The organism is Ruegeria sp. P10, from assembly GCF_056534925.1.
Genome location: NZ_JBQERJ010000003.1, coordinates 111,470 through 224,733, shown reverse-complemented (window position 1 = coordinate 224,733; position 113,264 = coordinate 111,470). Strand labels below are relative to the sequence as shown.

110 protein-coding genes and 1 tRNA gene (2 of these 111 running past the window's edge) are annotated in these 113,264 nt (G+C 59.1%); 70 read left to right on the top strand and 41 right to left on the bottom strand.

Annotated elements, in window-relative coordinates; all coding sequences use genetic code 11:
- The 3 genes from ACR0FB_RS06970 to cobS form a co-directional block, all read right to left on the bottom strand.
- A protein-coding gene (locus tag ACR0FB_RS06970; protein ID WP_480619862.1) for an aminopeptidase P family protein crosses the window boundary here: on the bottom strand, positions 1-787 show its start. Its footprint begins 1,004 nt before the window's first position; 787 of the gene's 1,791 nt are visible here — the first part of the coding sequence; it begins with the start codon at positions 785-787; its stop codon lies off the left edge, out of view.
- 150 nt (positions 788-937) lie between these two features.
- A complete protein-coding gene (gene cobT / locus ACR0FB_RS06965) occupies positions 938-2,815 on the bottom strand; it encodes a cobaltochelatase subunit CobT (protein ID WP_171167240.1) in 1,878 nt (625 codons plus the stop codon).
- A 121-nt stretch (positions 2,816-2,936) separates the two neighbouring features.
- On the bottom strand, positions 2,937-3,923 hold the full coding sequence (gene cobS, locus ACR0FB_RS06960; RefSeq protein WP_152458642.1) for a cobaltochelatase subunit CobS: 987 nt from the start codon (positions 3,921-3,923) through the stop codon (positions 2,937-2,939).
- A 456-nt stretch (positions 3,924-4,379) separates the two neighbouring features.
- Between cobS and ACR0FB_RS06955 the strand changes: the two genes are divergently transcribed.
- Positions 4,380-5,267 (top strand): Hint domain-containing protein, encoded by an 888-nt coding sequence (locus ACR0FB_RS06955; RefSeq protein WP_171631035.1) that lies wholly within the window; start codon positions 4,380-4,382, stop codon positions 5,265-5,267.
- Between the two features lie 160 nt (positions 5,268-5,427).
- Here ACR0FB_RS06955 and ACR0FB_RS06950 read toward each other — a convergent pair whose 3' ends face one another.
- Both ACR0FB_RS06950 and ACR0FB_RS06945 read right to left on the bottom strand, forming a co-directional pair.
- Positions 5,428-5,982 (bottom strand): NYN domain-containing protein, encoded by a 555-nt coding sequence (locus ACR0FB_RS06950; RefSeq protein ID WP_371732208.1) that lies wholly within the window; start codon positions 5,980-5,982, stop codon positions 5,428-5,430.
- 167 nt (positions 5,983-6,149) lie between these two features.
- Positions 6,150-6,776 carry a J domain-containing protein gene (locus ACR0FB_RS06945; protein WP_171631037.1) on the bottom strand — a complete coding sequence of 209 codons (627 nt, stop codon included), beginning with the start codon at positions 6,774-6,776 and terminating at the stop codon, positions 6,150-6,152.
- Between the two features lie 107 nt (positions 6,777-6,883).
- On the opposite strand from ACR0FB_RS06945, the gene ACR0FB_RS06940 reads away from it, so the two are divergent.
- Positions 6,884-7,138: a BolA family protein gene (locus tag ACR0FB_RS06940; protein ID WP_171631039.1), complete on the top strand. Its 255-nt coding sequence runs from the start codon at positions 6,884-6,886 to the stop codon at positions 7,136-7,138.
- A gap of 13 nt (positions 7,139-7,151) precedes the next feature.
- On the opposite strand, the gene ACR0FB_RS06935 is transcribed toward ACR0FB_RS06940, so the two are convergent.
- The 7 genes from ACR0FB_RS06935 to pepN all read right to left on the bottom strand — a co-directional run bounded on the left by ACR0FB_RS06935 (position 7,152) and on the right by pepN (position 16,277).
- Positions 7,152-8,228, bottom strand: a complete 1,077-nt coding sequence (locus ACR0FB_RS06935; protein ID WP_480619860.1) for a PLP-dependent cysteine synthase family protein — start codon at positions 8,226-8,228, stop codon at positions 7,152-7,154.
- Positions 8,229-8,413: 185 nt separating this feature from the next.
- Positions 8,414-8,833 carry a DUF4177 domain-containing protein gene (locus tag ACR0FB_RS06930; RefSeq protein ID WP_171631043.1) on the bottom strand — a complete coding sequence of 140 codons (420 nt, stop codon included), beginning with the start codon at positions 8,831-8,833 and terminating at the stop codon, positions 8,414-8,416.
- 80 nt (positions 8,834-8,913) lie between these two features.
- Complete coding sequence (pepT, locus tag ACR0FB_RS06925) at positions 8,914-10,170, bottom strand: peptidase T (protein ID WP_480619859.1); 1,257 nt, start codon at positions 10,168-10,170, stop codon at positions 8,914-8,916.
- 147 nt (positions 10,171-10,317) lie between these two features.
- The gene (gene gatB / locus ACR0FB_RS06920) at positions 10,318-11,829 is read right to left on the bottom strand and encodes an Asp-tRNA(Asn)/Glu-tRNA(Gln) amidotransferase subunit GatB (RefSeq protein WP_171722930.1); all 1,512 of its coding nucleotides are present in this window, start codon (positions 11,827-11,829) and stop codon (positions 10,318-10,320) included.
- A gap of 81 nt (positions 11,830-11,910) precedes the next feature.
- Entirely contained in the window at positions 11,911-13,170 is a 1,260-nt protein-coding gene (locus ACR0FB_RS06915) for a hypothetical protein (RefSeq protein WP_245217960.1), read from the bottom strand.
- Positions 13,171-13,299: 129 nt separating this feature from the next.
- On the bottom strand, positions 13,300-13,728 hold the full coding sequence (locus ACR0FB_RS06910) for a hypothetical protein (RefSeq protein ID WP_171722931.1): 429 nt from the start codon (positions 13,726-13,728) through the stop codon (positions 13,300-13,302).
- Positions 13,725-16,277 (bottom strand): aminopeptidase N, encoded by a 2,553-nt coding sequence (pepN, locus tag ACR0FB_RS06905; RefSeq protein ID WP_480619857.1) that lies wholly within the window; start codon positions 16,275-16,277, stop codon positions 13,725-13,727. Before pepN ends, ACR0FB_RS06910 begins: the two co-directional genes overlap by 4 nt.
- 206 nt (positions 16,278-16,483) lie before the next feature.
- Between pepN and ACR0FB_RS06900 the strand changes: the two genes are divergently transcribed.
- The 3 genes from ACR0FB_RS06900 to ACR0FB_RS06890 all read left to right on the top strand — a co-directional run bounded on the left by ACR0FB_RS06900 (position 16,484) and on the right by ACR0FB_RS06890 (position 20,116).
- On the top strand, positions 16,484-18,619 hold the full coding sequence (locus ACR0FB_RS06900; RefSeq protein ID WP_480619855.1) for a malate synthase G: 2,136 nt from the start codon (positions 16,484-16,486) through the stop codon (positions 18,617-18,619).
- Between the two features lie 71 nt (positions 18,620-18,690).
- Positions 18,691-19,116 (top strand): GlcG/HbpS family heme-binding protein, encoded by a 426-nt coding sequence (locus ACR0FB_RS06895; protein ID WP_152458631.1) that lies wholly within the window; start codon positions 18,691-18,693, stop codon positions 19,114-19,116.
- Between the two features lie 220 nt (positions 19,117-19,336).
- Positions 19,337-20,116 (top strand): gamma-glutamyl-gamma-aminobutyrate hydrolase family protein, encoded by a 780-nt coding sequence (locus ACR0FB_RS06890; protein WP_171631058.1) that lies wholly within the window; start codon positions 19,337-19,339, stop codon positions 20,114-20,116.
- Between the two features lie 46 nt (positions 20,117-20,162).
- Here the strand turns inward: ACR0FB_RS06890 and ACR0FB_RS06885 are convergent, their stop codons facing one another.
- Positions 20,163-22,403 (bottom strand): xanthine dehydrogenase family protein molybdopterin-binding subunit, encoded by a 2,241-nt coding sequence (locus ACR0FB_RS06885; protein ID WP_480619853.1) that lies wholly within the window; start codon positions 22,401-22,403, stop codon positions 20,163-20,165.
- 3 nt (positions 22,404-22,406) lie between these two features.
- The gene (locus ACR0FB_RS06880) at positions 22,407-22,871 is read right to left on the bottom strand and encodes a (2Fe-2S)-binding protein (RefSeq protein ID WP_480619851.1); all 465 of its coding nucleotides are present in this window, start codon (positions 22,869-22,871) and stop codon (positions 22,407-22,409) included.
- Between the two features lie 99 nt (positions 22,872-22,970).
- On the opposite strand from ACR0FB_RS06880, the gene ACR0FB_RS06875 reads away from it, so the two are divergent.
- On the top strand, positions 22,971-23,549 hold the full coding sequence (locus tag ACR0FB_RS06875; protein ID WP_209832559.1) for a TetR/AcrR family transcriptional regulator: 579 nt from the start codon (positions 22,971-22,973) through the stop codon (positions 23,547-23,549).
- On the opposite strand, the gene kynU is transcribed toward ACR0FB_RS06875, so the two are convergent.
- A complete protein-coding gene (gene kynU, locus ACR0FB_RS06870; protein WP_480619849.1) occupies positions 23,542-24,735 on the bottom strand; it encodes a kynureninase in 1,194 nt (397 codons plus the stop codon). The genes ACR0FB_RS06875 and kynU overlap by 8 nt on opposite strands.
- A 174-nt stretch (positions 24,736-24,909) precedes the next feature.
- On the opposite strand from kynU, the gene ACR0FB_RS06865 reads away from it, so the two are divergent.
- The 6 genes from ACR0FB_RS06865 (at position 24,910) to ACR0FB_RS06840 (ending at position 31,637) form a co-directional block, all read left to right on the top strand.
- Positions 24,910-25,359 (top strand): methyltransferase family protein, encoded by a 450-nt coding sequence (locus ACR0FB_RS06865; protein ID WP_480619847.1) that lies wholly within the window; start codon positions 24,910-24,912, stop codon positions 25,357-25,359.
- A 129-nt stretch (positions 25,360-25,488) separates the two neighbouring features.
- Positions 25,489-27,060, top strand: a complete 1,572-nt coding sequence (locus tag ACR0FB_RS06860) for a Re/Si-specific NAD(P)(+) transhydrogenase subunit alpha (protein WP_171631071.1) — start codon at positions 25,489-25,491, stop codon at positions 27,058-27,060.
- Between the two features lie 13 nt (positions 27,061-27,073).
- A complete protein-coding gene (locus ACR0FB_RS06855; protein WP_152458621.1) occupies positions 27,074-28,528 on the top strand; it encodes an NAD(P)(+) transhydrogenase (Re/Si-specific) subunit beta in 1,455 nt (484 codons plus the stop codon).
- Between the two features lie 162 nt (positions 28,529-28,690).
- A complete protein-coding gene (locus ACR0FB_RS06850; RefSeq protein WP_171631075.1) occupies positions 28,691-29,047 on the top strand; it encodes a VOC family protein in 357 nt (118 codons plus the stop codon).
- Between the two features lie 107 nt (positions 29,048-29,154).
- The gene (locus tag ACR0FB_RS06845; protein WP_171631078.1) at positions 29,155-30,432 is read left to right on the top strand and encodes a DUF3422 family protein; all 1,278 of its coding nucleotides are present in this window, start codon (positions 29,155-29,157) and stop codon (positions 30,430-30,432) included.
- Between the two features lie 68 nt (positions 30,433-30,500).
- The gene (locus ACR0FB_RS06840; RefSeq protein WP_209832567.1) at positions 30,501-31,637 is read left to right on the top strand and encodes an MFS transporter; all 1,137 of its coding nucleotides are present in this window, start codon (positions 30,501-30,503) and stop codon (positions 31,635-31,637) included.
- A 7-nt stretch (positions 31,638-31,644) separates the two neighbouring features.
- Here ACR0FB_RS06840 and ACR0FB_RS06835 read toward each other — a convergent pair whose 3' ends face one another.
- From ACR0FB_RS06835 to ACR0FB_RS06825, 3 genes are all read right to left on the bottom strand, one after another.
- Entirely contained in the window at positions 31,645-32,625 is a 981-nt protein-coding gene (locus ACR0FB_RS06835) for an ABC transporter permease (protein WP_171631083.1), read from the bottom strand.
- On the bottom strand, positions 32,618-33,625 hold the full coding sequence (locus ACR0FB_RS06830; protein ID WP_171114986.1) for an ABC transporter permease: 1,008 nt from the start codon (positions 33,623-33,625) through the stop codon (positions 32,618-32,620). The genes ACR0FB_RS06835 and ACR0FB_RS06830 overlap by 8 nt, the downstream gene beginning before the upstream one ends.
- Positions 33,626-33,719: 94 nt before the next feature.
- Positions 33,720-35,426 (bottom strand): peptide ABC transporter substrate-binding protein, encoded by a 1,707-nt coding sequence (locus ACR0FB_RS06825; RefSeq protein ID WP_171631085.1) that lies wholly within the window; start codon positions 35,424-35,426, stop codon positions 33,720-33,722.
- Between the two features lie 285 nt (positions 35,427-35,711).
- On the opposite strand from ACR0FB_RS06825, the gene ACR0FB_RS06820 reads away from it, so the two are divergent.
- The 5 genes from ACR0FB_RS06820 to ACR0FB_RS06800 are packed head-to-tail and all read left to right on the top strand — an operon-like array spanning position 35,712 to position 42,280.
- Complete coding sequence (locus ACR0FB_RS06820) at positions 35,712-37,532, top strand: dipeptide ABC transporter ATP-binding protein (protein ID WP_171631087.1); 1,821 nt, start codon at positions 35,712-35,714, stop codon at positions 37,530-37,532.
- A gap of 5 nt (positions 37,533-37,537) precedes the next feature.
- Complete coding sequence (argE, locus tag ACR0FB_RS06815; RefSeq protein WP_209832569.1) at positions 37,538-38,707, top strand: acetylornithine deacetylase; 1,170 nt, start codon at positions 37,538-37,540, stop codon at positions 38,705-38,707.
- 40 nt (positions 38,708-38,747) lie between these two features.
- Positions 38,748-39,914 (top strand): M20 aminoacylase family protein, encoded by a 1,167-nt coding sequence (locus ACR0FB_RS06810; RefSeq protein ID WP_480490603.1) that lies wholly within the window; start codon positions 38,748-38,750, stop codon positions 39,912-39,914.
- A 16-nt stretch (positions 39,915-39,930) separates the two neighbouring features.
- On the top strand, positions 39,931-41,094 hold the full coding sequence (locus ACR0FB_RS06805; protein WP_480619845.1) for a M20 aminoacylase family protein: 1,164 nt from the start codon (positions 39,931-39,933) through the stop codon (positions 41,092-41,094).
- 22 nt (positions 41,095-41,116) lie between these two features.
- Positions 41,117-42,280 (top strand): M20 aminoacylase family protein, encoded by a 1,164-nt coding sequence (locus ACR0FB_RS06800; RefSeq protein ID WP_480619843.1) that lies wholly within the window; start codon positions 41,117-41,119, stop codon positions 42,278-42,280.
- Positions 42,281-42,351: 71 nt separating this feature from the next.
- On the opposite strand, the gene ACR0FB_RS06795 is transcribed toward ACR0FB_RS06800, so the two are convergent.
- A complete protein-coding gene (locus tag ACR0FB_RS06795; RefSeq protein ID WP_480619841.1) occupies positions 42,352-43,650 on the bottom strand; it encodes a 3-deoxy-D-manno-octulosonic acid transferase in 1,299 nt (432 codons plus the stop codon).
- Position 43,651: 1 nt separating this feature from the next.
- A complete protein-coding gene (gene moaA, locus ACR0FB_RS06790; RefSeq protein ID WP_171631101.1) occupies positions 43,652-44,659 on the bottom strand; it encodes a GTP 3',8-cyclase MoaA in 1,008 nt (335 codons plus the stop codon).
- Positions 44,660-44,750: 91 nt separating this feature from the next.
- On the opposite strand from moaA, the gene ACR0FB_RS06785 reads away from it, so the two are divergent.
- Entirely contained in the window at positions 44,751-45,182 is a 432-nt protein-coding gene (locus ACR0FB_RS06785) for a hypothetical protein (RefSeq protein ID WP_171631103.1), read from the top strand.
- Here the strand turns inward: ACR0FB_RS06785 and ACR0FB_RS06780 are convergent.
- The 4 genes from ACR0FB_RS06780 to glmU are packed head-to-tail and all read right to left on the bottom strand — an operon-like array spanning position 45,170 to position 49,587.
- On the bottom strand, positions 45,170-45,856 hold the full coding sequence (locus ACR0FB_RS06780) for a DNA alkylation repair protein (RefSeq protein ID WP_171722945.1): 687 nt from the start codon (positions 45,854-45,856) through the stop codon (positions 45,170-45,172). The two genes, ACR0FB_RS06785 and ACR0FB_RS06780, sit on opposite strands and share 13 nt — an antisense overlap.
- A gap of 5 nt (positions 45,857-45,861) precedes the next feature.
- Positions 45,862-46,404: a pyridoxamine 5'-phosphate oxidase family protein gene (locus tag ACR0FB_RS06775; RefSeq protein ID WP_480619839.1), complete on the bottom strand. Its 543-nt coding sequence runs from the start codon at positions 46,402-46,404 to the stop codon at positions 45,862-45,864.
- 3 nt (positions 46,405-46,407) lie between these two features.
- Entirely contained in the window at positions 46,408-48,231 is a 1,824-nt protein-coding gene (glmS, locus tag ACR0FB_RS06770) for a glutamine--fructose-6-phosphate transaminase (isomerizing) (RefSeq protein WP_171722947.1), read from the bottom strand.
- Positions 48,232-48,234: 3 nt separating this feature from the next.
- Entirely contained in the window at positions 48,235-49,587 is a 1,353-nt protein-coding gene (gene glmU / locus ACR0FB_RS06765; RefSeq protein WP_480619837.1) for a bifunctional UDP-N-acetylglucosamine diphosphorylase/glucosamine-1-phosphate N-acetyltransferase GlmU, read from the bottom strand.
- Between the two features lie 134 nt (positions 49,588-49,721).
- Between glmU and ACR0FB_RS06760 the strand changes: the two genes are divergently transcribed.
- From ACR0FB_RS06760 to ACR0FB_RS06750, 3 genes are all read left to right on the top strand, one after another.
- Positions 49,722-50,393, top strand: a complete 672-nt coding sequence (locus ACR0FB_RS06760) for an HAD-IA family hydrolase (protein WP_209832581.1) — start codon at positions 49,722-49,724, stop codon at positions 50,391-50,393.
- 39 nt (positions 50,394-50,432) lie between these two features.
- Positions 50,433-51,623 carry a DegT/DnrJ/EryC1/StrS family aminotransferase gene (locus ACR0FB_RS06755; protein ID WP_210092592.1) on the top strand — a complete coding sequence of 397 codons (1,191 nt, stop codon included), beginning with the start codon at positions 50,433-50,435 and terminating at the stop codon, positions 51,621-51,623.
- A gap of 164 nt (positions 51,624-51,787) precedes the next feature.
- Positions 51,788-52,951, top strand: a complete 1,164-nt coding sequence (locus tag ACR0FB_RS06750; protein WP_171115013.1) for an isovaleryl-CoA dehydrogenase — start codon at positions 51,788-51,790, stop codon at positions 52,949-52,951.
- Between the two features lie 52 nt (positions 52,952-53,003).
- Here ACR0FB_RS06750 and ACR0FB_RS06745 read toward each other — a convergent pair whose 3' ends face one another.
- Entirely contained in the window at positions 53,004-53,606 is a 603-nt protein-coding gene (locus ACR0FB_RS06745) for an OmpW/AlkL family protein (protein WP_171227945.1), read from the bottom strand.
- Between the two features lie 205 nt (positions 53,607-53,811).
- Here ACR0FB_RS06745 and ACR0FB_RS06740 point away from each other — a divergent pair, with 205 nt between their 5' ends.
- From ACR0FB_RS06740 to ACR0FB_RS06580, 33 genes are all read left to right on the top strand, one after another.
- Positions 53,812-55,272, top strand: coding sequence for an AMP-binding protein (locus ACR0FB_RS06740; protein ID WP_480619835.1), 1,461 nt, complete (start codon positions 53,812-53,814; stop codon positions 55,270-55,272).
- 361 nt (positions 55,273-55,633) lie between these two features.
- Positions 55,634-57,241, top strand: coding sequence for a carboxyl transferase domain-containing protein (locus tag ACR0FB_RS06735; RefSeq protein ID WP_480619833.1), 1,608 nt, complete (start codon positions 55,634-55,636; stop codon positions 57,239-57,241).
- Position 57,242: 1 nt separating this feature from the next.
- Positions 57,243-57,668: an ASCH domain-containing protein gene (locus ACR0FB_RS06730; RefSeq protein ID WP_171722953.1), complete on the top strand. Its 426-nt coding sequence runs from the start codon at positions 57,243-57,245 to the stop codon at positions 57,666-57,668.
- 5 nt (positions 57,669-57,673) lie between these two features.
- Positions 57,674-59,608, top strand: a complete 1,935-nt coding sequence (locus tag ACR0FB_RS06725) for an acetyl/propionyl/methylcrotonyl-CoA carboxylase subunit alpha (RefSeq protein WP_480619831.1) — start codon at positions 57,674-57,676, stop codon at positions 59,606-59,608.
- A 78-nt stretch (positions 59,609-59,686) separates the two neighbouring features.
- On the top strand, positions 59,687-60,538 hold the full coding sequence (locus ACR0FB_RS06720) for a hydroxymethylglutaryl-CoA lyase (RefSeq protein ID WP_480619829.1): 852 nt from the start codon (positions 59,687-59,689) through the stop codon (positions 60,536-60,538).
- Position 60,539: 1 nt separating this feature from the next.
- On the top strand, positions 60,540-61,322 hold the full coding sequence (locus tag ACR0FB_RS06715; protein ID WP_480619827.1) for a crotonase/enoyl-CoA hydratase family protein: 783 nt from the start codon (positions 60,540-60,542) through the stop codon (positions 61,320-61,322).
- A 194-nt stretch (positions 61,323-61,516) separates the two neighbouring features.
- A complete protein-coding gene (locus ACR0FB_RS06710; RefSeq protein WP_050602775.1) occupies positions 61,517-61,882 on the top strand; it encodes an NADH-quinone oxidoreductase subunit A in 366 nt (121 codons plus the stop codon).
- Positions 61,873-62,406: a NuoB/complex I 20 kDa subunit family protein gene (locus ACR0FB_RS06705; protein WP_010442777.1), complete on the top strand. Its 534-nt coding sequence runs from the start codon at positions 61,873-61,875 to the stop codon at positions 62,404-62,406. Before ACR0FB_RS06710 ends, ACR0FB_RS06705 begins: the two co-directional genes overlap by 10 nt.
- An 11-nt stretch (positions 62,407-62,417) precedes the next feature.
- A complete protein-coding gene (locus ACR0FB_RS06700; protein ID WP_171631137.1) occupies positions 62,418-63,023 on the top strand; it encodes an NADH-quinone oxidoreductase subunit C in 606 nt (201 codons plus the stop codon).
- Entirely contained in the window at positions 63,023-63,196 is a 174-nt protein-coding gene (locus ACR0FB_RS06695; RefSeq protein WP_010442775.1) for a hypothetical protein, read from the top strand. The genes ACR0FB_RS06700 and ACR0FB_RS06695 overlap by 1 nt, the downstream gene beginning before the upstream one ends.
- Positions 63,196-63,321, top strand: coding sequence for a hypothetical protein (locus ACR0FB_RS06690; protein WP_256368965.1), 126 nt, complete (start codon positions 63,196-63,198; stop codon positions 63,319-63,321). Before ACR0FB_RS06695 ends, ACR0FB_RS06690 begins: the two co-directional genes overlap by 1 nt.
- Positions 63,321-64,544: an NADH-quinone oxidoreductase subunit D gene (locus ACR0FB_RS06685; protein WP_171631140.1), complete on the top strand. Its 1,224-nt coding sequence runs from the start codon at positions 63,321-63,323 to the stop codon at positions 64,542-64,544. The genes ACR0FB_RS06690 and ACR0FB_RS06685 overlap by 1 nt, the downstream gene beginning before the upstream one ends.
- Positions 64,541-65,017: a hypothetical protein gene (locus tag ACR0FB_RS06680; RefSeq protein WP_171631143.1), complete on the top strand. Its 477-nt coding sequence runs from the start codon at positions 64,541-64,543 to the stop codon at positions 65,015-65,017. Before ACR0FB_RS06685 ends, ACR0FB_RS06680 begins: the two co-directional genes overlap by 4 nt.
- Positions 65,017-66,174, top strand: a complete 1,158-nt coding sequence (locus tag ACR0FB_RS06675; RefSeq protein ID WP_209832593.1) for an NADH-quinone oxidoreductase subunit E — start codon at positions 65,017-65,019, stop codon at positions 66,172-66,174. The genes ACR0FB_RS06680 and ACR0FB_RS06675 overlap by 1 nt, the downstream gene beginning before the upstream one ends.
- A 30-nt stretch (positions 66,175-66,204) precedes the next feature.
- Positions 66,205-66,426, top strand: coding sequence for a DUF5337 domain-containing protein (locus ACR0FB_RS06670; RefSeq protein WP_171115038.1), 222 nt, complete (start codon positions 66,205-66,207; stop codon positions 66,424-66,426).
- 12 nt (positions 66,427-66,438) lie between these two features.
- A complete protein-coding gene (gene nuoF, locus ACR0FB_RS06665) occupies positions 66,439-67,737 on the top strand; it encodes an NADH-quinone oxidoreductase subunit NuoF (protein ID WP_209832595.1) in 1,299 nt (432 codons plus the stop codon).
- A 5-nt stretch (positions 67,738-67,742) separates the two neighbouring features.
- A complete protein-coding gene (locus tag ACR0FB_RS06660; RefSeq protein ID WP_171115040.1) occupies positions 67,743-68,159 on the top strand; it encodes an MAPEG family protein in 417 nt (138 codons plus the stop codon).
- Between the two features lie 37 nt (positions 68,160-68,196).
- A complete protein-coding gene (locus ACR0FB_RS06655) occupies positions 68,197-68,547 on the top strand; it encodes a hypothetical protein (RefSeq protein WP_171631153.1) in 351 nt (116 codons plus the stop codon).
- Positions 68,548-68,645: 98 nt separating this feature from the next.
- Entirely contained in the window at positions 68,646-69,050 is a 405-nt protein-coding gene (locus ACR0FB_RS06650; RefSeq protein WP_480619825.1) for a DUF5333 domain-containing protein, read from the top strand.
- Positions 69,051-69,055: 5 nt separating this feature from the next.
- On the top strand, positions 69,056-71,077 hold the full coding sequence (gene nuoG / locus ACR0FB_RS06645; RefSeq protein WP_480619823.1) for an NADH-quinone oxidoreductase subunit NuoG: 2,022 nt from the start codon (positions 69,056-69,058) through the stop codon (positions 71,075-71,077).
- Positions 71,074-71,292 (top strand): hypothetical protein, encoded by a 219-nt coding sequence (locus ACR0FB_RS06640; protein ID WP_171631160.1) that lies wholly within the window; start codon positions 71,074-71,076, stop codon positions 71,290-71,292. Before nuoG ends, ACR0FB_RS06640 begins: the two co-directional genes overlap by 4 nt.
- Positions 71,285-72,322 carry an NADH-quinone oxidoreductase subunit NuoH gene (gene nuoH, locus ACR0FB_RS06635; protein WP_152458581.1) on the top strand — a complete coding sequence of 346 codons (1,038 nt, stop codon included), beginning with the start codon at positions 71,285-71,287 and terminating at the stop codon, positions 72,320-72,322. The genes ACR0FB_RS06640 and nuoH overlap by 8 nt, the downstream gene beginning before the upstream one ends.
- A 1-nt stretch (position 72,323) precedes the next feature.
- A complete protein-coding gene (nuoI, locus tag ACR0FB_RS06630) occupies positions 72,324-72,818 on the top strand; it encodes an NADH-quinone oxidoreductase subunit NuoI (protein ID WP_152458580.1) in 495 nt (164 codons plus the stop codon).
- Positions 72,815-73,225: a carboxymuconolactone decarboxylase family protein gene (locus tag ACR0FB_RS06625; protein WP_480619821.1), complete on the top strand. Its 411-nt coding sequence runs from the start codon at positions 72,815-72,817 to the stop codon at positions 73,223-73,225. Before nuoI ends, ACR0FB_RS06625 begins: the two co-directional genes overlap by 4 nt.
- The gene (locus ACR0FB_RS06620; RefSeq protein WP_171722961.1) at positions 73,222-73,824 is read left to right on the top strand and encodes an NADH-quinone oxidoreductase subunit J; all 603 of its coding nucleotides are present in this window, start codon (positions 73,222-73,224) and stop codon (positions 73,822-73,824) included. The genes ACR0FB_RS06625 and ACR0FB_RS06620 overlap by 4 nt, the downstream gene beginning before the upstream one ends.
- Positions 73,821-74,309, top strand: a complete 489-nt coding sequence (locus ACR0FB_RS06615; protein WP_480619819.1) for a hypothetical protein — start codon at positions 73,821-73,823, stop codon at positions 74,307-74,309. Before ACR0FB_RS06620 ends, ACR0FB_RS06615 begins: the two co-directional genes overlap by 4 nt.
- Before the next feature lie 4 nt (positions 74,310-74,313).
- A complete protein-coding gene (gene nuoK, locus ACR0FB_RS06610; protein ID WP_005984024.1) occupies positions 74,314-74,619 on the top strand; it encodes an NADH-quinone oxidoreductase subunit NuoK in 306 nt (101 codons plus the stop codon).
- A gap of 6 nt (positions 74,620-74,625) precedes the next feature.
- On the top strand, positions 74,626-76,776 hold the full coding sequence (gene nuoL, locus ACR0FB_RS06605; RefSeq protein WP_171722963.1) for an NADH-quinone oxidoreductase subunit L: 2,151 nt from the start codon (positions 74,626-74,628) through the stop codon (positions 76,774-76,776).
- Complete coding sequence (locus ACR0FB_RS06600) at positions 76,776-78,320, top strand: NADH-quinone oxidoreductase subunit M (protein ID WP_480619817.1); 1,545 nt, start codon at positions 76,776-76,778, stop codon at positions 78,318-78,320. The genes nuoL and ACR0FB_RS06600 overlap by 1 nt, the downstream gene beginning before the upstream one ends.
- A 15-nt stretch (positions 78,321-78,335) precedes the next feature.
- Entirely contained in the window at positions 78,336-79,778 is a 1,443-nt protein-coding gene (nuoN, locus tag ACR0FB_RS06595; RefSeq protein WP_480488050.1) for an NADH-quinone oxidoreductase subunit NuoN, read from the top strand.
- Between the two features lie 54 nt (positions 79,779-79,832).
- Complete coding sequence (locus ACR0FB_RS06590) at positions 79,833-80,582, top strand: biotin--[acetyl-CoA-carboxylase] ligase (protein WP_480619815.1); 750 nt, start codon at positions 79,833-79,835, stop codon at positions 80,580-80,582.
- A gap of 11 nt (positions 80,583-80,593) precedes the next feature.
- Positions 80,594-81,373 carry a type III pantothenate kinase gene (locus ACR0FB_RS06585; protein ID WP_171631173.1) on the top strand — a complete coding sequence of 260 codons (780 nt, stop codon included), beginning with the start codon at positions 80,594-80,596 and terminating at the stop codon, positions 81,371-81,373.
- The gene (locus ACR0FB_RS06580) at positions 81,370-83,037 is read left to right on the top strand and encodes a ribonuclease J (RefSeq protein WP_171631175.1); all 1,668 of its coding nucleotides are present in this window, start codon (positions 81,370-81,372) and stop codon (positions 83,035-83,037) included. Before ACR0FB_RS06585 ends, ACR0FB_RS06580 begins: the two co-directional genes overlap by 4 nt.
- 10 nt (positions 83,038-83,047) lie before the next feature.
- On the opposite strand, the gene ACR0FB_RS06575 is transcribed toward ACR0FB_RS06580, so the two are convergent.
- Both ACR0FB_RS06575 and ACR0FB_RS06570 read right to left on the bottom strand, forming a co-directional pair.
- Entirely contained in the window at positions 83,048-83,749 is a 702-nt protein-coding gene (locus ACR0FB_RS06575) for an NUDIX hydrolase (RefSeq protein ID WP_171633770.1), read from the bottom strand.
- A gap of 25 nt (positions 83,750-83,774) precedes the next feature.
- Positions 83,775-84,173, bottom strand: a complete 399-nt coding sequence (locus ACR0FB_RS06570; protein ID WP_480488044.1) for a DUF983 domain-containing protein — start codon at positions 84,171-84,173, stop codon at positions 83,775-83,777.
- A gap of 219 nt (positions 84,174-84,392) precedes the next feature.
- Here ACR0FB_RS06570 and ACR0FB_RS06565 point away from each other — a divergent pair, with 219 nt between their 5' ends.
- The 4 genes from ACR0FB_RS06565 to ACR0FB_RS06550 are packed head-to-tail and all read left to right on the top strand — an operon-like array spanning position 84,393 to position 86,300.
- Entirely contained in the window at positions 84,393-84,863 is a 471-nt protein-coding gene (locus ACR0FB_RS06565) for an EF-hand domain-containing protein (protein WP_171722965.1), read from the top strand.
- 6 nt (positions 84,864-84,869) lie between these two features.
- The gene (locus tag ACR0FB_RS06560) at positions 84,870-85,487 is read left to right on the top strand and encodes an RNA polymerase sigma factor (protein ID WP_171631179.1); all 618 of its coding nucleotides are present in this window, start codon (positions 84,870-84,872) and stop codon (positions 85,485-85,487) included.
- Positions 85,477-85,830 carry a hypothetical protein gene (locus ACR0FB_RS06555; protein ID WP_480619811.1) on the top strand — a complete coding sequence of 118 codons (354 nt, stop codon included), beginning with the start codon at positions 85,477-85,479 and terminating at the stop codon, positions 85,828-85,830. Before ACR0FB_RS06560 ends, ACR0FB_RS06555 begins: the two co-directional genes overlap by 11 nt.
- Positions 85,827-86,300, top strand: coding sequence for a periplasmic heavy metal sensor (locus ACR0FB_RS06550; protein WP_480619809.1), 474 nt, complete (start codon positions 85,827-85,829; stop codon positions 86,298-86,300). The genes ACR0FB_RS06555 and ACR0FB_RS06550 overlap by 4 nt, the downstream gene beginning before the upstream one ends.
- A 5-nt stretch (positions 86,301-86,305) precedes the next feature.
- Here the strand turns inward: ACR0FB_RS06550 and ACR0FB_RS06545 are convergent, their stop codons facing one another.
- Positions 86,306-87,706, bottom strand: coding sequence for a diguanylate cyclase (locus tag ACR0FB_RS06545; RefSeq protein WP_171631186.1), 1,401 nt, complete (start codon positions 87,704-87,706; stop codon positions 86,306-86,308).
- An 88-nt stretch (positions 87,707-87,794) separates the two neighbouring features.
- On the opposite strand from ACR0FB_RS06545, the gene ACR0FB_RS06540 reads away from it, so the two are divergent.
- From ACR0FB_RS06540 to ACR0FB_RS06520, 5 genes are all read left to right on the top strand, one after another.
- On the top strand, positions 87,795-88,079 hold the full coding sequence (locus ACR0FB_RS06540; protein ID WP_171631188.1) for a DUF3572 domain-containing protein: 285 nt from the start codon (positions 87,795-87,797) through the stop codon (positions 88,077-88,079).
- 24 nt (positions 88,080-88,103) lie between these two features.
- Complete coding sequence (locus ACR0FB_RS06535; protein ID WP_480619807.1) at positions 88,104-88,796, top strand: HAD family hydrolase; 693 nt, start codon at positions 88,104-88,106, stop codon at positions 88,794-88,796.
- A 118-nt stretch (positions 88,797-88,914) separates the two neighbouring features.
- Positions 88,915-90,474 (top strand): trimethylamine methyltransferase family protein, encoded by a 1,560-nt coding sequence (locus tag ACR0FB_RS06530; protein ID WP_480619805.1) that lies wholly within the window; start codon positions 88,915-88,917, stop codon positions 90,472-90,474.
- 118 nt (positions 90,475-90,592) lie between these two features.
- Positions 90,593-91,180, top strand: coding sequence for a heme NO-binding domain-containing protein (locus tag ACR0FB_RS06525; protein WP_171631195.1), 588 nt, complete (start codon positions 90,593-90,595; stop codon positions 91,178-91,180).
- Entirely contained in the window at positions 91,177-92,169 is a 993-nt protein-coding gene (locus ACR0FB_RS06520; protein WP_210092572.1) for a GGDEF domain-containing protein, read from the top strand. Before ACR0FB_RS06525 ends, ACR0FB_RS06520 begins: the two co-directional genes overlap by 4 nt.
- A 37-nt stretch (positions 92,170-92,206) precedes the next feature.
- On the opposite strand, the gene ACR0FB_RS06515 is transcribed toward ACR0FB_RS06520, so the two are convergent.
- The 8 genes from ACR0FB_RS06515 to ACR0FB_RS06480 all read right to left on the bottom strand — a co-directional run bounded on the left by ACR0FB_RS06515 (position 92,207) and on the right by ACR0FB_RS06480 (position 99,780).
- Positions 92,207-92,905 carry a CbiX/SirB N-terminal domain-containing protein gene (locus ACR0FB_RS06515; RefSeq protein WP_480619803.1) on the bottom strand — a complete coding sequence of 233 codons (699 nt, stop codon included), beginning with the start codon at positions 92,903-92,905 and terminating at the stop codon, positions 92,207-92,209.
- Between the two features lie 61 nt (positions 92,906-92,966).
- Positions 92,967-93,899, bottom strand: a complete 933-nt coding sequence (locus ACR0FB_RS06510) for an AEC family transporter (RefSeq protein ID WP_171227973.1) — start codon at positions 93,897-93,899, stop codon at positions 92,967-92,969.
- A gap of 54 nt (positions 93,900-93,953) precedes the next feature.
- The gene (locus ACR0FB_RS06505; RefSeq protein WP_171631213.1) at positions 93,954-94,751 is read right to left on the bottom strand and encodes an MBL fold metallo-hydrolase; all 798 of its coding nucleotides are present in this window, start codon (positions 94,749-94,751) and stop codon (positions 93,954-93,956) included.
- Positions 94,748-95,554: a TatD family hydrolase gene (locus ACR0FB_RS06500; protein ID WP_480619801.1), complete on the bottom strand. Its 807-nt coding sequence runs from the start codon at positions 95,552-95,554 to the stop codon at positions 94,748-94,750. Before ACR0FB_RS06500 ends, ACR0FB_RS06505 begins: the two co-directional genes overlap by 4 nt.
- Positions 95,551-96,672, bottom strand: a complete 1,122-nt coding sequence (locus ACR0FB_RS06495) for a DNA polymerase III subunit delta' (protein WP_480619799.1) — start codon at positions 96,670-96,672, stop codon at positions 95,551-95,553. Before ACR0FB_RS06495 ends, ACR0FB_RS06500 begins: the two co-directional genes overlap by 4 nt.
- A gap of 3 nt (positions 96,673-96,675) precedes the next feature.
- A complete protein-coding gene (gene tmk / locus ACR0FB_RS06490) occupies positions 96,676-97,302 on the bottom strand; it encodes a dTMP kinase (protein ID WP_480619797.1) in 627 nt (208 codons plus the stop codon).
- Positions 97,299-98,465 (bottom strand): D-alanyl-D-alanine carboxypeptidase family protein, encoded by a 1,167-nt coding sequence (locus ACR0FB_RS06485; protein ID WP_171631222.1) that lies wholly within the window; start codon positions 98,463-98,465, stop codon positions 97,299-97,301. Before ACR0FB_RS06485 ends, tmk begins: the two co-directional genes overlap by 4 nt.
- Before the next feature lie 16 nt (positions 98,466-98,481).
- Positions 98,482-99,780, bottom strand: coding sequence for an SPOR domain-containing protein (locus tag ACR0FB_RS06480; protein ID WP_480619795.1), 1,299 nt, complete (start codon positions 99,778-99,780; stop codon positions 98,482-98,484).
- A gap of 202 nt (positions 99,781-99,982) precedes the next feature.
- Here ACR0FB_RS06480 and ACR0FB_RS06475 point away from each other — a divergent pair.
- Positions 99,983-100,072, top strand: a tRNA-Ser gene (locus ACR0FB_RS06475).
- A gap of 162 nt (positions 100,073-100,234) precedes the next feature.
- Positions 100,235-100,360 (top strand): hypothetical protein, encoded by a 126-nt coding sequence (locus ACR0FB_RS06470; protein ID WP_280922458.1) that lies wholly within the window; start codon positions 100,235-100,237, stop codon positions 100,358-100,360.
- An 87-nt stretch (positions 100,361-100,447) separates the two neighbouring features.
- Here the strand turns inward: ACR0FB_RS06470 and ACR0FB_RS06465 are convergent, their stop codons facing one another.
- The 3 genes from ACR0FB_RS06465 to ACR0FB_RS06455 all read right to left on the bottom strand — a co-directional run bounded on the left by ACR0FB_RS06465 (position 100,448) and on the right by ACR0FB_RS06455 (position 102,841).
- The gene (locus ACR0FB_RS06465; protein WP_171631227.1) at positions 100,448-101,014 is read right to left on the bottom strand and encodes a TetR/AcrR family transcriptional regulator; all 567 of its coding nucleotides are present in this window, start codon (positions 101,012-101,014) and stop codon (positions 100,448-100,450) included.
- A complete protein-coding gene (locus ACR0FB_RS06460) occupies positions 101,005-102,081 on the bottom strand; it encodes a flavin monoamine oxidase family protein (RefSeq protein WP_480619794.1) in 1,077 nt (358 codons plus the stop codon). The genes ACR0FB_RS06465 and ACR0FB_RS06460 overlap by 10 nt, the downstream gene beginning before the upstream one ends.
- A 91-nt stretch (positions 102,082-102,172) precedes the next feature.
- Entirely contained in the window at positions 102,173-102,841 is a 669-nt protein-coding gene (locus ACR0FB_RS06455) for a cupin domain-containing protein (protein WP_480619792.1), read from the bottom strand.
- 599 nt (positions 102,842-103,440) lie between these two features.
- Between ACR0FB_RS06455 and ACR0FB_RS06450 the strand changes: the two genes are divergently transcribed.
- The 4 genes from ACR0FB_RS06450 (at position 103,441) to ACR0FB_RS06435 (ending at position 108,124) form a co-directional block, all read left to right on the top strand.
- On the top strand, positions 103,441-104,391 hold the full coding sequence (locus tag ACR0FB_RS06450) for an ABC transporter substrate-binding protein (protein WP_245217962.1): 951 nt from the start codon (positions 103,441-103,443) through the stop codon (positions 104,389-104,391).
- A gap of 78 nt (positions 104,392-104,469) precedes the next feature.
- The gene (locus ACR0FB_RS06445) at positions 104,470-105,507 is read left to right on the top strand and encodes a quaternary amine ABC transporter ATP-binding protein (RefSeq protein WP_210092566.1); all 1,038 of its coding nucleotides are present in this window, start codon (positions 104,470-104,472) and stop codon (positions 105,505-105,507) included.
- Positions 105,500-107,089, top strand: a complete 1,590-nt coding sequence (locus ACR0FB_RS06440; RefSeq protein ID WP_480619790.1) for an ABC transporter permease — start codon at positions 105,500-105,502, stop codon at positions 107,087-107,089. The genes ACR0FB_RS06445 and ACR0FB_RS06440 overlap by 8 nt, the downstream gene beginning before the upstream one ends.
- A 54-nt stretch (positions 107,090-107,143) precedes the next feature.
- Entirely contained in the window at positions 107,144-108,124 is a 981-nt protein-coding gene (locus ACR0FB_RS06435) for an arginase family protein (protein ID WP_480619788.1), read from the top strand.
- Here ACR0FB_RS06435 and ACR0FB_RS06430 read toward each other — a convergent pair.
- Together ACR0FB_RS06430 and ACR0FB_RS06425 are read right to left on the bottom strand one after the other, a co-directional pair.
- On the bottom strand, positions 108,121-109,089 hold the full coding sequence (locus ACR0FB_RS06430) for an agmatinase (protein ID WP_171722983.1): 969 nt from the start codon (positions 109,087-109,089) through the stop codon (positions 108,121-108,123). The two genes, ACR0FB_RS06435 and ACR0FB_RS06430, sit on opposite strands and share 4 nt — an antisense overlap.
- 73 nt (positions 109,090-109,162) lie before the next feature.
- Positions 109,163-110,683, bottom strand: a complete 1,521-nt coding sequence (locus tag ACR0FB_RS06425) for a trimethylamine methyltransferase family protein (RefSeq protein WP_480619786.1) — start codon at positions 110,681-110,683, stop codon at positions 109,163-109,165.
- A gap of 181 nt (positions 110,684-110,864) precedes the next feature.
- Here ACR0FB_RS06425 and ACR0FB_RS06420 point away from each other — a divergent pair, with 181 nt between their 5' ends.
- On the top strand, positions 110,865-113,264 hold the 5' portion of the coding sequence (locus ACR0FB_RS06420; RefSeq protein ID WP_480619784.1) for a GcvT family protein. 36 nt of this gene lie beyond the right edge of the window; only the first 2,400 of its 2,436 coding nucleotides appear in the window; it begins with the start codon at positions 110,865-110,867; its stop codon lies beyond the right edge, outside the window.

Here is a 113,264-nt window from a genome sequence, read left to right as displayed (position 1 = left end):
CCAGAAAATCGCCCATAGCGCGCAAGGTCACCTGAGAACCCAGATGATCCCGTACCCCGGCCAGTTTTTCTGCCGCCATGAACAGATCGACCTGACCACCTGCATGAAGAATGGCAAAGCCGTGGGCCACCGGGTTATAGGCGATATCCGACCCACGGATATTCAACAGCCACATGATGGAATCCGGCAGGGTGATCACCGCTGCCTTGTGCCCGGCCCGCCGAAGGTCTTCGGCCAGACGGGCGATCTTGCTGTCCGCACCTTCCCCGGCAAATTCGATCGGATGCGCCTTGACCGGGTTCATCGGCGGTGCGGGTTGATCGGCCCAGATCCGGTCCACAAGGTTTTCGCACCTTACCAGTTCGATGCCCGATCCATCCAGATCACTCAATGTGCCGGAAATCTGCCCCGCCGAATGCAGCCACGGGTCAAAACCGATCTTGCCGCCGTTGGGCAATTGCTGTTTCAGCCAGGCGCTCAGGCTTACCTCGGGCCAGGGGACCGGGGTGAAATCTGCGGCAACTTGTGCCTTGACCTGGGTGCGATACCGCCCGTCGATGAAAACTCCGGCCACGTCGCGCAGGGCGGCGCAAAACCCGGCCGAGCCCGTGAACCCGGTCAGCCAGGCCAGACGTTCATCGCGCGCCGCGACATACTCTCCCTGATGCGCATCCGCCCGTGGGATCAGAAACCCGTCCAGCCCTTCTTGCACCATCTGTTCGCGCAAGGCGGCCAGCCGCGGTGGCCCCTGTTCCGGGCGGGCGGTCACTTCGAAGGATTGGAACATGGGCGGCCTCATTCACATCATTTGAGCGTGACCCTGAGGCGCATTTCAAAAAATGTCCAGACGGGAACACCCCGTCTGAACGGGCCGATGATCAGCAAGGAAAAACACGTCGCCCTCGGGGAAATACGCCCGCCGCGCGGAAGATCAGCCTCAGCCGGCCTTTCTCATCCCCATGACACGCGCCCGCGCCCGCGGGTCACTGTCAAACAGAGCCGCCAGTTGTTCGGTCATCGCGCCGGCCAGTTGTTCGACATCGGTAATCGTCACCGCCCGGTCGTAATACCGGGTCACGTCATGGCCGATGCCGATGGCCAAAAGTTCGACCATCTTGCGTTTTTCAACCATAGCGATCACGTCGCGCAGGTGTTTTTCCAGATAGTTGGCGGGGTTCACGCTCAGTGTCGAATCATCGACCGGCGCACCGTCCGAGATCACCATCAGGATCTTGCGTTGTTCGCGCCGTGCCAGCATCCGGCGATGGGCCCATTCCAGGGCTTCCCCATCGATGTTTTCTTTCAGCAGGCCCTCTTTCATCATCAGACCCAGATTGGGCCGCGCACGACGCCAAGGGGCGTCCGCGCCCTTGTAGATGATGTGGCGCAAATCGTTCAGACGGCCGGGCTGTTGCGGGCGGCCATCGTTTAGCCACGCCTCGCGCGCCTGACCGCCTTTCCACGCCCGCGTGGTAAAGCCCAGAATTTCGACCTTTACATTGCACCGCTCCAGCGTCCGGGCCAGAACATCGGCACAGATGGCGGCGATCGAAATCGGACGACCCCGCATCGACCCCGAATTGTCCAGCAGCAGCGTCACCACCGTGTCGCGGAACTCGGTGTCTTTCTCGACCTTAAAACTCAGCGGAGTGGTGGGGTTCGCGACCACACGTGCCAATCGGCCCGCGTCCAGAATGCCTTCCTCGCGGTCGAACTCCCAGCTGCGGTTCTGCTGCGCCTGCAAGCGACGTTGCAGCTTGTTGGCCAAACGGCTCACCGCGCCTTTCAGCGGTTCAAGCTGCTGATCCAGATAGGCCCGCAGACGTTCCAGCTCGGCCGGTTCCGCTAAATCCTCAGCGGCGATCTCTTCGTCGTGAGTGTCCAGATAGACCTTGTAATCCGGGTCCGCTTCAGATGCCGGCGGTGGGGCAGGCGGCTCCAGAGGCGCCTCGCCATCCGGCATCTCAGCCTCGTCACCCATCTCGTCTTCGGCCATTTCGTCCATCGAGACCTGGGCCTGAGACTGATCCTGCTGCTCTTCCTGCGTCTGCTCAGGTGTCGCGTCGGCGTCCTGTTCGTCCTGATCATCCTGACCGGTGCTGTCCGGATCGGGCTGCTCCTCGGCGTCTTCCTCGGCCTGGTCTTCCTGCTCGTCGTCCAGCTCATCGGGGTCATCCCCAAGCTGGTCGCCATATCCCAGATCCTTGATCACCTGACGGGCGAATTTGGCAAACTCCGCCTGATCCGAGAGAATCTCGTCCAGATTCTCCAACGTCCCACCCGCTTGCTCTTCAATGAACCCACGCCACAGGTTCATGATGTTTTCTGCGGCGGGGGGCAGATCGCGCCCGGTGGCCAGATGCCGGATCAAGTACCCTGCCGCAACCGACAAAGGTGCATCGGCAGGTTGCTTGCACTGATCATACCCACGCCGGATTGCTTCATGCCCGATCTTGACGTCAATATTGCTGGCGGTGCCCGGCATGTCCCGCGCGCCCATTGCCTCGCAGCGGGCGGTCTCCATCGCTTCGTACAGATCCCGCGCCATATCGCCCGGAGGCGCATAGCGCGCATGGGTCGCGTCGTCATGATACTTGCGATGCAACGCCAAGGCGTCCGCCGTGCCTCGCGCCAACAGCACTTCTTCGCGCGTCATCCGGCGCGAGACCTGAGGCAGCCGCATCGACTCGCCCGTCATGCCCGAAGGGTCCACCGTATAGGTCACCGACAGTTCGGGATCATCGGCCATGACCTTGGTGGCCTCGGCCAAGGCCTTCTTGAACGGATCGGCGGGGTTGTCGTTCTTCTGTGCCATGTCCTTAAGCCCTCATAGTACTGGCCTGCCCGGCGTCGAAAACAGCAACGGATCTGTCTTCATCTGGCCAAAAATATCCCCGCCGGAGGCATTGCGCCCGCTCCGGGCGCAATTCGGGTGCTTACCCCAAGCTTGCACTCGCCGCGCTTTCAGGCAACTCCTCATCAAAGCAGCGCTGATAGAACTCGGCCACGGTCTGGCGCTCCAGCTCGTCACATTTGTTCAGGAAGGACAGGCGGAACGCATAGCCCACATTGCGGAAAATCTCGGCATTCTGGGCCCAGTTGATCACGGTCCGCGGGCTCATGACGGTGGACAGATCGCCATTCATGAAGGCGGTCCGGGTCAGATCGGCCACGGTGACCATCTGGCTGACGGTCTTGCGGCCCTCGGCGGTGTTGTAATGCGGCGCCTTCGACAGAACGATCATCGTCTCGGCGTCGTGGCTCAGATAGTTCAGGGTCGACACCAGCGACCAGCGGTCCATCTGCGCCTGGTTGATCTGCTGCGTGCCGTGATACAGACCCGTGGTGTCGCCCAGACCGACCGTGTTGGCGGTGGCAAACAGGCGGAAATTGGGGTTCGGGGTGATGATCTCGTTCTGATCCAGCAGGGTCAGCTTGCCGTCATGCTCCAACACACGTTGGATCACGAACATCACGTCGGCGCGGCCCGCATCGTATTCGTCGAACACGATGGCAACCGGGTTGCGCAACGCCCAGGGCAGAATGCCTTCGTGGAATTCGGTCACCTGCTTGCCGTCGCGCAGTTTGATCGCGTCTTTACCGATCAGGTCGATCCGGCTGATATGGCTGTCCAGGTTCACACGCACGGCGGGCCAGTTCAGACGGGCAGCGACCTGTTCAATGTGGGTGGATTTGCCGGTGCCGTGATAGCCTTGGATCATCACACGACGGTTATGGGAAAAGCCCGCCAGAATCGCCAGCGTGGTTTCCGGATCGAACTTGTAGGTATGATCGATCACCGGCACTCGGTCGCTGCGCTCGGCGAAACCCTTGACCGCCATGTCGCTGTCAATGCCGAACACGTCACGGACCGAGATATCCTCGGTAGGTTTTGCGTTGATATCGATCGATCCGTCAGCCATGCGCCTAGTCCTTATCCTTTGGCCCGTTCACCGGGTATGAACCCGTGTGTGGTGCAACATATTGCGGGCAAGGGCAAGGGAAAGCGAAAGGCGCCCAAAGGTGCGCATGTTTTTCTTGCAAACTGGCCCTATCGTTACGCATGGGGTGTCATTCCAGAATGATAATCCACGCTACGATTTGGCACCTCGCGTTAACAAGCTTTGAGGCCGATTGCGCATAACCCAGAAGTCCTCGGTGAAAGGCTGGCAACGGCCTTTGCGCCTCGCTCAAATGCAAACATTAACATACTATCATTGAAATGCTTCTTCGGCGCGTTAACATGACTTCTAAATGTGGTTTTTTGGGCGGTCTTTGTGAGTTTGTGAGGGCTATGGTGTTCTGTTCAGTCAACACACGGAAGGAACTTGTTCATTGCGAGTTCCCTTTTGGTCCAACCTGCTTAGCGGATACAACGTATGTCGTTTGATGTCTTACTTCATTCGGTCAACACAAGCGGGCAAGGCGACTTGATCGTCCGAAACTTGACCGATCCAGCCACTGTCTCGGGTCAAACGATTTCGATCAACGGTGGTCCGTTCGTACCCTACACGTATCTTGGACAAGGTAACTACAGAGGTACCGGCGAATCTGGTGAGTTTATTCAGGTTGGAACCGAAATCTATGCCTGGGACACCAACAACCCCACCGGGCCAATGACAACCGGAAACTGGCAAATCACAACCGGAGATCTTGATCCAAACAATCCGCCCTGTTTTGTTGCTGGAACCCTGATAGAGACCGAGGCCGGTCCACGCCCGGTCGAGAACCTGATGATCGGTGACAGAGTTTGCGTGTCAGGTGGGAAAACGCTGCCGATTTTGTGGATCGGGAAAAAAGTGCTGAGTGCACAAACACTGGCTTTGCAACCGAAATTTAGACCCGTTCGCATTCGGCGCGACGCGATTTGCAAGGGTCAACCCAACCAGGATGTTTTTGTGTCCCCGCAACATCGGATCATGCTGGAAGGCTGGCGCGCCGAGTTGTTGTTCGGACAAGATCGGGTCTTTGTTGCGGCAATCCACTTGGTGAATGACGGAACAATTCAGCAGGTGCATACAGGTGAAGACATCACATATTACCACATTGCCTGCTCTCGACACGCGATACTGCACTCGCAGGGGCTACGTAGCGAAAGTCTTTTTCTGGGCGACACAGCGCTGAAGTCTTTCTGTCGTGAAGACGTCGAAGAATTGCTCGCACTGTTCCCCGAATTGCGTGACGGCACTGCAGAGTCGCAACAAACTCGCTTAAGTTGTTTGAAGCGCCGGGAAGCAATTGCATTGCGAAGCTCATACCCGGACTAAAGCGCGGATAGTTGTAATCCGAACCGCTCCTGATTTGATCCCTGGCCTCAACAAACCCCTTCAAATGTGTTCTCTGGGACCATTTACCATAGGCAATTTCTCAGTGCAGCACCGTTGAGATGGCCTTACATATCTGTGCCTTGGGTCAACCGTTGCTTGACTATAGCGAAAACCAAAGCTCGTCTTTGCGAAAGCCACCTTTTACCAGACGATCCGCGTTCAACACATCCGGAAACTCGTCCACCCAATCCCGAAACCGGTCATTTGTGACGATGCGTGCCTTGCTATCCCGCGCCGCCTGCAAGATCAGCGGGTCCGCAGGTGTCCCTTCGGGGGCCACCATGACCTGCTTGGATCGCAAGCCCAGGGCGCGGCTCAGCTTCCGGTCGTCCATATAGTGGCCTTCGACTTTGTACCCGACATTCGCATCGAACATGACGCCCGGTTTGAACCCTGCGCGCTTCAAAGTCTCAAGGACCTTCTTCAACGTACCCAGATCCGGGGTGCCATCTTTCCAGTGCATGACGTTCGAACCGTCCACGATGATCCATGTATTGGCCCGGCGCCACCTGAACCAGGCCCGTATGAACAGGATTGTGCTGGCCATCACGCAAATCAGCGCCAATAGGAACAGCCAATCCGCGTCTGTCTGAATGAAACTGGCAGCGATGAGCCCGCTTAGCGAGACGAGCAACAGGCAAATGGATGTGCGCACGAAACTGATCCCTGGAAACTCCTGCCCCCAATCCTTCACCACTTTCGCGTGGAATGAAACAGGGTTCCATACGGAACTTGCGCAGTTTTTTCAGGTTGTGTCGTCCGCGGCACCCCACCATTCAGGCAGGGCGCGCCGCGAACGCAAAGCAGGCAAAGCCGTGACCGCTACTTGAAGTTCCGGCTGTCCTTGATCTGATCCCAGGCCCAGACAACTTCCTGCAGCTGTTCTTCCTGTGAACGGTCTCCGCCATTCATGTCCGGATGCAGCACTTTGATCAGCTTCTTGTACGCTTTGCGAACCTCGGCCTTGGTCCAGCTGTCATTGGCCTCGAGAATCTCGATCGCACGGCGTTCGGTCGGCGGCAGGCGTCGTCCGCCGCCACCCGTCGTGCGGCCTTTGTTCTGCGTGCTGTTGGCACCAAGAACCTGATGCGGATCCTCGATCCCCAAACGGGCCCAGGCACGTGCTTCGGGGTCGCCCATCGGCTTGGTCTCGCGCTCCCAAACCTTGTCTTTCGATCGCTGCGCGTTCAGCTCGGCCTCGGTGGTGCCGTCAAAGAAATTCCACTTCTGGTTATATTCCCGCACGTGTTGCTGGCAGAACCAGAAAAAATCATCCAGGACATCCGGTGCTTTTGGCGCGCGGAACTTTCCTGGTTCTTCGCATCCCTCGTGGTCACAGATCCGGACCGAGGTTTCAGAGGCACCCGACATGCCCCGGCGTCCCCGCGGATTCTTCTTTTTGGCGCTGGAAACGGACATATCGAATCCGAAGGGGTCTGATTTCGCCATGCTCTAATCCTCAAGAACGCGTCTTTTCGACTCGGAGGCAGCAGTTTAATCTAAGCAGCCGAAAGTAGAAGAGGGGTGCGGCAATATTTTTGCCGCTGAGCAAAAAAATGAGTGTGACTGACGAGATCCGAACCCGCCTGCAAGCCGCCTTTGATCCGCGCGAGCTGGACGTGATCGACGACAGCGAAAGCCATCGCGGCCATGCGGGATATCAGGACGGTGGTGAAAGCCACTTCAACGTCCGTATCCGCGCCAGCGCATTCGAAGGCAAATCCCGCGTCGCCCGCCACCGTGCCGTGCACAAGGCGCTGGGCGACATCGTGCCCCGCATCCACGCGCTGGCCCTTGATATCGGCGTCTGAAGACCTTTACGTGTCAACCCGCCTCCATCTGTGCGGACGGCGTCGATGCCGAGATGGCGTATTCCTCTTCCGTCATGCCCTCTTCGATTCCCTCGAACAGGGGGGTCGACAAGTATCGCTCGCCGGTGTCCGGCAACATGACCAGCATGACAGAGCCTGCCGGCGCGGATTCGGCCAGCTTCATGGCCACCGCAATGGTCGATCCGCCCGAAATCCCGGTGAATATCCCTTCTTCGGCGGCAAGCCGGCGCGACCATGCGATTCCTTCGGGTCCGGGAATGGGGATCAACTCGTCATAGTATGAATTGTCGATGGCTTCCTGAAGAACCCAGGGGATGAAATCCGGTGTCCAGCCCTGAATCGGGTGGGGCTCGAAATCGGGGTGGCTTTCGGTCGGCTGATGGTCAGCGTTGCGCGTATTGACGTAACCTGATGATACTATTGCGGCATTTGCCGGTTCGGTCAGGATGATCCTGGTGTCGGGCCGGTCTTTCCGCAGTATACGCGAAACGCCCGAAACGGTGCCGCCGGTCCCATAGCCCGTCACCCAATAATCCAGCCGTTGCCCTTCGAAATCCGCAAGAATTTCCCGGGCAGTCGTGTTCTCGTGAATATCGGCATTGGCTGCGGTCTCGAACTGGCTGGCAAGGAACCATCCGTTTTCCTCGGCCAGTTCCTTGGCCTTGGTATACATGCCGAACCCTTTTTGCGCCTTCGGGGTCAGAACAACCTTGGCGCCCAGAAACCGCATCAGCTTTCGCCGTTCGACCGAGAAGCTCTCGGCCATCGTCACGACCAGAGGGTATCCCTTGGCCGCGCACACCATGGCCAGCCCGATCCCGGTGTTGCCGGATGTCGCTTCGACAACGGTTTGTCCGGGCTTCAGCCGCCCGTCACGTTCCGCCGCCTCGATGATGTTCAGCGCCAGCCTGTCCTTGACCGAGCCTGCCGGGTTGAAGGCCTCGAATTTCACATAGACGGTCACATGCTCGGGCGCGATCCGATTGACCCGAATGCAGGGCGTGTCACCGACCGTGTCGAGAATGCTGTCATACAGGCGTGTCCGCCCTTGTGTCTGTCGAATAGCCATTTCGATGTCCCTCCAGAATATCCGGCTAACATGCCACAGATTTCCCGAGGGTGTAGCCCTTATTGCTTTCCAATGTGGTTGGGCCGTCCCGTCTCGACTTGACGTATGTCAGAGCGAACACGGATGTCCTGCACAAGGCCACAGGGCATTTGCAATCGCTCTGGCGGTCGTACCAGCCCCCAAGCCTATGTTTTTGAAGGGTCACTTTCATCAGCGGCGTCATCAGACCGCTTCAACGACAAAGGCGGCTCGTCCGCCTCTGCTGCAATTGGTTTCGGGGCCTGTACCTCGTCGGGGCCCGGAATCGGCTGGGCCAGCGGGGTGTCATCCATCTCAGGTACTGCGCCGACCCATGAGGCATCGACTTCCTCTTCCACCACGCGGCGGAACACCAGCACATTGCGCCAGTTCGTGGTCGATCCGGTCAGACCCGAGCGTTCTTCGCTGGGCAGCAACTCGGCCCGCTGGTATTCCCAGCCATCCTGCCCCAACTGATTCAGCAGTTGCTCGACCGAGACGGCAAAGCGGCCCTCGGCCGTTTTCACGCCTTTGGCTTTGACACCTTTTTGCGGGGCGGGGATGACCTTGTATTCGTAGCGCTTCATCTACTGTTCCTAAATGCGTTTCCGCGCCAACTTAACACGCTGCCCCCCGGGTGAAAGGGCCCTTGCTCATCCGGCGGAATTCACCTCTGACCATTCGCTTCGGCCTGTGCCGCCTTGGCCACAACCAACAGGCACAGTTCCGTCGCCAACGCCATGTCCTGCACTGAAATCCATTCCAACGGGCCGTGAACGCACTGCATCCCGGTGAAAATGTTGGGGCAGGGGGTGCCGAATTCGGTCAGGCGCGATCCGTCCGTGCCGCCCCTAATCGGTACCGACAGCGGTTCAACCCCCAACTCGCGACACGCATCGCGCGCCAGTTCGACCGGAGTCATGTCGTTTTCCAGCCAATACCGCATGTTGCGGTACTGGTGGCTGATGTCGCAGGTGATGGTCGCGCGCGGTTCCGTGGCCTGCACGGCGGCGCAGACCTGCCGCACGATGTTTCGTTGCGCTTCCAGCCCGTCCATCTCGAAATCACGCAGGATCAGCTTGATCTCCATCTCGGATGATCCGCCGTTCATGTCAGTGACATGGATGAAGCCTTCGCGCCCGTCCGTGGTTTCCGGCGTCATGGTGGCCTGAGGCAATGTCTGTACGATCTTTGCCGCCAGATGCGTGGCGTTCACCATCTTTTCCTTGGCCAGGCCGGGATGGATCGAAACACCCTCGATCCGGATCACGGCGCGGTCGGCCGAGAAACTTTCATACTCGATCTCACCCACTTGCTGCCCATCCAGCGTATAAGCAAAATCCACGCCCAGATCCTGGGGAAGTTGTTCCGTGACACCCCGGCCGATCTCTTCATCCGGAGTGAACGCGATACGAATCGGACCATGTGGAACATCCTGATTTTCGATCAGGTGCCGCGCCATCGTCATCAGAATCGATACACCGGCCTTGTCGTCCGCGCCCAGCAGGGTTGTGCCCGACGCAGTGATCAGGTCGTGGCCGATCTTTTCGGCCAGATAGGGGTGGTCTTCCGGAGAAAGAACCAGATCCGGGTTGTCGGGGAAGGTGATGTCGCCACCGTTGTAGCCCTTGATCACCCGCGGCTTGACGCCGGTTGCGTTGAACTGAGGGGCTGTATCGACATGGGCCAGAAAGCCCACGGTCGGCCCCGGCGCCGTTCCGGGAATGGTCGCGACGACAACACTGTCGCCCGTCATCTCAACATCCTGCGCGCCGATCTGGATCAGCTCATCGCGCAACAGGTTCAGCATGTCGAACTGAATCTGAGTGCTCGGGGTCGTCGGGGATGTCTCGTCACTTTGACTGTCGATGGCGGCATAGCGCACCAGCCGGTCTTCGAGTTCCTGATCAAATCTGCTTTGCATAATACCTCACCTCTCTGTTGCGGAGGAAAGGGCCCAAAAAGCAGGAAGTCAAGCCGATGGCTTGACCCCAAGTCTTAAGATTTTGTGAGAAACCGGATAGTACAAACCCGCCAAAGATTGCCGGCAGGCTTGTACAAAACGAAAGGTTTACGAGCCCAGCTTCTTGCTGACCAGTTCGTTGACGGCTTTCGGGTTCGCCTTGCCGCCGGTGGCTTTCATGACCTGACCCACGAACCAGCCCGCCAGTTTCGGGTTCACCTTGGCCTTCTCGACCTGCGCCGGGTTGGCGGCGATGATCTCGTCCAGCGCGGCCTCGATCGCGCCGGTATCGGTCACCTGCTTCATGCCGCGCTCTTCGACGATCTGCGCCGGGTCGCCGCCTTCGGTATAGACGATCTCGAACAGCTCTTTGGCGATCTTGCCCGAAATCGCGTCCGAGGCGATCAGGTCGATGATCCCGCCCAGCTGCGCGGGCGAAACCGGCGAGTCGGTGATGTCGCGGTCGTCTTTCTTCAGGCGGCCGAACAGCTCGTTGATGACCCAGTTCGCCGCCAGTTTTCCGTTACGGCCCTTGGCCACTTCCTCGAAATAGGCGGCGGATTCGACCTCGGCGGTCAGCACTGATGCGTCATAGTCGGTCAGGCCGAACTCATTGATGAAGCGCGCCTTTTTCTCGTCCGGCAGCTCGGGCAGCCTGGCGGCGATATCATCGACCCATGCTTGTTCGATCTCCAGCGGCAGCAGGTCGGGGTCAGGGAAATAGCGGTAATCATGCGCTTCTTCCTTGGACCGCATCGAACGGGTTTCACCCTTGTCCGGGTCATACAGACGGGTTTCCTGCTCGACCTTGCCACCACCTTCGACGATGGCGATCTGACGGCGGGCTTCGACCTCGATCGCTTGCTGGATGAAGCGCATCGAGTTCATGTTCTTGATCTCGCAGCGCGTGCCCAGATGCGAAAAATCCTGTGTTTCCTGATACTTCTCATAGGCGCCGGGCAAACAGATCGAGACGTTCACATCGGCCCGCAGGTTGCCGTTCTGCATGTTGCCGTCGCAGGTGCCCAGGTAACGCATGATCTGACGCAGCTTGGCGATATAGGCCGCGGCCTCTTCCGGCCCGCGGATGTCGGGGCGGCTCACGATCTCCATTAGGCAGACACCGGTGCGGTTAAGGTCGACGAAGGACATATGCGGATCCATGTCGTGAATCGACTTGCCCGCGTCTTGTTCCATGTGGATACGCTCGATCCGCACCTTGCGCGCGGTACCGTCGCCCAGTTCGACCAGCACTTCGCCTTCGCCCACGATCGGGTGATACAACTGGGAAATCTGATACCCTTGCGGCAGGTCGGGGTAGAAATAATTCTTGCGGTCAAAGGCCGATTTCAGATTGATATCCGCCTTCAGGCCCAGCCCTGTGCGCACAGCTTGCTCAACGCAGTATTCGTTGATCACCGGCAGCATCCCCGGCATCGCCGCGTCCACGAAAGCCACGTTTGAATTCGGTTCCGCCCCGAATTGGGTGGATGCACCCGAAAACAGCTTGGCATTGGATGAGACCTGAGCATGCACCTCCATCCCGATCACCAGTTCCCAATCGTGCTTGGCCCCGGCAATGGTTTTGGGTTTGGGCATTTCGTATGTCAGATCGAGCATGGCGCGCCTCATTTCCGCAGAAGTCTAAGCCTGCGTATTAGGCCCGGCAGGGCTTAGGGGCAAGGGGGAATCCTGTCGTGTTCAGTTCTGGGAAAACCGCAGGCCCGACGGTGTGAATGTCACATCCATACCGCTGCGCAGTTCTTCCCGGAACAGATCCGAGATGGCGCGCAAGGCATCGCGCTGACCGCGCGCTGCAAATCGTTCGGGCGAGTTTATGCGGACGGAATTGTTGAAACCGTTGGCCGCATGCGCCCAGATCAACGGGTGCAATTCCGTCAGGTGATCGCGGATAAGCCGGTTTGCCGTGTCGCGCATCTGCGAACGGACAAGGTCGGCCTGATCATTCAGGCCAAATCCGTTCTGGACGGTGATCGCGCAGTAGGATGACAGCATGTTGATCATCTGCTGATCGGGCCGCAGGCGCAGGATATCACGCAGACCCTCAAGGAAATACTCGATATCGACGCGGGCACAGGCCTCTTCGTCCAATGCGATGGCGTCGAACTGAACCCATGTGTATCCGCCCGCGCCCCAGATATCCTGTGTCCTGGCGGCTGTACGCAAGGCTTGCAACTCCAGCTCTTCGTAGCTGCCGAACCACCGGGGCAGAAGGTGGCTGCCCATCGCGCGCATGTGGCGCTGATTGCATGGATCCAGCGTGATCAGCCGTTCATATTCTTCGGCCACCCGCGCGTTGGATTTGCGCTGACCAGCCAGCAGCGCACATCCGGTCGCTGCAATCAGGGGGCTGTCGGGGGCATCCTTCCTGCATTTGGGCAGGATTGCTGCGGCCCGGTCGAAATGCGCGGCGCAGCGTGACCGGTGCAAAGGTGGCAGCGTCGCGTCCGAGGCCGTACCGCGCCATGCCCACGCCAGATCGATATGGGCAAGGGCAACGACGGTGGCGATCATCGGGTCATAGGGGTTGTCCGCCATCTCGCCTTCAAGTTCCGAGATGCCCCCCAACAGGTCGTAATCCGAGATGGCCGCGCCATCCGAGAGCGCATGTTCAGCGGCCAGAACAACGTCAGACCTTGCACCGAACGCCAGCAGATCGGCCACCGGCATACCATCCGCAACGGCGGCGCGATCCTGATCAGCCACGCGCATTTCCTGCGACAGCTCCGCCCAGCGGTCCTGCCGGGCGAGATAGCGGCCATGTTCGATCGTGGAATGTCCGATCAGATCATCGCGGTCGGATTTTGCGACGGGAATATTCAGCTGACCCTGCTCGGGCAAGGCAGCCGCAAGCGCGGATTTTGTCGCGCACAGATCTGCTGAAACATTTGTAGGAGTAGCTGTGGATGGGGCGAACAGTGCCCTTAGCGACCGAAACATGGCGATACTCAAAACTGTAAAAACGTATAACTGACACCGAAGTCTGGCGGGATATCGGGTTCAAATCAAGTAAATTGCCGATTAATTTCTTCTTTTCGTGTCCAATTCACCATTCAAGGGTCCAGTGTTTCAGAAAACAGTGAAATGATGCCGTTCTACGCGAAATCCGGCTTGTTTCAGAAGGGTTTCCAAATCCAGATGCGCCGGCAGCGACTCATCCGGCAGACGGATTCGTTTGCCGGAATGCAAAACGATCGACACTCGAACCGAGAAATCCCAACGGGTGTCAAAGCGGAAATGGTCGATGTCGCGCAGCGCGACCTCTGCCTGCCGGTTCCCCGTGAACCAGCTTAGCGCATCCTGATCCAATTGCATGCCTGCGCTGGTGTTCTGAACCACGTCCCAAAGTGCGGGCAGGGTGGCCAAAGACAGCAGCCCCGTGATCCACCAGGCCGCGTCAAACAGGACAACCAGCGTCAGCAACGCCGCATAAACGCCGGCCAGGATGGCCAGCGTTCGCAAATTCCGGTTGCTGCGGGCAAAGCTGTAAGGCGTCATGCGCCGAGGATGCGGGACACCATTTCGGTCGTGTCCCGCGACAGGTTCGGTGTTTCCGCGATGCGGGAAAGCTGCGCACGCATCAGGGCCTGACGATCCGGATCATACCGTTTCCAGGTCTGGAACGCCGAGCACATTCGGGCCGTGGTCTGTGGGTTTACCGGGTCCAGACGGATCAGCCAGTCGGCCAGCAGGGCGTATCCGGCGCCATCCGGCTGGTGGAACCCTGCGTGGTTCATCGCCAAGGCCCCCATGACGGCGCGGAACCTGTTCGGGTTTTTCCAGTTGAAATCGGAATGCTCGGTCAGGGTCGCGGCAATTGCGGGTGTCGCCTCGGGTGCTGCCATCGCGACTTGCAGGCCAAACCACTTGTCCATGACCAACCGGTCATGCTGCCACTGGTCGTAGAAGGCATCCAACTGCGCCTCACCCTTGCGGGCGCGTAAAAGGCAAGACAGCGCCGTCAGTTGCAATGTCATGTTGTCTGCCTTGCCGTACACCTCGGCCGCCATCGCCCCGCCGTCCAGGCGAGAGGTCAGCGCCAGCGCGGCGCTGCCAAGTGCCCGTTTGCCGGACTGCTCGGCGTTCGGGCTGTAGGGGCCGTCCACCAAAGCCTCACTGTGCAGGCGGGGCAGCAAATCCTGTACGGTCTGGGCTGTTGCCTGCCGCAACGTTTCCACTGCGGTCCAGATCGCCATAGGGTCGGGCGTGTGGCCACGGTCGTGCAGCGCCGCTGCCAATTCCGATTGTGTCGGCAATCCCAGCATCAACGCACGATAGGCCGGGTCCAGTTCGTCATTGCGCAGCACAGTCAACACGCCGTCAAGGTAATCGGTATCCGGTGCCGCATCCTTAAGGATCATCCGCATCAGGGTGTCCTGCGCCAGATCCCGTCCTGCCTGCCAACGGTTAAACGGGTCCGTGTCATGCGCCAGAAGAAACGCGCGTTGCGCGTTCGACTGGTCATGTTCCAGAATGACAGGTGCCGAGAAATCGCGCAGGATCGATGCTGTGGGTTTCGCCGCCAGGCCAGTGAACGCAAAGCTCTGTTCGGCCTGCGTCAGTTCCAGCACTTCGGTCGCGCGAACCTCATCGCCATTTGGCCCAATCAGGCCGACTGCAACCGGGATGACCTGAGGCAGTTTCTCCTCCTGTCCCGGCGTGGGATCGGTTCGCTGTTTCAGCGTAAGTGTATAGGTGCCGTCGGCCCAGTCTTCCTGAACCCTGACGCGCGGAGTGCCCGACTGGCTGTACCAACGTTTGAATTGTGTCAGATCGCGCCCGGTGGTGTCTTCGAAAACCTTCAGCCAGTCCTCGATCGTGCAGGCCTGACCGTCATGGCGTTCAAAATACAGATCAAGCGCCTTGGCATAGGCCGCATCCCCGACCAACCGTTTCAGCATGCCGATCACCTCGGCGCCCTTCTCATAGACGGTGGCGGTGTAGAAGTTGTTGATCTCCTGAAAGCTTTCTGGGCGCACAGGATGCGACAACGGCCCGTTGTCCTCGGGGAACTGCCGGGCACGCAGGTCTATGGCATCGTGGATGCGCTTTACCGGGGCCGAGCGCATGTCCGATGTGAATTGCGCATCCCGGAATACTGTCAGACCTTCCTTGAGGCACAGCTGGAACCAGTCGCGGCAGGTGATGCGGTTGCCGGTCCAGTTGTGGAAATACTCATGCGCGATGATCGCCTCGATCCGTTCGAAATTGGCGTCGGTCGAAGTTTCGGGACTGGCGAGAACGGCCGACGAGTTGAAGATGTTCAGCCCCTTGTTTTCCATAGCGCCCATGTTGAAGTCATCGACGGCGACGATGTTGAAGACGTCCAGGTCGTATTCACGGCCATAGACATCCTCGTCCCATTTCATCGACTTCTTCAACGCCTCCATGCCGAAGGCGCATTTTCCCTCGTCTCCGGGACGGACCCAGAGGTTCAGTTCGACGGTGCGACCTGATCTGGTGGTGAACTGACCGGGATGTGCAATCAGGTCTCCGGCGACCAGAGCGAACAGATAGGCGGGTTTTGGCCATGGATCGACCCATTCGGCCCAACCTTCACCCTTGCCCGACGGGTTGCCGTTCGACAGCAGAACCGGCAGGTCGCCGTTGATCCGAACTGTGAAGGTGGACATCACGTCTGGCCGGTCGGGATAGAAGGTGATCTTGCGGAACCCCTCGGCCTCGCACTGGGTGCAGTACATGCCGTTCGACATGTACAGACCTTCCAGCGCGGTATTGTTGCCGGGGTCGATTTCAACCTCGGCTTCCCACAGGAACGGGGCGTCCGGGACATCTGCGGTTAGTCCTTTGTCGGTCACGTCTGGCGTGATCTCGGCCCCGTCAATGGCGGCGCGGATCAAGTTCAGTTCTTCCCCGTGCAGAAAGAAGGTGCGGTCGGTTGCGTCAGGATTGGGCCGGAACGCAATGCGCGAGGTGACGCGCGTGGCGTGCGCGTCCAGATCAAAAGTCAGGTGCACGCTGTCCACCAGATAGCCAAACGGTGTGTAGTCTTTCAGGTAGATCGTGGTGGGGGCAGCGTCGCGCATCTTGGGCCTCGTATCTGTTCGGGACTGGCGCGACGTTAGGGGCTTCGTTCGGGCGCTGCAACCGGCCCTGCCATTGCCTTGAGGTTTTTGAAACAGCTTCAAGCCGAAGCGAATGCCCCAAATGACGGGATGAAAGTTGCCTATCGGAAACTTTCCGCCTAAGTCACAGTGCATACAATGGCGCACAATCGCAGGAGAGCAGGAATATGACGGACAGACAAACCCTGAGCGGACTGCAGATCGATCCGGTTTTGGCTGAGTTCATCGAGACGCAGGCGCTGCCGGGCACGGGCGTCTCTTCGCAGAAGTTCTGGGCCGGCATGGCGCGGATGGTGGACGAACTGGGGCCGAAAAACCGTGAGCTGCTGGCCAAACGGGCCGAGATCCAAAGCCGCATCGATGGGTGGCACATGTCCCGAAAGGGGCAGAACACCGATGCCGCTGAATATGAGGCTTTCCTGAAAGAGATCGGGTATCTGGTCGAAGAAGGCGACGCGTTCCAGATTGAAACGGCCAAGGTCGACCCCGAGATCGCCCTGACCCCGGGCCCGCAACTGGTTGTTCCGATTACCAATGCACGCTTTGCCCTAAACGCGGCCAACGCGCGCTGGGGCAGCCTGTATGATGCGCTGTACGGAACCGATGCAATGGGGGATCTGCCGGCAAGCGGTGGCTATGATGCGGCGCGCGGCGCACGGGTGATCGCATGGGCCAAGGCGTTTCTGGATGATGCCGTGCCTCTGGCGTCGGGATCATGGGCGGATGTCACCGAACTGGGCATCACCGACGGTGCGTTGACCCCTGCGCTGGGCGATCCCGCTCAATTTGCCGGGTTTGGCGGTTCGGCGGACACGCCCGACTTTGTGCTGTTGAAAAACAACGGCCTGCACATCCAGATCATGATCGACTCCACAAGCAACATAGGCGCGACCGATCCCGCAGGCATTGCAGATGTCCAGTTGGAATCCGCACTGTCCACCATCATGGATTGCGAAGACTCGGTTGCCTGTGTCGATGCCGCCGACAAGGTTGTGGCCTATGGCAACTGGTTGGGCCTCATGAAAGGCGACCTGACCGAAGAGGTCACCAAGGGCGGCACAACGTTCACTCGGAAACTGGCCGAGGACCTGAGCTTTACCACTCCGTCGGGTGATCAGGCCAAGCTGAAAGGCCGGTCCCTGATGCTGGTGCGCAACGTGGGTCACCTTATGACCAACCCGGCCGTGCTTGACGCAGAAGGGCGCGAGATCGGCGAAGGCTTGATGGATGCTCTGTGCACCACCCTGATCGCCATGCACGACCTGAAGCAGGACGGGGGCAATTCTGTCGAGGGCTCTGTCTATGTGGTGAAGCCCAAGATGCACGGGCCCGAGGAAGTTGCGTTCTCGGTCGAGATATTCGACATGGTCGAAGACATTCTGGGCCTGCCGCGCAACACGGTGAAGCTGGGCATCATGGATGAGGAACGCCGCACCTCGGTCAACCTCAAAGAGTGCATTCGCGCCGCAAAATCACGCGTCGCCTTTATCAATACGGGTTTCCTGGACCGGACCGGCGACGAAATTCATACCTCGATGGAGGCCGGTCCGATGCTGCCCAAGGGCGACATTAAGAATACGCCATGGATTGCGGCCTATGAAGATCGCAATGTCGATATTGGTCTGGCCTGTGGCCTGAAGGGCAAGGCGCAGATCGGCAAGGGCATGTGGGCCATGCCGGATCGCATGGGCGATATGCTTGAGGCCAAGATCGGCCACCCCATGGCCGGAGCGACATGTGCCTGGGTGCCGTCGCCCACGGCCGCGACCCTGCACGCAACGCATTACCACAAGGTCGATGTGCTGGCCCGTCAGGACGAGCTGGCCGCAGGCGGCGCACGTGGTACGTTGAAGGATCTGTTGACCATCCCCTTGCTGGCTGGACGCAATCTGAGTGACGAGGAAATCACGCGTGAACTTGAAAACAATGCGCAGGGTATCCTCGGCTATGTCGTGCGTTGGGTCGATCAGGGCGTGGGCTGTTCCAAGGTGCCCGACATCAACGATGTCGGCCTGATGGAAGACCGCGCGACGTGTCGGATTTCGTCGCAGGCACTGGCCAACTGGCTGCATCACAGCGTCGTGGATGAAGCTCAGGTCATGGCCGCACTGCAAAAGATGGCCGCCGTCGTGGATCGCCAGAATGAAGACGATCTGAATTACACACCGATGGCGCCGGGATTTGACGGTATCGCCTTTCAGGCCGCATGCGATCTGGTGTTCAAGGGCCGGGTTCAGCCCTCGGGCTATACCGAGCCGGTCCTGCATGCGCGCCGTCTGGAATTGAAAGCCAGCCAAAGATAACACCGACAACAGCCCACAGACCAATCGTTTGCGGGCTTCGTCGAACTTCAATCTGACGAGAGGACCTTCAGATGTCAGTTTCCCTACGCAAGGCCCGCACCATCATCCGCAAAACCCTGGAAAAGGGCCGAGAGATGGAGTTGAAGCCGCTCTCAGTCGTGGTTCTGGACGCCGGTGGGCATGTCATTGCGTTCGAGCGCGAGGATGGTGCAGCACCGGGCCGGTTCGGGATTGCACAGGGCAAGGCCTATGGGTCGGTCATGCTGGGAATGGCGGGCACCGCGCAGATGCAGCGCGCTGAAACACAGGCCTATTTCATGGCCTCTGTAAATGGCGTCTATGGTGGTCAGGTCGTGCCTGTTCCGGGTGGCGTGCTGTTGCGTGATCGCAAGGGGGCCGTGATCGGCGCCGTTGGGGTTACCGGAGACACATCAGACAATGATGCGCTGGCCGCAATGGCGGGGATCGAGGCAGCCGGCCTGATCGGCGAGATTTAACAAGAGCGTTGTATTTATACGTCTTTCCCGCTGAGTGGGGAAATTTTTTCCATCGCGCAGATGTTCGTTGGAAAATTTTTCCAATTAAGCGGGGCGGGCCAGAACGTACAGTGCGTCTTCGAACACGTCCCTGCGCTTTCATGCAGGGCGTGTATTCTTGCACGTTAAAACCGCTGCCGCTAGCTTCCTTGACAGGCACAACAACAGCAGGGAAAGCGGAATGTCTCGGCCTGTCGTCGGTATCATCGGCAACTCGTACCTCATGAACGATCAATACCCCACACATGCTGGGGGAACGATGAATTCGGATGCCGTGGCCAACGTGTCAGGATGTCTTCCGTTGTTGATACCCGCAGATCCGCGTTACGTGTCGGTAGATGAGTTGCTGGAGGTCTGTGACGGCTTTTTGCTGACCGGCGGTCGCCCGAACGTGCACCCGGAAGAATACGGGGAACCTGCAACCGATGCACATGGCGAATTCGACCGGGCACGAGACGCCATAACTCTGCCGTTGGTTCGGGCCTGCGTTGAAAGGGGGCAGCCGTTTTTGGGCATCTGCCGGGGGTTTCAGGAAGTCAACGTTGCCATGGGCGGAACGCTTTATCCCGAGATACGCGATCTGCCGGGGCGGATGAACCACCGGATGCCGCCCGATGGAACCCTGGAGGAAAAGTTTGCCCTGCGTCATGTGGTGACACTGGAAAACGGCGGCGTTTTCCACAAACTGTTCGGCGCAACCGAGGTCATGACCAACACCTTGCACGGTCAGGGCATCAAAACGATTGGGCAGCGCGTGGTCATTGATGGCCATGCACCGGACGGGACGCCCGAAGCGATCTACATCAAGGATGCGCCCGGCTTTACCCTGTCGGTTCAATGGCATCCGGAATGGGACGCGATCAATGACCCGGTCTCGCGCCCCCTGTTCGAAGCCTTCGGTGATGCGGTGCGTGGATGGGCCGCCGGAACGGTTCATCAGGCAGTTCAAAAATCTGCCTGAATGACACCGGCCCCGACGAGGGGGAAATCGGGCCGGTGCCGTGCGATCAGACCAGCAGGTTGAACTGATTGATCAGCGGAAGCGAGCGGGCGCGCTTGCCCGTCAGGTCGAAAAGCGCATTGCCGAGTGCCGGCATCGAAGGCGGTGTTCCGGGCTCGCCCGCACCACCCATATGCTGATTGGTTTCCAGCACGCGCACCTCGACCTGCGGGGCTGTGTGCATCCGCATCGCGTCATAGTCGGGGAAGTTGAACTGCTCGACTTCGCCTTCCGCAAAGGTGATCTCACCGAAATACGCGGCAGACAGGCCGTACATCATGCCGCCGAACATCTGCGCCTTGACGTTTTCCGGGTCCAGCGCCAGCCCCATGTCGCAGGCAATCCAGGCCTTGCTGATGCGGATGGTGCCGTCTTCGTCGACCACTTCGATGACCTGGGCCACCGGAGTGCCGAAGCTGTATGTGAAAGCCACGCCCCGACCGACGCCTTCGGTCGTCTGACCCGTCCAGCCTGACATTTCCTTCACCGCTTCCAAACATCCCGCCGACGGCGCGTGTTCGTTCCTCATCAGCTCCAGCCGGAACTCCAGCGGATCACGGCCTGCGGCATGAGCCATCTCATCCATGAATGTTTCATGAAAAAAGCCGTTATGGCTGTTGCCGACCGAGCGCCAGAACCCCACGGGAACAGCCAAATCAGCAATGTGGCCGCTCATGCGGTAATTCGGTACCGCGTAGGGCTGGTTGAAGAAGCCCTCGACCAGCACTTTGTCGGGCCCTCCGCCGGGGAACCCGGTGTAGCGCTCGACCGCCTGTTGGGTCGTAGATTGGGCCGCGACCTTCCCGTCAATGAGCACGGCCTTGCCGTCCTGAACCGCGCCGCGCATCCGGGCGATGGCGCCGGGGCGGAAATAGTCGTGACGCATGTCCTCTTCGCGGCTCCAGGTCGTCTGAACCGGTGTGCCGGGCATGGCCATGGCAACCTTGGTTGCGATTTCGCCGAAATCCAGTTCGCCCCTGCGACCAAACCCGCCACCCAGATAGGTGGTGTGGATTTGGACGGCTTCGGTATCCAGTCCGGCAGTGTTGGCAACGCGGAACTGAATCAGTGTGGGGGCCTGGTTGCCGCACCAGAGTTCCAACGCATTTCCCGTGTAGAGCGCGGTGGCATTCATTGGCTCCATCGTTGCATGGGCCAGATAGGGCACGCGATACTCGGCGGTGATTTCAATGGCGTTTTCCGGGCTCGCGCTGACATCGCCGTCGTCGCGCATGGTCGAGTTCGGTGCGTCGTCAAACGCCTCGGCGATCCTGGCAAAGATGTCTTCGGTTTCCGGCGGATAGGGCGCGTCGCCCCAATCGACATCAATGGCCTCGACTGCCTGATTGGCCAACCATGTGTTGCTTGCGATCACGGCCACGCCTGTGCCCAGATCGACGACCTTCTCAACCCCGGGCATGGATCTTGCGTCGCTGTCGTCAAAGCCGTTCATCGCGCCGCCCAGTTTGGGGTTCATTCGCACGCTGGCGAATTTCATGCCGGGCAGGCGGACATCGACGCCGAATTCAGCGGTGCCTGTCGCCTTGCCCACCATGTCGAGACGCGGTTGGCTTCGGCCCAGATAGCGCCATTCGGACGGGTCTCGCAACGGTACCTCAACGGGTTCCAGCCCGGCGGCATCCTCGGCAAGCATTGAATAGGCGATCTTGTCGCCGTTGGGGGCAATGACATGGCCTGACGCCGTTTTCAGATCCGAGGGGTCGACGCCCAACCGGTTTGCGGCGGCGCGTTTGAGTGTTTCACGGGCCGAAGCACCGGCTTGCCGCATCCGGTCGAACCCATCTTTCATCGAGGTCGAGCCACCCGTGACTTGCAGGCTGAGCGTCTTGCCCAGAACACCCAGTGCCTCGCCCAGATTGTGCTGGAAATTCGAGATATCGTATCCCTTGTTTGGCAACCCTTCGCCCACAAGGGCCGAATTGTAATAGGCCGCCGCAGCGGGGCCGTGCAGAACGGTGATCTGATCCAGATCGACATCCAGTTCCTCGGCGATCAGCGCGGCCCATGTGGTTCGGACGCCCTGACCCATTTCCGCGCGGGGCGCGAACAATGTGACACGATTCTGGTCAATCAGCACAAACGGGTTCAGTGCTGCCTCTCCTTCGCGGGGTTTCAAGGGGTTGGCCGCGGGGCGGGTCACGTAATAGGTGCCAAAGGCCACGCCGCCAACGATCGCGGCAGAGCCGATCAGGAACGTACGGCGGAGGATTTTTCCAACGGAAGCCATTGCTTACGCCTCCTTCAGCTTGGATGCCGCGTCATGGATTGCTGCGCGGATAAGGGGATAGGTGCCGCAGCGGCACAGGTTGCCCTGCATCGCTTCGTCGATGTCTGCGTCAGAGGGGGCCGGGTTTTCCACCAGCAATGCCGCGGCCTGCATGATCTGGCCCGACTGGCAGTATCCGCACTGCGCGACCTGATGATCGATCCAGGCCTGTTGGATCGTGGCCAGCGCGTCCGGCGAGCCGAGCCCTTCGATCGTGGTCACGTCACCCCAGACATCCGAAAGCGTCACCTGGCACGAGCGCACGGCCTCGCCATCGATATGCACGGTGCAGGCCCCGCATGCGGCCACGCCGCAGCCGAACTTGGTGCCGGTCAGCCCGACCTCGTCCCGCAGAACCCAAAGAAGGGGGACGTCATCAGGCAGATCCACCTGATGTTGCTTGCCGTTGATCTTCAGGGTCGTCGCCATGGCGCACCTCGTGTTACTGTGGCTGGTTTCTGACATAATTGTGGGAAAGTGTCAGGATGTCAATTGACAAATTGAACAAAAAATGTCAGGGTTTCGAATATGAAAGACAATGGTGACGGCTCACGGCAACAGGCGATCCTGAACTCGGCGTTTCAGGCGTTTTCCACTTATGGATATAGAAAGACCTCGATGGACGACATCGCGCGCGGCGCGGGGATGTCCCGGCCGGCGGTGTATCTGCATTACAAGAACAAAGAGGCGATCGTCAGCAAGCTGACCGAGCTGTACTATGCCGAAAAGAGCGTTGCGGTGGCCGAAGCGCTGGCGACGCAGGGGTCGGTGCCCGAGGTTCTGACCCGCGCAATTCAGGCGCAGACCGAGGGGATGGCAAAAATTCTGGCCTCGCCCCACGGGCTTGAAATCCTCGACAACACAAAATCTCTGTCTGGGGAAATCATCGCGGCGGGTGAGGCCAGGCTGGCCGCGCTCTATGCGGACTGGCTGACGCAACAGGAAAAGGCGGGCCGGGTTCGCCTGCTGGCTGACGCGGCAGAGACCGGTCGGACGATCACGGCCACGCTCAAAGGGCTGAAGCTGATTGGCGCCGGCGCCGAGGTCTATGAACAGCAGGTCGCACAGGTCGCGGCCCTTTTCGGCGCCGGACTCGAAGTCAGGTAACGCGCTGACGGATCCTGTATTCGGGCGTGTCCCACAGGCGATTCTGCATGATATCGGCCATAATCCCGACGGCGCGTTCGACATCGCCTTCGTCGATATACAAAGGTGTAAAGCCGAACCGCATTATGTCGGGTGCTCGAAAATCTCCGATCACGCCTCGGGCGATCAGGGCCTGCATGGCGGCATACCCTTCCTTGAAACGGAACGAGATCTGGCTGCCACGCTGCTGCGGATCACGGGGGCTGGCCAGTTGCAGATCCGGGCAGGTTGCCTCGACGCGTTCTATGAAAAGCTCGGTCAGTTCAATCGATTTGGCCCGGACGTCGGTCATGTCCGCCAGATCCCAGATATCCATCGCAGCCGACAAGGCCGTCATCTGGATGATGGGGGGCGTTCCCACCCGCATCCGTTCAATGCCGCTGCCGGGGCGGTAGTCGAGATCGAAGGCAAACGGCGCTTCGTGCCCCAGCCATCCGGACAGGGCGGGGCGTGCGTGTTCCGCCAACCTCGGCGCGACATAGATGAAGGCCGGCGCGCCGGGGCCGCCGTTGAGGTATTTGTACGTGCACCCGACTGCGAAATCGGCGTTGCACCCTGAAAGGTCCACCGGGATGGCCCCCGCGGAATGGGCCAGATCCCAGACTGTTATCACGCCGTTGGCATGCGCCAGTTCGGTCAGTGCCTTCATGTCGTGCATCCGACCCGAGCGATAATCCACCTCGGTCAACATAAGAACAGCGACCTCTTCGGTGATTGCACCGGCCACGGCTTTGGGATCAACGACGCGCAACTCATACGCGTCCCCAAGCGAGCGCAGCAAGCCATCCGCCATATACAGGTCCGAAGGAAAGTTGCCGTTGTCCGACAGAACCACTTTGCGACCCGGATTCAGTTCAAGGGCCGAGGCCACCGCCTGATAGACCTTGATCGACAAGGTGTCTCCGGTCACCACACTGCCGGGCTCAGCTCCGATCAGGCGGCCAATCCGGTCACCAAGCGCGGTGGGCAGGGCCATCCAACCAGCCTTGTTCCATCCGGTGATCAGCATCTGGCCCCATTCATCCGTCAGCATCCGTTGCACTCGGGCACCGGCCGATTTCGGCAGGGGGCCCAGAGAATTGCCATCCAGATAGATGACGCCCTCTGGCAGGTCGAACATGGCTTTGGTTGCCGCAAAATCAGTCATGAAGGCTCGCTAACTCGTGTGAACGTCGGTGATTGCTATTGAGGTAGTCGATCCGCGATAATGAGTCCATGCGATGCGACATACTGGTCTTTTGCCATTTTGGCTCAAAAGCGGTAGGACATCGCGCAGAAGCGACATGTGCTTGATCTTGTCGTCATTCAATGAGGGCTTTGCATGCGCTGGATGGACGTTCCACCGGTTTGGTTGGTTGCTTTTGCGGCTCTTGCCTGGTTGCAGGCAAGGTATCTGAAGCTGGGCCTGTCGCTTGAGGGCGGTTTGACGGATCTTCTGAGCGGGGTGTTGATCGGAGGTGGAATCCTGATGGCTGTTCTGGCAGTGGTCGAATTCCGCCGTCACAAGACAACCGTCATCCCACATGAAATCCCGTCGTCGATGGTGCAGTCCGGCATTTACAAGCGCAGTCGCAATCCGATCTATGTGGGCGACGTTCTGATTCTTGCGGGTCTTATCCTTCGGTTTGATGCCGTGCTGTCCCTGGTTCTTTTGCCAGTCTTTGTCTGGGTGTTGGAGCGTCGGTTCATCCTGCCGGAAGAAGACCGCCTGCGTCGTACCTTTCGCGCTGATTACGCTCGCTACGAACGCAAGACACGGCGCTGGATCTAGTGTGGATGCTGCAATGACATCACGTCAAAAATGCTGCGCTTGCGAAATAATGTTGCGCAGGATACATCTTTGCTTAACAAAGAATACCGATCACCCGCTCAGAACGAGTAAGAATTAGGGGGACTGCCAGTGAAGATAGGCACGCCAAAGGAAATACTGGACGGCGAGAACCGGGTCGCGATGACACCGGACTCGGCCGTGCAACTGCAAAAACTGGGCTATGAGTGCCTGATCGAAAAAGGCGCAGGTGCTGCCGCCGGTTTTTCGGACGCGGCGTATGAGGCCGTGGGCGTTGAAGTTGTCAAGACCGCAGCATCGCTGTGGAAGGCCGCAGATATCATCGCCAAGGTTCGTATCCCGACCGAGACGGAACTGAAGCGTCTGACCAAGGGCAAGACGCTGATTTCCTTCTTCAACCCTGCCGGAAACGAAGAAGGAATGGACCTTGCCAAGTCCAAGGGCGCAAACGTGATCGCCATGGAAATGGTGCCGCGTATTTCTCGCGCGCAGAAGATGGACGCATTGTCGTCGATGGCCAACATTGCCGGCTACCGCGCCGTTATCGAGGCGGGCAACAACTTTGGTCGTTTCTTCACCGGTCAGGTGACTGCGGCTGGCAAGGTGCCGCCTGCGAAGGTTCTGATCGTCGGGGCCGGTGTTGCCGGGCTTGCCGCGATCGGTACATCGACCTCGCTGGGTGCAATCACCTACGCGTTCGACGTGCGCCCCGAGGTGGCCGAGCAGGTCGAATCGATGGGGGCAGAGTTCGTCTATCTGGACTTCGAAGAAGAACAGCAGGATGGTGCGGCCACCGGCGGGTATGCTTCCGTCCAGTCAGAAGAGTTCCGCAATGCGCAGCTGGCCAAGTTTCGAGAGCTGGCCCCGGAAATAGATATCGTCATCACCACGGCACTGATCCCCAACCGTCCGGCGCCAAAGCTGTGGCTGGAAGACATGGTCAAGGCCATGAAGCCGGGCTCGGTCATCGTTGACCTTGCGGCCGAACGCGGCGGGAACGTCGAAGGTACCGTGCCGGACGAAAAGGTGGTGACCGACAATGGCGTGACCATCATCGGCTATACCGACTTCCCCAGCCGGATGGCGGCGCAGTCTTCGTCTTTGTACGCGACCAATATCCGTCACATGATGACCGATCTGACGCCTGAAAAGGACGGCCAGATCAATCACGACATGGAAGATGACGTGATCCGCGGCGCGACCGTGACCTATGAGGGTGAGATCACCTTCCCGCCGCCACCACCCAAGGTGCAGGCAATCGCGGCGCAGAAAAAGCCCGAGGTCAAGGAACTGACCCCGGAAGAAAAGAAGGCGCAGGAAATTGCGGCCTTCAAGGCGCAGACCAAGCAGCAGTTCACCCTGCTGGGTGTTGGTGGCGTGCTGATGCTGCTGGTGGGGCTGATCGCTCCGGCCAGTTTCATGCAGCACTTCATCGTCTTCGTGCTGGCCATCTTTGTGGGCTTCCAGGTGATCTGGAACGTCGCACACAGCCTGCACACTCCGCTGATGGCGATCACCAACGCGATCTCGTCGATCATCATCGTCGGGGCCCTGATGCAGATCGGATCGGGGTCGTTCCTGGTCATTCTGTTGGCGGCACTGTCCGTCTTCATGGCCGGGATCAACATCTTCGGCGGTTTCCTCGTAACCCGGCGCATGCTCGCCATGTTCCAGAAATCTTAAGGAGGCCGGGCACATGGATTATGGCTTCACCACTGCCGCCTATGTTGTTGCGGCTGTCCTTTTCATCCTTTCGCTCGGCGGTTTGTCGAACCAGGAAAGCGCCAAGCGCGCGGTCTGGTATGGCATCGTCGGTATGGCGCTGGCGGTTTTCGCCACGCTGGTTGGCCCGGGCTCGGGTCTGTGGCTTCTGTCGCTGCTGCTGATCGCGGGCGGTGGTTTCATCGGCCAGTATGTTGCGCAGCGCGTGCAGATGACCGAGATGCCGCAGCTTGTTGCGGCGATGCACTCGCTGGTCGGTCTTGCGGCCGTGTTCGTCGGCTTCAACGCGCATTTCGAGATCGGCAACGTGGCGCAGGTCATGGCCATTGCGGACAGTGCCAGCCAGGCGGATCTGTCCGATCTGGGGTCTTTTGCCAAGTTGATTGCCAAGAAAACCCCGGCCGAGCTGGCAATCCTGCACGTGGAACTGTTCCTGGGCATCTTCATTGGTGCGATCACCTTCACCGGGTCGGTCGTCGCCTATGGCAAGCTGGCGGGCAAGGTGACCTCGGCAGCGACAAAGCTGCCCGGTGGCCATGCGCTGAACGCGGCGGCGGCGGGTCTCTCGCTGATCTGCCTGATCTGGTACACATCGACAGGGGGTCTGTTCCCGCTGATCCTGATGACGCTGGCAGCGTTGTTCATCGGCTATCACCTGATCATGGGCATCGGTGGTGCCGACATGCCGGTGGTTGTGTCGATGCTGAACAGCTATTCGGGTTGGGCGGCTGCGGCGATCGGTTTCTCGCTGGGCAACGACCTACTGATCGTGGTCGGTGCGCTGGTGGGTTCAAGCGGTGCAATCCTGTCCTACATCATGTGCAAGGCGATGAACCGCCACTTTGTCAGCGTGATACTTGGCGGTTTTGGCGGCCCGCAGGGCGAACAGATGGCCGTTGAAGGCGAACAGATCGCAATCGAGGCCGATGGCGTTGCTGCAGCCTTGAACGACGCGGACAGCGTGATCATCATTCCGGGCTATGGCATGGCTGTGGCACAGGCGCAGCAATCGGTTTCCGAACTGGTGCGCAAGCTGCGGGCCAAGGGCAAGAACGTTCGTTTCGCCATCCACCCTGTGGCGGGTCGCTTGCCGGGCCACATGAACGTTTTGCTGGCCGAAGCGAAGGTGCCGTATGATATCGTTCTGGAAATGGACGAGATCAACGACGACTTTCCGGACACGGATGTGGCAATCGTCATCGGCTCGAACGACATCGTGAACCCTGCGGCACAGGAAGATCCCAACAGTCCCATCGCCGGCATGCCGGTTCTGGAATGCTGGAAAGCCAAGCAGGTCTTTGTGTCGAAACGTGGTCAGGGCACCGGGTATTCTGGCATCGAAAACCCGCTGTTCTTCAAAGAGAACACCCGCATGTTCTACGGCGACGCCAAGGAGTCGCTGGACAAGCTGCTGCCGATGATCGATTGATCGTCGCGTTGGATCCGATTGCAAAGGGCGCCTTTGGGCGCCCTTTTCTTTTTTGAGTTTGTATGGGGGCGTTGCCCCCAAACCCCCAGGATATTTCCAGCCAGATGAAGCAGGCGGAGTGTGGTAGTCTGGGGTGGCGGCCCAGATGGCAGGAGGTCGAGGATGGAGAAAGTGAATGGTATTGGCGGAGTGTTCTTTCGCGCCCGCGACCCTAAAGCGCTGAGCGCCTGGTATGAGAAGCACCTGGGCGTCAATCATTATGACCCCGTGCCCTGGAAGCAGCGTGAAGGCTATACGGTCTTTGCGCCATTCGCGGAGGACACCGCTTATTTCGGGCGGGCCGATCAGCAGTGGATGATCAATTTTCGTGTCGATGATCTGGGCGCGCTGACGGCGCAGCTTGAGCAGGCTGGAATCACGGTGGAAACCAATCCTGACTGGGACAGCGAAGTTGGAAAATTTGCCCGCATCCATGATCCCGAAGGCAACCCCATCGAGCTGTGGCAGCCAAATCAATGAGATAGCAGGGTTGTATACCGTTGTACTCCTGTAAGTACGTGAAATAAAAAGAGAATTGATGTGTCAACTATGTGCCGTATAGTGCGCGTGACGATGCGGAGCCTCACATGACACCGATAGATGACCATCCCCTTCGCTATGCGCTGGCCAATGAACTGCATGCTCGACCGTTTCCGGTCGCTTCAATGCCCTGTACGGTGGTCTTTCTTGCGATCAAAAAGCCTGAGGCCGCCGTGGCGCGCGATCGACGTGAGGATTTGGCTCATTTGATCGACCTGCTGGATCGCCACGGTGCGCAGCACCCTCGGCCGGACGCTACGCATTACGCGGGCCAGATTGGACGCCACTGGTTGAAGTGGGAGCAGCATACCGAATTCGTGACCTATACGGCGATCGCGCAGAATGTGAGTGAACGCGCCTTTGACCCGGCTGACTTTGAGGTCTTTCCGCCCGATTGGTTGATGGCCAGTCCGGGTCAAAGGGTTACGTCGGTTCTGGTACGCGTGGTTGAACGCGAAAGTGACGACGTGGTGAAATCGAAACTGCTGGATTGGTTCGAGCCGGAAAGCCTGGCCGTGTCCAGGGTGTTGGACGATGCAGCGGTTTGTGCCAGTGATTTTCGGATCGATCCGGCAGGTCACATGCGCTTTGCCTTGTTCGTGGCCGAGGGCACCGGACGGCGTCGGACGGGACGGATTATTCAGCGTCTTTGCGAAATTGAAACGTATAAGGCGATGTCGATGCTGGGTTTTGCGCGCGTCAAGCAGCTGATGCCGCGTATCGGAGAGCTGGATGGGCAACTCACCCGATTGATGGGGCAGATGACTGGCAACTCGGCGCAGCCTGACGCGCTGTTGCAGGATTTGCTGGCAACGTCGATCGAGCTCGAAACATTGTCGGCACGGTGTTCTTTCCGGTTCGGAGCCACCGGGGCGTATGAGGCCATCGTCAACCAGCGGATCGAAGTGTTGCGAGAAGAACGTTTCGAGGGTGGTCAGAATTTCGCCGATTTTATGATGCGCCGATATGACCCTGCAATTCGCACCGTGAAATCCACGGAACGCCGCCTTGAGGCCTTGTCGGACCGGGCGATCCGCGCGGGTGAGTTGCTGCGGACAAGAGTGGATGTGGAACGCAGCGCGCAAAATCAGGCGTTGCTGGAAAGCATGGACCGTCGGGCTGATCTGGCACTGCGCTTGCAACATACGGTCGAGGGGCTTTCCGTGGTTGCCATCAGCTATTACGCGGTTTCGCTGGTCAGCTATCTTTTGTATCCGCTGACGGCCTCTGGCATCAGCAAGGGCATGCTGACGGCGGCGGTTACGATCCCGGTTGTCGCCGCGGTGTGGTACTCGGTGCGACGCATTCGCAAACGGCTCGGTTGAGCAGCAATTGCCAAGTTTTTTCTGACCTGTAGAACGGTGGCACTGGGTAAGCTGAGCGAGGGCATGGGATGGCAAGCATAGTTGCAGCATGGCGCGCTGTCGCCGCCATGTTCATTCTGAATGGTGCCCTGTTCGGAATCTGGGCGTCGCGCATTCCCGCCATACGCGACCGCTTGGAACTGTCCCATGATGCGCTCGGGTTCGGCCTGTTGTTCATGGCTGCTGGGGCTGTCTGCTCTTTCCCGATAACCGGGCGGCTTACGGATCGTTTCGGCGCTGTTGCAATCACCCGGATCATTGCGATTCTGTATACGGGGTCGCTGATCTTGCTGGCCATGGCGGATGGGCTTTGGGGGCTGGCAGTGTTCCTGTTTGTCTTTGGCGCCTTCCACGGGTCGATGGATGTTGCGATGAATGCATGGGCCGCCGAGGTAGAGCAGGCATATGACAAACCCGTTATGTCCTCGTTCCATGCAATGTGGAGCCTTGGGGCCGGTCTTGGCGCGCTCAGCGGATATGCCGCGGTTCAGATGGGGCTGACGGTTCTTGTGCACTTCCTGTTGGCGGGTGGCGTGGTTGTTGGCCTTGCGCTTGCGTCATCTTGGGTAAGCTGGACCTCGCGCCAATCCCAAGAGCCTCAGAGTACGGTTTTCGCCTTGCCATCCGGCGCGTTGATACTGGTTGGCATAGCCGCCTTGTGCGGAGCGTTGGGCGAAGGGGCCGTGGCAGACTGGAGCGCGATATATCTGCGTGACATCACGGGGGCGTCCGAAAGCGTCGCTGCCTTGGGCTATGCGGTGTTTTCAGTAACCATGGTGGCGTTTCGACTTGCAGGCGCGCTTGTTATTATCCGGTTCGGTCCAGTCGTTTCCGCCCGGTTCGGCGGTATTTGCGCGGCGTTTGGTGTTTTTACGGTGGTTTCAACAGCAACGATCCTGCCCGTGCTGGCCGGCTTTGCCTTGATGGGAATAGGTTATGCCGTGATCATGCCACTGGCATTCAGCCGGGCGGCCAGCGATCCGAATGTGCCGCCGGGGCAAGCCATCGCAAGTGTTGCGACATTGGGGTATGGGGGGCTGTTGATCGGTCCGCCGTTGATCGGCTTTTTGGCGGAAGTGTTCGGCCTGCGTCTGGCATTCGCCGTGCTGTTGCCATTGGCCGTTCTGATCGTGCTGTTGGCCGGCGCGCTGAGGCGCGCCGACTGAACTTGTTTCAGCGTCCGCGAATGCGGGGATCCAGTGCGTCGCGCAGACCGTCACCCAGATAGTTGACGCTCAGGACAGTCAGCGAGATTGCCAGACCAGGCCAGAACACACGCTCGGGGTATTGCTGTAGGTAATCGACTCCGTCGAACAGCAGGCGGCCCCATGTCGGGAAGTCGGGCGGAAAGCCCAGACCCAGGAAGGAAAGCGCGCTTTCGGTAATGATCGCCGTGGCAATCCCCAGCGTCGCGGACACCATGATCGGTGAAAGCACGTTGGGCAGAATGTGCCGCGTGATGATCTGACTGTTACTGGTGCCGATGGAGCGTGCCGCCAGAACGAATTCGCGTTCCTTGATGGCCAGCACATCACCGCGCACGATCCGTGCGGTCGGCATCCATGAGGTGATGCCGATGGCGCAGACGATCAGGATGAAGATCCCTCGCTCCAACCCGAACGCGGCCGACAGGGGCTCGCGGAACAGCAGCATCATGACCAGCAGCAAGGGCAGCAGGGGCAGGGCCAGAAACAGGTCTGTCAGACGCATGAGCGGACCATCCAGCCGTTTGAAGAACCCGGCCAGAACGCCGATGAACGATCCCAGGAACAGTGCCAGCAGCATCGCGGTGATGCCCACCGATACCGAGGTTTGACCGCCCGACATCATGCGCGCCAGAATATCCCGGCCCAACTGGTCGGTGCCGAAGGGATGCGCCCAGCTTGGCCCCTGATTGCGGGCCCGGATATCGATCTGCGTTGGATCGATGCTCCAGAGATAGGGGCCCAGATAGACGCCCGCCACGATCAGGATGAACAGCACCGCACCCACCATGGCGCCCTTGTGCGTCTTGAACTGATCCCAGACGTCGCGCCATTGGCTGCGCGGCGGGGTCGTGAGTTCCTCCATCACATCAGCGGTTGGCAGCGCGGTGGATGCCGGGGCCAGACCTTCGTCGGGGATCAGCGTGTCTGATTTGTCGTGATCAGTCATAGCGAATCCTCGGGTCCAGAATGCCATACAGGACGTCGGCGATCAGGTTGAACAACACGATCAGCACGGCAAAGATGAAGGTCAGGGTTTGCACCATTGGCAGGTCATTGGCCTGAATGGCGCCAATCAGCAACTGGCCGATGCCATTCACCTTGAATACCTGCTCGGTGATGATGGCGCCGCCGAAGATGGCCGGAATGCCCAGTGCAATGACCGTGACCACGGGGATCATCGAGTTCCGCAGGACGTGGACCATGACGACCGTGTATTCGCTGAGCCCCTTGGCGCGGGCGGTGCGAACGTAATCCTGGTTGAGATTGTCCAGCATCGAGGCGCGCATGAAACGGCTGAGCTGTGCCGTGATCTGCAACGCCAGCACCATGACCGGCATGATCATCTGCTTCAGCTGCACGACGAAGCTGTCCCAGCTGTTGACCACATGGGTCGTGTCATAGATCGACGGGAACCAGCCCAACTGGACCGAGAAGATCACGATCACCAGAACGCCCGAGAAAAACGGAGGGACCGAGAAGCCGACCATCGACACGAAGGTGCCCATCTGGTCGAACCAGGAATACTGGCGATAGGCCGAATAGATGCCGATGGGCAGCGCGATCAGGATGGCGACAACATAGGCGGTGCCGACAACCCACAGGGTCTGCGGGATACGCTGAACGACGATGTCCATGACGGGCGAGCGGGTCTGCCAGGATATTACACGCAGGTCGCCTGCGGAAAAACTGGTGCCGAAGATGTGGTCTATCAGAACCTGCGGTTCGATCCAGAAGAATTGCACGATCCACTTCCAGAACCGGATATGCATCGGCTGGCCAAGGCCAAGCGCCTCGCGCATCTTTTCCTTGACTTCGGGGGGAACGGTGAGCGGAACCTGCGCCATCGGATCGCCGGGTGCGAGTTCGAGGAGCAGGAAGATGACGAGGCTGATGAACAGCAGCGTTGGAACGGCCAGCACCAGTCGTCTGATTGTGAAATTAAGCATTAAGAGGCGCCTTTATATGCGTCTTCTTGTTGGGGTGGGATGCAAATGACCGCGCCCCGATAACGATCGGGGCGCGGTTTTGCAAGGTCAGTGCTTAGGAACCGGTCTTGCGGTACCAGTCCGCAATGTTCCACAGCTCGCTGTCCCAAACGTTCAGGACAACGCCACCCAGGGTGTTTGCATGCGCCGACAGGCGACCACGGTGAACCAGCGGAATCATACCACCATTCTGAACCATGATGTCATTCAGCTGCTTGGCGATTTCCGCACGCGCTTCCAGACCAGCGGTTTCGGCCAATTGAGCGTGCAGCTTGTCGAACTCTTCGTTGCAGAAGCGGCTGATGTTTTCGCCCTGCCACTGCGAGTCAGGACGCGGAGCTTTGTCGCACAGGCCGTTGCCCAGATAGGACTGCGGGTCGGTGCCGTTGAAGGTGTTGGCGTACATTTCAACGTCGGCATAGAACTTCTGGAACGTGTCGGGCGAGCCCGGGTCACCACCGAAGAAGACCGATGCGTTGATGTTGCGCAGTTCGGTTTCGATGCCGATCTGGCTCCACCATTCCTTGATCAGCGCCTGGAAGTCCTGACGGACGGCGTTGGTCGAGGTCTGATAGACGATCTTCAGCGGAACGCCATCCTTCTCGCGGACGCCGTCGCCATCGGTGTCGACGATGCCGGCATCATCCAGCAGTTTCTTGGCGCCTTCAATATCCTGGGTGTCACAGGTCATCGAGGTAGAGTTGAACGCAGCAGGGGCCGGAACCCAGTTGCAGGTCACTTTACCAGCCTGACCATAGCCGATTTCCACCAACAGCGGACGGTCGATGGCCATGGACATGGCTTTGTAAACGGCCGGGTCCTTCAGGAACGGATGCGGATGCTTTGCTGTCGAACGCTCGCCTTCAGGCAGCTCGGGCGACGGGTTGGTCTGGTTCAGCATGATGCGCTCGACCAGCGGGCCGAAGCCTGCAACCGGCGTACCTTTGCCACCTTCCTGCATCTGAGCGATCACTTCCGGAGCCAGTTGCAGGTTCCAGGCATAGTCAAACTCACCAGTTTCCATGACAGCACGACCAGCAGCTGTCGCGTCACCGCCGCCTTTGAAGGTCACGGTCGCAAAGGCAGGTTTTGCCGGATCACGATAGTTGTCGTTGGCCTTGAAGGTGATCACGTCGTTCGGCTTGAACTCGGTGACGACAAAGGGGCCGGTGCCGATCGGGTTGAAGTTCTGCTCGGTGCATTCGGGGGCTTTGGCGCCCATGCAGTTTTCGAACTGGGCCTTTTGCAGGATCGGGCTTTCACCGCCGACGAACGGGCCATAGGGGAAGGGGGTCGGTGCGTCGAAAGTGACCTTGACGGTCAGGTCATCAACAGCTTCGACCGAGGTGACGCCTTCGAACTTGGTGACCTGTGCGCAGCCACCTTCCGGGTGCATGCAGTAATCAGCGGTGAACTTCACGTCAGCAGCGGTGAACGGAGAGCCGTCAGACCACGTGATTCCCGGCGCGATTTTCCATGTGATCGACGTCAGGTCTTCGCTGACACCGCCATTTTCCACGGTCGGGATTTCAGACGCCAGAAATGGCACCATGTTGCCGTCCTGGTCGTAGCGTGCAAGTGGCTCGATCACCAGCGAGGCTGATTCCACGTCTTTCGTACCGCCGGACAGGAACGGGTTCAGGATCGACGGAGCCTGCCAATAGATGATGCTGACATTGCCGTCCGAACCGCGCTCGGCAAAGGCCATCGGGGCCATTGCCGTGCTTGCGATCGCACCAAGCAAAAGGGTTTTGATTTTCATAAGTCACTCCCGAATTGGACACGTTCGTGTCTCGATTATCTCCGCAAGGCCTGCGGGTTTGGCGTTGCCGCTTCGGGGTAAGGTTTTGATCATTCAAGATAATAGCGCTAACGGATTCCGTCGGCGCTGCTTCCCCAAGGCGGTTACGTTGGGTATCGAAACAGAACTTGAGAAAAATGCAAGTGGTGCCGTCGCGAAAATGTGTAATGGGTTTGACTTTTCCCGGTGGCCCGCCGTAGCGTTCGGCACTCAGAACAAGAATTACCTCGTCAAGGGAGCGCGCACGTGCTGGATCAGCCTATTGCTCAAATCAAAAAACTGCGGGTGGAGTTTCAGACAAAGGACGGTCCCGTTGTTGGTGTTGAGGACGTCTCGTTCGAGGTCAAACCAGGCGAAACCGTTTGTATCGTTGGCGAATCGGGCTCGGGGAAGTCGGTTTCATCTTTGTCTTTGATGCGTCTGGTCGAGTTTGGTGGCGGCGAAATCGCGGGCGGCGAACTGCTGTTTGATCGCCGCGATGGCGAAAAAATGAACCTGGCCAAGGCCGATCAGGATCTGATGAAACAGATTCGCGGCAACGAGATCGGGATGATCTTTCAAGAGCCGATGACCGCGCTGAACCCCGTTTTCACCGTGGGCCGGCAGTTAACCGAAGGTCTGCGCATCCACAAGGACATGACGAAGGCGCAGGCCGAGCAACGGGCGCTGGAACTGCTGCGTCAGGTCCGTATCCCAGAGCCCGAGCGCCGTCTGAAACAATACCCTCACGAGTTGTCGGGCGGGATGCGCCAACGTGTTGTCATTGCGATGGCGATGGCCTGTGAGCCGCGCCTGTTGATCGCCGACGAACCCACCACGGCGCTGGATGTGACCATTCAGGCCGAGATCCTGGCCTTGATGGACCGCCTCAAGCGGGAAACCGGAACTGCGGTGATGTTCATCACCCACGACATGGCCGTGGTTGCCCAGATGGCTGACCGCGTGGTGGTGATGTTCCGCGGCAACAAGGTCGAAGAAGGCACGGTCAAGGAAATCTTTGAAAACCCGCAGCACGACTATACCAAGGCGCTTCTGGCCGCGGTGCCGAAACTGGGCGAGATGCAGGGTAAATCTGCGCCCGAGCCGATGAAGCTACTGGGGGTCGAAGGGCAGAAAATTGCACCAATTCCGGGTACGGAAGAGGTTCTGCTGACCGTCAAGAACCTGACAACACGGTTCCCGGTCAAAGGCGGGCTTTTGCGGCGCACGATTTCGAACGTTCATGCGGTCGAGGATGTCTCGTTCACTCTGAACAAAGGTCAGACGCTCAGTCTTGTAGGGGAATCCGGGTGCGGCAAGTCTTCGGCTGGGCGCTCGATCCTGCGGCTGGTTGAGCCTTTGGCGGGCGAGATTGATCTGGACGGTGTCGATATCATGAAGCTTGATCCATCTGGTTTGCGCAAGGCGCGGCTGGACATGCAGATGATTTTCCAGGACCCGTTCGCGTCGCTAAACCCGCAGATGCAGCTGGTCGACCAAGTGGCCGAGCCGATGCGCAATTATGGTGTGGCATCGGGATCCGAACTTCAGGATCGCGTGGCACAATTGTTCGACAAGGTGCAATTGCCGCGCAGCTTCATGCGTCGCTTCCCGCATGAAATGTCGGGCGGTCAGCGTCAGCGGATTGCAATTGCTCGCGCTTTGGCCCTGAACCCCAAGCTGATCATTGCGGATGAGGCGGTCTCGGCCCTTGACGTGTCGGTGCAGGCGCAGGTTCTGAACCTGATGATGGAATTGCAGTCCGAGCTGGGCCTGTCATACCTGTTCATCAGCCACGACATGGCCGTTGTCGAACGCGTCAGCCACTATGTCGGGGTCATGTATCTGGGGCGCATTGTCGAACTCGGGCCCCGGGCGCGGGTGTTCGAGAACCCGCAGCATCCCTATACGCAGGCGCTGATGAAGGCGGTTCCGATCGCAGACCCGAACAAGCGGAAATCGGAAAAGGATCTGAATTTCAAACCGATCCCTTCTCCTATTCATCCCACCAACTACACGCCGGAACCTTCGCAATATCAAGAGGTTGAGGCAGGGCACTTCATTCTGACCACGGACAGCGGGTATTGACCCAAATGGCGAAACGCCTGACTCCGCTTGAGATCATGACACAGCTGATCTCATTTCCGACCGTAAGCCGTGATACCAATCTGCCGCTGGTGGATTGGGTTCAGGACTACTTGCAAGGCCACGGAATCGAAAGCCACCGCTGGCCAGATCCGGACCAACCGCACAAGGCCGCGATCTTTGCGCATGTTGGTCCATTGGAAGAAGGTGCGGTGGTTCTGTCCGGTCACACGGATGTCGTGCCGGTGGACGGTCAGCCGTGGGACACTGATCCTTTCACGGTGACCGAGAAAGACGGCAAGTACTTCGGTCGCGGCACCTGCGACATGAAGGGGTTTGACGCCCTGGCCATCTGGGCTCTGGTCGAAGCACACTATGCCAATATCAGCCGGCCGCTTCAGCTGGCGCTCAGCTTTGACGAAGAGGTCGGATGCACCGGTGCGCCGCCGATGATTGAAGCAATGCAACAGGTTCTGCCCAAGGGATCGGCAGTGATAGTGGGTGAGCCGTCGATGATGCAGGCGGTGACGGGGCATAAGGGCGGGTTCGGCATAGATACACATATCGTCGGGTTCGAAGTGCACAGCTCGATCATGCATACTGGCGTGAACGCGATCATGGCGGCGGCGCCTTTGATTGATTGGGCAAATCACCGAAATGCCGAAAGCATGGCTGCTGAGCCGAGCGAAATCGCAGCCGTATTTGACCCGCCGTGGACAACCTGTCATGTCGGCATGATTGAAGGCGGGACAGCCCATAACATCACCGCCAAAGACTGCACTTTCATGATGGATTTCCGCACGGTGCCGGACGAAACGCAGGCTGAATGGCGCGATGCCTATATCGAACAGGTCCGCCAGGTCGAAGCTCGGATGCAGGCCGTTCACCCCGATACGCGCATCGAACTGTCTGAACATTTCGCGATCCCGGGGCTGGTGCCCGAACAGGACGGAGAAGCCGAAGCTTTGGTGCGCGCCCTGACCGGGGACAACGCAAGTCACGTCGTCAGCTATGGGACCGAGGCAGGGCAGTTTCAGGCGGCCGGGTATTCAGCCGTGATTTGCGGCCCCGGCGATATCGCGCAGGCTCATCAGCCGAACGAGTTCATATCGATCGCGCAATTCGAAGCTGGGCATGGGTTCATGCAACGATTGGTTGAAAGGCTGAGCGCGGCGTAACATTCAACGTGGCCTCAGTGGTTCAGGGGAGGGTCTTGAGATGCCAGTCAAAAACAGACTTGCAGAGATGCATGGTGATATTACCAAGTGGCGCCGCCACCTGCACGCACATCCTGAACTGATGTATGACGTGCATGAAACGGCTGCTTTCGTTGTCGAGCGTCTCAAGAAATTTGGTGTGGATGAGATCACGCCGGGAATTGGCCGGACGGGTGTCGTGGCTGTGATCCGGGGACGGCAGGATACGACCGGGCGCGTGATCGGATTGCGCGCTGACATGGATGCATTGCCGATCGAAGAAGCGACGGGGTTGGACTATGCCTCGACTGTATCGGGCAAGATGCACGCCTGCGGGCATGACGGGCATACCTCGATGCTGCTTGGGGCCGCCCAGTACCTGGCTGAAACCCGAAACTTCGATGGCACCGTTGTTCTGATTTTTCAGCCCGCCGAAGAAGGTGGCGCAGGCGGTCTGGCCATGTGTCAGGACGGCCTGATGGACCGCTGGGGCATTGATGAGGTCTATGGCATGCACAATATGCCGGGGTTGCCGGTGGGCGAATTCGCGATCCGACCCGGCGCATTGCTGGCTTCATCTGATGAATTCGAAATCACGATCACCGGCAAGGGCGGACACGCGGCTGCACCGCATGACGCGGTAGACACCACGCTGGTGGCCTCGCATATCGTCGTGTCGTTGCAATCCGTCGTGGCGCGCACCGTGGATCCGATCAAACGCGTGGTGCTGACCGTGGGTACGTTTGAAACGGACAGTGTCGCGTCAAACGTGATCGCGCATACCGTCCGCTTGCAGGGGACCGTCCGGACGCTCGACCCCGAATACCGCGCCATTGCAGAAGAGCGCGTTCGCAGGATCGCCGAGGATACGGCCTCGGCCTTCGGCGCAAAGGCAGATGTCGTCTGGTCGCCCGGCTATCCTGTGACTGTGAATTCCGAGGCTGAGACGGCATACGCTGCCGAGGCGGCCGAGGCCGTGGCGGGCAAGGTCAATGACAGCACTGATCCGATCATGCCGTCGGAAGATTTCGCCTACATGCTTGAAGAACGGCCCGGAGCTTACATCTTTATCGGGAACGGGGACACGGCCATGTGCCATCACCCGGAATACAATTTTGACGACAATGCGATTCCCGCCGGTTGCAGTTGGTTTGCCGAGATCGTGGAACGACGATTGCCCGTGGCATAATTTGAGGGAGAGTGACATGCCGATCAAAAACCGCCTTGCAGAGATGCACGAAGAGATCACAGGCTGGCGGCGTGACATTCACCAACATCCGGAAATTCTGTACGACACGCACCGCACCAGCGCGCTGGTGGCGAAAAAGCTGAAGGAATTCGGCTGTGATGAGGTCGTTACAGGCATCGGTCGCACCGGCGTGGTCGGGGTCATTCGGGGAAAGAGCGACACGCAGGGCCGGGTGATTGGCCTGCGCGCCGACATGGATGCGCTGCCGATGCAGGAACAGACCGGGCTGGACTATGCCTCGAAGACATCAGGCGCGATGCATGCCTGCGGGCATGACGGGCATACCGCCATGGTTTTGGGGGCGGCAAAGTACCTCTCTGAGACGCGCAATTTCGATGGCACTGCAATCGTGATCTTTCAGCCTGCCGAAGAGGGCGGGAATGGCGCCGAGGCCATGTGCAAGGACGGTCTGATGGACCGGTTCGGCATTCAGGAAGTCTATGCGATGCACAACGTACCGGGCCTGCCGACCGGGCAGTTCGCGATCCGTTCGGGCCCTTTGCTGGCCGCAGCGGACGAGTTTGATATCCATCTTGAAGGGCGCGGCGGTCACGCTGCAAAACCCCATGAAACGGTCGATACGACGGTGATGCTGTCACAACTGATCGTGGCATTGCAGACGATCGTGTCGCGCAATGCCGATCCGATCCTGCAAGCCGTGCTTTCGGGGACGTCTGTCGAGACGTCATCGAAAGCGTTCAACGTGATCCCGCAATCGGCGCAGATACGCGGCACGGTCCGAACCCATTCCAACCAGATGCGAGATCTGATCGAACAGCGCCTCAAAGAGGTCGCCGAAGGGATTGCAGCAACATTCGGTGGTTCCGTGAACGTCAATTACTCGCGCGGCGTTCCGGTGACGATCAATGCCGAAACTCAAACCGGATATGCGGCAGAGGCCGCAGTCTCGGTCGGGGGCAGCTGCATCGAGGCGCCGATGGTGATGGGGGGCGAGGATTTCTCGTTCATGCTGGAGGAACGGCCCGGAGCTTTCATTGTTCTGGGCAACGGTGACAGCGCCGGGTTGCACCACCCTGAATACGATTTCAACGACGAGATCATCCCGATCGGATGTTCGTGGTTCGCAGAAATGGTCGAGCGCCGAATGCCGGCGGCTTGAACTGAATTAGGAGAGAATAGACATGCCAGTCAAAAACCGCTTTGCCGAATTGCAGAATGAAATCACGGAATGGAGAAGGGATCTGCACGAAAATCCAGAGATCCTGTTTGAGACCCACCGCACCAGCGCGAAGGTGGCCGAGAAGCTGAAGGAGTTCGGCTGCGATGAGGTGGTGACCGGTATCGGACGTACCGGTGTCGTGGGGGTGATCAAAGGCAAGTCGGACAGCAAGGGAAAGGTGATCGGCCTGCGCGCAGATATGGATGCGCTGCCGATCCATGAGGCGACGGGGTTGGACTATGCCTCGAAAACGCCGGGCGCAATGCATGCCTGCGGCCACGATGGCCACACGGCGATGCTGCTTGGTGCGGCGAAGTACCTGTCTGAAACCCGCAATTTCGATGGCACGGTTGTTGTGATCTTCCAGCCTGCCGAAGAGGGCGGCGGCGGTGGTCGTGAAATGTGTGAAGATGGCATGATGGACCGCTGGAATATTCAGGAAGTCTACGGCATGCACAATTGGCCGGGTCAACCTGTGGGCAAGTTCGCCATCCGCCCCGGTTCTTTCTTTGCCGCAACCGATCAGTTCGACATCACTTTTGAAGGGCGCGGCGGTCATGCTGCCAAGCCGCATGAAACAGTAGATACCACGGTACTGGCCGCGCAGGCGGTGTTGGCGCTTCAGACGATTTCCTCGCGCAATGCCGATCCGATCGATCAGGTCGTGGTGTCGGTGACGTCGTTCGAGACCTCGTCGAAAGCGTTCAACGTGATCCCGCAGACTGTTCAGATCAAGGGTACCGTGCGCACCATGAGCAAGGATATGCGGGATCTGGCCGAAAAGCGGATCAATGAGATCTGCAATGGTGTGGCGGCAACGTTCGGAGGCACCGCCGATGTGACCTACATCCGTGGGTATCCGGTGATGGTGAACAGTGAAGAGCAGACTGAGTTTGCCGCAGCTGTTGCCCGGTCGGTATCCGGCGATTGCGACGATGCGCCTTTGGTTATGGGCGGCGAGGATTTTGCGTTTATGCTGGAGGAGCGCCCTGGCGCCTATATTCTAGTTGGTAACGGCGATACGGCCATGGTTCACCACCCGGAATACAACTTCAACGATGAGGCGATTCCCGCCGGGTGCAGCTGGTGGGCAGAGATCGTCGAGCAGCGGTTGCCGGCGGCCTGATGGGGCGGGTGGGGGCTCTGCCCCCACACCCCCGGGATACTTTTGGCCAGATGAAGAAAGATCCCGCCTGATCACGTCAGGTTGAGTGAACAGCAAAGCGTTTCCACGACGGAGTCCAGTGCGTTGCTTTGCGTCTGGACGCAGGATTGGGCGGCGCTGCGGGCCCGGGTCAGGGCTTGATCGTCTGAAAGCCAATGGTCGACCGCCGCAGAGAGATCTGTTTCGGTTCGAACCTCGATGGCGCCACCGGCTTTGATCAACGGCGCGAAAGTTTCAGCAAAATTGAAGTATCCGGGGCCGGTTATCACGGCGGCTCCGGCCTGGGCGGGTTCGAAAGGGTTGTGGCCGCCGATGTTTTTCAGGGAACCGCCCAGGAACACGATGGGAGACAGAGCGTACCATGTGCCGGTCTCGCCCAATGTATCGGCGACATATACCTGGGTTTCGGTTTCGATCGGGGAACTATCTGATCGGAACGCGGCGCTAAGATCGGAGGCGTCCAGTAGTTTTGCGATATCGCAACGGCGCTCTGGGTGGCGGGGGATCAGCAGCAGCAGCAGATCGGGCCAGCGTTCCAGAAGTGATTGATGCGCGGCCAGAACGATTTCCTCTTCACCGGCATGGGTTGAACTGGCGATCCACACAGGTCTGCCAGAAATCCGAGAACCGATGTCATCCAGCGTGCCGTGGTCTATGGGAAGAGGGTCTGACATGGCCTTGAGATTGGTGCCGGGCCGGACGCGGCCGGCAGGGGCACCCATGGCTGTCAGGTTGGCTGCGGTTTTGTCGTTTTGCGTCAGGAACAGGTTGAACTTGTTCAATACGAACCGCGCTGTTCTGGGGCGTTTTTTCCAACCGGCAACGGACTTGTCCGACAGTCGTGCATTCAGAAGGGCCAGCGGAACGGCGTGTCTGGCGCTTTCGACGATCAAACGCGGCCAAATCTCACTTTCGACGAAAACCCCGCCCTCTGGTTGCCAATGGTTCAGAAAGCGCCGGACCGGGCCTGCCGTGTCAAGCGGCGGGAATTGATGCCGTGTACGGGGCGGCAGGCGTTTTTCGATCAGAGCCGCTGAAGTCGGGGTGCCGGAGGTGATCAGAAACTCGGCCTCGGGCAGGCGGCCTGCCAGCCGTCTGATCAGGCTGAGGACCGAAAGGCTTTCACCGACGCTGGCGGCGTGGAACCAGATCAAACGCCCATTTGGTCTGGGCAGGCTGGCATGGCCAAGGCGTTCTTGTTGCCGCTTATCAGGTACGTTTGCTGCACGCAGCTTGTTCCGAACGACCCGCCATATCAGAGGCGCGGCCAGAGACGTTAGGGCGCAGTACACATGGTACAACGCCGTGGGGCGGCCGTCATGATCCGGCATATCAGCCGCCTGTATGGCTCATGTGACGGCTCATCCGGCCATCGACGGCTTGGCGGGAATAGTCGAAGTCATGCCCTTTGGGTTTGAGATTGATCGCAGATCGGATTGCGTCTTCAAGTGGCTGTTCGGTATCGGGATGATCGCGCAGGGCGCCGCGCAGGTCGGCCATGTCTTCCTGACCCAGGCACATGTAAAGCTCGCCCGTGCAAGTCAGGCGAACCCTGTTGCAGCTTTCACAGAAATTGTGCGACAGCGGCGTTATGAAGCCAATTTTCTGGCCGGTTTCCTCGAGCCGCACGTAACGGGCCGGGCCACCGCTGCGTTCGGCCAGATCGGTGACCGAATAGTGGTTTTCGTATTCTTTCCGGACGTCCTTGAGCGACCAGTATTGATCCAGGCGGTCTTCGTTGCCAATATCACCCATGGGCATGACTTCGATCCAGGTCAAATCCATATCCCGCTGGGCGCACCATTCCGTGATTTTGGGAAGTTCGGGCTCGTTGAACCCTTTCAGGGCAACGGCGTTTATCTTGATCCGCAGGCCAGCTTTTTGCGCGGCGTCGATTCCGTTTAAAACCTGTTTCAGGCGACCCCAGCGCGTCACCTTGGCGAACTTGTCATCATCCAGAGTGTCCAGCGAGACATTCACCCGACGCACACCGGCCGCATACAGATCATCGGAAAATCGGTGCAGTTGCGATCCGTTGGTTGTCAGCGTCAGCTCCTTCAATGCACCGCTGTCCAGATGACGTGTCATCGAATTGAAGAACGTCATGATGTTGCGACGCACCAAAGGCTCACCACCCGTAATGCGCAGCTTTTCGACCCCCATTCTGACGAAGGTCGAACACATCCGGTCCAGTTCCTCCAAAGTCAGCAGGTCTTTCTTGGGCAGAAAGGTCATGTTCTCGGACATGCAATACACGCAGCGGAAGTCGCAGCGGTCCGTGACGGAGACGCGGAGATACGTGATGGCGCGGGCAAACGGGTCGATTAGCGGAGCTGTCATGCCATTATAGGTAAAGCTGGAACATGCTCGCGACAAGGGCGAACTGTGCTTTGCGCTGGAACAGCTGGGCGCAGGGTTGTAGGTTTCCGGCATGAAGAAAATACTTGTTTTGACATGCGTAATGACGGCCGGATGCGATGCCGTGCAGTCAACGACTGACCGAGTGTTCGGCGGGGGCGACGCGCCCGCCCAAACGGTGCCTGACACGGAAGCCGGCACCGCAGTTGCCGAAGAGGTGTTGCAGCCCGAACCGGTTTCCGCGCGCCCGAACTGGGTTGGGGCGAAAACCACCATCGCCGGGCTTGGGGATCCGACCACTCCGGGGCGTTGGATGCAGACACCGCTGGTGGACAGCGAAGTTACGGCACGTGTCGTCGTGCCACGAACCGGGGCGCAGGCCTATATTACGTTGGTCCCGGTTCCCGGTCCGGACAGCAGCGGCAGCCGCTTGTCACTGGACGCCATGAGGGCCCTGTTGGTGCCCTTCGACGAACTTGTCGAGCTTGAGGTCTATGTGGACTGATTTTTCAGGTATTTGCCTGCTTCACGGCGGGCAAACGGCTTCATGGCATCACCGTTCTGGTTCAGAAAGGCGATCACGCGTTCTGGGTCATGTTTGGACAGTTCACGCAGCCACCAGGCTATGGATTTCTGGATGAACCAGTTGCGGTCCGAAACATATCCCGCAGCCCAGCCAAGGATGCGGTCACGGCGGTGCAGATCGTCAGGCTTGGGGTGGTTCTGTTTGGTCCAGGGCAGGGTTGCGATCAAGGCCGCGCGCCGGGTCCACATGTGATCGGACCGGGTCCACAGTTCAACCTCGTCCAACCTTTCGGGATCTGCTGAAAGCCGTTTTTGCATCGCCATGCACGCATGGTCCGCAACGGCCCAGGCATCGAAATCCGGCAGCCAGCTTTGAAGCAAATTCCAAACCGCCCCATCCGGTCGGATGCGTGCCTGAGTCAAAAGCTTGGATGCAGCAAGCCGCCCTTCGTGGATGTTGCTTTGCCATAGCCCGTCCGCCAATGCGACCCGCGCCGGTACGTCCAATTCTTTCCGCCACGCCTTGGTCAGGTCGTTGAGAACCGGGTTCGCGACGCCCAGATATATGCGATCCGCCTTGTGGTAGCTGGCCATCTGGGTCGCCCGCTCGGGGTCACCATGCGCTTTGATCTGATCTAGATATCCACTCAGCATCGGGCTCACATCGGTACGCCGGTTGGCTTTCCATCAATCGTATGGCTGTTCCTTTCCACCCAATACGAGCGGATGTCCTCGTCTGATTTTCCATCCACCCATTTCTGCATCGTATCGCGGTCGGATTGGAATTCCATGAAAGGCACGGCATAGCCGCAAGAGGTCTGCACCATGTCGATCGTCTGGTCATAGATCTGCCGTGCGCTTCGGTGATTTGGGAACAGGCCGGCAAAGTTGTCCCATCCATCATCCCCGACATGCAGGCAACGTGCCGTGCCATAGGTGCGCAGGATCATCGGGCGCGTGGTGAAGGAACACCACATCAGCGTCATCCTGTTGACCTGCAAAAGATGCCCCGCCGTTTCATTGCCACTGCCGGTCAGGTTCATCCAGACGATGCGGTTCGGCCCCAATATCCGCAGCGAATCCATTCCCTTGGGGGAAATATTGACACGACCTTCGGCCCCGGCGGTGCCGACGAAGAACATGTGCTGATCTTCGATGAACTTTTGATGCGCTTCCTCGAGCTGCGGGAACTGCTTGGCCATAATTCACTCCACCGTGACCGACTTGGCCAGATTGCGCGGCTGATCCACATCGGTGCCCTTGGCAACCGCCGTGTGATAGGCCAGCAATTGCGCGGGAACCGAATACAGGATCGGTGCAAGACTGGTGTGAACATGCGGCATGCGGATGGTGCTCCAGACTCCGTCGCCGGCCTCGTCAATGCCGTCATCATCAGAGACCAGGATCACCTTGCCCTTGCGCGCCATCACTTCCTGCATGTTCGACACGGTCTTGTCGAACACGGTGTCACGGGGTGCCATGACGACCACGGGCATATGCTTGTCGATCAGGGCGATGGGGCCGTGTTTCAACTCTCCTGACGCATAACCTTCGGCGTGGATATAGCTGATTTCCTTGAGCTTCAGCGCGCCTTCCATTGCCAGCGGATACATCAGGCCACGGCCCAGAAACAGGACGTCGCGCGCCTCGGACAGGCGTTGGGCGGCTTTGCGGATCGCCCGGTTCTGATCGAGCGCGGCGTTCAGCACGGTCGGCAACCCGCGCAGAGCGGCGGCATGATCGGCGATGTCCTCACCCGTCATCGTGCCCCGGTCTGCTGCGGCCTTGAGCGCCAGCATCAGCAGCACGCTCAGCTGACAGGTGAAGGCTTTGGTCGAAGCCACGCCGATTTCGACACCGGCATGGATCGGCAAGGCGATATCGCTTTCCCTTGCAATCGAGCTTTCGGGGACATTGACGACCGAAACGATCTTGTCTGCCTTGCCCTCACAGTACCGCAACGCGGCCAGCGTGTCGGCGGTTTCGCCCGACTGGCTGACGAAAAGCGCCAGTGTTCGATCCGTGATCGGAGGCTCGCGATAGCGGAACTCGCTGGCGATATCGACCTCTACCGGCATCTTGGCCAGTTGCTCGAACCAGTATTTCGCGGTCAGGCAGGCGTAAAACGCGGTGCCGCAGGCCACCATGGTCAGACGGTCCAGCTTGCTGAAATCCAGATCGGCATCGGGCAGTGCCACGCGGTCACCACCCGTGGGCAGGTAGGACCGGATCGCCTCTGCCACAACGATGGGCTGTTCAGCGATTTCCTTGGCCATGAAATGCTTGTGCTCGCCCTTGTCCGCGCGCGTATGATCCAGCTTAATCTTGCGCTTTTCCCGGTTGGCCAACTCACCGGCTTCGTTGCGGATTTCAAGCGACGTTCGCGTCAGAACCGCGCGGTCGCCTTCTTCCAGATATGTGATCTGGTTGGTCAGAGGCGCCAGGGCGATGGCGTCAGAGCCCACATACATCTCACCATCCCCATGTCCGATGGCCAGCGGTGATCCCTTGCGGGCCGCCACGATCAGGTCGTCCTCTCCGTCGAACAGAAAGGCCAGCGCAAAGGCGCCTTCCAACTGGTCGATCGTCTTGAACGCGGCCTCAACCGGGGACAGGCCCGAGTTCAGGTGGTGTTCCGTCATGAGGGCGACCGTTTCCGTGTCGGTTTCGGTTTGGAAATCAACACCATGTTCGGCCAGTTCGGCCCTCAGGTCGCGATAGTTTTCGACGATGCCGTTATGAACGACGGCCACCGGGCCCGCCTTGTGCGGATGTGCATTATTGACCGACGGGGCGCCATGCGTGGCCCAGCGGGTATGGCCGATGCCGGATTTTCCGGGAAGAGGATCATGCACCAGAAGATCGCTGAGGTTGACCAGCTTGCCAACCGCGCGCCGCCGGCCCAATGCGCCGTCGTTGACGGTTGCAATCCCGGCGCTGTCATAGCCGCGATATTCAAGCCGTTTCAGGGCTTCTACCAGAATAGGGGCGGCCTCGTGCTGCCCCAAAACACCTACTATTCCACACATATCTCAGGCCTTTTTATCGCGGCGAGCCTTTTTCGCCTTCAACATATCAAACAATTTACGTGCATATCCGGGCTTGTTTTCCTGCTTGGCCCGCGCAACAGCCAGCGCATCAGGGTCCACATCCCTGGTCACGACAGTGCCCGTCGCGGTCATCGCGCCGTCGCCCACTGTGACCGGCGCCACCAGCATGGTGTTCGAGCCGACAAAGACATTCTCCCCAATCGTGGTCTTGTGCTTCATCACGCCGTCATAGTTGCAGGTGATCGTGCCTGCGCCGATGTTGGTCGCAGCGCCAACCGAAGCGTCCCCGATATAGCTGAGGTGATTGACCTTCGCGCCTTCGGCGATTTCGGCATTCTTGATCTCGACAAAATTGCCGACCCGCGTGTTTTCGGCCAGTTCGGCACCAGGGCGCAGGCGCGCGTAGGGGCCGACGACAGCGCCCCGGCTGACATGGCAGCCCTCAAGATGCGAAAAGGCGCGGATCGTTGCGCCGCTTTCGACCGTGACGCCCGGTCCGAACACCACATTTGGCTCGATCACCGTATCGCGCCCGACCACCATATCCGCGGCCAGATACACCGTGTCAGGCGCCATCAAGGTGACACCCAGGTCAAGCAGCTCGGCACGGGCGCGCGTCTGAAATACGGCATCGGCGGCCGCCAGATCAGCGCGAGAGTTCACGCCCAGCGTCTGCGCTTCGTCGCACGCGACTGCGGTCACGTTCAGCCCACGGCGGCGCGCAATTTCAACCACGTCGGTCAAATAGTATTCGCCCGAAGCGTTGTCGTTTCCGACCTCGTCGATCAGCGAAAACAGCAGCTGCGCATTGCAGGCCAAAAGCCCTGAGTTGCAAAATGTTATGGATCGTTCTTCATCCGACGCATCCTTGAATTCGACAATGCGTTCCAGCACGTCGCCATTCATGACCAGCCGGCCATAACGGGCAGGATCGGCTGCTTCAAAGCCAAGAATAACAAGGTCATTCCCGGACCGTGCCTCGATCATCCTTTCCAGCGTGTCGGGCTGCAGGAACGGGGTGTCGCCGTAAAGAACAACCACATCACCTTCGAACCCGCTCAATGCGCTTCGGGCCTGGGCGACCGCATGGGCCGTACCCAACTGGTCTTCCTGCACGGCGATCTGCGCCCCTTCATCCTCGGCCCGTGCAACCTTTGCCACAGCTTCGGACCCGTGGCCGGTGACGATCACGGTATGTTCGGGCGACAGGACAGATCCGGCGCGCATCGCATGGATCAGCATCGGAACCTGAGCGATGGGATGCAGAACTTTGGGAAGGTCCGAATTCATCCTGGTGCCTTTTCCGGCGGCAAGGATGACAAGGGCAGTGGTCATGAATTCGTTTTCTCTTTGTGTTTTGTTGCGGTCCGTTTTATCCGCTGAGGTCAAAGGCGCAAGCCGTTCGGCCATCAAACAAGATTGCCGATTGAAACAGGACACGGCGAAAACCTGCCGAGCAAGGGGGCGAAATGCGCACCGTCATCTTCGATCTGGACGGCACTTTGGCGGATACATCCGGCGATTTGCTGGCGGCCGCGAACCATTGTTTCCGCAAGATGGGGCACGGGGATGTACTGGTCCACGGGCCGGATTCCGGTGTGGCGCTGCGAGGTGGACGCATGATGCTGACCCACGGGCTGAAACGAGTCGGGGCCTATGACGAGGATACGGTGCAGGCCTATTACCCGGTTCTTCTTGAGGCCTACGCGCAGGACATCGACACCCACACCAGTTTCTATCCCGGCGCACTACAGGCGGTCGAGATGCTGAGTGACGCGGGTTACGGTGTGGGCATTTGCACGAACAAACCGGAACATCTGGCCGAATTGTTGCTGACACGCATGGGGGTGCGGGACCGTTTTGCATCTTTGGTCGGGGCAGATACGCTGCCGGTCCGCAAACCGGACCCGGCGCCGTTGCGTGAAGCCGCGCGCCGTGCCGGGGGCGATCCGGACTTGTGCGTGCTGGTCGGAGACTCGGATACTGACCGCAACACCGCCAGGGCGGCGGGCGTTCCTTCGGTGCTGGTTACCTTCGGGCCATCGGGGGATGACATGGCGGCGCTGGAACCCGAAGCCCTTCTGCATCATTTTGATGACTTGCCCGGCCTCGTGCCTGATCTGATCGGTGCGGCAGCCTGAAACCTTGACCGGACCCTTTCGGAGCCTCAGAACAAGACCATGACCGACGTATTCTCTGGCAGCTTTACGCAGCAGGAACCCCTTCCGGAAGAAGCAATCGAAGCGGCACTGGCCGTTCTGCGCCATGGACGTCTGCATCGTTACAATGTCGTCCCCGGAGAGTTGGGGGAAACGGCCCTGCTGGAGCAGGAATTTGCGGCGCAGATGGGGGCCAAATACTGTCTGGCGGTTTCGTCTGGCGGTTACGCTCTGGCCACGGCCCTGCGTGCGGTTGGCGTGCAGCCGGGCGACCCGGTTTTGACCAATGCGTTTACGCTGGCGCCGGTGCCGGGGTCGATTGCCTCGGTCGGAGGGCGGGCAATTTTTGTCGGAGTGACGGAAGAGCTGACCATCGATCTGGATGATCTAGAGGGCAAGCTGGATCAAGCGCGTGTTCTGATGCTCAGCCATATGCGTGGGCATCTGTGTGATATGGACCGGCTGATGCAGATGTGTGACGCGGCCGGGGTGATCGTGATCGAGGATTGCGCACACACGATGGGTGCAGCCTGGCGCGGTCAGTTGTCAGGACGGCAGGGCGCGATCGGGTGTTATTCCTGCCAGACCTACAAGCATGTCAATTCGGGCGAAGGGGGCTTGCTGGTCACCGATGACGAGGAACTGGCGGCCAAGGCTACGATGTTGTCGGGGTCCTACATGTTGTACGAACGCCATCTTGCGGCGCCGGGGCCGGACGTGTTCGAACGGATCAAATACACCACGCCCAACGTCTCGGGCCGGATGGACAATTTGCGCGCCGCCATCCTGCGCCCGCAATTGCGGGATCTGGACCGGCAGGTGGAACGGTGGAACGAACGTTATCGCGAGATCGAAGCCGGGTTGCGGGGCACGCCGGGACTGACGATCGTCGAACGGCCCGAAGAAGAAACCTATGTCGGGTCTTCGATTCAGTTCTTGCTGCTGGATTGGGTGCCTGAACGGATAGCCGAAGTCATCAGCCGTTGCGCCGCGCGTGGGGTTGAGCTGAAGTGGTTCGGCGGTGCCGAACCGACAGGATTCACGTCGCGCTATGACAGTTGGCGATATTTCGATAGCGAGCGGATGCCTGAAAGTGACCGCGTTCTGGCCGGCGTTATGGATATGCGCGTGCCTTTGACGTTTTCCCTGGAGGATTGTCGATTGATCGCCCGGATCATCCGGGCTGAGGTGAGCGCGGTTTATCAGTCTTGACCAAGCGGAGTGCGCCTGCGGCGCACGCTCGATCTTTTGAAACGCCGCCCTTTTCGGGGCGGCGTTTTCTGTTTCGGACGCGCTGCCACAAAGATTGACCGGCGGCAGATTCGCTGCTAGAGATTTATTGAACACTTGTTCATTAAAGCGGAGGGAAGACGCAGATGTTCATGGCCACGATGAAATTCGATCTGGGTGAGGATGTGAATGCCCTGCGCGAGATGGTGCATCGCTGGGCGCAGGAGCGAGTCAAGCCGATGGCGGCCGAGATCGACGCCACCAATGCCTTTCCGAATGAGCTGTGGAAAGAGATGGGAGAGCTTGGTCTGCTGGGTGTTACCGTGCCGGAAGAGTACGGCGGTGCAGGCATGTCCTATCTGGCGCATACGATCGCCGTAGAAGAGGTCGCGCGCGCTTCAGCTTCGGTTTCTTTGTCATACGGGGCGCATTCGAACCTGTGCGTGAACCAGATCAAGCTGAACGGCAATGAAGAACAGAAGCAAAAGTACCTGCCGCGGCTTATCTCGGGCGAGCATGTGGGGGCGCTGGCCATGTCGGAACCTTCGGCCGGGTCGGATGTGGTGTCGATGAAGCTGCGCGCCGAAAAGCGGAACGACCATTACCGTCTGAACGGCAACAAATACTGGATCACCAACGGGCCGGATGCGGATACTCTGGTGGTTTATGCCAAGACGGACCCCGATGCCGGATCAAAGGGTATTACCGCATTTCTGATCGAAAAAGAGATGAAGGGTTTTTCAACCTCGCCCCATTTCGACAAGCTGGGTATGCGCGGGTCGAACACGGCTGAGCTGATCTTTGAAGATGTAGAGGTTCCGTTCGAGAACGTGTTGGGCGAAGAGGGCAAGGGTGTTGCCGTGCTCATGTCGGGGCTGGATTATGAACGGGTCGTGCTGGCAGGCATCGGGACCGGCATCATGGCCGCCTGTCTGGACGAAGTGATGCCTTATCTGGCTGAACGCAAGCAGTTCGGCAAACCCATCGGCAGCTTTCAGTTGATGCAGGGCAAGATTGCCGACATGTACACCGCGATGAACTCGGCGCGGGCCTATGTTTACGAAGTCGCCAAGGCGTGTGACCGCGGTGACGTGACCCGGCAGGATGCGGCAGCGTGCTGCCTTTACGCGTCGGAACAGGCGATGGTTCAGGCCCATCAGGCGGTTCAGGCGCTGGGCGGGGCGGGCTTCCTGTCGGATGCGCCGGTCAGCCGGATTTTCCGGGATGCCAAGCTGATGGAGATCGGTGCAGGCACCAGCGAGATTCGCCGGATGCTGATCGGCCGCGAAATGATGAATGAAATGCTCTGAAAGAAAAAACACCCTGCGGACGAGGTAACCGCAGGGCGCTTTGGAAACGGGATCAGAACCGATGGACGTAGGAAACACCGACCAGCCAGGGATCGATTTCCGCGGTGCCGATGGGGGCGCCGTTGAGCGAGACGTCCGAGTCAATGTCGAACCAGCGCACGTTCAGGCGGATCGCCCCGTTGTCGGTGACCATGTAATCCAGACCGGCCTGCAACGAGACGCCGAAGGAGTCATCGACCTTGATGTTGCCCAGGGGCGATTGCTCGTCGAAGAAGATCGTATAGTTGAGACCGGCGCCGACATAGGGTTTCCAGGCGCTGTTGGTCGGGAAGTGATAATTCAGCGACAGGGTGGGCGGCAGGTGCTTGACCGTGGCCGCGTCCGTACCGCCAAGGGCCACGGTGTGTTTGAACGGGGTCGCCGCCAGAAGCTCAATGCCCAGGTTGTCGCGAATAAAGTACTCGGCGGTGAAAATCGGGCGGGTGTCCGCGTCGATCGTCGCTGCCGCACCGGCCAGCGTGCCGTTGTCGGATTTCGGATCCAGATAGCCAACACCGATACCCAGCGTCCAGTCCCCTTGCGACTGGGCCAAAGCCGGAGCCGCCAGGGCGACCAGCGCGGTAGACAGTGTCAAAGCGGCGAGTTTCTTTGTCATATTCTTGCCTTTGGTTATGTTGATGCTCTTGGTTTCGCAAAGGCGGTGTCCGGCCACTCTGATCTGCATCAAGTTTGTGTGATGTGTCCGCCCAAGGTCAGGTCGCGAAGCATCAGGAAAACAAGGGGAATTCGCGTTGTTGCACGCTGAGCGCATACCGGGTTTGCGCTCAGGAGGAGGCTGGGACATACCGGACCGGCTGAACATGGCGCAGCAATGTCTGAACCATCCGGGTGATCAGGTGGCGCTTATTGATCTGACCGGATCAGGGCAGCGGCTGACAACCTATGGGCAACTGGCGCAAATGGCTGATGGGATTGCCCGCGCCCTGCTGGCCCGCGTCCGGCCCGGTGATCGGGTCGGAGTGCTGCTGAGCCAGTCACCCTGGTGTGCGGCAGCTCATCTGGCGATCTGGAAGATCGGCGCGATTTCGGTGCCCTTGTTCAAGTTATTCAAACGGGATGCGCTGCGGTCGCGGGCGGGCGATGCAGGCGTTCAGATCGTGCTGACTGATGCTGAAGGGGTGGATTTGCTGGGCGATCTGGCTGAACCTCTGATCGCATCCGAAATTGGCGTGGCCGGTCCTGCGCTGCCCTATGCTGCGACAGGGCCCGAGGATCCTGCCGTATTGATCTACACCTCTGGTACAACCGGCAGCCCCAAAGGCGCACTGCACGGGCATCGGGTTCTGACCGGGCATGTGCCGGGTGTCTCGATCAGCCACAATCACCTGCGCGAAGGAGACTGCCTGTGGACCCCGGCGGATTGGGCGTGGATCGGCGGGTTGTTCGATGTGCTGATGCCGGGCCTTGCGCTGGGCATTCCGGTTGTCGCGGCACGGCTTGAAAAGTTCACTCCCGAAGCCTGCGCCGAGATCATTGCGCGGGGCGGGGTGCGGAATGTGTTCTTTCCGCCGACCGCCCTGCGGATGCTCAAGGCGGCGGATCAGGCGATCCCGGGTTTGCGCTCGGTTGCGTCCGGGGGTGAGCCGCTGGGGGCCGAGATGCTGGCCTGGGGCCACGGTGCGTTTGGTCTGACGATCAACGAATTCTTCGGCCAGACCGAATGCAATATGGTCGTATCCTCCTGCGCCGAGGATTTCCCTGTTCAACCCGGCTGTATCGGAAAGCCGGTGCCTGGGCATGAAGTCGCGGTGATCGACGAGGATGGCATCCCGACCAGCGAGGAAGGCGATGTTGCCATCCGGCGGGGTTCGGCCTCGATGCTGCTGGAATACTGGAACAATCCGCAAGCGACGGCCGAGAAGTTCCGGGGTGACTGGCTGATCACCGGAGACCGCGGCGTGTGGGAAGGCGACTATCTGCGCTTTGTCGGCCGGGATGATGACGTGATCACCTCGGCCGGTTACCGCATCGGTCCGGCCGAGATCGAGGATTGCCTGCTGACCCATCCGGCTGTGGCCACCGTGGGCGTGGTCGGCAAGCCCGACCCGCTGCGGACCGAGATCGTCAAGGCCTATGTGGTGTTGAAACCGGGGGCCGAGGCCACGGGTGCCGAGTTGCAGGGTTGGGTCAAGGACCGTCTGGCGCATTATTCGTACCCGCGCGAGGTGGCATTTCTGGAGGAACTGCCGATGACCGTGACCGGGAAGGTGATCCGCAAGGAGTTGAAGGCGCGGGCGGCGGGGGAAGATGTAGGGGAATGAAAGTACTCGATAGAATTAGTGGGCTCCGATGTCCTTGTTGCGATGCACCTGTCACGTGGAATATCGCAAATACAGCGAAGGGCAGTGAGGGCTACATACCTTTCGTCGAATGTGGAAAATGCAATGAGAAGCTCAGAGTCGCGAGCGGTTCTGGTCTCATCCACGCAATAATAGCTTGCACCCTCGTGACCGTTTTTTGGTTCGCCTTTGGAATGATGGGCTTGTTCGGCGTCGACGGCGTGTCACTGTTCCCAAGTTGGGTGCCGATTGGACTATTAGGAAAATCAATATTGTTTGGCATTGCTGTGGTTTTCATAGCTCTTCCAATTGCCAATCGGTCTTTGAAAATAGAGGTATGCAAATGAAACTCACATCCAAAGCTATGCCCGCCTCTGAGGGCTTCAAAGCCAACCGCGCAGCCCATCTCGACGCGCTGGCGCAGATATCTGCCGCCGCCGAGGCAGCCCGCATGGGGGGCGGCGAGAAATCCCGCGCGCGGCATGAATCCCGCGGCAAGATGCTCCCCCGCCGAAGGGTGGCGAACCTGCTGGATCCGGGGTCTCCGTTCCTCGAAATCGGGGCAACAGCGGCGCATGGGATGTATGGCGGTGCCGCGCCCTGTGCTGGGGTGATTGCGGGCATTGGCCTTGTGCAGGGGCGCGAGGTCATGGTGGTCTGCAACGACGCCACCGTGAAGGGCGGCACATATTATCCAATGTCGGTCAAGAAACACCTGCGCGCGCAGGAGATCGCCGAGGAAAACCATCTGCCCTGCATCTATCTAGTCGACAGCGGCGGTGCGAACCTGCCCAATCAGGATGAGGTCTTTCCCGATCGGGACCACTTTGGCCGCATCTTCTATAATCAGGCGCGGATGAGCGCGAAGGGTATCCCTCAGATCGCCGTGGTGATGGGATCGTGCACGGCGGGCGGGGCCTATGTGCCTGCGATGTCAGATGTGACCATCATCGTGCGGGATCAGGGTACGATCTTTCTGGCCGGGCCGCCTCTGGTCAAGGCAGCGACCGGAGAGGTTGTCAGCGCCGAGGATCTGGGCGGCGGCGACGTCCACACGCGCCTGTCCGGCGTTGCGGATTATCTGGCCGAGGATGATGCACATGCTTTGGCCCTGGCGCGGCGGGCCGTTGGGTCCTTGGGCGGTGCCCGGCTGAAGCCCGGCCTACAGCTTGAGGCACCCGAAGATCCGGCCTATGACCCCGAGGAAATCCTGGGCGTTGTCCCTGCTGATCTGCGCACGCCCTATGACATCCGTGAAGTGATTGCGCGTCTGGTCGATGGGTCTCGGTTCGACGAATTCAAACCGCGCTTCGGCGAAACGCTGGTCACGGGGTTTGCCCATGTCAAAGGCTGTCCGGTTGGGATCATCGCCAATAACGGCGTGCTGTTTTCCGAAGCCGCGCAGAAGGGCGCCCATTTCGTCGAGCTGTGTTCGCAACGCAAAATCCCGCTTGTGTTCCTGCAAAACATCACCGGCTTCATGGTGGGCCGCAAATACGAGAACGAAGGCATCGCGCGGCATGGGGCCAAGATGGTGACGGCGGTGGCGACCACTTCGGTGCCCAAGATCACGATGCTGGTCGGCGGCTCGTTTGGTGCTGGAAACTACGGCATGGCCGGTCGTGCCTATCAGCCGCGCTTTCTGTGGACCTGGCCGAATTCGCGCATTTCGGTGATGGGCGGCGAGCAGGCCGCTGGCGTTCTGGCCACCGTCAAACGCGACGGGATAGAACGGCAGGGTGGCACGTGGTCCGCCGAAGAGGAGGCCGAGTTCAAACGCCCGACGCTGGATATGTTCGAGGAACAGTCGCATCCACTCTATGCCTCGGCCCGACTGTGGGATGACGGCATCATTGACCCGCGCAAGAGCCGCGATGTGCTGGCCCTGTCGCTCAGCGCCGCTCTGAATGCCCCGATCGAGGAGACACGTTTCGGCGTGTTCAGGATGTGAGATGAGCGAGAGTTTGAAAGACATATTAGCCCGTTATCCCGGTGCACAAACCTTCAAATTCGGCGACAACCCCGTGCTGAGTTCAGAGCTTCTGGCCTTGGTCCGTTCTGGCCGTAAAACAGCGACCTGCGACGCGCTCAGAAACTATCCTGATGACAGCCTTGAGATGCCCAAGTCCGGTCGCCGCGATATTGCGCTGAACTGGGATGACACTCCGGCGTTGGTCATTGAAACCGTTGATATTTCGATCCAGCGTTACTGCGATGTGACCGAGGAATTCGCCTTGGCGGAAGGTGAAAATGAAACGCTTGAAGGATGGCGGGAAGATCATCGCCGATATTTCCAACGAAACGGCGGCTTTGATCCCGAGATGAAACTCGTGTGCGAACGGTTCCGTCTCGTCGAAGATCTGGCATTGGAAGGGTGAAGGCTATGTTCAACAAAATTCTGATTGCCAACCGGGGTGAGATCGCCTGCCGGGTGATGGAAACGGCTCAGAGCATGGGCGTGTCCTGCGTTGCTGTTTATTCCGATGCGGATGCAGCCGCAAAACACGTTCAGATGGCGGATGAGGCGGTTCATATTGGCGGCCCCGCCCCGGCGGACAGCTATTTGAAGGGTGATGTGATCATTCAGGCCGCGCTGGACACCGGCGCGCAGGCGATCCATCCGGGGTATGGCTTTCTGTCCGAGAATCCCGATTTCGTGGATGCCGTGCAGGCGGCGGGGCTGACGTTCATCGGCCCCTCGGCGGATGCGATCCGCAAGATGGGCCTCAAGGACGCGGCCAAGGTTCTGATGGAGAAGGCCGGCGTTCCGGTCGTGCCAGGTTATCACGGCGACAATCAGGACCCCGAGCATCTGGCAGGTGCGGCGGATGCAATCGGCTATCCGGTTCTGATCAAGGCTGTTGCGGGTGGCGGCGGCAAGGGGATGCGCCTTGTCGAACGCCCCGAGGATTTCGCGACCGCGCTCGACAGCGCGCGGGGCGAGGCCCGGACCGCCTTCGGCAATGATGCCGTGCTGGTCGAAAAATTCGTGGCCAAACCCCGCCATATCGAAGTGCAGGTGTTCGGCGATGGTACTCATGCCGTGCATCTGTTCGAAAGGGACTGCTCGTTGCAGCGCCGCCATCAGAAGGTGATCGAAGAAGCCCCCGCCCCGGGCATGACGTCTGAGATGCGCGAGGCTATGGGTCAGGCCGGCGTGCGGGCCGCCGAGGCGATCGGCTATAAAGGCGCGGGCACGGTCGAATTCATCGTCGATGCCTCGGACGGGCTGCGCCCCGACAGGTTCTGGTTCATGGAAATGAACACGCGCCTTCAGGTGGAGCACCCGGTGACAGAGGCGATCACGGGGATCGACCTGGTCGAGTGGCAGCTTCGCGTGGCCGCAGGCGAGAGCCTTCCCAAGAAACAGGATGATCTTGCGATCTCTGGCCATGCCTTCGAGGCTCGTCTGTATGCCGAGGATGTGCCGAAAGGGTTCCTGCCCGCGACGGGAACGCTGACTCATCTGGTTTTCCCCGGCACGTGTCGCGCCGATAGCGGCGTTCGCGCCGGGGACACGATCAGCCCGTGGTATGACCCGATGATCGCCAAGGTGGTGGTGCATGGATCGACGCGTGCCATTGCACTTGAGACGTTGAACCGGGTGCTGCAACAGACCGAAGTTGCGGGTACCGTTACCAATCTGGCCTTTCTGGGCGCGTTGACGCGTCACGAAGGATTTGCCTCGGGCGATGTCGATACGGGGCTGATCGGGCGAGACCTTGAAACGTTGGTGCAGGAACCCGAGCCGTCGGATGTTACCGCGGTCGCGGCTGCGATGACAGCATTGGATCTGGTGGATGTCGATCCGGAAACCGGGTTTTCGCTGTGGGCGCCGCTGCATCGTGCCGTGCATTTGTCCCGTCGCGACGACGTGCTGGATCTGGATGTGCAGGTCGATGGGCCGGATCGCCAGATTTGGCAGGTTGGCAAAAACCGCGTCGTTGCTGAACGCGCCGCCGGGCGCTGGATGTTGAACGGCACGCCGATGCCTCGCGTTGCTGCACATAACGGGACCCTGACGGTTTTCACCGATTACGGTCAGAGCTTTGACGTCATCGATCCGCTGGACCGCGATACCAGCGCGACCGGCGACACCAATGTGATCGAGGCGCCTATGCCCGGTCTGGTCAAAGCCGTCTTTGCCACAGCGGGACAAACCGTACAGAAAGGCGATCGTCTGGCAATTTTGGAAGCGATGAAGATGGAGCATTCGCTGCTTGCGGCGCGGGACGGGATCGTTGCCGAAGTGCTGGTCGGGGATGGTTCGCAGGTCGAAGCCGGGGCTGCCTTGGTGAGGTTGGAGGAAGAAGCTTGATCTGTACCCGCGCAACGCGGCGTGCCAAGGTCAGACGATATTTGCTTGAAACGACGACAATCCAGAAGGGGGGCGGACATGGGTGAGCTGGTCGAAATCTATGAGGTCGGGCCGCGCGACGGGCTGCAAAACGAAAAACGCGAAATACCGGTCGCGGACAAGATCGCCTTGATCGACTGTCTCAGCCGGGCGGGGTTTCGCCGGATCGAAGTTGCAAGCTTCGTGTCCCCGAAATGGGTGCCGCAGATGGCGGGTTCCGCTCAGGTGCTGGGGGGGATCACGCGTGCGAATGGGGTGCGCTATGCCGCGCTGACGCCGAACATGCATGGCTATGGCGACGCGCTGGCGGCCAGGGCGGACGAGATTGCCGTGTTCGCCTCGGCCTCCGAAGGATTCTCGAAGGCCAATATCAATGCCTCCATCGCCGAGTCGATCGAGCGGTTCACGCCGATTCTGGAGGCGGCGCGCCGTATCGACCTGCCGGTTCGTGGCTATGTCTCATGCGTTACGGATTGCCCATATGACGGTCCGACGCCGCCCGAAAAAGTGGCTGAGGTTGCTGATCGGCTTTTCGCGCTGGGCTGTTACGAGGTTTCGCTGGGCGACACGATAGGGCAGGGAACTCCGGACAAGGTTGCACATATGCTTCTGGCAGTGCGCGAGAGGGTTCCAGTGACGCGGCTGGCGGGGCATTTCCATGACACCAACGGGCGCGCGATCGACAACATCGATGCGGCATTGGCGCTGGGCGTGCGGGTGTTCGATGCAGCAGTGGGAGGGTTGGGTGGTTGCCCCTACGCCCCGGGTGCGGCCGGTAACGTGGCGACCGAGGAGGTTGCGGCACATTTGCATCGGCTGGGATACGAAACTGGCCTGGATATCGACGTTGTTGAAGAGGCCGCGCAGATGGCCAGGGCTTTGAGGGGCTGACATGTTTGAAACGATCACGATCTCGACGGATAGGCGTGGTGTCGCGACGCTCACCCTGAACCGGCCGGAAAAACACAATGCCATGTCGGGGCAGATGATCACGGAATTGACCGACGCCGCATCGCAACTTGGTCAGGATGACGCGGTCCGGGCGGTCGTTCTGGCCGCGGCGGGCAGGACGTTTTGTGCCGGCGGTGATCTGGGGTGGATGCAGGACCAGATGGCGGCTGACAAAAAGACGCGTTTTGTCGAGGCGCGCAAACTGGCCGAGATGTTGCAGGCTCTGAACACGATGCCAAAGCCTCTGATCGGGGCGTTGCAGGGCAATGCCTTTGGGGGCGGGGTGGGCATGGCGGCCGTGTGCGATGTCGCGATCGGGGTCGACAGTCTGATGATGGGGTTGACCGAAACGCGCCTGGGGCTGATCCCCGCAACAATTGGCCCCTATGTCATCGCCCGCATGGACGAAGCCCGCGCGCGCCGGGTCTTCATGTCGGCCCGTCTGTTCGATGCGTCCGAGGCCGTTGATCTGGGCCTGCTGGCGAAAACCGTGTCGGCAGATCGGCTTTCGGAGGCCGTTGAGGACGAAATTCGCCCCTATTTGTCTTGCGCGCCCGGGGCGGTTGCCTCTGCCAAGGCGCTGGTGCGCGCTTTGGGGCCGCGCATCGACGATGCCGTGATCGATCAGACCATAGGCGAGTTGGTCGAGCGGTGGGAAACACACGAGGCACGCGAAGGGATCGCGGCGTTTTTTGAAAAACGAAAACCTGCATGGAATAAGTAGGTTTTACAAGGTTCCGCCATGCCAATGCCAAACGCCGGTGCTGCGATTCTATGCCGCGCTGTCAAGCGCAGGTTTGATCGCGAAGGGGGCTGTGTTCGGTTGACCCTCTGACCCCGCGGGGATAGAGAATGTCCAGTCAACACGCCAATTGACGGCGCACCCGGATCGGGGCATGCGCAGGAAAGGAGCTATTCGTGGAAGACCTGCTGCGGGAGTACCTCCCGATTCTGGTGTTTCTGGCCGTTGCCGTTGGCCTTGGGATCGTCTTGATTCTGGCCGCCGTCGTACTGGCCGTCCGCAATCCCGACCCCGAAAAGGTCAGCGCATATGAATGTGGTTTCAATGCCTTCGACGATGCGCGGATGAAATTCGACGTCCGATTCTATCTGGTTTCGATTCTGTTCATCATCTTCGATCTTGAAATTGCCTTCCTGTTTCCCTGGGCCGTCGGCTTCAAGGACATCAGCGATGTCGGGTTCTGGTCCATGATGGTGTTCCTGGGTGTTCTGACCATCGGCTTTGCCTATGAATGGAAGAAAGGGGCGCTGGAATGGGAGTGATGACAGGTGCAAACACCGCTGGCGTCGACAAAGAAGTCGCCACCCAGGCCCTGAATGCCGAGCTGCAGGACAAAGGGTTCCTGCTGACCTCGACCGAAGACATCATCAACTGGGCCCGTACCGGCTCGCTGCACTGGATGACCTTTGGTCTGGCCTGCTGCGCAGTTGAGATGATGCATACCTCGATGCCGCGTTATGATGCGGAACGGTTTGGCATTGCCCCCCGAGCGTCTCCGCGTCAGTCGGATGTGATGATCGTGGCCGGAACCCTGACCAACAAGATGGCGCCCGCGCTGCGCAAGGTCTATGACCAGATGCCCGAGCCGCGCTATGTGATCTCGATGGGGTCTTGCGCGAATGGCGGTGGGTATTACCACTATTCCTATTCCGTCGTACGTGGCTGTGACCGGGTTGTTCCGGTGGACATCTACGTGCCCGGATGCCCTCCGACTGCTGAGGCGCTGCTTTACGGTCTGATGCAGTTGCAACGCAAAATCCGCCGTACCGGCACAATTGTCCGCTGAGGAGAGAGCTGATGAGCGAAGCACTCAAGGAACTCGGCGCGCAGCTGGAAATCAAACGATCTGATTGCGTTCTGTCATGGGACGTGACCCATGGCGAACTGAACGTGGATGTGGCGCCGTCAAACCTTGTGGAATTCGTCGAATTCCTGAAATCCGACCAGAGCTGCAAATTCTCGTCGCTGGTGGATATCACCGGTGTGGATTACCCCGAACGCGCCAAACGGTTCGATGTCGTCTATCACTTCCTGTCGATGTACCAGAACCAGCGCATCCGGCTGCGGGTGTCGATCCGCGAGGATGACATGGTGCCGTCCATCGTTGACGTGCACCCCTCGGCCAACTGGTTCGAGCGTGAGGTGTACGACATGTTCGGCATCCTGTTCTCGGGCCACCCAGATCTGCGCCGCATCCTGACCGACTATGGCTTTCGCGGTCATCCGCTGCGCAAGGATTTTCCGACCACTGGCTATACCGAGGTCCGCTATGACGAGGCGCAGAAACGCGTCGTCTACGAGCCGGTCAGTCTCGTGCAGGAGTACCGTCAGTTTGATTTCATGTCCCCATGGGAAGGTGCGAACTACATTCTGCCGGGGGATGAGAAACAGGAGACCGAATAATGGGTGGCATCTGGTGGCTGATCCTGTCTGCGCTGACAATCATTCCGATGGTGAAGATATTGCCGTTCTTCGGGATCAACAAATACTGGTGCCTGCTGTGTCTGGTTCCCTTTGGCACGATCGCCCTGCTGTGGTGGGTCGGGCTTAAACTGCAAGAGCTGGAGCGCCGCTGATGGGTCTGGGGGAACTGATCGCGTTGGGGGCGCTGGGGGTTCTGCTGGCCGGGGCTGCTGCCAAAGCGGCAGAGGCGGAAAAGGTTCGGGTTCGGGCCGATGCGAAAAAGAAACGAGGGCGTTGATGGACGGCTCAAGATACGATGACGGCAGCACGGACGCGCTGAGCGGAGAACAGAAGATCCGCAACTTTAACATTAACTTCGGCCCGCAACACCCTGCGGCGCACGGGGTTCTGCGTTTGGTGCTTGAACTGGACGGCGAGATTGTCGAGCGCTGCGACCCGCATATCGGCCTGCTGCACCGCGGCACCGAAAAGCTGATGGAAAGCCGGACGTATCTGCAAAACCTCCCCTATTTCGACCGTCTGGATTACGTGGCGCCGATGAACCAGGAACATGCCTGGTGTCTGGCCATCGAAAAGCTGACCGGGGTTGAAGTACCGCGTAGGGGTTCGCTGATCCGGGTTCTGTATTCCGAGATCGGCCGCATCCTCAACCACCTGCTGAACGTGACCACGCAGGCGATGGATGTGGGCGCGTTGACCCCGCCGCTTTGGGGCTTTGAAGAGCGCGAAAAGCTGATGGTGTTCTATGAGCGTGCCTGCGGGGCCCGCCTTCACGCGGCTTATTTCCGCCCCGGCGGTGTGCATCAGGACCTGCCGCCGGAACTGCTGGACGATATCGAGGCCTGGAGTCACGAGTTCCCAAGCGTCCTTGATGACATTGACGGGCTGCTGACCGAAAACCGCATCTTCAAGCAGCGCAACGCCGACATCGGCGTGGTGACCGAAGATGACATCCAGAAATACGGCTTCTCGGGCGTGATGGTGCGTGGATCGGGTCTGGCCTGGGACCTGCGTCGCGCGCAGCCCTACGAGTGCTACGACGAGTTCGAATTCCAGATCCCCGTCGGCAAGAACGGCGACTGTTATGACCGCTACCTTGTCCGCATGGAGGAAATGCGCCAGTCGCTGCTGATCATCCGTCAGGCCATCGCCAAAATCCGCGAGTGCCCCGGTGACGTTCTGGCGCGCGGCAAGATCACCCCGCCAAAACGCTCGGACATGAAGACCTCGATGGAAAGCCTGATCCATCACTTCAAACTGTATACCGAAGGCTTCCACGTGCCGGCTGGTGAGGTCTATGCCGCCGTCGAGGCCCCCAAGGGCGAGTTCGGCGTCTATCTGGTCGCCGACGGCACCAACAAGCCTTATCGCGCCAAACTGCGCGCGCCCGGTTTCCTGCACCTGCAAGCCATGGACCACGTTGCCAAAGGCCACCAACTGGCCGACGTCGCCGCCATCATCGGCACCATGGACGTTGTGTTTGGGGAGATTGATCGGTGAGATGCTTTGCCCTGATTCTGGCCCTCGTGGCTGCCCTACCGGCGCAGGCCGCATCGACTCACCCGACGGCAAAAGTGCTGGAGGTTATGCGGGAAAACGGCTGTCGGCTGGATATTTCGCAAACCGAGGAGGCTTTTTCTGCGCGTGACCTGCGCCCCGAGGATGTCAGCGCCGTGATCAATTCCTGGGCCGAACGGGGGTTGGCTGGTCTGGACGGTCCCGTATTCGAGATTGCGCCTGCGATTTGCGGTGCGCATGGACTTGCGCCCGAGGATACGGCAAGGCGTGCCGACGCCTTATTTGACTTCGTGCGTTTGAATGGGTGCCGTATGGTCGAAGAAGAAGCCGAGATAAAATTGCGCCCCGCCGGTTTTACACAGGCCGAAACGCCTGATCTGATTGCCTTCCTTGTCGAACAAGGTCGCGCGCATCAGGACGCCCCCTATATCATCGTGATCGGAGATGCCTGCTAATGCTGCGCCGTCTGCACCCCGAACAACCCGAAAGCTTTGCCTTCACCGCTGCCAACCAGCAATGGGCCAAAGCGCAGATTACCAAATACCCCGAGGGGCGTCAGGCCAGCGCGGTGATCCCGCTACTCTGGCGTGCGCAGGAACAAGAGGGATGGCTGAGCCGTCCGGCGATTGAATCGGTCGCGGATATGCTGGGCATGGCCTATATCCGCGTGCTCGAGGTCGCCTCGTTCTACTTCATGTTCCAGCTGCAACCAGTAGGATCTGTGGCGCATATTCAGGTCTGCGGCACGACGTCCTGCATGATCTGCGGGGCCGAGGATCTGATCGCGGTCTGCAAGGAAAAGATCGCGGCGAAACCGCATGAACTTTCTGCCGATGGCAAGCTAAGCTGGGAAGAGGTCGAATGCCTCGGGTCCTGCACCAACGCGCCGATGGCGCAGATCGGCAAGGATTACTATGAGGACCTGACCGCCGAGAGCTTTGGCAGGATCCTCGACGATCTGGTGGCGGGCAAGGTGCCGACGCCCGGTCCTCAGAATGGGCGTTACGCGGCCGAGCCGTTGAAAGGGCTTTCCAGCCTGTCCGAATATGAAGCCGGCAAGCCGAAATACAACGCGAGTGTTGAACTGGCGACAGAGCTTGGGGACACGGTCAAGCGTATCGACGGAACCGAAGTTCCGATCCTGACTCCTTGGCTTGGTAAGGATGGCAAAGCCGAAGCTTCCGGTTCCGCTCCTCAACCGCCGAAAAAGCCGGAGCCCGGCAAGACGGCGGCACAACAGAGTGGAACCAAAAAATCTACCCATACCGAACCGGCATCTCCCGAGGGCGCTGCGGCAAAGACGGATGGCCCAGACGTTCAGGAGACCCAGCCTAACACTCTAACCGCGGCACGTGACGGCAAGGCGGATGACCTTAAATTGTTGAAAGGCGTTGGCCCCAAGCTGGAAGAAACGCTAAACGAGCTGGGTTTCTATCACTATGACCAGATCGCGGCCTGGACGCCCGAACATGTGGCCTGGGTCGATGCGCGATTGAAATTCAAAGGCCGGATCGAACGCGATGGCTGGATCGAGCAGGCGACCAAGCTTGCTGCCGGTGAGGAAACCGAATTCGCCAAACGTGCCAAATCCGAGGGCACATACGAAGACTAGACGGATGCCCGTTCCGGGCTTCGGGGGAAGATGGACAAGGACAAGGAACAGGCCATAGCCCGCAAGGGCCGACATATCGGGGTGGTCATCGCCGTGACCATGCTGATCTGGCTTGCGATGAACCTGTTCATTGGCCCCGCGCTGGGTTTGACAACCCGGCATGCGCTGCTGTTTGATTTCGCCGCTCTGGCGGGTTTCATCTATGCGGGCGTCAACATTTTTCAACTCTGGCGCATGCGTCAGGACAGCTGAAGGTAACACGCGATGCTGAAGGATCAGGACCGGATCTTTACCAACATCTACGGGATGCATGAACGCACGCTGAAAGGTGCGCAGGCCCGCGGGCATTGGGACGGCACTGCTGGCCTGATTGATAAAGGGCGCGACTGGATCATCCAGACGATGAAGGATTCCGGGCTGCGCGGACGCGGCGGCGCGGGTTTCCCGACCGGTCTCAAATGGTCGTTCATGCCCAAAGAAAGCGACGGGCGCCCGTCCTATCTGGTGGTCAACGCGGACGAATCCGAACCCGGCACCTGCAAAGACCGCGAGATCATGCGCCATGATCCACATACGCTGATCGAGGGCTGCCTGATCGCGTCTTTCGCCATGAATGCCCACACCTGCTACATCTACCTGCGTGGTGAGTACATCCGCGAACGCGAGGCGTTGCAGGCCGCGATTGACGAGGCCTATGACGCGGGTCTGCTGGGCAAGAATGCCGCGGGCTCGGGCTGGGATTTCGACCTATTTCTGCACCACGGGGCGGGCGCCTATATCTGTGGCGAGGAAACCGCGCTGATTGAAAGCCTCGAAGGTAAAAAGGGCATGCCGCGGATGAAGCCGCCGTTCCCGGCAGGTGCGGGTTTGTATGGCTGCCCGACGACCGTGAACAACGTCGAATCCATCGCCGTCGTACCTACGATCCTGCGCCGTGGGGCGGATTGGTTCGCAGGTTTCGGCCGCCAGAACAACGCGGGCACCAAGCTGTTTGCGATCTCGGGTCACGTCAACAACCCCTGCGTCGTGGAAGAGGCGATGTCAATTTCCTTCGAGGAGCTGATCGAGACCCATTGCGGCGGCATTCGCGGTGGCTGGGACAATCTGCTGGCCGTGATCCCCGGAGGATCCTCGGTTCCGTGTGTGCGCGGTGAGAACATGCGCGACGCGATCATGGATTTCGATTATCTGCGCAACGATCTCGGCTCGGGGCTTGGAACGGCGGCGGTGATCGTGATGGACAAGTCCACCGACATCATCAAGGCGATCTGGCGCCTGTCAAAATTCTACAAACACGAAAGCTGCGGCCAGTGCACGCCCTGCCGCGAAGGCACTGGCTGGATGATGCGGGTCATGGACCGCCTGGTGCGCGGCGAGGCCGAGCTGGAAGAGATTGACATGCTGTTTGATGTGACCAAACAGGTGGAAGGTCACACGATCTGCGCGCTCGGCGATGCGGCCGCCTGGCCGATCCAGGGCCTGATCCGGAATTTCCGTGAAGAAATCGAAGACCGCATCAAGGCTCAGAAATCGGGCCGTATGGGTGCGATGGCGGCGGAGTGATCGGGATGGACATGTTTGCAGAATACAGCCACGCGATTTCATCGGTTGTGCTTTTCACGCTGGTGGTTCTGTTCCTGGCCCCGTTTTCAGCGCTGGCCAAGCAGGGCAAAGGCCTCGCGCCTGGGGCGACCCCTGAGCAGGACTATTCCGACCAGGCCTATCGACTGAACCGGGCCTATCTGAACGGAACGGAAACGCTTCCGGCGTTTGTGGCTGTTGTGACTGCGGCGGTATTGCTGGGCGCCAGCCCGTTCTGGGTCAATCTGCTGGCGTCTGTCGCATTGGTTGCGCGGTTGGTGATGCTGGTGGTGCACATCAAAGGCATAGGCAAGCCGAACAGTGGCCTTCGGTCCGTGCTGTATGTATTGGGCTGGGCCTGCATGTTTGTGATTGGGCTTATGGCATTGGTGGCGGCGTTCTGATGGCGTCCCGGCAGATGAGAACACGAAGAGGGATAGTATGAAGGCCTCAAGAACCCTTGTAGTCCTGCTGGCACTGGCAAGCGTGTCCGCCTGCGGCATCATCAAGCCGTCGGAAGATCGTATTCTGTTCGATGGAAAAGCGTTCAAGGCAAAGGCGAAGGCGGTCGACAAGAAAGCATCGCCAACGGACTTTACCGTTGTGGTAAAGGGTGCGTCCGCATCGCTGGACGGCGCACGTGAGGCCGGCCGTCATGAAGGAACCAAGTTTTGCGTGCAGAATTTCGGGTCTTCGCGGATCGATTGGAAAGTGGGGCCGGACACCGAACCGCAAAACCTGCGCATCAGTGATGATCAATTGACCTTTGCGGGAAAATGCCAACGGCCATGACGCGCGGTTTTGCATATCACGACATGGATCGCCGGCCGCTATTGCCTAGCAAGACCGGACCGGTTCGTTTTGGTGCGTCCAAAACGAAGGGAAAATCCATGTCTATTGCCAAAACACTCGCGCTGGCTGCCTTGGTCACATTGCCTGCCGTTGCAAATGCGAAGCCGCCCTTGAGGGATGTCAAAGAGATCGACGACGAACTCTATTACATCGCCATCGCAAATGAAATTTCGGAATATTGCCCCTCGATCAGCGGGCGTCGATTGAAAGCGATCAGTGTGATGTGGGGGCTGCGCTCCAAGGCGAACAAACTGGGGTATTCGGACACCGAAATCCGCTCTTACGTCGAATCGGATGCTGAAAAGGACCGGATGCGCGCCAAGGGCGAGGCGTATCTGGATTCGAATGGCGTGACCTATGACAACCCCAACACATTCTGCACTCTGGGGCAGAAAGAAATCCAAAGAAACAGCGCCATTGGCGTTTATTTGAGGGCGAATTGAAAGCCATGTCTGACCTCCGCAAGATCAATATCGACGGACAGGAAATCGAAGTCGATGGCGCGATGACCCTGATCCAGGCTTGTGAACAAGCCGGGGTCGAAGTGCCGCGCTTTTGTTATCACGAGCGTCTGTCGATTGCTGGCAATTGCCGGATGTGCCTGGTCGAGGTCGTCGGCGGGCCGCCGAAACCTGCGGCCTCCTGCGCGATGCAGGTGCGTGACCTGCGTCCGGGGCCTGAAGGTCAACCCCCGGTGGTCAAGACGAACTCGCCCATGGTCAAAAAGGCCCGCGAAGGCGTGATGGAGTTCCTGCTGATCAACCATCCGCTGGATTGCCCGATCTGTGATCAGGGTGGCGAATGCGACCTTCAGGATCAGGCGATGGCCTATGGCATGTCCGGATCCCGTTTCAAGGAAGCAAAGCGGGCGGTCGATGATCTGGATCTTGGCCCGCTGGTTGGCACCGCAATGACCCGCTGCATCAGCTGCACGCGCTGCGTGCGCTTCACCACCGAAGTTGCCGGGATAACTCAGATGGGTCAGACCGGGCGCGGTGAGGATGCCGAGATCACCTCGTATCTGAACCAGACGCTGGATTCGAATTTGCAGGGCAACATCATCGATCTGTGCCCTGTCGGGGCGCTGACCTCCAAGCCCTACGCCTTTACTGCACGTCCGTGGGAATTGACCAAAACCGAAAGCATCGATGTGATGGATGCGTTGGGATCGAACATACGCGTCGATACCAAAGGCCGTGAAGTCATGCGTTTCCTGCCGCGCAATCATGACGGCGTGAACGAGGAATGGATCAGCGACAAGACCCGCTTTGTCTGGGATGGCCTGCGCCGTCAGCGTTTGGACAAGCCCTATGTCCGTAAAAACGGCAAGCTGCGCCCGGCCTCATGGTCCGAGGCGCTGACCAAGGCAGCAGAGGCGCTGAAAGGCGCCGAGAAACCCGCCGGTATCGTGGGCGATCTGGCTCCGGTCGAGGCGGCGTTTGCGCTGAAACAGATGATCGAAGGGCAGGGTGGTGTTGTCGAATGCCGTACCGATGGCGCAAAGCTTCCGGCGGGCAATCGTGGCGCTTACGCTGGCACCGCCGCGATTGAAGATATCGACACAGCGGAACGTATCCTGCTGATCGGTACCAACCCACGTGACGAAGCGCCTGTCCTGAACGCGCGCATCCGCAAGGCGTGGGCGCATGGGGCCGAAGTCGCTTTGGTCGGTCCTGCGGTCGATCTGACATATGAGTATCAGCATGTTGGCGATGATCGAACAGCGCTGCAAAAAGTTGTCGACATGGGCGGAGATGATGAGATCAAGGGAAAACGGTCGTTGGTCATCATCGGTCAGGGCGCTTTGCAGGAAGCGGACGGCGCCGCCGTGCTGGCTGCTGCGCAAGCCATCGCGGCTAATACAGAAAGTGGTCTGATCGTTTTGCACACTGCGGCATCGCGCGTTGGTGCGATGGATGTGGGTGCCACGAACGAAGGCGGAATGGACGCGATCAGCGCCGCCGACGTGATCTACAACCTTGGTGCGGATGAGGTCGAGATCGGCGAAGGCGCCTTTGTGATCTATCAGGGCAGCCATGGTGACCGGGGTGCACACCGCGCCGATGTGATCCTGCCAGGCGCGGCCTATACCGAGGAAAACGGCGTGTTCGTAAACACCGAAGGTCGCCCTCAACTGGCGATGCGGGCCGGTTTTGCGCCGGGTGAGGCGAAGGAAAACTGGGCCATCCTGCGCGCCTTGTCGGCCGAACTGGGTGCAACACTGCCCTACGACTCTCTGGCACAGTTGCGCACGGCCTTGATCGAGGCGGTTCCGCATCTGGCCCGCATCGACGAAGTGATTGAGAACGAAGTGAAAGTTCTCGACGCCGGTACTCTGGGCAACGCAACTTTCCGCTATGCGATCAAGGACTTCTATCTGACCAACCCGATCGCACGGGTTTCACAGTTGATGGCCGAGCTTTCGGCACAGGCGCAGGCCCGCAAATCCGAGAAGATCGCGGCGGAATGACCCAGACCATTTTCATATCGCAGATCGGCGCATCCGGTGCCGGGCGGCAGTTGGCCGCGCCTGATTTGCGTGTGAAACCGAATATTAAGGGTGGCGCAATGGCGGCAGATGCTGTTTACACCAACGCGCCGACCCAGCCGCAGTTTGCGCAGGCTTCTGGCCTTTGCATCGCGCGCGGAAAACGGAATACCCACGGTGTGAGGACCAATGGCTGAATTCTTTAACACCCCAGGCGGAATAGCCATCATCATTCTGGCGCAAGTGCTTGCCGTTGTTGCCTTTGTGATGATTTCACTGTTGTTCCTTGTTTACGGGGACCGCAAGATCTGGGCCGCTGTCCAGATGCGTCGCGGCCCCAACGTGGTGGGCGTCTATGGCCTGCTGCAATCGGTGGCGGATGCCCTGAAATATGTGGTGAAAGAGGTCGTCATTCCTGCGGGCGCCGACCGGACGGTCTTTATCCTCGCACCGCTGACATCCTTCGTTCTGGCGATGATCGCTTGGGCGGTGATCCCGTTCAACGATGGCTGGGTTCTGTCGGATATCAACGTCGCGATCCTCTATGTATTCGCGGTGTCCTCGCTCGAGGTTTATGGCGTGATCATGGGCGGTTGGGCGTCGAACTCAAAGTACCCGTTCTTGGGCTCGCTGCGCTCGGCCGCGCAGATGATTTCGTACGAGGTTTCGATCGGCCTGATCATCATCGGTGTGATCATTTCGACCGGCTCGATGAATTTTGGCGACATCGTGCGCGCTCAGGACGGCTCGTTCGGCTTCTTCAGCTGGTACTGGCTGCCGCATTTCCCGATGGTGTTCCTGTTCTTCATCTCGGCCCTGGCCGAAACCAACCGACCACCGTTTGACTTGCCCGAGGCGGAATCGGAACTGGTCGCCGGTTATCAGGTCGAATATTCGGCCACGCCTTTCCTGCTGTTCATGGCAGGCGAATACATCGCCATCTTCCTGATGTGCGCGCTGACCTCTCTGCTGTTCTTCGGCGGCTGGCTGTCCCCGATCCCTGGCCTGCCGGACGGCGTTCTGTGGATGGTGGCCAAGATGGCGTTCTTCTTCTTCATCTTCGCAATGGTCAAGGCGATCACACCCCGCTACCGCTATGACCAGCTGATGCGGCTGGGCTGGAAAGTGTTCCTGCCATTCTCGCTGGCTTGGGTGGTTTTCGTGGCCTTTGCGGCGAAATTCGACTGGTTCTGGGGCGCATTTGCCCGTTGGAGCGTAGGAGGCTGATATGACCCAAATCGACTATACCCGCGCTGCCAAATACTTCCTTCTGCAAGACTTCTGGGTCGGCATGAAGCTGGGGCTGAAGTATTTCTTCGCGCCCAAGGCCACGGTGAACTATCCGCACGAAAAGGGGCCTCTGTCCCCACGTTTCCGCGGCGAACACGCTCTGCGCCGCTATCCGAATGGTGAAGAACGCTGCATCGCCTGCAAACTCTGCGAGGCGATCTGCCCGGCCCAAGCCATCACCATCGACGCTGAACCGCGCGAGGACGGCAGCCGCCGCACCACGCGCTATGACATCGACATGACCAAGTGCATCTATTGCGGCTTCTGTCAGGAAGCTTGCCCGGTCGATGCCATCGTCGAAGGCCCGAATTTCGAATTCGCAACGGAAACCCGCGAAGAGCTGTTCTATGACAAGCAGAAACTGCTGGACAACGGCGAACGCTGGGAAGCCGAGATCGCCCGCAATCTGGAACTGGACGCGCCTTACCGATGAGTGACAGCCCGACAAATCCGTTCGAGCTGATGATGAAGCAGGCTCAGGACATGGCCAAGGCGATGAACCCGGCGATGGAAAGCTTCTCGCCCAAGGGGTTCGAGGCGCTGTGGCCAACCATGCCGAAAGAGGTCATGGAGATGATGTTTGGCAACACCGTCAACAAAGACGGGCTGGATGCCAAAACCCGCCTTCTGCTGACGCTGGCCGGGCTGACCTGTCAGGGCGCTCAGGCGGACTCGGCAGTGCGTCAGACCGTGCGCCACGCTTTGGAGGCGGGTGCCAAGAAACAAGAGATCGTGGAAACGATCGGTCAGATGTCGGTCTTTGCCGGCATCCCGGCCATGACCCGCGCGCTGGATCTGGCGCAAGAGGTCATGGGCAACAACGAGGATGAGGATCAATGACCGTCTTTGCCTTCTACCTGTTTGCCATCAGCGCCATCACCGGCGGGCTGTTCACGGTGATCAGCCGTCAGCCAGTGCACTCGGTGCTGTGGCTGATCCTGTCCTTCCTGTCTGCGGCGGGGCTGTTCGTGCTGCTGGGGGCCGAGTTCGTGGCGATGCTGTTGATCATCGTCTACGTGGGCGCGGTCGCTGTGCTTTTCCTCTTCGTTGTGATGATGTTGGATGTGGACTTTGCCGAGCTAAAGGCCGAGATGGCGCGCTATATGCCGCTGGCCCTGCTGATCGGTCTGGTCATCCTGATGCAATTTGTCATGGCTTTCGGCGCCTGGGACAGCGCGCAGGGTGCTGCCGAAAATCTGGCGCAGCCGGTCCCGACTGACCGCCACAACACCGAGGCGCTGGGTGTCATCCTTTACGATCAGTACTTTCTTCTGTTCCAACTTGCGGGCCTGATCCTGCTGGTGGCTATGATCGGCGCCATCGTTTTGACGCTGCGCCACCGTCAGGATATCAAGCGTCAGGACATCGTCGGCCAGATGATGCGCGATCCGGCCAAGGCGATGGAATTGAAGGACGTGAAACCGGGGCAGGGGTTGTGAGGTTCAAAGCCGTGATATCTGGGCTAAGTTTCGCTTTTTTCCCCGCGACTGTTTTCGCAGCGGGTATCGAAGCTTGCGAAGCTCTTCCGATTATGTCGCATCACGTGTTCGAGACGAACCACAGAATCGTTGGCAACGGCGTTGTCTCTTACTCTGAGATTGGCTCTATCTGCACCGACGAATTGGGATGCACACATACTGAGTTTGTTTTGTTTGCGGCTTGTGAAAGCGGTCAAACGATGCGCGTCGTAGCGAATCTTGAACGGGACTTCGACGGTACTCATTTGGATCGCGTCGATGAAGCAAATGAAGTTGTCCAAGTACTAGCATCTGCTGAAACAAGTTATTCGTGGACTTCGGCAACAAAAGCCTTTGAGCGAAAGGCATTCCAGATCGACGACTACATTGAATCGAAAGAAAACTGCGCCTGTGCAATGGCGTTTCCCGAGCTTCGCAACGGGAAAGAGAAATTCGAGGGACTCTAAGACGATGATCGGACTTGAACACTATCTTACGGTCGCGGCGACGCTGTTCGTCATCGGCATCTTCGGTCTCTTCCTGAACCGCAAGAACGTCATCATCCTGCTGATGAGCATCGAGCTGATGCTGCTGGCGGTGAATATCAACCTCGTGGCGTTTTCCAGCTTCCTTGGCGATCTGGTCGGGCAGGTGTTCACGCTGTTCGTGCTGACCGTTGCGGCGGCCGAGGCGGCGATTGGTCTGGCCATTCTGGTCTGCTTCTTCCGCAACCGCGGCACCATCGCGGTTGAAGACGTCAATATGATGAAGGGGTAAGAGAACATGGAAACCACCATCCTCTTTGCCCCGCTGGTGGGCGCGCTGCTCTGCGGGTTTGGCTGGAGATTCATTGGCGAGAAGGCCGCCATGTGGACGGCCACGGGCCTGCTGTTTCTGGCTTGTCTGCTGTCATGGCTCGTGTTCTTCTCGTTCGACGGGCTCACACAACAGATCGAGATCATGCGCTGGATCGAAAGCGGGTCGCTCTCGACCTCGTGGGCCATCCGTCTGGACCGGCTGACCGCCATCATGCTGATCGTGGTCACCACGGTTTCGGCGCTCGTGCATCTCTACAGCTTTGGCTACATGGATCACGACCCGCAATGGCGCGAAGGCGAAAGCTATAAGCCGCGTTTCTTTGCCTATCTGTCCTTCTTTACCTTCGCGATGCTGATGCTGGTGACGGCGGACAACCTTGTGCAGATGTTCTTTGGCTGGGAAGGCGTGGGTGTTGCCTCGTATCTGCTGATCGGCTTCTACTATCGCAAGCCGTCGGCAAATGCTGCGGCGATGAAAGCGTTCATCGTCAACCGTGTGGGCGATTTTGGCTTTGCTCTGGGCATCTTCGCGCTGTTCTTCCTGACCGACAGCATCAACTTTTCGGACATTTTCGCATCGGCACCCGCGCTTGCAGAAGAAAAGCTACATTTCCTGTGGGGCGAATGGACCGCGGTCGAGGTGATCTGTGTTCTGCTGTTCATCGGTGCGATGGGTAAATCCGCGCAGCTGATCCTGCACACCTGGTTGCCGGACGCGATGGAAGGCCCGACGCCGGTGTCGGCCCTGATCCACGCGGCCACCATGGTGACAGCGGGCGTGTTCCTTGTCTGCCGCATGTCGCCGCTGATGGAGTTCGCGCCGGGTGCGACCGGGTTCATCACTTTCCTTGGGGCCTCGACAGCGTTCTTCGCGGCGACCGTGGGTCTGGTACAGACCGACATCAAGCGCGTCATTGCGTATTCGACCTGTTCCCAGCTGGGATACATGTTCGTGGCCGCGGGCGTCGGCATGTATTCGGCGGCGATGTTCCACCTGTTCACGCACGCTTTCTTCAAGGCGCTGCTGTTCCTCGGTGCGGGGTCCGTGATCCACGCCATGCATCACGAGCAGGAGATGACGGAATATGGCGGTCTGCGCAAAAAGATCCCTTACACCTTCTGGGCGATGATGATCGGAACGCTGGCCATCACGGGTGTCGGCATTCCGCTTACCACAATCGGTTTTGCCGGGTTCCTGTCTAAAGACGCGATCATCGAAAGCGCCTATGCGGGCGGAACCGGCTACGCCTTCTGGATGCTGGTGATCGCGGCGATGTTCACCTCGTTCTATAGCTGGCGTCTGATTTTCCTGACCTTCTATGGCAAACCGCGTGGCGACAAGCATACGCATGACCACGCACATGAAAGCCCGATGACCATGCTGGTGCCGCTTGGCGTTCTGTCGCTGGGTGCGGTGTTTGCCGGGATGATCTGGTATGGCAATTTCTTTGGCCATGCGGACAAGGTCGGCAAGTTCTACGGTATTCCGGTTGCCGAAGCGTCAGAACATGCCGAGGCCGGTGATCATGCGGCGGCGGATGCTTCGCACGGTGAAGACAGCCATGCGGATGAAAGCCACGCGGCTGACAGTCATGCCGATGAAGGTCATGGTGAGAAGGATGCAAAGGGTGGCGATCATCACTATGTCTTTGCGGGCCAGCCCGGCGAGGGCGCGCTTTACATGGCGCCGGACAACCATGTTCTGGACGATGCGCATGCGGCTCCGAAATGGGTCAAGGTTTCACCCTTCGTCGCCATGTTGCTTGGCTTTGTCGTGGCCTATTGGTTCTACATCGTGAATACGTCGCTGCCGGCACGTCTGGCTGCAAATCAGCGTCCGCTGTACCTGTTCCTTCTGAACAAGTGGTATTTCGACGAAATCTACGATGCGGTCTTCGTAAAACCCACTGTGGCGCTTGGCCGCTTCCTGTGGAAACGCGGTGACGGCAATACAATCGATGGCTTCCTGAACGGAGTAGCAATGGGCGTTGTTCCCTTCTTCACCCGCCTCGCCGGCAAGGCGCAGACCGGGTACATCTTTACCTATGCCTTCTGGATGGTGCTGGGCATCGCGGCCCTTGTCACCTGGATGTCGATCGGCGGAGGGGCCCAGTAATGGATTATATCCTTTCGATCGTCACGTTTATCCCCGCCATCGCCGCAGGCATTCTTGCCTTGTTCCTGCAAGGTGACGATGCGGCGGCACAGCGGAACGCCAAGTGGATTGCTCTGCTGGCCACCACTGTGACCTTCCTGGTTTCCATCGGCATCTATACAGGCTTTGACCCGTCGAACCCCGGTTTCCAGATGGTGGAAGAGGGTGAGTGGCTGATGGGCCTCAAATACAAGATGGGTGTTGATGGCATCAGTGTCCTGTTCGTTCTGCTGACGACCTTCATCATGCCGCTGACCATTCTGGCCAGCTGGAATGTCACGGACCGTGTCAAGGAATACATGGTTGCCTTCCTGCTGCTGGAAACGCTGATGCTGGGCGTCTTCATGGCGCTTGATCTGGTACTGTTCTACCTGTTCTTCGAAGCGGGTCTTATTCCGATGTTCCTGATCATCGGGATATGGGGCGGCAAGGATCGGATCTACGCCAGCTTCAAGTTCTTCCTCTACACCTTCCTCGGCTCGGTCTTGATGCTGGTCGCCATGGTTGCAATGTATGCGGATGCGGGCACCACGGACATTGCCTCGCTGATGACGCACCAGTTCTCGTCCGAGGGCTTCAGCGTGTTGGGCATCTATGTTGTCGGTGGCATGCAGACCCTGATGTTCCTGGCCTTCTTTGCCTCGTTCGCGGTGAAAATGCCGATGTGGCCGGTGCATACCTGGTTGCCGGACGCCCACGTTCAGGCGCCCACGGCGGGATCGGTCGTACTGGCCGCGATCCTTCTGAAGATGGGCGGCTATGGCTTCCTGCGGTTCAGCCTGCCGATGTTCCCGGTGGGTTCGGCCGTGATGACCGATCTGGTGCTGTGGATGTCTGCCATCGCGGTTGTCTATACCTCTTTGGTGGCGCTGGTGCAGGAGGATATGAAGAAACTGATCGCCTATTCCTCGGTCGCGCATATGGGCTTTGTGACCATGGGTATTTTCGCGGCAAACCAGCAGGGCATCGATGGCGCGATCTTCCAGATGCTCAGCCACGGGTTCATCTCGGCCGCGCTGTTCCTGTGCGTTGGCGTGATCTATGACCGGATGCACACCCGCGATATCGAGGCTTATGGCGGTCTGGTGATCCGGATGCCAGCCTACGCGCTGGTCTTCATGTTGTTTACCATGGCCAATGTGGGCCTGCCGGGCACCAGTGGCTTCATCGGTGAATTCCTGACCCTGATGGGCGCGTTCCAGGTCAACACCTGGGTAACGGCGGTGGCAGCGACCGGTGTGATCTTCTCGGCGGCTTATGCGCTGTGGCTCTACCGCCGGGTCGTGTTTGGCGATCTGATCAAGGAAAGCCTTAAGGCGATGACCGACATGAGCTCGCGCGAGCGATTGATCTTCGCCCCGCTGATCGTGATGACCATCCTGCTGGGTGTCTACCCGTCGCTGGTGACCGATGTAATCGGGCAATCCACAGCGGCTCTGATTTCGAACTATGACACGGCTCTGGCCGCGGCTGAGGCTGCGACCCAGACAGCCGCTTCGCATTAAGGGAGCTTTGGAGACATGATCCAGGCTGATCTGACAATCATCCTGCCGGAAATCGTTCTGGCGCTTTATGCGATGGCGGCGCTGCTGGGGGCTGTCTACACGACAAAGGACGGACTGGCGCCTTTGCTGGTCTGGACCACGGCAGGTCTTATGGCCCTTCTGGCAATCTGGATTGCAACTCAGGGCGGGGGTACAAACGTGGCCTTCAACGGCATGTTCGTCGATGACGGCTTTGCCCGCTTTGCCAAGGTTGCTATCCTTTTGTCGGCGGGTGCAGTACTGGTCATGAGCCAGGAATACATGGCGCGCCGCGATCTGCTGCGTTTTGAATATCCTTTGCTGGTGGCACTGGCCGCCGTGGGGATGATGATGATGGTCAGCGCAGGCGATCTGATGTCGCTTTACATGGGGCTCGAGCTGCAATCGCTGTCGCTCTATGTCGTGGCCGCTCTGCGTCGTGACAGCGCGAAATCGACCGAGGCAGGTCTGAAGTATTTTGTGCTGGGTGCGCTGAGCTCGGGTCTGCTGCTTTATGGCGCGTCGCTGGTCTATGGCTTCACCGGCACCACGTTGTTCTCGGGCATCATCCAGACAGTTCACCATGGCGATGTTTCGTTGGGGCTGCTGTTTGGCCTGATCTTCCTGATCTCAGGTCTGGCCTTCAAGGTCTCGGCCGTACCGTTCCATATGTGGACGCCGGACGTTTACGAGGGGTCTCCGACACCGATCACGGCTTTCTTTGCCACGGCGCCCAAGGTTGCGGCGATGGCGTTGTTCGCGCGCCTGTTGCATGACGCGTTCGGCGGCATTGTCAAAGACTGGCAGCAAGTGATTGTCCTGCTGTCCGTGCTGTCGATGTTGCTGGGGGCCGTGGCCGCGATCGGGCAGCGCGACATCAAGCGACTGATGGCGTTTTCGTCGATTGCCCATATGGGCTATGCGCTGATTGGCCTGGCCGCTGGTACCGAGCTGGGTATCAAGGCCATGCTCATGTATCTGGCCATCTACGTGACCATGAATATCGGCACCTTCGCCTTCATTCTGATGATGGAACGTGACGGCAAACCCATCACTGACATTGACGCTCTGCGGCAATACTCCAAGCGTGATCCGGGCAAGGCGCTGGCGGTGCTGATCCTGATGTTCAGCCTGGCGGGCGTGCCTCCGATGCTTGGTTTCTTTGCGAAATTCGGCGTCTGGCAGGCGGGCGTCAGTGCGGGTCTGACCGGTCTGGTCGTCGTCTCGGCCATCGCTTCGGTCATCGGTGCCTTCTATTACCTGCGGATCGTGTTCTACATGTATTTCGGGGCCGAGAACGAAGAGCCGATCGAAACCCGGTCGACCCCTGTTCTGTGGGTGGCATTGATGGGGTCTGCGGCCCTAATGCTGGTCGGCATCTTCTATCAGTTCGGCGTCGAGGGCGCGGCAGCTGCCGCGGCGGCCACGCTTGTCAATTGATCGTTTCACACATCCGGAAAGAGGGGCTCGGTCGCGCGACCGGGCCTTTTTGATATGACAAAATGGCCCCAAGGCTATGGCCTGCACGAGGTGCAGGAAGTCGACAGCACGCTGAATGAAGCGGCGCGGATTGCTCCGAATGCGCGTGGTCCCGTCTGGATCATGGCGCATCACCAGACGGCGGCGCGCGGGCGGCGCGGACGAAGCTGGGCCAACCCGATGGGCAACCTGGCGGCGACCTTGCTGATGCGTCCTCAGGGCGCGCCGGAACAGGCGGCTTTGCGCAGTTTCGTGGCGGCGCTGGCCCTTTTTGACGCGTGTGTCGCCGTTACCGGGCGGGCTGCCGGACTGTCGCTGAAATGGCCCAATGACGTGCTGCTGAACGGCGGCAAGCTTGCCGGTATCCTGCTGGAAAGCACGGGGCAGGGGCATGGCGTGGCGCATCTGTCCATCGGCATCGGAGTGAATCTGGCCAATGCCCCGGATGCGGACGCGGTAGAGCCCGGCGCGGTTCGTCCCGTCTCACTTCTTTCGGAAACCGGGGCACATGTCTCGCCCGAGGATTTTCTGACCGAACTGGCCGCGGCCTATGCCGGGTATGAAACCCAATTCGTCACCTATGGGTTCGAACCGATCCGCACTGCCTGGCTGTCCCGCGCGGCCCGGTTGGGCGAGGTCATCACCGCGCGGACCGGTACGTCAGAAACGGTTGGTACCTTCGAAACGGTGGACGCAAGTGGTAACCTTGTCTTAAACACCGCCAAAGGCCGCGTGAGCATTCCTGCGGCGGATGTCTATTTCTGAGAGGGGCGCGGATGCTTCTGGCCATCGATTGCGGCAATACCAATACCGTCTTCTCGATCTGGGACGGTGAAGAATTTCTGTGCACCCTGCGCACCTCGACCCACCATGCGCGCACGGCAGACGCGTATTTCACCTGGTATTCGACGCTGGTGAAACATTATGGGATCGAGGCGAATATCTCGGATGTCATCATTGCCTCGACCGTGCCACGTGTCGTGTTCAACCTGCGCATCTTTGCCGATCGCTTTTTTGGTTGCAGACCATTGGTTGTGGGCAAGCCCGATTGCCTGTTGCCTGTCCCGCCGCGTGTGGATGAAGGAACGGTGCCCGGCCCGGATCGACTGGCCAATGCCGTGGGCGCTTTTGACCGCCATGGTGGCAATGTGGTTGTCGTGGACTTTGGTACCGCAACAAATTTCGACGTTGTCGCCGCGGACGGTGCCTATGTGGGGGGCGTTATCGCTCCGGGTGTGAACCTCAGCCTTGAGGCTTTGCATCAGGGCGCAGCCGCACTGCCGCATATCGACATCACGCGTCCCGAGAAGGTGATCGGTACAAATACGGTTGGTTGTATTCAATCGGGCGTGTATTGGGGATATTCCGGTTTGATCGAGGGGCTGATCGCCCGGATCAAGGCCGAGTATGGAATGCCGATGAAAGTCGTTGGAACCGGAGGGCTGGCCCCCTTGTTCGATCAGGCCGACGTGGGGTTCGACGCAATCGAAGATGATCTGACGATGCACGGCCTGACCGTGATCCATCGCTACAACAAGGATAATGGCTCCGTATGAGCAGTGAAAGATTGATCTACCTGCCGCTGGGTGGCGCGGGCGAAATTGGCATGAACGCCTATGTGTACGGCTACGGTGAACCGGGAAAGGAACGCCTGATCCTTGTGGATCTGGGCGTCACTTTTCCTGATATGGACACAACGCCGGGCGTTGACCTTATCCATGCCGATATCTTTTGGCTGAAAGAGCGTGCCGACCGGCTGGATGGTGTTTTCATCACGCACGCCCATGAAGACCACGTCGGTGCCGTGGCCCATTGTTATGAAGCTTTGGGCGCGCCGGTCTATGCGCGCGCCTTCACGGCCAATATCGCGCGCCGCAAGATGGAAGAACACGCGCACCCGACCGAGGCGGTCACGACTGTTTCCGCCTGGCCTGAACAGGTGTCCGTCGGGCCGTTCACGGTTGGCTTCCTTCCTGTTTCGCACTCGATTCCCGAAAGTGCCGCACTGGTCATCGACACACCCGCAGGGCGTGTAGTGCATTCGGGCGACTTCAAGCTGGATGCTGCACCCGTCGTTGGAGAGGCCTTTGACCCTGACCTGTGGGCCGAGGTTGCCAAGCCCGGCATCAAGGCGCTGGTCTGTGACAGTACGAATGTGTTTTCGACCCATCCGGGGCGTTCAGAATCCGAAGTTGGCCCCGAGATTGTCAAGCTGGTCGAAGGCGCGGAAGGTATGGTCGTGGCGACCACCTTTGCGTCAAACGTCGCGCGGGTCAAAACGCTGGCCGAAGCAGGTGCGCGGGCCGGGCGTTCCGTCGTTCTGCTGGGGCGCGCGATGCGTCGGATGATCGAAGCCGCGACCGAAACCGGTATTCTTGCGGATTTTCCAAAGGTGATCAGCGCCGAAGAGGCTCTGGACCTTCCGCGCCAGAACCTGATGCTGATCGTGACCGGCAGCCAGGGGGAACGACGGGCCGCAAGCGCCCAACTGGCCCGTGGCAAGTACCGTGGTCTGGAGCTGGCCGAAGGCGATCTGTTCCTGTTTTCCTCGAAAACCATTCCCGGGAACGAACGGGGCGTGATCTTCATCATGAACCAGCTCAGCGAAAAGGGCGTGGATGTCGTTGATGACAGTTCGGGCCTTTATCATGTCTCGGGCCATGCGAACCGGCCGGACCTCGAGAAAGTGCACGCACTGACTGATCCGCAATTCGTGATCCCGATGCACGGCGAACACCGGCACCTGCGCGAGCATGTCAAACTGGCAGAGCAGGGCGGCAGAACCGGAGTGCTGGCGGTGAACGGCACCATGCTGGATCTCAGCGGCAATGCGCCTGTGGTCGTTGATTATGTTGAAACCGGTCGCACATATCTGGACGGCACCGTGAAGATTGGTGCCCTTGACGGCGTGGTGCGGGACCGTATCCGCATGGCTTTGAACGGCCATGTTACAGTGACGGTGGTTTTGGACGAAGAAGACGAACCGCTGGGCGAGCCGTGGTGCGATACCATGGGACTGCCCGAAACCGGCACGTCCCGTGCCGCGTTGGTCGAAGTGCTGGAAGAGGATCTGAACCAGTTCCTGATGCGGGCCGCTGCCAAGACCCTGCGCGATGACGACAAGCTGGAAGATGAAATGCGCCGCATCGTGCGGCAGACAGCCAAAGCGGAAATTGGCAAAAAGCCCGAAGTGACGGTGGTGGTCAGCCGGATGCGGTGAAACCGATCCGTCAGTCGTGGGTTGGCATCGGATAGCCCCTGAGACGCAGGAACAGGTTGGCCTCTTCGTTGTTTTTGTAGAATGGAACTGACGATGGCGGCTCGGGGGACGTAACCCGGGCCGCTATTTCCGCCAGAACGACCTCGGTGATAAACGGCAGATCCAGATCCCGTGCCCGATCTAGTGGCACCCATTGCAGGTGCGACAGCTCATCCGAGGCGTGACTGAAATCATCCACATCACCTTGCAGAGCGTCGGCGTCGACCAGAAAGAACCGCGCATCGAACCGGCGGGGACGGCCCGGTGGAGTTACCGCGCGAAAGACGAACTGAAGCGCAGCCGCAGTTGGCAGGTAACCCAACGCGGCAAAGCTCTGCCAATCGCCAGGTACCTGACCGGGCCATGTGCCCGGCTGGCCGAGAACAAGACCGGTTTCTTCCCAAAGCTCGCGTATGGCGGCCGCGGCGAGGGCGTGTTGAATCCCCGGCTCGGCCTGTTCGCCCAAACGTTCAAAGCACAGATCCGGCAAATCCGTTGCCAATGGAACATCCGCGTCAGCCGGATCAACCGCGCCACCGGGAAAGACGAACTTGTTCGGCATGAAGGCCGCTTTGGACCCGCGCTGCCCCATAAGGATCGAGGGGTTTGTCCATCTGTCCCGCAGCACGATAACCGTCGCTGCGTCCCGGATGGCGGTTTTGTCGGGTGTCATGTCCAAACTGGTCAACTGGGTCGGGTCACGCGGTTTTTCCAAAGCCATGCATGCGGCGTGCCCACTGATACGCCACCACTGCACCTTTCAGGCGTGGCAACAGGTACAGGGACAGGGCGACGCAGGCGACGGAAAAGCCGATGGCCATCGTCCACGGATCGGGCCGCCAATGCACGTACGACACGTGCAGAGCAGGCGCCAGCAGGTGGCCGACCAGCAGGATTGTCAGGTAGGCGGGCCCATCATCTGCGCGATGGTGAAACAACTCCTGCCCGCAGTTCGAGCAGGAGTCATTGACCTTGAGATAGCTGTGCAACAGCTTGCCTTCCCCGCAGTTGGGGCATTTGCAGCGAAACCCCTTGACCAGGGCTGGCCATGTCTCACGCTCACCTTCAGAGGTCGTCTCGATCGTCTGATCCGTCATAATGTAACTCGCGAAGTAATCTTTTGCGGATAATGGGCCTGATCGTGGAAATTTAAAAGGGGGGTGCGTCGCTTTGCAACGTCTGCCCGGCACCTCGTCTTGGGGCGGTCCCGAACCTTTCAAAAATAATATCGAATTCAGCGACGGAATTCCTGGCGCGGCCCGTTTGAATGGGTATGAGCGGCGGCACTCGGGCCGCGTCAACAAAAGGAAACGGAAATGAAAAACGTTACATTCATCTCGGCCATTGTCATGTCGGCGGTTGCGATTACCGGTACTTCTGTTTTGGCCGCTGGCTCGGGTGGCCGCGAGCCGGTGTCCTTTCAGGAACTGGACGCCGATGGGGATGGTCAGGTGACGCAACAAGAGATGGAGGCGCACCGAACCGCTCGTTTCACCGAGGCGGACATAAATGGGGATGGAAAGCTGAGCCAGGAAGAAATGCAGGCTGCCGCCCAGAAGAAAGCCAGTGATCGGGTTGCCAGGATGTTCGAAAACAACGACGCGAACAAAGATGGCTTCCTCAGCCAGGATGAGTTGCCGAAACCGCGCCGGGCTGACAAGATGTTTGATCGGATGGATGCGGACAACAGTGGCGGAATCTCGGAACAGGAATTTGCCGATGCCAAAGATCGGATGGGACGGCACCATAAGAAAAAGCATCAAAAATCGGATACAAGCGATAACTGATGCAGGATGGAGGATCTGACCTCCCACCCACAAGATGTTCGCGGCGCGGATTGCGCCGCGAACACACTCAGCGACGATGCGTTGCTGAGGCAATTCGCTGATGGTGAGGCGGGGGCGGCACGGATTCTGACCGATCGTTTGGGGCCACGCTGTTACTCGGTTGCTTTGCGCATGTTGGGCAATCGGGCCGAGGCGGAAGACGTGACGCAGGATGCGATGATGCGGTTGTGGCAGATGGCGCCGAATTGGGTTTCGGGTCAGGCCAAGGTATCGACCTGGCTGTATCGGGTGACGCTGAACCTGTGCGTGGACATCAGGCGCAAGAAGACACCCGACAGGTTGTCGGACGTTCCCGAACCCGAAGATGGCAAGGCCAGCGTTGTTGACCGCATGCAGGACGAGGCGCGCAAGGATGCCTTGCAGTTGGCTTTGGCTGAGCTGCCCGAGCGGCAGCGACAAGCGGTCGTGCTGCGCCATATTGAAGAGCTGCCCAACCCCGAGATTGCCGGGATAATGGGCATTTCGGTAGAAGCAGTTGAAAGCCTGACCGCAAGAGGCAAGCGCAGCCTGACCGCGATCTTGGCTGGACGACGCGAAGAACTGGGGTATGACAATGGCGGATGAAGACCTGGAACTTGATCATTTGTTTGCACAGGCACAGCGGCAGCGACCGACACTGCCGGACGATCTTGCCGTGCGCATCCAGACGGATGCTGAAACTGTTCGCCTCGGTCGTCTTGCTCCTGCACCGCAGCCGATGCCTTCGATATGGAACAGGTTGATAAGCAATGTAGGAGGATGGCAGGGCCTTGGCGGGCTTGTCGCCGCAAGCGCTGCCGGGGTCTGGATCGGGTTTTCCGCACCGGCCTTTCTGCCGGACCCGGCCAGCCTGTTGACGTCAGAGGAGACATCCTTCCTCGTGGCCGACCTTGGATTTGACTCGAGTTTTCTGGAGAGCACGGAATGAACGCTGATCCCAAGCCCAAACGCAAGTGGGTGCCTGTCGTCCTGGCCTTGTCACTGGCGCTGAACCTGCTGGTTGTCGGTGTCGCTGTGGGCACCGTATTGCGCCTGAGAGGTGGGGATCATGCCAAATCACCGCCCGGCTTCGGCCCCGCGTTGTACCGGGCCCTGCCCAAGGATGATCGAAAGGCGATGCGGGGCGAGCTGACGGGCCTGCACAAAAAAGGATCCAAGGGTCGTGCTCAGGATTTTGAAGCGCTCAGTCAGGCTTTGCGCGCAACGCCCTTCGACCCGGTCGCCGTTCAGGTTCTGTTGCAACAACAAGCACAGGCCACCGCCGATTTGCAGCAGGCCTTGCAAACGCAATGGCTGGCACGTGTGACTGCCATGAGCAATGATGAACGGCAGGCCTATGCAGACCGATTGCAGGAAGTCGTCAAACGCGGGCCGCATGGGCACAAGAAAAGAGACTGAACAGATCAGGCCGCACTTTGCCTGATACTCACCTGATTGCGCCCTGCCTTCTTCGCAGCATACAGCGCTTTATCCGCGGATTTGATCAGGTTTTCCACGCTTTCAGCCGCATAGTCTTGCCGGGCGAAACCGACCTGAGACAACTTCAACCCGATACTGACCGTCACATCAACTTGTGCCCCATGGTCCGGTAACAGGAACGGGGACTGACAGATGCTGTCACAAACGGTTTCGGCCAGGTTCAACGCCTGTTTGGGCGATACATCGGGCACGCCGATCATGAACTCTTCCCCCCCGATGCGGGCGACAAAGCCACGGGATCCCAAGGCATGTTGCATACGTTCCGCCGCTTGCGTCAAAACATAATCGCCGCTTGCATGGCCATGGCCATCATTGATTGCCTTGAAGTGATCCAGATCGGCCAGCATGATCGCAAAACTGCGCCCCGTTCTGGCGGATTGGCGCGCGATTTGATCCAGCGCGCGCATGGCGTAGCGGCGATTGTGCAGCCCAGTCAACGGGTCGATCCAGGATTCCGCGATGCCTCTTTTGAGAGAGACCCGCATCTGATCCAGTCGCGCTTTGCGGGCAATCTGGTTTTCAAGCCGCAGCAGGATCTCCTGCGCGCAGAACCCGCCCAGACAGACAGCATCGGCCCCTCGGTCCAGAGCTTCCGAAGCCTGTCCGGCGTCTTCGTCTTTCAGCACCCCGATCAAAACCGTGTGCCGGGTCACGCCGCGTGATCTGAGGTCGGCAAGGATATTGAGGCCGGCCGGGTTCGAGCCCAATTCAACCACGATCGCATCGGGAACAGAGCCGGACAAAACACCCCGCAGGTTCGACTGAAGATGCCAGTTCAAATCAAATTGACGTTGATCTTCCAGAGCCTTTTGCCAAAGCGTGCCGTTTCGGGCCGTGTGGGTCAGGATATCAACCCGCGCCGCTTTGGACGGTCTGATTATGGGTTGGACCGGCTCTGCGAAGCCAATCGATTGCGATCCGTTGCTGACCTGCAAATCCTGAGTGGCCGCACGAGCACGCAAAAGGCTGCGAATGCGCGCCAATAATAAGGTGTCTTTGAACGGGTGCGTCAGAACATCATCCAGCCCGTCCTTTAACGCCCGCAGCCGGGCGTCCCGGTCATTTTGCGCGGCAATCGCCACGACCGGAACGTCGTCAAGGCCGGGTTCCTTCACAATCGCCTTCTTCACATCCGCAGCCGTTCCATCCGGCAACGTCTGAGCCGTCAGAACCAGATCCGGTTGCGTACGCCGCACGAGCGCGGGCAACCCTTCAAGCTTTTCGCCCTGCACCACGTGATACCAGGCCGCCGTCAGCTGTACCTTCAGCATGATGCGATTGGTCGATACCCCGTCGAGGACAAGGATGGTTCCCTGCACAGACATAGTTGTTCACCGTTGATTGCATGCGTGAACAAAGTGTTTATGACTCTGGTTAACAAACCCTTTCCAAGACCGGATCTGACCCAAGTTTATGCCGATATCCTCTGATTCCGCCCAAACTCTTGCGCTGACGGCCCTGGCCTGGCTGGTCAGCAATGACGAGCTTTTGCCTGTTTTTCTGGGCTCTACGGGCGCATCGATCGAGGATGTCCGCGATCGGGCAAGCGATCCCGAGTTTCTGGCGTCGGTTCTTGATTTTCTGGTGCTTGACGATTCGTGGGTCATGGCGTTTTGTGACGCCAATTCACTCGCCTATGATCTTCCCGCCCAGGCAAGGGCGGTATTGTCTGGCGGCGCTGAGATACACTGGACATAGCCATATTTTCCGCAGGAGCACCGGATGCCGATAGATGCGATCATCTTTGACAAAGATGGCACGCTGTTTGACTTTGCAAATACGTGGGGAGGGTTCGGACGCTCCATGCTGTTGCGCCTGTCCAACGGGGACGAAGATCGCGCCACCGAGCTTGGCCGTGTCATCGGATATGATTTCGAGCAAGGGAGATATACCGAAGACAGCATTGTAATCGCCGCCACGGTCGAGGAAATCGCAGAAGTCTTGATTGCCCATGTCAATGGCGCGACCTTACATGAGATCATCGATTTGATGAACTCCGAGGCCGCCTCGGCCCCGCAGGTGCCCGCTGTTCCATTGGTTCCGTTCCTGGAAGGTCTGCAAAATTCCGGAATCAAGCTGGGCGTTGCGACGAATGACAGTGAACACCCCGCTTTGCAGCATCTCGAATCTGTCGGAATAAGGGGGCATTTCGATTTCGTCGCCGGGTATGACAGTGGTCACGGGTTCAAGCCGGGACCGGGCCAGTTGCTGGCCTTTGCCGCCCATATCGGGGTCGAGCCATCTCGTATCGCGATGGTGGGTGACAGTCTTCATGACTTGCAGGCCGGGCGCGCGGCGGGGATGACCACGATCGGTGTTTTGACCGGTTTGGCCGAGGCCGATGCTTTGGCTCCGATGGCGGATGTGATTTTGCCTGATATCGGACATATTCCCGAATGGTTGGCCAAAATCTGATTTTCAAATCCGGGATTCGACAAAACGGGATGAAAAACCGACATATTCTGTCGCAGACGGAGCGGCCATAGGCGTCTCTTCGGGGCTTGCTTGACGAAAGCAAGAACAGGAGGCACCGATGGCCGAGACCAAAACACGTAAGCGCCGCGGAGGAGGGCGCGCAGGGGCGGCTGCGCGCAGGGGCAGTGCAGCGATTGACCAGATGCCCTGGGATCCGCCGGTCAACATCGATCGACCCACAGAACCTTTGGATCAGGCCGGCATCGAAGCGATCCATGAAGGGGCGATGCGCATCCTCGAAGAGATCGGGATCGAGTTTTACAACGAAGAGGCAATAGGCATCCTGCGCGAAGCCGGTTGCACCATCGACGGCGACAATGTCCGCATGGGGCGGGACTTTGTCATGGAGATGATCGCCAAGGCTCCCAGCCGGTTTTCGATCACCCCTCGCAATCCGGATCGCAAGATCGAAGTCGGCGGGAAGAACATCCTGTTCGGCAACGTCTCTTCCCCGCCGAATTACTGGGACATGGAGATCGGGAAAAAAGTACCGGGCAATCGCGAGATGTGCCGGAACCTTCTGAAGCTGACGCAATACTTCAATTGCATCCATTTCGCGGGCGGATACCCGGTCGAGCCGGTCGATATCCACGCCAGCGTTCGCCATCTGGATGTGCTGTACGACAAGCTGACCCTGACCGACAAGGCCATGCACGCCTATTCACTGGGCAAGGAACGCGTCGAAGATGTCATGGAAATGGTGCGCATCGCAGGAGGGTTGAGCCATGAGGAGTTCGAGGCCGCGCCGCGCATGTATACCAATATCAACTCTACCTCGCCGCTGAAACACGATCACCCGATGATCGACGGGTGTCTGCGCCTGGCGCGGCGCGGTCAAGCGATTGTTGTCACGCCCTTTACGCTGGCGGGTGCGATGGCCCCCGTAACCATGGCAGGCGCCGTGGCGCAATCCTTGGCCGAGGCGCTGTGCGCCATTGCGCTGTTCCAATACGTGCGCCCCGGTATTCCCTGTGTGATCGGTACATTCACGTCGAATGTGGATATGAAATCCGGCGCGCCCGCCTTTGGAACACCGGAATACATGCGTTCGACCCAGATGACCGGCCAGATGGCGCGGTTCTATGGTTTGCCCATGCGGTCTTCGGGTGTTTGTGCGGCAAATGTGCCGGACGGGCAGTCGGTGTGGGAGACTTCGAACTCGCTTTGGGCCGCCGTGCAATCGGGCACCAATATGGTCTACCACGCAGCCGGTTGGCTTGAGGGTGGCCTGATCGCCAGTCCGGAAAAATTTATCATGGATTGCGAAATCCTACAGCAAATTCAACGCTATATGAACCCCGAGTTGACCGCCACAGGGCCGGACGAGATTGCATTGGATGCGATCAAGGCAGTCGGCAATGACGGTCATTTCTTTGGCATTCAGCATACGCAGGATCGCTATACCACGGCCTTCTATCAACCCTTCCTGAGTGATTGGAAAAACTATGAAGGATGGGAGGTCGCCGGCGGCATCTGGACGGCAGAACGCGCGCATCACATGTTCAAGGAGATTATCTCGAGCTTTGACGCCCCCCCGATCGATGAAGGCATTCGCGAGGAACTGGCCGCTTTTGTCGAACGCCGCAAAGCGGAAGGCGGCGCGCCCACGGATTTTTGATCGGACAGGTGGTCTCGAGCTGATACTCTGTTGAATTCGCTACAACTCAGGGTGGATTTTGGCTATTTGTTAAGGTTTTTCCGGCCACAGTGCACAGGACACCAAACTGGGGCATCTGATGCATGGTCTGATCAATCGGGCGATACAGTCCTTTGTCTGTGCGACCTACGGGCGATCCTGCTGGTTGCGCGTGACCGAAGCCGCGCGGCTGGGGTTTGTCGAGTTCGAGGCCATGCTCGTCTATGACGATGACATGACGTCCAAGGTAATGGAGGCGCTGAGCGCCGACCTTGATCGACCGCCAGCCGAAGTCTTTGAGGACCTGGGAACGTACCTCGTATCTCATCCGAATATGGAAGGGCTGCGCCGCCTTCTCAGGTTCGGCGGTGTCAGCTACGTGGAATTTCTTCATTCGCTCGACGATCTGGCGGACCGCGTGCGGCTGGCCGTGTCTGATTTGACCCTGCCGGCCTTGGAATTGAGAGAGCTGTCAGCCACGGAATTTCAGCTGAGTTGCTCTCCGGGCCTGCCCGGTTATTCCAATGTCATGGTTGGGGTCCTGCGCGCAATGGCGGATGACTATGGTGCGCTGGTGATGCTGTCACACGAGGGGCAGCAGCAAGGCAGTGATGTCATTTCCATCATGTTGGTTGAAAGCGCTTTTGCCGAGGGGCGGCATTTTGATCTGGGGGCTCGGAACGGATGACAGACACCCAAGAACTGGCTGGTCTACTGGAAACGCTTTGCCCGATGTTCCTGTTGGTGGACCAAAATGGGCATATTCGGCAGGCAGGTCCGACCCTGCAAAAGTTGCGACCTGAACTGCCGCTGGTGGGGCAGGGATTTCTGGATGTGTTTGAACTGATCCGCCCCAGAACGATCACCACCATTCCCGCCCTGATGTCAATGGCGGGGGCGAAGCTGCATCTGAGGTTTCATGATGAACCCCGCACAACCCTGAAAGGCTTGGTCGCTCCTTTGCCGCATTCCGGTGGTGCGGTCATCAATCTGTCATTTGGTATCTCGATTTTGGATGCGGTGCGGGACTATGCGCTGACAAGTGCGGATTTCTCGGGCACGGATCTGGCGATTGAGCTGTTGTATCTGGTCGAAGCCAAATCCGCCGCGATGGAGGCATCCCGCTCTCTCAACCTTCGGCTGCAGGGTGCGATGCTTGCAGCCGAAGAGCAGGCCTTTACCGACACATTGACCGGACTGAAGAACCGCAGGGCGATGGATCACTTGCTCGAGCATTTGATTTCGGGAAATTCCACCTTCGCGCTCATGCATCTGGATCTGGATTTTTTCAAATCTGTAAATGACAAGCTGGGCCATGCCGCGGGTGATTTCGTCTTGCAGCAGGCCGCCCGCATCATGCAACAGGAGACACGAAGCAACGACACTGTGGCCCGGGTCGGCGGGGATGAATTCGTCATTGTTTTCAAGGATCTGACTCGGGAAGATACTCTGGCCTGCATTGCTGGGCGTCTGATATCAAGGTTGAATGAACCGATGACGTTTCAGAATCAGAGTTGTTCGATCTCGGCCAGTATTGGCACTGCCTTGTCCACGCAGTTCGACTGCCCCAACGCCGCTGACATTCTTCACGCAGCAGACTTGGCCCTTTATCAGGCCAAGCGCGACGGCCGGTCTTGCCATCGCATGTATTCAGCGTTGAGCAAGGCGCAAACCTGAATTCGTTCAGAAAACACGATGGGCACGTATCGGGGCTTCAGGCTGAATCGAATGCCGCATTTATCTTTTTCGCAATCTGTTGCCGGATCGGAGGCAACTCTCCCACCACCGGTAGGACCACGCCTGAAAACCCCGCGCGATCCAGCTCTTGCGGGACGTCTTCCTGCACATGCCCTCCGGCACAGGCAAAGAACGGAAGGCACAGCGCCTGATCTTCGGTACCGTTTGCAGCGTCAGATATGGAAGGTGGCTCTTCGACGAAACCGACGCGAACGGATTTGAACGCCACCAGTCCCGCAAGCTGTTTCGCAAACTGCAACGCCACGGTCGACGGGTTCCGGCTGCGCCCGGAACCATGCGCGGCAATGACCAGATCGGTGGACCGAGCGGCCCAGTGTTTGTCGGACAATTCCGATCGCAGGGCCTCTGCGGTCAGGGCCGGCAGGTCCGGGTCAATTCCAAGCGGGTCCAAAATCCGTGCCGGATGGTGCCCAAGCCGTTTGGGTAGAGCGCTGGTGACAAACCACCCTTTTGCCATGAAAAGTGGATAGATGACCGAGTTTTCGGGCGCACGGTCAAGCTTCGCCTCCAACGCACCCGGCGCTGCCAGAGTGGCCGAATCCACCGCTATATGCCCGGTAAGCGCGTTGACCTTGGCGGCGAATGCCGCAAGTGCAGCTTCGGCCGGTTCCGGGTCTGACGGTTGGCCATGAGCGACAATTATGGCATGTGACATGCGGATCTCCTGCAGCGTTGCGCGATAGGTGTTTCACATCAACCTGAAGTCAACACCTCAGTTAGCCCAAAAGTGTCAGCCATAGCCAGACGGTCAGAATGGACGAGGCCGTTCCGATAAGTACCGCCGACGCTGCGACCCGTTTTGCGCGACCATACATGTTGGCGAAGATATAGGCGTTGAAACCCGGAGCCATGGCGGCATTCAAAACCCCCGACCGAAACAGATCCTGCGGCAGGCCCGTGGATTTGCCGAACACCCACACCAGGCTGGGATGCAGCATCAAAGAGATACAGCAAACATACGCAATGGTGCGCAGGTCGCCCTCGGGCTTGTATTTGACCAGCACGCCGCCCAAGGCAAACAACGCCCCGGGCAGGGCAGCACGGGTGATCAACCCCAGTGCTTCGTCGACCACCGCAGGGATTGCCAGGCCGGACAGGTTGACTAGAAACCCAAGGGCGATACCAAGGATCAGCGCGTTCTTGAACATTGCAGACAATACAGACCGTGCCATGCGCATGCCACCATGACCGCGATTTCGCACGACCTCCATCACCGTGATCCCGACGCCGTAACAAAACGGAGAATGGAAGGCGATGATCGCGTAGTTGCCGGTCAGGTTCTCGGGCCCATATGCGCGTTCGGTTATCGGCAAACCCAACAGGACAGAGTTTGAGAACAGGCAACAAAACCCGATGGCAACGCAATCTTCCCAATCGCGCCCGAAAATGATGCGTGCGCCGAACAGACCTGCTGTGAAACACAGGGCGGCAGCGGAATAGAAACTGGCCAAAAGCCGGGGGTCGAAACTGGCGCTGAGGTCCAGATGCGCGATGGCGAGGAACAAAAGGCAGGGAATCGCAAAGCCTTGGGTGAACTTCATCAGCCCATCGACATGCGCTTCTTTGAAGTACCCCGTGCGTGTTGCCGTATACCCGGCCCCGATTACAAGGAAAACCGGAAGAATGACGTCGATCAGGCTTTGCAGCATGTGGCCCCCGTGCGACGGGCCTGCTGCGATATCATGCGGGCGACGGGCAGCGGCCTACTGCGACTGATGGATCACCATCCCGTCGAAGGCGGGGGTGATGTGGTCGGGGGTTTCAGCATCGACGGTGGCATAATCGAGATCGATATGCATGTTGGTCAGAACCGCGCGCTTCGGTTGGAGTTCTTCGATCCACCCAAGCGTCTTTTCCAGATGCGCATGCGTTGGATGAGGCGAGCGGCGCAGGGCATCGATGACAAGGCAGTCCAGCCCTTTCATTTCGGGCCAGGCATCGTCGTAGATCTCGGCGACATCCGGAAGATAGGCGAGTTGCCCTATGCGGAATCCAAGGGAATCGATCGAACCGTGATTCACTTTGAAAGGACGCAACGGAATCGGGCCGCCGGGGCCGTCGATTTCAAATGGACCGTCGATAGACTTGAGCTCGAGTATTGGAGGATAAGGGGAGCCTTCCGGCTGAATGAACGCGTATCCAAACCGCCCCAACAAGGCGTTCTGGGTGTCGCCATCCGCCCAAACGGGAACGCGGGTTTTCATGTTGAACACGATCATGCGCAAGTCATCGATTCCATGCACATGGTCTGCGTGAGAGTGCGTATAGACGACCCCGTCCAACCGCCCTGTACCTGTATCCAGCAACTGGCTGCGCATATCTGGCGTTGTGTCGATCAGAACCGAGGTTGTCCCATCTGGCCCGTCGCGTTCGACCAGCATCGAACAGCGGCGCCGGATGTTCTTGGGGTTCGCAGGGTCACAATCGCCCCACTGACCGCCCAGCCGCGGCACGCCGCCAGAGGACCCGCAGCCCAGAATTGTAAATCGGAAGCCGGTCATGCGGCGGCCTTGTCTGATGCCGCTTTGGTAAACAGCCGGTCGAAGTTCGCCTGTGTCTGGTCAGCAAAGGCGGCATAGTCCATGCCATAGATTTCAGCCCCCTTTTGGGCCGTGTGCACAGTATAGGCCGGCTCGTTTCGTTTGCCGCGATAGGGCGGCGGGGCCAGATAGGGCGCGTCAGTTTCCACCAGAATGCGGTCCACCGGGGCGTTTGCGAAGATATCGCGCAACTCTTGGCTTTTGGGAAAGGCTGCGATGCCGGACATGGACAGATAAAACCCCAGCTCCAGCGCGGCCTTGGCCAATTGAGCAGACGATGAGAAGCAGTGCATGACGCAGGAATAGGGTGCGTTGCGATATTCTTCAGCCAGAATGCGGGCCATATCTTCATCAGCTGCGCGGGCGTGAATGATCAGGGGCAACCCGGTGCGCTGGGCCGCTTCGATATGGATGCGCAGTGACTGTTTCTGCACTTCGGCACTGTCGGCGGTATAGTGGTAGTCCAAGCCGGTTTCACCGATACCGACGAATTTGGGATGCCGTGTCAGGGCGACCAGATCATCGACCGAGGCCAATGGCTCGTCCGCGGCGCTCATCGGATGTGTGCCGGCGGCATAGAAGACCGGCGCGTGGGCTTCGGCAATCGCACGGACGGCGGGTTCGTTGCGCAGTTTGGTGCAGATCGTCACCATCCGGGTCACGCCAGCCTGGGCAGCACGCGCGATGATGTCGTCCAACTGGCCTTCGAAATCCGGGAAGTCCAGATGGCAATGGCTGTCGGTAATCTGGGGGGTGTCGCTCATCTGTTCTGACCGGCAGTTTCCTGTATCTTGAACACCGTATCTAGGACCAGAGCGGCAGGGTCAAGGTTGACTGCCTGACCATGTCGCGCTCGGGCTGTGATCGTTGCGGCGACCTCGGCCCAGCGACGGGCTTGATTTGGCGATGCTGACAGACGCGCCAGTGTTTCACCCTCGTTGGGGGCGGCTTCAGGCAGCGGGGGCGTGCCCGTTGCCCCGGTCAGTGCCAGCCGTGACAGAGCGATGTCGATCAGGGTAAGCAAAAGTTCGAACCGGTCCGCCGCACCACGCTGTGCTGCCGCTTCGGCCAGGGCCAGCGCGCGCTGGCGGTCCATGCGGGGCAGGGTTCCCAGAATGGCGATCAGTTCGGCATAGATGTCCAGACCACCCAGATTGATCAAACGCACGGCGTCTCCGACTGAACCCGCTGCAAGCGCGGCAAGGTGTTCTGTCTGCGCGGGAATTTCGGTTTCCGTTTGTGACAGGGCGGCTTGCATGTCTTGCGCGTTCAGCGGGCCGAGGCGCAGCGTGCGACAGCGTGAACGGATGGTTGGCAACAGGCGCGAGGGTTGATGCGATACCAGCAAGAGGGTGGTGCGGGCAGGCGGCTCTTCCAGCATTTTCAGCAACGCGTTAGCGGCGCTGACGTTCATTTCGTCTGCTGAATCCACGATCACGACGCGGCGGCCGCCGTCCGCAGAGGACAGGCCAAAAAACTTTCCAAGCTTGCGGATGTCATCCACGACGATCTCACCGCGCAGCCGTCCCTGATCGTTCAGTGACCGGGTTATTGCCGCCAAACCCGGTTCCGCCCCGGCCTGAATGCGATGGGCCACCGGGTGATCGGGATCGATATCGAGCGTCTCGGGCGGAGGCGGCGCGCCGAACAACCCGCCATCCTCGGTCGGCGGAGTGGTCAGCAGAAATCTTGCAATTCGCCAGGCAAGGGTCGCCTTGCCGACACCGCGTGGCCCTGTCAGCAGCCAACCGTGATGCAAACGGTCCGAGGTGTAGGCGGTCAGGAATGCCTGTTCAGCCGCGTCTTGGCCAAAAAGCCGAACGGTTTCGCGCGGATGTGGCGCGCCCGGCACCTGATCCGGAGAAGGGATATCGTCGCTCATCGTCTACCGCAGTGCTGCCTGGACGATTTCTGTCACATCCTGCGCAACGCTGTCCATGTCCCTGTTGCCATCCACGATGTGAAACCTGTCGGGGAACTCATCGGCCAGCGCCAGAAAACCGGCATGCATCTTCTTTTGTAAATCCGGGCCAAAGTCCTCGAAACGTTCTTCGGTGCCTTGTCGCCCCTTGGCGCGTGCCAGGCCCGTTTCGGGGTCCATGTCGATCAGCAGCGTCATGTCCGGTTCGCGCCCGATCATCAGGCTGTGCAACTGATCCACCAGATTTCGCAGGTCACCCCGGGACAAGCCCTGATACATACGTGTGCTGTCAGCAAAGCGGTCGCAGATCACAACCTTCCCTGCCGCCAGAGCCGGCTCGATTGTACGCTCCAAATGGTCGCGGCGGGCTGCTGTGAACAGCAGAATCTCGGTCTCGGCCGACCAGCGATCCGGGTCGCCCTCCAAAACCAAACTGCGAATTTCCTCGGCCCCTGCGGAACCGCCGGGTTCGCGCGTCAGTACCACCTCGTGACCCTGCGCGCGCAGATGTTCCGCCAGCATCCGTGCCTGTGTTGACTTGCCTGAACCGTCAATGCCTTCGAAGGTCAGAAATAACCCCGCTTTCGTCACATCGACTCCAGCGGGTTGTTGATCACGTCTTTCAATACGATACCGCCGACGGTCAGCATGCGCACCACAAACCCGCCAATCGCAACATCTTCGGCTGCCACCAGCGGGCGCCGGATTTCCGGCAGCCCTTCGGGCTTGATAACCAGTTCGGCCAGCTGCTGACCTTTTTTGACGGGCGCGTTGATCGGGCCCTCATAGACCACTTCGGCCTCGACATTCTGAGTGCCCAGAACCGGGAACAGCACATTCAGATCACCTTCGGGAACAAGCCCCACGGTCTTTTTCTCGCCCATCCACAGTTTGGCTTCGGCTATCGGCGTTTCCGCGGTGGCAACTGTCCTCTCGACAAAATTTCGAAACGACCAGTTAACCACGGCCTCAGCCTCCTCTGCCCGTTGGCCGGTGCTGTCGAGACCCGTCAGCACAAAGATCACACGCCTGTCGCCTTGTTTGGCGGACCCGACAAGGCCATAGCCCGCTTCTTGCGTGTGGCCGGTTTTCAGGCCATCTGCGCCGATATCCAGCCGCAGCAACGGGTTGCGGTTGCGGGCGTTCGAGGGCGCGCGGCCATCGAATTCGAAAACTTCTTCGGCGAAAAGGGGATAGTATTCCGGAAAGTCAGTGATCAGCCGGTCTGCAAGAACGGCCAGATCATGAACTGACATCATATGCCCGGCGGCGGGCCAGCCGTTTGAATTTGCGAAGTTCGAATTGTTCATGCCCATCTGCTTGGCCCGCTGGGTCATGTATCGCGCAAACCCTGCTTCGGTGCCATCCGGGCTGAGCGCTTCGGCAATGACGACGCAGGCGTCATTGCCCGACAAAACGATAATGCCGCGCAGCAGATCTTCGACACGTACGCGATCCTGCGTATTCAGGAACATCGTCGAGCCGCCATAGCTCATCGCGTGTTCCGAAACAGGCAGAGTTTCGTCCAGCGTCAAGCGCCCGTCCCGCAATGCTTCGAACGCAACATAAAGCGTCATGAGCTTGGACATCGACGCAGGCGGCAACGGTTGGTCGGCTTCTTTCGACAGCAGCACGGTACCGGTGGTTTGGTCGATCACGTAAGCCGCGCGGGCGGATGTATCAAAAGCCTGGGCCGGTATCGCCAGAACGGCAAGCCCAAGAGCCAGAACAGATGTTCGTATTGAGGACAGCATGTTAAGCCTCCCTGAATTAGTCGGTTACCGTGAACGCATCTTTGAAGCCAAGGTCTTTCACGTCCTTTTGAAAGGCTTTGCGCTCGGCCCTTGTTGCGGCGGGGCCTACCAGCACGCGCCACACTGTACTATTCGCTGTTTTCAGTTCTCGAACAACCGTAGGCATTCCGTTGCGACGCGCCTTTTGGGCTGCTGACTTGGCGTTTGCCTCAACGCTGAAGGTTCCAATCTGTACATACGGCTTGCTCAAAGACGTCGTCGATGTCGCGGCGGCGGCAACAGGCGTGGCGTCTGACGCATCTATTGCGGCAGCGGCCCCTTCTACCGGGTCCAGCGGTGTTTCGGTGATCGCGGCAGGGTCTTTCTTTTGCCACCATTTCCGCTTGGCAGGTTTTTCGGCAGGGGGCGTGACCGGTGCATCCGACAAAGAGGGCGACGCCACGGCCGCAGCGGCTTCGGCGGCTACGTCTGCGCTGTCGGTCGCTGTATCTGCCGCGGCCACGGCAGTTCCCGCAGCCGCAGCTGTGGGGGCTTTCTTCTGCCACCATTTCCGCTTGGCGGGTTTATCGGCAGGTGCTTCGACCTGATCGCCGGCTGATGTAGGCGTCTCGGCATCTTCGCTTGCGGGCTCGACGTCCTCAGCCGTTTCATCGGATGAACTGGCTGCACCGGCTGCAACCGCAGTCGTACCAGCCGCGGCGGCGGCTGGTTCCTTTTTCTGCCACCACTTCCGTTTGACCGGTTTTTCCGGCTCTGCGGACGCTTGCGTGTCGGAAGCTCCATCAGCAACCGCAGCCGTGGTTTCGGCGGCCGATTCTTCTGCTTCTGGCGCATCTTCCGACGACGGTTCTTCCAGCTTTTCCCGGCGCAGTGCGACGACACTGACTTTTGTCGGCGCCCCCGCAAGCATTCCCAGCTCTTTCGCGGCAGCGGACGAGACCTGAAGCGCAGGCCCGGGCAGGTTGCGCTCGCGCCGGAACAGGGCGCCGGTCACCGATTTGTTGTTGGACGTGTTTTTGATCACGACACGTTCAGGTTGGGACGCATCCGGGTGCGCAACCCATATCCCGCCAAGAGACGGCCGGCCATCCCAAAGCCCTGCTTCGGTTGTCTGAAAAACCTCAGGGGCCTCGATATCACGCTGAGAGCCGGTGGCCACCTCGGGCAGGAGTTCCGTCTTGCCCGAATTGTCTTCCGGTTTTTCAGCCGAGTCAGAAGTTGACAAAACCTCTTCGCATCCGGCCAGTATCGTCAAAGTCAACGCCAGATACGCCAGCCGTTTAGGCCCCGGGCGTGTCTCGATCGCTCGCTTCATCTGCTTTTCCCTTGCCTGAAGGGGTTTCGTTTTCCGAACCCCACTGCCGGTCTGCTGGTTCTGGATGCCAGCCTGTTGCGGTCTTTCCTGCGGATCATAACGTGGCTGAAGTGTCATGGAAAGACCGCTGCACAGGCTTCGGCAAGATTTCCCGATTTCGACTTGCCTCTGGTCGAACTTCGCCTTAGACCCTGCTTTCGACGGGGAGGTGGCAGAGTGGTCGAATGCGGCGGTCTTGAAAACCGTTGGGCGTGAGAGCGTCCCCAGGGTTCGAATCCCTGTCTCCCCGCCACAAAAATGGCAAATCCGACCACACGCTGACCACGTCCCGTATTTTACGAACCTACGGTTTCTTCAGAAAATTCCCATGTCTGGTTCGTGTTCTAGTCCCCGCTTGGTCTGAGCATGCTTTGCGAGTCGCTTTTCGCCGGCACCTTTCGAGTGTTCTTGAGCCATGGAGAAATTTCTTTGTGACCTGTGGTGGACGCAATCTGGTGGTCAGTACATCCAGCCTCGGCCAATTCGCTTGCTGCGCTGTATCGCAGGCAATATCGACATCTACAAAGACCGCCCCGAATGATCACCCGAAATGGGGCTGGGGCAGGGGAGGCGGGCAGGCGCCTCAACAATCGACGCGGCCATTCTGTATGCGCAAGCTTGGGCCGTGTCACAAACATCGCGCAGTTAGAACCTCCACGGCGTCGTCAAAGGTTTGGGTGCTCTTCTCGACCCGAGCCGTCAGATGAGCGCCTTCCAGCAAGGCCAATGCCGCGCGTGCTTCTGCTTTCGGATCCTCAACGCCCGTGATCGAATGATCTGTTTTGCCAAGCGCAAAGACATTCTCGATCCACCGGGTCAACATGCGCCGGAACTCGCGGATTTTGTCGGTGACCTCATTTGACAAGCTTTCCCGGCTGATGATCAGCGACACACATAAGCATAGGGTTTTTCCGTCGTTCAAAGCCGCGCGATACAGCGCGATCAGTGCACGCATGCGCGCGCCCGCCGTTTCGCAAGTTTCCTCGATCTCGACGCAGCGTCCGGTAAGCTCGGTATGGTAGCGTGTCATCAAAGCTGCAGAAAGCGCGGCTTTGGTCGGGAAGTGATAGTGGATCGATGCCTTGCGGATGCCCACATCATTGGCAAGGTCGGCATAGCTGAAGCCGTCGAAGCCTTTGCTGCGTACGGCAAATTCGGCAGAATTCAGCAAAGCGGTTTTTGTATCTATTTCCATGCCACGTTCATCCTATTTGCGCTCAACAATGCCGCGGTGTTTTGTGCCGCTTCCAATGCACCTTCCAGATATCCCCCAAATTGCGCGGCTGTTTCGGTGCCACTGAAGATGATCCGGTCTTCCCAGATCCGCGTCATGGCCTTGGGCATGCCGTATTGCGGATGGGCATGTACGGGCTGAAGATCCAGGTTGGTTGCTGTGAAGCGATCAAACGCCCAGTCTTTTAACAAAAGCGCATTGGGGCTGGTCGCCTTGCGCCCGAACAATCGCCCCAGCTGAGCCAGAACCTGCTGCCGCAACGCCCCTTCATCCCGGCGAGCTTGCGCAGGGATGCCGATGAAACCGAACAGCGCGAAGGGACCACCGCTGGCAGGCGACGCGTCGTGGATTTCCACCATGGGACCGCGCCGGCTCATAGCATCCCCTGACAATCCGTCTTTGCGCCAGAACGGAGTGTCATAGACCGCAACTGCTTTGGCCTGACCGGCCATCCAGGTCGCGATGTGCCGCATGGCTGACAACGTGCCATCGGGCAGGGCGGGCTCATAGGTCAACTCGGCCGCGATACGTGGGGGCATGGCAAGTACCACACGGCTTGCCCAAATATGCTGTCCAGATTGCGAGGTGACCCGAACTCCGCCTTTGGTGCGGGCCAAGGCGGTGATCTGCGTGGACAGGTGAATTGCTCCATCCGGCAACCGTGCCGACAGCGCATCCGTCAAAGCAGCGAGCCCCCCGACCAGGCGATAAGACCCTTCCATGGATGAAAACCCGCGGCCCCGCACAACACGGCCCTGTTCATCTTCGAAGCTCAGCGCGCCGGAGCTGAATTGGTCAAACTGGTGCAGGCCCAGTCGGTCTGTCAGCGCTGCGATACGTGGCTGCCCGGGCCAGAACCAAGCCGGACCCATGTCCAGATGGGCGCGCCCCTGAACCTCGGTCAGAATGCGCCCGCCCAGACGGCTGCGCGCCTCAGCAACCAGCACCTCCTGACCCTGATCCACAAGCTGTGTCGCCAGGCCAAGCCCTGAAAGTCCGCCACCGATGATGAGCGTATCAGTGCGCATGGGTCAAACCCCCTCAGTTGAAGGACGCAGGTCCAGCTTTTGGGCCCAACTCGACCGGGGTTGTTGCGCCAGGGTTTTGTTCAGACATCGGTTACACCGCCGGCGGTTGGGCGTAAGGCAGGTGGCCTGTCTTCATCCAGATCTTGGCCCCGTCCGGCCCAGCAACGGCCGTCAGGCTGTGGCCTTCAGGCAGGCGCAGCCAATCGTTTTTGACCAGTTCGTCCCCGCCTTCGGTGACCGACCCGTCGATGATCAGAACCTCGATCCCGCCGGGGGCGTCCGAGCGCAGCGTCGCGCCCGCGTCCAGATGGGCGTAGGTCACGATCTCGCGCGCATCCTCATGCAGGACTGCGGTGGCGATACCGTTTGCGGGTGCGCGCAGCTCATCCACCATGTTTTTGCGAAACTGGGTTCGGTCGTTCAGGTCGAACTGCCAAAGCTTGACGAAGATCGTGCATCCCGGTTCCGACCCCGGTGTGTGTTGCGAGGTTGGCGGGTTGCGTACATAGGTCCCCGCCGGATAGTCACCATGTTCATCCTGAAATACACCGTCAAGGACAATGAACTCCTCGCCACCCGTATGGGTATGGGCAGAGAAATGACTGCCCGGCGCATAACGTACGATAGTGGTGGCCCGTGCGACCTCGCCTCCGATCCTGTCCAGCATCCTGCGATCCACACCCTTCATGGGTGAGGCCTGCCATTCCAGCTGGTCCGAGTGAACGACAACGCGGTCAGAGAAGTCCGAATTGATTTCCATGGGGTCAGTTCTCTTCCTTGATTGCAGCAAGGATGACTATCTACCAGTAGGTAGGCAAATGCCAACTGAAATGTTGGTATAGGCGACACCTTACACAGAGTGTTGAACGGTTTCTTGTCAGTGTGGCTTGGTTCCACGGTTAGGTGACGCAATTGCCGGGAAGAAGTGCCACGCCTTTTTTGGGGGCGGGTGCGATACGCAAGATCAGGCGCATTAAGTATCTGAATGATATCAATTGCTTCGTGCGAAAGGACAGCTTCACCACCCGTTTCGAAACTGGTTGTGCCTTCTGCACGGGGCATTTCGGTGCTCAAGAAACCAGCGGGAATTTTCGGATTCTGAGGTTTCGGAGGGGCAATGTTGAATTGCAGGAAGTCGAAACAAACTTGCGAAAATACCGCATTCAAGAGGTATAAAAACGTATTCCTTGAAGGGCAGCGCATCCGCATGCTTCACTTTTGGAGCCATGTAAGCCTGTGATTTTGCTGGCCCAAAAAAACCCGAAAGGCACGGCCTTTCCACACAAAAAAACTTAGCGCACCACTACCCGAGAGGGTGAGAAAAACAAGCGCGGAAACGACCCAACACGGAGATATCAGATGAAAAAAACTGCAACGCTACTTGGAAGCGCGTCTTTCGCGATTGCCGGGCCGGTCATGGCCGCGGATATCGTGATCGGTGTGCCCAACTGGGCCTCGGTGAACGCCACGGCACATATTCTTGAGGTCGTGATCGAAGAGAACCTCGGCCTGGACGTGGAATTGCAAAACGGCACCAACCCGATTGTCTTCGAGGCCATGGACAGCGGTTCGATGCATGTCCATCCGGAAGTGTGGATGCCCAATCAGCAAAACCTTCACGATACCTATGTCAAGGAAAACGGCACCGTCGTCATGAACCAAAACCCGGTTCAGGCGGAACAGGGCATGTGCGTGCCGACCTATATCGCGGAACAGTACGACATCAAATCGATCGATGACCTGAGCGACCCCGACAAGGTTGCGATTTTCGATACCGATGGCAACGGAACACCCGAGGTATGGATCGGTGCGCCGGGTTGGGCGTCGACCGTTGTCGAGAAGATCCGGGCCAAGTCCTATGGCTATGACCAGATCTTCGATTTGACGGAATACGAGGAAACCATCGCCTATGCCAATCTGGCAAATGCGACCAAAGCGGGCGACCCGTGGATCGGGTTTTGCTACAGCCCCCACTATATCTTCGTGACACAGGATTTGACGGTTCTGGAAGAACCGCCTCATGATCCGGCCACCTGGACAATCGTTCAGCCCACGGATGATCCGGATTGGTTGTCCAAGTCCGAGGCGTCCTCGGCCTGGAACGGAGCAACGCTTCACTTGCACTACGCCAAGGAACTGGAAGAGAGCTATCCCGAAGTGGCCGCCCTGTTCAACAACTACCAGATGACAGGCGACGATCTGAGCGCGATGGGTAAGGCGCTGGCCGTCGACAACATCGAAGCTGCGGATTTCGCCAAGGAATGGGTGGCTGCGAATGAAGACACCGTCATCGGCTGGCTGACCAACTAAATCACCACTCTTTGGGCCGTCGCGCAAAACCGCGGCGGCCTTTTTCTGTCGGGCAGGGCATCGCCCTGTGGGAGATAAATGGACGAACCTGTCGTAAAATTAGAAAACGTTTGGAAGATCTTCGGCTCGCGTGCCGAAGAGGCAATGGAAGCGGTCAGAAACGAAGGCATAGGCAAGCCGGAGGTTCTGGAGCGGTTCAACTGTGTTGTCGGCGTTCAGGGCGCCACGTTCGAAGTGCCGAGGGGGGAGATTTTCTGTATCATGGGGCTGTCCGGCTCGGGCAAGTCCACATTGGTGCGACATGTGAATCGATTGATCGAACCCACGGCGGGTCGGATCGAGATTCTGGGTCACGATGTTTCGAAACTGTCGGAATCCGAGTTGCGCCGCATTCGCGCCCAGCAAATCGGGATGGTCTTTCAGCACATGGCGCTGATGCCGCATCGTTCCGTGCGCGATAATGTGGCCTATCCATTGGAGATCCGAAAGGTGTCCAAGTCAAAGCGCTGGGCCGTCTCGGATCACGCGCTGAGCCTGGTGAATCTGACAGGTTACGAGGACCGCCTGCCCAAAGAGCTTTCGGGCGGGATGCAGCAACGCGTGGGGATCGCGCGGGCGCTGGCCTCGGACCCGGAAATCCTGTTGATGGATGAACCATTTTCTGCGCTCGATCCGCTGATCCGCCTGCAGTTGCAGGACCAGTTCAAAGCACTTGTGGCGCAGCTCAAAAAGACCACGCTGTTCATCACCCACGATCTGGACGAAGCCATTCGGATCGGCCACCGGATTGCGATCATGAAGGATGGCGTCATCGTACAGATCGGAACCCCCGAAGACATCGTCATGAACCCGTCCGACGATTACGTGCGCGAATTTGTTCAGGGCATCTCAAAACTCAAACTGGTCAAGGCGCATTCCATCATGGAGCCTTTGGACAGTTATTCAGGGCCACTTGACGGTGCGCCCCGAGCCGACGAGGGCGCGGATCTGGATCAGCTGATCGACCTGGCCGTGAATTCTGATCTGCCGGTCGTCATCACGGATGCGGGTATCGATGTGGGTGTCGTGACCAAGCCGCGCCTGTTGCGCGGTATCCAGGGGGGCAAAAATGACTGATGCTGGAACAGAGATGAAAGTAACGGCCGCCTCTGATATCGAGGTCGATCGCGAGGCCTTGGACCTTTCCATCAAAGAGTTCGCGGGTCCGAACGGTGACTACTATGTCAATGCGTTCCACAAGATTCATGATGCGACCAGCGCGATTCCCAACACGTTCAACACGTGGGCCGCGGTGCTGGGGCCATTCTGGTCTGCGTCACGCGCCATTTGGGGCATGTTCTGGACCTTTCTGATCCTTGAGATCATCGCGTGGGTCCAGATCGGCAGGGGCGCGTGGGGCAATCCCGGCGCGGATTTCGCCGAGCGCGCTGCGCGTCAGCAGGAACGTGCGGCCGAACTGTTGGCGCGCGCAGCGGATGCCACGGAACAGGCCGATATCGATCGTTTCACCAAACTGGCCGAGAACATACAAAAAGCAGCGGCCACAAGTCTGGAAAGGGCCGCCGCTGCTCAGTCCGAGGCGGCAGGAATCCTGATTACCGGGTTGTTGATGTTGCTGGTATTCAAATTGGTTCAAGGGTTCTATGCCGACCGCGTCTACGAAAAACAGTACTCGAACTGGCGTATCGATCCGGACAGCACGGAAAGCGGGCGTTCGACCCGTAATATTGTCATGGGTGCGATCCTTGTCGCAGCAATCGGACCTTTGATTGTGTACAAGTTCACCGTGAACGCATCCCTTCCATTGTTGGACGCGTTCCCGGAACAGCAAGTGTCTGCGATATTTCTTGGCGAAGGCAACGGCACGCTGTTTTCGAGCCTGGCAAACTGGATGGAGGCCAAGATTGATGCCGCGGCGGCGGCAGGCGGCGACATCTTTGACGGGATCGTGGCGGGCGTGCGATCGGTGCTTGATGCGCTGACGATTGCACTGATCGGGTCGCCCTGGCCGGTGGTCATGCTGGTCATCTGTGTGACGGCCTGGCGTGCGGCAGGACCAAGGGTTGCCATCTTCACCGCGTCTTCTCTGGCTTATATCGCATTGCTGGGGTATTGGGACGTGGCGATGGAAACGGTTGCTCTGGTCGGTGCGGCGGTGCTGCTTTGCGTCGTTTTCGGCATTCCACTGGGTATCTGGTTCGGCAAATCGCAGCGCGCGTATCGCGCGGCGGAACCGGTTCTGGACCTGATGCAGACGCTTCCCGCCTTTGTTTACCTTATCCCGATCATCGCCTTCTTCGGCACCGGCAACCCGCCGGGGATTCTGGCCACGATCATCTTTGGCATGCCGCCGGTGATCCGCCTGACGGCACTGGGCATGCGCGGGGTGCCTGAAAGCATCAAAGAAGCAGCCGTCGCCTTTGGCGCGTCGAAATGGCAACTGTTGAAGGATGTTGAAATCCCGCTGGCGCTGCCATCGATCATGACTGGTGTGAACCAGACGATCCTGATGTGCCTGTCCATGGTCGTCATCATCTCGCTGATTGGCGGTGGCGGTTTGGGAAAGGAAATCCTCGAGGCGCTGCAATACGCGGCCAAGGGGCCGGGCCTTCTGGGGGGCTTTGCGATCCTGTTCCTTGCCATGGTCATGGACCGGATCGTGCAGGGCGCATTCCGGCGGGAAGACGAAAAACTCTGAGCGCAAACGCCCCCGGTTCTGATCGGGGGCGCTTTTCTTTGATCCGAGGAAACCATGACAGATCCGTATGAACAATCGATGATGGACAACCTGTATTGGTGGGGCGTGCCCACATTGTTCCGGTGTCCCAATGTCGGGCCCGAAGGGCAGGATATTGCGCTGGCCGGCGTGCCGCATTCTACGGGCAACGGCACGACCGAACGGGACCAGCACCTGGGGCCACGCGCGTTGCGGCATGTCTCGGCCGTACAACGCCGGGTGCACTCGGTCTTTGAAATTGATCCCTGGCAGAGTGCGCGGATCGCCGATGTTGGTGATGTGCCCTTTCCAAAGGCCAACGACAACGAAGACTGCATCGAACGCATCACTGAATTCTACAAGACCATAGACATGGCCGGAGCGCGCGCCGTTTCCGTCGGGGGCGACCATTCCATCACCGGTGGCATTGTTCAGGCTTTGGGTAACGGCAAGCTTGCAGGCGGGCAGCCGGTCAGCTTTCTGCATCTGGATGCGCATACGGACGTCTTTACCAAGGTTGATCACTTTCTGGGGGCCAAGAAATCTGCGGCCCACTGGGGGGCCTATCTGGCCGATCAGGGGCAGGTGGATCCAACCCGGTCGATGCAGATCGGTCTGCGGGGCCATCCACGCAGTCTGGACTGGCTGCAACCGTCTTACGATTACGGGTACAACATCGTCACCATGCGAGAATTCAGACAGCGCGGATTGCAGGACGTCGTGGCGCAGACCAAAGAGGTTTTGGGTGACCGCCCGGTTTACATCACCTTCGATCTGGATTGCCTCGATCCGACCGTCGCCCCGGCAGTGTCAAACCTAGAGCCCGGAGAGAAAGGGTTCGATATTGACGAGGCGGTCGGCATTCTGCGCGCCGCACGCGGTCTGAACATTGTTGGCGGCGATGTCGTGTGCATGATGCCCACCAAGGACAGCCCGAACAATATCACCGCGCTGACCGCAGCGGCGGTCATGTTCGAGATGATTTCGATGATCGCCGAGAACGTCGCGCGGGCCTAGCGCCGCGCGTCGATCGCCTGTGCCAGAACGCAAAGCAACTCGAACATCAGCGAAATGCCAAGCCATGCCGTTCCACCTTGGGGGTCGAACGGCGGTGACACTTCGACAAGATCGGCGCCAACAAGGTTCAGGCCGGACATCCTGCGAATGACCTGCTGGGCCTGAAAGCTGTTGGGCCCGCCGATTTCAGGTGTTCCCGTGCCGGGGGCGTAAGTTGGATCGACAAAGTCGATGTCATAGGTGCAATAGGTCGGCTGCATGCCGACGATATCGCGTACCTCGTTCATGACGTCGTCTATGCCCCGGTCGAACAGCTCTTCGACGCGAATGATGCGGATGCCCTGCGCCTCGCCCCATTCGATATCTTCAGTGTTGTAGGCCGTGCCACGGATTCCGACTTGTACAAAACGCTTCGGGTCCACCAATCTTTCCTCGACCGCGCGGCGGAACGGGGTGCCGTGGGTGAATTTGTGACCTCCGAAATAAGTGTCGAACAAGTCGGTGTGACTGTCGAACTGGATCAGACCAACAGGACCTGAAGCGGCCAGGGCTCGCAGGACGGGCAGGGTGGTCAGGTGATCCCCTCCTGCGGTCAATGGTGTGATGTTGCGGGTTCGAAGATCAGTGTAGAAACGCGTGACCCGATCCAGCGTGTCTTCTATGTCGACGGGATTGGGGGCGACGTCTCCTAGATCTGCGCAGTTCACCATTGAAAACGGTGCCACACCCGTAACCGGGTTCATCGCCCTGATCATGGTGGAATAATCTCTTAATTGCCGCGGACCATGCCGGGCGCCGGGGCGATTGGTGGTTCCGCCGTCCCAAGGGATACCGACGATGCCCAGTTCGACTTCCGAGATACGTTCGTGCGCCAGATCCAACATGGGCAGGCGCATGAATGCGGGTATGCCGGCAAATCGGGCCAGTTCCATGGCGGATACCGGTTGAAAAAATGAATCGGCCATGATGCCCCATCCTCTGCAAGTTTCCTCAGCGACCCTAACGGTTCAGGACCAGGCAGGAAATGCCCGTGGCTCTTCAAGACAGGATATGAAAACGCCGGCGGATTTCGGCGTCTTGTTCCGGGGTGAGATATTCGGGGTAATGCGTGCGCAACACCTCTTGAGCGGCGCGCCGTGCGGATGACCACGCATCCATCGCGCCATCGGTTTGCCAGGTGCGGGGCTCCTGACGATCGGCGAGTTTCGGATAGAAATAGTCTCGTTCCATGGCTTCATAGGTTTGCTCGCTGCCCAGAAAATGCCCATCGCCCAAAACCGAATGGCATATGGCGTCAAAGCCAAGATTGGCTTCGGTGACCTCGATCCCGCGCAAGACGCGATACGTGTGCGAGTGCATTTCGTTGTCGAGAACGAAGGCCTCGAAGCTGACCCCGAGCAGAGATGCCGTCATGCCCGAGCTTTCATAGATCAGATTGCCTCCTGCCAGCGCTGCCGCCAGCGATGTGATGCCTTTTTCTGCCCCATGCTGGGCGTCGATGGCCTTGGCATCCGCCATCGAGGCGGCCACACCCGACGGCAAACCCAGCCAGTTCGTGATTTGCGCCGACGCCGCATTCAGGATTGCGGTCTCACCGCTGCCCCCTGCGAAAGAGCCGGTCCTGAGATCTACGATGAAGGGCCAGTTGGAAAAGACCATCGGAAAGCCGGGTTTGATCGCATTGACCATCACGAGACTGGCCAGCGTTTCGGCCAGTGACTGCGCCAGAAATCCGGCCAGAGTTGCCGGGGCGGTTGCGCCCGCCTGCGCGGCCGTGATGCAGGACATCGGCATGTTATGGGCGATGCATTCATAAACCACATCCACGGCATCCTCGCCGTATCGCATTGGTGAAATGATCGGACTTATATGCGCTTTGAGGAAGGGGCGTTTGGCGAATTCCCCGGCCCCTCCGGCGACGATGTCCAGCATCTCGACGATCGGGCCGACATGTTCCGCCAACGTGAAAGACGTTGCCATTGGCTTGGTTGTGTTGCGTACCAAAGCGTAAACGGTGTTGACGTCCAGATCGAACACATCCGGGACATCGGTTGCCACGCAGCATCGGGTGAACCAACTGACATTGGCCAGCGTGTCCTGTAGCCGGGTGAAATCATGCAGATCGGCCAGGGTGGAGGGGCGATAAAGCCCACTGTTGATATCAAGGGTCTGAACCGCAGCACCGCCGGTGCCAAAATACACGCGGTCGCCACCCACCTCGATGGATCGTTTTTCATCCCGGCCATGAAAGGTAAAGCTCTTCGCGGCCGAGGCGATGGCCTGTTTGACCATTGAACGGGGAAAAACCAGCCGGTTCTGTTCCCGATCCTGGGCACCCGCCGCCCTGAGGTCGATCGCCAGCCTGTCCGGCACGTCTCCCATCCCCAGCTTTTCCAGCAAACGCAGCGCCGTGTCATAGATCTTCTCGATTTCCGATATGCTCAAGGGCTTGAATGCCCCGCCTTTCTGACCGGGGGGGCAAGGATCAATGACGGGCTTGGCCGCACGCTGTGCATGCCGTGCTTTGCGTCCGCTTCGTTTGATGCTGTCGGATGGCATGTGTTTTCGTCACCTAGCGTTTTCCTGCACCGTAGGACCCAAGTTGTCCCGGTATCAAAGAAGAAGTGCCGTTTTCAGAATCCGAAATCGCGGTTTCGATTTTCCGGCACCCGTATCTACCCTGTTGTCTGCGCATCCCGTTATTCAGCAAGACTGGTGCCGAAGTTGAAGGAGCAATGCCATGAAGTCGCGTACCAGAGCCGTTGTGATAGGGGGCGGGATCGCCGGATGTTCGACGCTCTACCACCTGACCCGGGAAGGGTGGACCGACGTGGTTTTGGTCGAACGGAATGAACTGACCTCGGGCACGACTTGGCATTCGGCGGCGCAGGTCACCAATTTCGGCATGAACCAGACGATCGTCGGCCTGAAATCGCATTCGATCCGTCTGTACAAGGAGCTGGCTGACGATCCGGATTACCCGATCAACTATCATCACGCAGACGGTGGGATCCGTCTGGCCAACACCGAAGGGCAGATGCAGGGCTATCGTCACTTTGCGTCCATGGCGCGGGGGATGGACGTACATTTCGAGGTGATAGACGCGGATGAATGTGCCCGGAGACACCCGTTGATTTCGACGGACAATCTCATCGGTGGGCTTTGGGATCCGCTGGACGGCGACATCGATCCGGCGCAATTGTGCCAGTCCCTTGCGCGCCGGGCACGCAAGGCGGGCGCCGAGGTGTATCGAAATACGCCGGTGACCGCGCTGACACAGCACAGCGATGACACCTGGACCGTGCATACCGAGCACGGGGATATCGACTGTGATGTCGTCGTCAACGCCTGCGGCTACAGGGTCAACGAGGTCGGCGCCATGATGGGTGTTCATCATCCCGTGTCGTCCATGGAACATCAGTATTTCCTGACCGAAGAAATCGAGGCCATCCGGGATGCCGGACACCGGATGCCGCTGCTGCGCTGCCCGATCAGCGATTACTATTGCCGGCAGGAAAAGAACGGCCTGTTGCTAGGGTTCTACGAGCAGGGGTGCAAAACTTGGGGTATGGACGGGATTGATCCGAACTTCGTGAACGCATTGTGCCCGGATGATCTGGACCGCGTGACCGATGTGCTGGAAGGGGCCTTTGCGCGCATGCCCGCCTTGATGGAGGTTGGTATTCACACCGTGGTCAACGGGCCGATCACCTATACCATTGATGGCGCCCCATTGGTTGGTCCGATCCCGGGCAAGCGCAACGCGTACTGCATCATTGGGCTGCGGGCCGGGCTGGGTGAAGGTGGCGGTCACGGGTGGTTGCTGGCACAGCAGATCGTGCATGGCGATGCATGTTATGACACGTGGTGCCTCGACCCGCGGAGGTTTTCGGGTCATGCCAATGTGGAACTCACCGCGCTCAAGGCGATTGAAGATTATCAGAACGAATTCAGGTTCCACTTTCCGCATGAACATCGCCCCGCGGGCCGACCCGCCAAAACGACCCCTCTGACGCCTGTTCTGGCATCCGAAGGGGCCGAATTCACTGTGGTCAACGGATGGGAAAGGGTGGACTATTTCAAACCCGATCCCGATTTCTCGCCAACGCTCAGTTTCGATTTTGACGAAACCTTCGATTTGGTGGCCGCCGAAGTGGAAAGCATTCGAACCGGCGTCGGGCTTGCAGAGGTAAACGGGTTCAACCGCATCGAGATCACGGGACCGGACAGGCATGCATTCCTGGATCGATTGTTTTGCGGGCTTGTTCCTCGGCGTGAGGGGCGTGTCGGGTTGGGATACCTGTTGAACGACCAGGGTATGATCAAGGCAGAGGCGACGATTGCCAATCTGCCCGCCAACCACAGGGGGGCGGCCCGCGTTTGGTATGGTTCCGCGGCGGCAAGCGAGTTTCACGACATGGATTGGTTGCGCCTGCATCTGCGCAGCGATGAGGACGTTCAGTTGCGCAGTCTGACAAATGATCAAACCATTCTGGTTCTGGCTGGCCCGAAGTCGCGTTCTGTCTTGTCAGCCTGCGCCAGAGGAGATTGGTCGGCAGATGCGTTCCCGTGGCTCAGCGTGCGCGAGTGCTTTGTCGGTATTGCTCCGGCGACGGTCATGAACCTGAGTTACTCGGGCGAGCTGGCCTATGAAATCCATGTTCCAAATGCCTCGCTCTATGCGGCCTATCTTGCCTTGCGCGAGGTCGGCGAAACGTACGGGTTGAAACTGTTCGGTGCCAGGGCCGTTGAATCCATGCGCATGGAGAAGAGCTTTTTGCACTGGAAAGCCGATCTGATCACCGAATTTGATCCTTTTGAAACCGGGCTGGATCGGTTTGTCCGACTGGACAAGGGCGTCTTCGTGGGGCGTGATGCCCTGTTGAGACGGAAGTCCGAAGGACAACGACGCAAGCTGGTCCCCTTGCGCATCGATTCAACCCTTGGCCCGGCGCATCCCGGCGCATCACTGATGCAGGATGATACTGTCGTTGGCACCATCACGTCGGGCGGATGGGGGTATCGCACGGAGCTGAATCTGGCGCACGCTTTCATTCATCCATCCCTGGCGCAGCTTGGCCGCGAAATGGAGCTGGACAACTGCGGGAAACGGATTGGTGCGACGGTTATCAGCCCAAGC

Excerpts from the sequence above, each read along its gene's own strand:
- cobT (WP_171167240.1), bottom strand. The coding sequence starts at position 2,815 with ATGGCACAGAAGAACGACAACCCCGCCGATCCGTTCAAGAAGGCCTTG.
- cobS (WP_152458642.1), bottom strand. The coding sequence starts at position 3,923 with ATGGCTGACGGATCGATCGATATCAACGCAAAACCTACCGAGGATATC.
- ACR0FB_RS06955 (WP_171631035.1), top strand. The coding sequence starts at position 4,380 with ATGTCGTTTGATGTCTTACTTCATTCGGTCAACACAAGCGGGCAAGGC.
- ACR0FB_RS06945 (WP_171631037.1), bottom strand. The coding sequence starts at position 6,776 with ATGGCGAAATCAGACCCCTTCGGATTCGATATGTCCGTTTCCAGCGCC.
- ACR0FB_RS06940 (WP_171631039.1), top strand. The coding sequence starts at position 6,884 with ATGAGTGTGACTGACGAGATCCGAACCCGCCTGCAAGCCGCCTTTGAT.
- ACR0FB_RS06935 (WP_480619860.1), bottom strand. The coding sequence starts at position 8,228 with ATGGCTATTCGACAGACACAAGGGCGGACACGCCTGTATGACAGCATT.
- ACR0FB_RS06930 (WP_171631043.1), bottom strand. The coding sequence starts at position 8,833 with ATGAAGCGCTACGAATACAAGGTCATCCCCGCCCCGCAAAAAGGTGTC.
- pepT (WP_480619859.1), bottom strand. The coding sequence starts at position 10,170 with ATGCAAAGCAGATTTGATCAGGAACTCGAAGACCGGCTGGTGCGCTAT.
- gatB (WP_171722930.1), bottom strand. The coding sequence starts at position 11,829 with ATGCTCGATCTGACATACGAAATGCCCAAACCCAAAACCATTGCCGGG.
- ACR0FB_RS06915 (WP_245217960.1), bottom strand. The coding sequence starts at position 13,170 with ATGTTTCGGTCGCTAAGGGCACTGTTCGCCCCATCCACAGCTACTCCT.
- ACR0FB_RS06910 (WP_171722931.1), bottom strand. The coding sequence starts at position 13,728 with ATGACGCCTTACAGCTTTGCCCGCAGCAACCGGAATTTGCGAACGCTG.
- pepN (WP_480619857.1), bottom strand. The coding sequence starts at position 16,277 with ATGCGCGACGCTGCCCCCACCACGATCTACCTGAAAGACTACACACCG.
- ACR0FB_RS06900 (WP_480619855.1), top strand. The coding sequence starts at position 16,484 with ATGACGGACAGACAAACCCTGAGCGGACTGCAGATCGATCCGGTTTTG.
- ACR0FB_RS06895 (WP_152458631.1), top strand. The coding sequence starts at position 18,691 with ATGTCAGTTTCCCTACGCAAGGCCCGCACCATCATCCGCAAAACCCTG.
- ACR0FB_RS06890 (WP_171631058.1), top strand. The coding sequence starts at position 19,337 with ATGTCTCGGCCTGTCGTCGGTATCATCGGCAACTCGTACCTCATGAAC.
- ACR0FB_RS06885 (WP_480619853.1), bottom strand. The coding sequence starts at position 22,403 with ATGGCTTCCGTTGGAAAAATCCTCCGCCGTACGTTCCTGATCGGCTCT.
- ACR0FB_RS06880 (WP_480619851.1), bottom strand. The coding sequence starts at position 22,871 with ATGGCGACGACCCTGAAGATCAACGGCAAGCAACATCAGGTGGATCTG.
- ACR0FB_RS06875 (WP_209832559.1), top strand. The coding sequence starts at position 22,971 with ATGAAAGACAATGGTGACGGCTCACGGCAACAGGCGATCCTGAACTCG.
- kynU (WP_480619849.1), bottom strand. The coding sequence starts at position 24,735 with ATGACTGATTTTGCGGCAACCAAAGCCATGTTCGACCTGCCAGAGGGC.
- ACR0FB_RS06865 (WP_480619847.1), top strand. The coding sequence starts at position 24,910 with ATGCGCTGGATGGACGTTCCACCGGTTTGGTTGGTTGCTTTTGCGGCT.
- ACR0FB_RS06855 (WP_152458621.1), top strand. The coding sequence starts at position 27,074 with ATGGATTATGGCTTCACCACTGCCGCCTATGTTGTTGCGGCTGTCCTT.
- ACR0FB_RS06850 (WP_171631075.1), top strand. The coding sequence starts at position 28,691 with ATGGAGAAAGTGAATGGTATTGGCGGAGTGTTCTTTCGCGCCCGCGAC.
- ACR0FB_RS06845 (WP_171631078.1), top strand. The coding sequence starts at position 29,155 with ATGACACCGATAGATGACCATCCCCTTCGCTATGCGCTGGCCAATGAA.
- ACR0FB_RS06840 (WP_209832567.1), top strand. The coding sequence starts at position 30,501 with ATGGCAAGCATAGTTGCAGCATGGCGCGCTGTCGCCGCCATGTTCATT.
- ACR0FB_RS06835 (WP_171631083.1), bottom strand. The coding sequence starts at position 32,625 with ATGACTGATCACGACAAATCAGACACGCTGATCCCCGACGAAGGTCTG.
- ACR0FB_RS06830 (WP_171114986.1), bottom strand. The coding sequence starts at position 33,625 with ATGCTTAATTTCACAATCAGACGACTGGTGCTGGCCGTTCCAACGCTG.
- ACR0FB_RS06825 (WP_171631085.1), bottom strand. The coding sequence starts at position 35,426 with ATGAAAATCAAAACCCTTTTGCTTGGTGCGATCGCAAGCACGGCAATG.
- argE (WP_209832569.1), top strand. The coding sequence starts at position 37,538 with ATGGCGAAACGCCTGACTCCGCTTGAGATCATGACACAGCTGATCTCA.
- ACR0FB_RS06810 (WP_480490603.1), top strand. The coding sequence starts at position 38,748 with ATGCCAGTCAAAAACAGACTTGCAGAGATGCATGGTGATATTACCAAG.
- ACR0FB_RS06805 (WP_480619845.1), top strand. The coding sequence starts at position 39,931 with ATGCCGATCAAAAACCGCCTTGCAGAGATGCACGAAGAGATCACAGGC.
- ACR0FB_RS06800 (WP_480619843.1), top strand. The coding sequence starts at position 41,117 with ATGCCAGTCAAAAACCGCTTTGCCGAATTGCAGAATGAAATCACGGAA.
- ACR0FB_RS06795 (WP_480619841.1), bottom strand. The coding sequence starts at position 43,650 with ATGCCGGATCATGACGGCCGCCCCACGGCGTTGTACCATGTGTACTGC.
- moaA (WP_171631101.1), bottom strand. The coding sequence starts at position 44,659 with ATGACAGCTCCGCTAATCGACCCGTTTGCCCGCGCCATCACGTATCTC.
- ACR0FB_RS06785 (WP_171631103.1), top strand. The coding sequence starts at position 44,751 with ATGAAGAAAATACTTGTTTTGACATGCGTAATGACGGCCGGATGCGAT.
- ACR0FB_RS06780 (WP_171722945.1), bottom strand. The coding sequence starts at position 45,856 with ATGCTGAGTGGATATCTAGATCAGATCAAAGCGCATGGTGACCCCGAG.
- ACR0FB_RS06775 (WP_480619839.1), bottom strand. The coding sequence starts at position 46,404 with ATGGCCAAGCAGTTCCCGCAGCTCGAGGAAGCGCATCAAAAGTTCATC.
- glmS (WP_171722947.1), bottom strand. The coding sequence starts at position 48,231 with ATGTGTGGAATAGTAGGTGTTTTGGGGCAGCACGAGGCCGCCCCTATT.
- glmU (WP_480619837.1), bottom strand. The coding sequence starts at position 49,587 with ATGACCACTGCCCTTGTCATCCTTGCCGCCGGAAAAGGCACCAGGATG.
- ACR0FB_RS06760 (WP_209832581.1), top strand. The coding sequence starts at position 49,722 with ATGCGCACCGTCATCTTCGATCTGGACGGCACTTTGGCGGATACATCC.
- ACR0FB_RS06755 (WP_210092592.1), top strand. The coding sequence starts at position 50,433 with ATGACCGACGTATTCTCTGGCAGCTTTACGCAGCAGGAACCCCTTCCG.
- ACR0FB_RS06750 (WP_171115013.1), top strand. The coding sequence starts at position 51,788 with ATGTTCATGGCCACGATGAAATTCGATCTGGGTGAGGATGTGAATGCC.
- ACR0FB_RS06745 (WP_171227945.1), bottom strand. The coding sequence starts at position 53,606 with ATGACAAAGAAACTCGCCGCTTTGACACTGTCTACCGCGCTGGTCGCC.
- ACR0FB_RS06740 (WP_480619835.1), top strand. The coding sequence starts at position 53,812 with ATGGCGCAGCAATGTCTGAACCATCCGGGTGATCAGGTGGCGCTTATT.
- ACR0FB_RS06735 (WP_480619833.1), top strand. The coding sequence starts at position 55,634 with ATGAAACTCACATCCAAAGCTATGCCCGCCTCTGAGGGCTTCAAAGCC.
- ACR0FB_RS06730 (WP_171722953.1), top strand. The coding sequence starts at position 57,243 with ATGAGCGAGAGTTTGAAAGACATATTAGCCCGTTATCCCGGTGCACAA.
- ACR0FB_RS06725 (WP_480619831.1), top strand. The coding sequence starts at position 57,674 with ATGTTCAACAAAATTCTGATTGCCAACCGGGGTGAGATCGCCTGCCGG.
- ACR0FB_RS06720 (WP_480619829.1), top strand. The coding sequence starts at position 59,687 with ATGGGTGAGCTGGTCGAAATCTATGAGGTCGGGCCGCGCGACGGGCTG.
- ACR0FB_RS06715 (WP_480619827.1), top strand. The coding sequence starts at position 60,540 with ATGTTTGAAACGATCACGATCTCGACGGATAGGCGTGGTGTCGCGACG.
- ACR0FB_RS06705 (WP_010442777.1), top strand. The coding sequence starts at position 61,873 with ATGGGAGTGATGACAGGTGCAAACACCGCTGGCGTCGACAAAGAAGTC.
- ACR0FB_RS06700 (WP_171631137.1), top strand. The coding sequence starts at position 62,418 with ATGAGCGAAGCACTCAAGGAACTCGGCGCGCAGCTGGAAATCAAACGA.
- ACR0FB_RS06695 (WP_010442775.1), top strand. The coding sequence starts at position 63,023 with ATGGGTGGCATCTGGTGGCTGATCCTGTCTGCGCTGACAATCATTCCG.
- ACR0FB_RS06690 (WP_256368965.1), top strand. The coding sequence starts at position 63,196 with ATGGGTCTGGGGGAACTGATCGCGTTGGGGGCGCTGGGGGTTCTGCTG.
- ACR0FB_RS06685 (WP_171631140.1), top strand. The coding sequence starts at position 63,321 with ATGGACGGCTCAAGATACGATGACGGCAGCACGGACGCGCTGAGCGGA.
- ACR0FB_RS06675 (WP_209832593.1), top strand. The coding sequence starts at position 65,017 with ATGCTGCGCCGTCTGCACCCCGAACAACCCGAAAGCTTTGCCTTCACC.
- ACR0FB_RS06670 (WP_171115038.1), top strand. The coding sequence starts at position 66,205 with ATGGACAAGGACAAGGAACAGGCCATAGCCCGCAAGGGCCGACATATC.
- nuoF (WP_209832595.1), top strand. The coding sequence starts at position 66,439 with ATGCTGAAGGATCAGGACCGGATCTTTACCAACATCTACGGGATGCAT.
- ACR0FB_RS06660 (WP_171115040.1), top strand. The coding sequence starts at position 67,743 with ATGGACATGTTTGCAGAATACAGCCACGCGATTTCATCGGTTGTGCTT.
- ACR0FB_RS06655 (WP_171631153.1), top strand. The coding sequence starts at position 68,197 with ATGAAGGCCTCAAGAACCCTTGTAGTCCTGCTGGCACTGGCAAGCGTG.
- ACR0FB_RS06650 (WP_480619825.1), top strand. The coding sequence starts at position 68,646 with ATGTCTATTGCCAAAACACTCGCGCTGGCTGCCTTGGTCACATTGCCT.
- nuoG (WP_480619823.1), top strand. The coding sequence starts at position 69,056 with ATGTCTGACCTCCGCAAGATCAATATCGACGGACAGGAAATCGAAGTC.
- ACR0FB_RS06640 (WP_171631160.1), top strand. The coding sequence starts at position 71,074 with ATGACCCAGACCATTTTCATATCGCAGATCGGCGCATCCGGTGCCGGG.
- nuoH (WP_152458581.1), top strand. The coding sequence starts at position 71,285 with ATGGCTGAATTCTTTAACACCCCAGGCGGAATAGCCATCATCATTCTG.
- nuoI (WP_152458580.1), top strand. The coding sequence starts at position 72,324 with ATGACCCAAATCGACTATACCCGCGCTGCCAAATACTTCCTTCTGCAA.
- ACR0FB_RS06625 (WP_480619821.1), top strand. The coding sequence starts at position 72,815 with ATGAGTGACAGCCCGACAAATCCGTTCGAGCTGATGATGAAGCAGGCT.
- ACR0FB_RS06620 (WP_171722961.1), top strand. The coding sequence starts at position 73,222 with ATGACCGTCTTTGCCTTCTACCTGTTTGCCATCAGCGCCATCACCGGC.
- nuoK (WP_005984024.1), top strand. The coding sequence starts at position 74,314 with ATGATCGGACTTGAACACTATCTTACGGTCGCGGCGACGCTGTTCGTC.
- nuoL (WP_171722963.1), top strand. The coding sequence starts at position 74,626 with ATGGAAACCACCATCCTCTTTGCCCCGCTGGTGGGCGCGCTGCTCTGC.
- ACR0FB_RS06600 (WP_480619817.1), top strand. The coding sequence starts at position 76,776 with ATGGATTATATCCTTTCGATCGTCACGTTTATCCCCGCCATCGCCGCA.
- nuoN (WP_480488050.1), top strand. The coding sequence starts at position 78,336 with ATGATCCAGGCTGATCTGACAATCATCCTGCCGGAAATCGTTCTGGCG.
- ACR0FB_RS06590 (WP_480619815.1), top strand. The coding sequence starts at position 79,833 with ATGACAAAATGGCCCCAAGGCTATGGCCTGCACGAGGTGCAGGAAGTC.
- ACR0FB_RS06585 (WP_171631173.1), top strand. The coding sequence starts at position 80,594 with ATGCTTCTGGCCATCGATTGCGGCAATACCAATACCGTCTTCTCGATC.
- ACR0FB_RS06580 (WP_171631175.1), top strand. The coding sequence starts at position 81,370 with ATGAGCAGTGAAAGATTGATCTACCTGCCGCTGGGTGGCGCGGGCGAA.
- ACR0FB_RS06575 (WP_171633770.1), bottom strand. The coding sequence starts at position 83,749 with ATGACACCCGACAAAACCGCCATCCGGGACGCAGCGACGGTTATCGTG.
- ACR0FB_RS06570 (WP_480488044.1), bottom strand. The coding sequence starts at position 84,173 with ATGACGGATCAGACGATCGAGACGACCTCTGAAGGTGAGCGTGAGACA.
- ACR0FB_RS06565 (WP_171722965.1), top strand. The coding sequence starts at position 84,393 with ATGAAAAACGTTACATTCATCTCGGCCATTGTCATGTCGGCGGTTGCG.
- ACR0FB_RS06560 (WP_171631179.1), top strand. The coding sequence starts at position 84,870 with ATGGAGGATCTGACCTCCCACCCACAAGATGTTCGCGGCGCGGATTGC.
- ACR0FB_RS06555 (WP_480619811.1), top strand. The coding sequence starts at position 85,477 with ATGGCGGATGAAGACCTGGAACTTGATCATTTGTTTGCACAGGCACAG.
- ACR0FB_RS06550 (WP_480619809.1), top strand. The coding sequence starts at position 85,827 with ATGAACGCTGATCCCAAGCCCAAACGCAAGTGGGTGCCTGTCGTCCTG.
- ACR0FB_RS06545 (WP_171631186.1), bottom strand. The coding sequence starts at position 87,706 with ATGTCTGTGCAGGGAACCATCCTTGTCCTCGACGGGGTATCGACCAAT.
- ACR0FB_RS06540 (WP_171631188.1), top strand. The coding sequence starts at position 87,795 with ATGCCGATATCCTCTGATTCCGCCCAAACTCTTGCGCTGACGGCCCTG.
- ACR0FB_RS06535 (WP_480619807.1), top strand. The coding sequence starts at position 88,104 with ATGCCGATAGATGCGATCATCTTTGACAAAGATGGCACGCTGTTTGAC.
- ACR0FB_RS06530 (WP_480619805.1), top strand. The coding sequence starts at position 88,915 with ATGGCCGAGACCAAAACACGTAAGCGCCGCGGAGGAGGGCGCGCAGGG.
- ACR0FB_RS06525 (WP_171631195.1), top strand. The coding sequence starts at position 90,593 with ATGCATGGTCTGATCAATCGGGCGATACAGTCCTTTGTCTGTGCGACC.
- ACR0FB_RS06520 (WP_210092572.1), top strand. The coding sequence starts at position 91,177 with ATGACAGACACCCAAGAACTGGCTGGTCTACTGGAAACGCTTTGCCCG.
- ACR0FB_RS06515 (WP_480619803.1), bottom strand. The coding sequence starts at position 92,905 with ATGTCACATGCCATAATTGTCGCTCATGGCCAACCGTCAGACCCGGAA.
- ACR0FB_RS06510 (WP_171227973.1), bottom strand. The coding sequence starts at position 93,899 with ATGCTGCAAAGCCTGATCGACGTCATTCTTCCGGTTTTCCTTGTAATC.
- ACR0FB_RS06505 (WP_171631213.1), bottom strand. The coding sequence starts at position 94,751 with ATGACCGGCTTCCGATTTACAATTCTGGGCTGCGGGTCCTCTGGCGGC.
- ACR0FB_RS06500 (WP_480619801.1), bottom strand. The coding sequence starts at position 95,554 with ATGAGCGACACCCCCCAGATTACCGACAGCCATTGCCATCTGGACTTC.
- ACR0FB_RS06495 (WP_480619799.1), bottom strand. The coding sequence starts at position 96,672 with ATGAGCGACGATATCCCTTCTCCGGATCAGGTGCCGGGCGCGCCACAT.
- ACR0FB_RS06485 (WP_171631222.1), bottom strand. The coding sequence starts at position 98,465 with ATGCTGTCCTCAATACGAACATCTGTTCTGGCTCTTGGGCTTGCCGTT.
- ACR0FB_RS06480 (WP_480619795.1), bottom strand. The coding sequence starts at position 99,780 with ATGAAGCGAGCGATCGAGACACGCCCGGGGCCTAAACGGCTGGCGTAT.
- ACR0FB_RS06470 (WP_280922458.1), top strand. The coding sequence starts at position 100,235 with ATGGAGAAATTTCTTTGTGACCTGTGGTGGACGCAATCTGGTGGTCAG.
- ACR0FB_RS06465 (WP_171631227.1), bottom strand. The coding sequence starts at position 101,014 with ATGGAAATAGATACAAAAACCGCTTTGCTGAATTCTGCCGAATTTGCC.
- ACR0FB_RS06460 (WP_480619794.1), bottom strand. The coding sequence starts at position 102,081 with ATGCGCACTGATACGCTCATCATCGGTGGCGGACTTTCAGGGCTTGGC.
- ACR0FB_RS06455 (WP_480619792.1), bottom strand. The coding sequence starts at position 102,841 with ATGGAAATCAATTCGGACTTCTCTGACCGCGTTGTCGTTCACTCGGAC.
- ACR0FB_RS06450 (WP_245217962.1), top strand. The coding sequence starts at position 103,441 with ATGAAAAAAACTGCAACGCTACTTGGAAGCGCGTCTTTCGCGATTGCC.
- ACR0FB_RS06445 (WP_210092566.1), top strand. The coding sequence starts at position 104,470 with ATGGACGAACCTGTCGTAAAATTAGAAAACGTTTGGAAGATCTTCGGC.
- ACR0FB_RS06440 (WP_480619790.1), top strand. The coding sequence starts at position 105,500 with ATGACTGATGCTGGAACAGAGATGAAAGTAACGGCCGCCTCTGATATC.
- ACR0FB_RS06435 (WP_480619788.1), top strand. The coding sequence starts at position 107,144 with ATGACAGATCCGTATGAACAATCGATGATGGACAACCTGTATTGGTGG.
- ACR0FB_RS06430 (WP_171722983.1), bottom strand. The coding sequence starts at position 109,089 with ATGGCCGATTCATTTTTTCAACCGGTATCCGCCATGGAACTGGCCCGA.
- ACR0FB_RS06425 (WP_480619786.1), bottom strand. The coding sequence starts at position 110,683 with ATGCCATCCGACAGCATCAAACGAAGCGGACGCAAAGCACGGCATGCA.